The following is a 98,283-nucleotide window of genomic DNA, read 5'->3' as shown; positions in this document are numbered from 1 at the left end:
GGGCGGCGGAGCGGCGGGGCGGCGGGGCGGACCCGGGAGGAGCGTCAGGCCGGGCCGCGGTCCGGACGCTCGGAGACGCGGATCGCGTTCACGATGGGCGAGCCCACACGTGTCGCGAAGCGCAGGTTGAGCTGGCCGTCGGTCACCTGGACCGTGTACTGCCTGCTGACGGCCGTGTACGTGCCGGCCTCCAGCGCCAGGTCCAGCGCCGGCAGCACGAGCTGCCCCTCGGCCAGCACGTCGAAGACCCGCCTGCCGATGTCCGTCGAGCGGGTGTCGGCGAAGCCCAGCTCGATCGTGTAGGTGCCGGCCGGGACGTTGTCGAAGCGGTATTCGAGCATGTCCTCGCGGGCGGTCCTGAACAGCGCCTGGTCGTCCGTCCCCTTGATGGTCCTGGACGTGGAGTGCGTCCGGTTCCGGGTGGCGACGTAGCCGTGGCCGCCCTGGGCGTACTTCCGGTCGGCCGTCCAGGAGTCGCCGGCGGCGTCCACCAGGCCCCTGGTCGCGCCGACGTCCACGGCGACCTGGTGCTTGGGCACCACGACCGACACCTTCACCTCGATGACCGGCTGCCTGCCGCTCGCCGAGCGGATGACGAGCTTGCCGGTGCGGACGGCGCCCGGCTGGACCCCGGCGCTGGAGACGCTCACCTTGAGCGCGGCCGTCTGACCCTTGGCCAGCTCGCCCGCCGCGGGCGTCACGCCGAGCCAGCTCTGCGCCGGGTCGGCGGTGACGGTGTAGGCGGTCGGCGAGCCGAGGTTGGTCAGCTCGAAGGTGCGGCTCCGGCTCGCCTCTCCCGGCATCACCACGGTGAGCTCGCCGAGCGAGGCGCTGACCCGGCCGGTGACCAGCGCGGTGTCGATCCTCGTGGGTGCGGCCGGGGTGACGGTGACCGGCTTGGTGAAGGTGCCGTAGTGCTCCTTGGCCACCTCGACCTCGTAGTCGCCCGCGGGCACCTGGCCGTAGAAGGCGCCGTCCGCGCCCGTGGTGAGGGTGGCCACGTCGCCCACCTTGACCGTCGCGCCGGGCAGCGGGTCGCCGTCGTTGGCGTCGGTGACGACGCCGGTGACGAGGCCGTGCCGGCTGGCGGTGAAGGTGAGGCTCATCCCGTTCGACAGGGCGGCCTGCTCGTAGGAGTAGAGCATCGCGTCGGCGCCGGTCGCGTCCTCGACGCCGACGGTGGCGCTGGTGCCCTGGTCGCGCTGGCTGTCGACGTCCTTGTAGCGGAAGCTCACGCTGCCGTCCTCGCCCAGCAGGGCGGAGAAGGAGATCCGCTGCGCGCTGTCGTTGTAGTACTTGAGGTTGCGCCACTCGATGACGAACCGGCGGTGCGGGGTGGCGCCGGTGACCGCGGTGTAGACGCCGCTGCCGGCGTCGGCGACGAGGTCGTCCCAGTACGGGTAGACGGCGTTGTTGGGCGTGCCGGCGGTCGGGAGGCGGCCGTTGGAGCCGCTGACGACGCGGTCGGCGGCGAAGGTGGCGAAGCCGTTGGTGCTGATCCACGCCCTGCTCTGGCCGGTGCCGTAGAAGGGCACCGGGAAGGGCAGGGTGACCTGCTGGGCCTCGTCGTCGCCGGTCAGGGCGAGCTTGTCGGTGCCCGCGACGTACGGCTCGGCGCCGACCTCGCAGGTGTAGCCGAAGTTGTCGCCGCGCAGGCCGAGCTCGACGTCCTGCGTCTGGTCGCCGGTGAGGGTCACGCCGACGCTCGCGCCGCGGGCGCAGCGGGAGGAGGGCGTGACCACGACCGTGTACTCGCCGTGCGGCAGCGTGAGCCGGTAGCGGCCGGCCGCGTCGGTGACCGTGCTGACGGGGGTGCCACCGGCCGCCACGGTGGCGCCGGCCTCGGGCGTGCCGGCCGTGGTGACGGTGCCGGACAGGACCGCCTGGGGCTGCTGGGCCATGGTGACGTCGGCGGTGGCGCTCCGGCCGGCGACGACGGTGGCCGTCGCGGTGCCGCGGGCGTAGCCGAACTTCTGGGTGGCGATCTCGTAGTCGCCGGGGACCAGGCGCGGCACGGCGTACCGGCCGTCGGCGCCGGTGACGGCCGTACGCGTCAGCGGGCCGGTGATGGTCACCGTGGCGCCCGCCACCGGGGCGCCGCCGGAGGTCACGGTGCCGGCCAGGTCGCCCACCTGGTCGGCCGGGGCGGTCCGGACGGCGTTGTAGGCGTCGAGGCGACCCTCGCCCCAGACGTTGTTGTCGGCGGCGGTGCCGCCGCAGCTGGTGTCGGCGACGTCGATCGCGGTGGTGTCGAGCAGCGGCCGGGTCGCCGCGATGTCTCCCTGCAGGGCGGGCGCGGCCGACCAGATCAGCGCGACGGTGGCCGCCACGTGCGGCGAGGCCATCGAGGTGCCCGTGTAGGAGGCGTACGTGCCGCCGGGCACCGAGGAGCGGACGCTCACGGCGGGGGCGGAGATGTTGGGCTTGATCTCGCCGTTCTCGCCCTCGCCCTTGCTGGAGCGGTTGTAGAGCGCGTTGTTGACGTCGAAGCCGCCCGCGCTGTAGCTGGCCGCGTACTGGCCGGGCGAGCCGCTGGTGCGGCAGGCGGGGCCCTCGTTGCCGTTGGAGAAGGCCGGGAAGATGCCGGCGGCGACCCACGCCTCGACGGTCTCCTTGTACCAGGGGTCGAAGCCGTCGCCGCCCCAGGAGTTGTTGACGATGTCGGGCGCGAGGTCGGGCCGCGGGTCGGCGCCGCTCAGGTCGGTGGGGGCGAGGATCCACTGCCCGGCGGCGAGCAGCGAGGCGTCGGTGCAGGTGTTGACCTCGCAGCCCTTGGCGGCGATCCACTTGACGCCGGGGGCGACGCCGATGCCGTTGGCCCCGGCCATCGTGCCCATGGTGTGGGTGCCGTGGCCGTTGTTGTCGCACGGCGCGGAGGTCGGGCAGACGCGAGCGGGGTCGAACCAGTTGTGGTCGTGGTCGACGACGCCGTCGGCGCCGCGCCCGCGGTAGGAGGCGGCCAGGTCGGGGTGGTCGAACTGGACGCCGGTGTCGATGTTGGCGACGACGATGCCCTCGCCGCGGTTGCCCAGTTCCTCCCACACGCGCGGGGCGCCGATCCGGTCGATGTTCCACTCGACGGCGTTGACCTTGGCCTCGGTCTTGGCCGGGTCCGGCTTGGGCAGGGCGACGGTGCGGACCGGCTCGATGCCCTGGACCTCGTCGAGCTTCGCGATCTCGGCGGCCAGCTTGGGACCGGCCGTCACCCGGACGGCGTTGACGATCCAGAAGGAGGTGTAGTCGGCCTCCTGCGCGTCGAGCAGCTTGCGCAGGCCGGCCTGGGACGAGGCGGCCTTGGCGGTCTTGGCCTCGTAGACGAGCTCCGCCTTGACGTCCTTGGTGCCGGCCCGGCGGGCGGCGCCGAGGTCGGCCGCGCCCTTGAGGCGTACCCAGAAGGTGGACTTGCCGTCCGCGGCCAGGTCGGCCCGGACGGCGGCACTGATCTTGTCCGGCTCGGGGGCCGCCTGGGCGGCGACCCCCTGCGGGAGCATGAGGGTGAGGGCGGCGATCATCCCGGTGACCCCGGTCAGGATCGATCGCCGGTGGGGGGTGTACGGCACATGCTCTCCTTCACGCCCGGCGGGGACAGCCCACCGGGGTAGAGCTGATCTTTACGCCTACGGATGAAGGGTGAAGAGATCATGGCCGCTTTGCAAGAGTCTTGGCATAACAAGACTGAGCAAGTCATGAAATGTGATCTGGTCAGGCCGAATGCCTCTCCCGGGCCGTGGTCCCCACCCGCCGCGGCCGGGAGCGCCCACGTCAGCGACGATCAGTTGTGCGAGACTTCGTCCGGCCGGTAGAAGCGGAATTGGCGGAGTTTGTCATGTTCGTACGTCCCCTCGTCGTGGTCTGCGTGCCGGTGCTGGTCGCCGCGCTGGGCGCCTGCGCCGGACCCGCGGGAGGGCAGGCGACGCCCCCGTCCTCCCCCTCCTCCGCCCCCACCACGTCACACCCCGCCACGTCGCACCCCACCGAGTCGGACCCCAAGACGTCGGACCCCAAGACGTCGGACCCCAAGACGTCGGACCCGGCCGCGTCGGACCCCGCCACGTCACATCCCGCCACGTCACATCCCGCCACGTCGGACCCGGTGCTGTCCGGGCCCCGCACCGTCTGCGGTGAGGTCCAGCCGCCCGGCGGCGGACCGATGGCCGCCGTCGCGGTGCACACCGGACGTGCCGACTGCCGCGAGGCCATGCGGGTCTTCCGCGCCTACTACCGGCCGGACACCCCGAAGCAGGGCAGCGCCGGCGTCGCGACCGTCCAGGGGTGGCTCTGCGCGAGCAACTCGGCGGCGCAGGCGGCGACGAGCAGCCGGCTCTCCTCGTGCCGGAAGGGCCGCGTCCGGGTGGTGGCGGACGTCATCCCCTGACCGCCGGCCGGGCGCGTACCGGCCGCCGGCTCACTGGTCGAGGTAGCGCAGGATGGCCAGCACGCGCCTGCTGTACGTGGGCGTGCGCGGCAGGGCCAGCTTGTCGAAGATGGCGTTGACGTGCTTCTCCACCGTGCTGAGCGAGACGTGCAGGTTGCCGGCGATGGCGGTGTTGGCGTAGCCCTGGGCGAGCTGGCGCAGCACCTCGGCCTCCCGCTCGGTCAGCGCGCGCAGCGGATCGGCGTGCGTGGTGCGGGCCAGGAGCTGGCGCACCACCTCGGGATCGACGACCGTGCCGCCGTCACGGACCCGCTCCAGCGACTCCAGGAACTCCGCCACCTCCGACACCCGGTCCTTCAGCAGGTAGCCGACCCGCTCGGTGGCCCCCGCCAGCAGCTTGGCCGCGTACGTCTTCTCCACGTACTGCGACAGCACCAGGACGGCCACGCCGGGCCAGCGCTCCCGGATCTCCAGCGCCGCGCGCAGCCCCTCGTCGGAGTGGCCGGGCGGCATCCGCACGTCCACCACCGCCACGTCGGGCCGGTGCTCGGCCACCGCCGCCACCAGCGCCGCGGCGTCGCCGACCGCGGCCACGACGTCGTGCCCGGCATCGGCCAGCAACCGGGCCAGGCCCTCGCGCAGCAGCACCGAGTCGTCGGCGAGGATCACCCGCACGGCGGCCACTCCGCGCCGGCCCGCTCGCTCGCCGGCTGCTTGGGCAGCGAGGCGCTCACCCGGGTGCCGCCGTCCGCGCCGTCGCCCACCTCGAACCTGCCGTCGAGCGCCAGCACCCGCCTGGCCAGCCCGGACAGCCCGCCGCCGCCCGGGTCCGCGCCGCCGCGGCCGTCGTCGGACACGGCCACCCGCACCTCCCGCTCGTCCTCGTCCAGGACGACCAGGATGTCACGGGCCCCGGAGTGCTTGACCGCGTTGGTGATCGCCTCGCGGGCGACGAAGTACAGGGCCGTCTCCACCTCGGAGACGGGGCGGTCGCGCAGCCCGTAGTGGACGGTCACCGGCAGCCCCGCCCGTTCGGCGACCCCGGCGAGCGCGGCCCGCAGGCCCAGGTCGTCCAGCGCCGTCGGGTAGATCCGCCACGCCACGTCCCGCAGCTCGTCCAGCAGCCGCCGCGTCTCGGCGTAGGCCTGGTCGACCAGCTCGGGGGCCGGGGCGGAGCCGTGCCGGGCGCGGCCCAGCAGCATCGCCAGCGCCACCCCGCGCTGCTGCACGCCGTCGTGCAGGTCGCGTTCGATGCGCCGCCGCTCGTCGTCCACCGCCCGCACGATGCCGTAGCGGGTGGCGGTCAGCTCGGCGATGCGCCGCCGCATGAGCTCCTCGCGGCCGACGCCGAGGAACCGTACGGCCAGCCGCCGCTCGGCGGAGGCGACCAGCCGGCACCAGAGCGCGGCCAGGCCCAGCACGGCCATGCCACAGGTGATGCCGAGCACCCAGTTCGCCGTGTCCAGCCGCACCCCGGGCAGGCGCAGCGACACGGTCTCGCCCGTGCCCTGCAGCATGGCCCACAGGCCGCCCGCCGACAGCACCACGCCGAGGAATCCCACCGACAGCAGCACGTGGCCGCCGATCAGGCCGACCAGCCCGCGCAGCGCCAGGTAGCCGGGGCCGGGGACGCCTGGGCCGGCGTCGTGCCCGAGCCAGGCGGCCAGGCGGGCCCGCTCGACGGCGGCCAGCCGGGGCGCCCACCTGCCGCGCCACGGCCAGGCCGCCGCGAGCAGGGCGAGGGCGGCGGCGCCGGTGAACGTCCCGGCCAGCACCCCGGCCAGCCGGCGCAGCGCGGTCACGACCAGGACCGACACGCTCGTCGTGGTCCCCGTCACGGCTTCCCCTTTCCGGAAGTCATCCGCTCGCGCCGCCGTCGTGCAGTCTAGGAGCGGGTACGCCGGCTACGCGTCGCGCCGCCGCAGCACGGCGTGCCCGGCGGCCAGGGCCGCCGCCGTCCAGCCCAGGAGCCAGGCCAGCCCCTCGCCCGGCGGGTACGGGATCGGCCCGCCGGTGAGGTTGTCGGCGCTCTCCATGAACGCCAGCCCGGCGAACATCGGCAACCGCATCGACGCCTCCACCGCCACCTGGCTGCCCGTCATGAGCAGCACCAGCGGCAGCCCGAACAGCAGCATGAACATCACCGTCAGCGCCCCCGCCGCGCCGCGCAGCGCCGTGCCGACGCCGAGCGCCATCAGCGACACCAGCGCGGCGAACACCCCCAACCGCAGCAGGTCCACGACCGCCTCCCCCGCGTCGAGCGTGACGAACCCGCCGAAGACGGGCACCGACAGCAGCAGGTACGTGGCCACGGCCGCGAGCCCGCCGGCCAGCACGCCGGTCGCGAACATCACCGGCGCCACCACGAGCGCCTTGGCGGCGAGCATCCGGCCCCTGATCGGCACGGCCTGCAGCGTCCCGCGGATGCTCCCGGTGGCGTACTCGGAGGTGATCGCGAGCATGCCGAGCGTCACCATGACGAGCTGGGCGAACGTCGACGCCGAGACCACGCTCTCGGTGGCCGGCAGGCGGGCCGCCGTCACGCCGTCGCGCACCAGGTCCGTCGCCCGGGAGCCGCCGAGCGCCACCGCGGACAGCACGGTGACGGCGACCGTCCCGGTCAGGCACCAGAAGGTCGAGCGCACCGACCACAGCTTCGTCCACTCGGCGGCCACCGGCCAGGTGACGGATGTGAGGTTCACCGGGCGCTCCCGTACTCGACGCTGTCGGCGGTCAGTTCCTGGTAGGCCTGCTCCAGCGAGGGCTCGCGGGGGCTCAGCTCGTGCAGCCGGACGCCAGCCTCGTGGGCGAGGTCGCCGACGCGCTCGATCGGCGCGCCGGTGGCGACGAGCTCGTTCTCACCGCGCCGCTCCACCGCGATCCCCGCCGCCGTGAGCCGTGCCGCGAGGTCACCGGCGTGCGGGGTGCGGACGAGCACGGCCGTGGCCGCCAGGACCTCGCCCAGCGGCGCGTCGGCGAGCAGCCGCCCCTTGCCGATGACCACGAGGTGGTCGGCGGTGAGCTGCATCTCGCTCATCAGGTGGCTGGAGACGAACACCGTGCGCCCCTCCCCCGCCAGCGTCCGCATGAGCCGGCGCACCCAGCGCACCCCGTCGGGGTCCAGCCCGTTGACCGGCTCGTCGAACATCAGCACCTCGGGGTCGCCGAGCAGCGCCCCCGCGATCCCGAGCCGCTGGCTCATGCCGAGCGACAGCGTGCCCGCCCGCTTCCCGGCGACGGCGCCGAGGCCGACCGTCTCCAGCACCTCGCCGACGCGGGCCTTCGGAATGCCGTTGCCGCGCACCAGCGCCACAAGATGCGCGCGGACGCTCCGGCCGGGATGCACCGCCCGCGCGTCCAGCAGCGCCCCGACCGTCCGCAAGGGGTTGGTTAGCTCGTGGTACGGCCGGCCGCCGACGAGCGCCCGGCCCGCCGTGGGCCGGTCCAGGCCGAGGATCATCCGCATGGTGGTGGACTTGCCCGCGCCGTTCGGGCCGAGGAATCCGGTGACGGCCCCCGGGCGGAGCCGCAGCGTCAGGTCGTCGACGGCGACGCGGTCGCCGTAGCGTTTGGTGAGGTGGTCGAGGCTGATCACGTCGTACCACGCTAGGGAGCGGGACGTCCGGCGACCATGGGGGCGATCCGCCGACTCCTGTGGGGGTTTCCCGTAACCGTCAGGGCGTCACGGGCACGATCCGCGCCTCCCGCAGCACGCCGTGCTCGATCGTCAGCAGGCCGACGGTGCCGTGCGGCTGGCGGCGGCGGTCGGTCGGCGAGCCGGGATTGAAGATGCGCAGGCCCTCGCCGGCCTCGTCGAGCGGGATGTGCGAGTGGCCGAACACCACGAGGTCCGCCTCGGGGAAGCGGCGGCGCAGCCGCGGCAACCGGCCGCGGGCCGGCCCGCTGTCGTGGATCATGCCGACCCGGAGGCCGTCGAGGGTCAGCTCCAGCGTCTCGGGCGCCGCCACGTCGGGGCCGTCGTTGTTGCCCTTCACGGCGTGGACGGGCGCGTACGCGGCCAGCTCGGCCAGCACGGAGGCGACGCACACGTCCCCGGCGTGCAGGATGGCGTCGGCGTGGCGCAGCTGCTCGGCCACCCGGGGCGGGCACGAGCGCCAGCGGCGTGGCGCGTGCGTGTCGGAAAGGACCACCACTCTCACGCCTGTCCCCTGCCCGCCCGCCCGTCGCGCTCACGCACCGGCGAGCGGGTTCGGCAGGTAGGCCCAGCGGTCCCCGGGCGGGCCGCCCTCCAACTGCATGAGCGTGTGCGCCTTGACCGGCAGCTCGGCGCCGAACAGCGCCGCCCGGTCGGCCCTCCCCGTGGCCGGCAGCTCGTCGAACGCCCGCCGGGCGGCCGCCGCGACCTCGTCCCACAGCCGCGCCTCCACGTCCCGGTCACCCTGACCGAGGGCCGAGACCAGCGTGCCGAACGTCGTGCCGACGAGCGACCCGAACAGCTTCTCCCGCAACCGCCACGGGTCGTCAGTGAGGAGACGGGCGTGCAGCGGCGGAGTCTCCAGCCCGTGGCGGGCGAGCCGGGCGGGGCTCACCCGGATGTCGGCCAGGTCGCGGTAGACCAGGCGCACGGGACGGCCGTGCCGGTCCAGGACCACCAGCAGGTTCTGGCCGTGCGCCTCCAGCGCGATGCCCATCGCCAGCAGCCCCAGCCCGGCGCCGAACGCCGCCCGCGCGAACGCCGCCATCCACCCTGCTCCCCCACCTCCGCGGGCGGCGGCTCCCCGGGTGTGGGCTTCCCGGGTGTGGGCTTCCCGGGCGGGCCGGCCCCCGGCGAGGACGTGGATCAGGGGTGGGCCTCCGTCCGCCGGACGCGCGGTGAGCGCGGCCAGCGGCGCCACGACCTCCCCGGAACCGGCGAACCGCGACGGCGGCTCGCGCAGCAGCACCGCCACCTCCGCGCTCGGCCGCCCGTCCACCAGCGCGGCCGCCCCGCACAGGTAGCGGGCGACGTACGGGCCCGCGCTGCCGAGCCGGGCTGCGGCCCGCGTCAGCAGATCCGACAGCGGCACCGCGTCACGCACCGACGCCGCCGAGATGTCGCGCACGTGCGAGGTCATCCGCGCCGACACGGCCGTCTTGACGTGCGGCCCGCCGTCCAGGGGCGCGAGGGTGCGCAGCGACATCAGCGGCCGGGCCGGGATCGACCGGCCGGACGGCTCCAGCCCGAGCTCCGGCAGCCGGTGCCGGCTCTGCCAGGGGTGCACCGGCACCAGGATCCGGTCACCGTCGGTCAGCCGGGCCGGCCACGGGCCCGCGAGGAGGCAGCGGGCGGCGGGCACGGCGACGAGGTCGAGCCGCACGACCGGCCGGTGCTCGGGCGCGTACGCGAGCTGCTCGGCCACGGAGAAGCCGGGACGGTTGCGGCAGCACGGGTGGTACGGGTGCCCGTCGACCACATCCTGCTCGAAGGCGAGGTCACGGCCGGGGCCGCGGGCGGGGTCCAGGGCCGCGGCGTCGGCGCGGGACAGGGCCAGGGAGGCGGTGCTGCGTTCCAGGTCACCGACCAGGCGGGCGGTACCGGGCAGGCCGAGTGCCGCGAGGAGCTCCGCCGGATCGGTGTACGCACGCCCGTCCAGCCACACCACCATCCCACCACCCTGCCCACCACCCGGATGGCCGCCACCCGGATGCCCACCACCCGGATGCCGGCCACCCAGATGCCCACTACCGGGGTGTCCACCGCCCGGCTCGTCTCCCAGGAGGTGGCCGCCGGTCGGGTTGCCGCCGGTCGGGTGGCCGCCGGTCCGGTGCCCCCTTGTCGGGAGGAAGTCGGTCGGGAGGGAGCCGGTCGGGAGGGTGCTGGTCGGGAGGGTGCTGGTCGGGACGGCGGGGTCGAGGTCGTGCGGGAGGCGGGCGGGGCCGGTGAGGAGGCGGCCGTCGCCCAGTCGTACGCTGCCCGGTCCCCGGTCGGCGACGCCGGGCAGCGGCTCGTACAGCAGGCCGCGCCACAGCCTGGCGAGGACCGCGGCCCGGGCGCCCGGCAGGGCCGCGGCGCAGGGCGCGGTCAGCCCGGGACGCACGGCGGCGAGCTCGGCCGCGAACTCGGCCGCGAATCCGGTCTCGGCCTCGTCCGGGAACCCGGACCGGGCTCCCCCGGGAGGTGGCGGGACATGGGACACCACCCTTCATTACCCGAAGTGCCAGCGCCGATACCCAGGGTAGGAGGGTGTCATGTCATGTCGGGACATGGGGGAAGTTCTCACCATGACGGCCCTGCTCAACTGCGTGCTGCGCGAGGTCGCCCGGCCGGAGCCGGACGGCCATCGCCTCCCCGCCACCGGCCGGCTCCTCCGCGTCCACGCGACCTGCCCCCGCACCCGGACCCGTGGAAGGACCCCCGGCCACCGACCGTGCGAACAACTGCCCGACACACGGGGTCCCGACACACGGGGTCCCGACACACGGGGTTCCGACACACGGGGTTCCGACACACGGGGTTCCGACACACGGGGTCGCGACGGGCGGAATCCCGACGGGCGGAATCCCGACGGGCGGAATCCCGACGGGCACGACCCCGGCGGACACGGCCCCGACGGGCGGGGGCCCGGGGAGGAGGAGAGGGCGGGGCGGTATCCGTCCTGGGCCGAGGTGCTCACCCCTGACGGCTGGCGACCGCTGTCCCTCGACGGGCTGCTGACCGTGGTGGGCGAGGAGTTGCGGGCGGGAACCGGGACCGGCAACGACGAGCTGCCCGGCGAGATCCGGCACAGCCGCGACGTCGTCAGGGCGCTGGTCGCCGCACGGCGTGATGCCGCGCCGCCCGACGACCCGTACCTGCGCTCGGAGCAGGCGCTGCTGGCCGGGCACCGCTACCACCCGGCGCCCAAGGCGCGCGGCGGGAGGGGACCGCGGGCGTGGCTGCGGTACGCGCCCGAGGCGTACGCGCGGTTCCCGCTGGAGCTGCTGGGCGTGCCGGAAGAGCTGCTGGTGGAGGAGGGCGACGCGGCGGCGCTCGACGGGCTGGGACCGCCTCCGCCCGACGGCTACCGGCTGCTGCCGGCCCATCCGTGGCAGCTCGACCTGCTGGGCGACCCGACCTGGGCGTCCGGCCCCGGTGGGAGGCCCCCGGTCGCCGGGCGGCGGGGCGGACGGTCGGGAGGCGAGCGGGCGCGCGGGGTGGTACGGCTCGGGCGGAGCGAGGCGGTGGCCGTGCCCACCTCGTCCGTGCGGACGGTCTACCTGCCGGACGCCGACGTGTTCTGCAAGTTCAGCCTGGACGTGCGGATCACCAACGACGTGCGGCGGCTCTGGCTGCGCGACCTGCGGTGGCTGACGGCGGTGGACGGCGTGCTGAGGACCGTCTTCGACGACCTGCCGGACCGGGTGCCGAGGCCGGCCGTGCTGTCCGACCGCGGCTACCGGACGGCGGACCCGGGTGGGCCGGACGGCGGGGAGGCGCTCGCGGTGGTGCTGCGCGACGGCCTGCGCGAGCACCTGCGTGACGGGCTGACGCCGCTCGTCGCGGCGGGCATCAGCGAGGGGTACCCCGGCGTCCCGCTCGACGGCCTGGACCGCGACGGGGCGGCGCGGTGGTGGCAGCGCTACCTCGACCATCTCGTGCCGCCGGTGCTGCACGCGTACCTGCGCCACGGGGTGGTGCTGGAGTGCCACCTGCAGAACGTGCTCGTCGGCGTGGACGCGACCGGGACGCCCGGACAGGTGATCTTCCGCGACCACGAGGGGGTCAAGCTCGTCGAGGACCGCCACCGCGACCTGCTGGGCGGCCGCGAGGGGGGCGGCGGGCCGGGCGTGAGCGCCGCCTACGGCTGGGAGCGGCTGGTGTACTGCCTGGTGGTGAACAACCTGGCGGAGATCGCCGGGGCCGTCGGCGTGCGGCATCCCGGGCTGGCGGGAGAGCTCTGGGAGCGGGCGCGGGCCGTGGTGGCGGCGTGCGCCGGCGACCACGGCGACCCGCCCGAGCTGCGCGCCCTGCTCGCCGCCTCGCACGTCCCGGCCAAGGCCAACCTGCTGCTGCGCTGGACGGGCGCCGACGGCGGCGTGATGCGGTGCGTGCCGGTGCCGAACCCGCTGGCCCCCTCACACCCCGGTTGTTTCGGCCGTGTTTCCGGCGTTACCCATGTGTAGCCGTTGTTACCGCGGTGAATTACCCGTAACGGAAGCACCGCCACGGACGGTCAGCGTGCGTAACCCGCCGTTCCTACGCTCGACGAGCAGAAAGCAGAGCGTAGGAGGAGATGATGGCGCGGTGGCTCGCCGACTGGCACCCCGATGACGAGGCGTTCTGGGAGAGCAAGGGCAAGCGGGTCGCACGACGCAACCTCGCCTTCTCCATCTTCGCCGAACATCTCGGCTTCACCGTCTGGACGCTGTGGAGCATCGTGGCGACCCGGATGGGCAGCTACGACTTCACCACCGACCAGCTCTTCTGGCTGGTGGCGCTGCCCAACCTGATCGGGTCGGCGCTGCGCATCCCCTACACGTTCGGCCCGGCGAGGTTCGGCGGGCGCAACTTCACCGTGGCCAGCGCCCTGCTGCTGCTCGTCCCGGCCGTCCTGCTCGGCTTCGCCGTGACCGACCCGGGCACGCCGTACTGGCTGTTCCTGGTGATCGCGGCGCTGGGCGGCGTCGGCGGCGGCAACTTCGCCTCCAGCATGGCGAACATCACCTACTTCTACCCGCGCTCCCAGCAGGGTGTGGCGCTCGGCCTGAACGCGGCGGGCGGCAACATCGGCGTCAGCTCGGTGCAGCTCGTCATGCCGCTGGTGATCGGCTCGCTCGGGCTGGCCGCCGCGGGCTGGTTCTGGGTGCCGTTCATCGTGGTGGCGGCCGGCTGCGCCTGGTTCTTCATGGACAACCTGACCAGTGCCAGGGCCAACCCGCGCGAGCAACTCGCGGTGGCCGGGCGGGCGCAGACGTGGGTCATGTCGTTCCTCTACATCGGCACGTTCGGCTCGTTCATCGGCTACTCGACGGCGTTCCCGCTGCTCAGCAAGAGCGTCTTCCCCGACGCGCCGTACGCGGCGGTGGCGTTCGTCGGGCCGCTGCTCGGCTCGCTGATCAGGCCGGTGGGCGGCTGGCTGGCCGACCGCCTGGGCGGCGCGCCGGTCACGCTGTGGAACTTCGCCGCGATGGGCGCCGGCGTCGTGCTGGTGTGGTTCGCCACCACGTCGGGCTCGTTCTGGCTGTTCTTCCTGGCCTTCCAGACGCTGTTCGTCACCGCGGGCATCGGCAACGGCTCCACGTACCGGATGATCCCGGCGATCTTCCAGGCGAAGGCGGTCGCCGAGCGCGGCGAGAGCGAGGAGGCGCTGCTGTACGGCAAGCGCCAGGCCTCGGCGGCGATCGGCATCATCTCGGCGGTCGGCGCGCTGGGCGGCTTCCTCATCAACCGGGCGTTCGGCATGTCCTTCGCGGCGACCGGCAGCCCCGCGACCGCGTTCCTCGCCTTCGGCGCCTTCTACGGGGCCTGCTTCGCCCTGACGTGGTGGTGCTACATGCGCACCGTCGGCGTCTCCCGGATGGCCAGCCTGGCCTACGCCCGGGTCTGACGGCCCCGAGAACCCCAGTCCGGCATGACGACCCCTGGTAGGACGAACGTGGAACTCCCCGTGCTGACGCACTGCCCGTACTGCGCCCTGCAGTGCGGCATGGCGATCACCCCAGAGGCCGCCGTCACCCCGCGCACCGACATCCCGGCCAACGCGGGCGGCGCCCTGTGCCAGAAGGGCTGGACCGCGGGAGAGCTGCTCACCAACGGCGAGCGGCTGACCGGCCCCCTCCTGCACGGCAGGCCCGTCACGTGGGAGGTCGCCCTCGACCACGTGGCCGGCCGGCTGTCCCGGATCCGCGCCGAGCACGGCCCCGACGCCGTGGCCGTGTTCGGCGGCGGCGGGCTCACCAACGAGAAGGCCTACCAGCTCGGCAAGTTCGCCCGGGTGGCGCTCGGCACCAGCCAGATCGACTACAACGGCCGCTTCTGCATGTCGTCGGCGGCGGCCGCGTCGACGCGGGCGTTCGGCATGGACCGCGGGATGCCGTTCCCGATCACGGACCTGGCCGAGGCGGACGTGGTGCTGCTGGCCGGCGGCAACGTCGCCGAGACGATGCCGCCGTTCGTGCGTCACCTGGCGGGGCCGCGGCTCATCGTGGTGGACCCGCGCCGAACGGCGACCGCCAAGCTGGCCTGGCTGCACCTGCAGCCCACCCCCGGCACCGACCTGGCGCTCGCGCTCGGCCTGCTGCACCTGGTCGTCGCCGAGGGGCTGGCCGACGAGGAGTACATCGCCGCCCGGACCACCGGCTTCGACGAGGTCCGCACGTCGCTCGCGTCGTGGTGGCCGGAACGGGTCGAGCGGGTCACCGGCGTGCCGGTCGCGCGCATGCGGCAGGCCGTCCGGGCGATGGCCGCCGCCGGGCGGGCGATCGTGCTCACCGGCCGGGGGGCCGAGCAGCACGCCAAGGGCACCGACACGGTGACCGCGTTCATCAACCTGGCGCTCGCGCTCGGCCTGCCCGGCACGCCCGGCTCCGGGTACGGCTGCGTCACCGGCCAGGGCAACGGCCAGGGCGGCCGGGAGCACGGGCAGAAGGCCGACCAGCTCCCCGGCTACCGCAAGATCGACGACCCGGCCGCCCGCGAGCACGTCGCCAAGGTCTGGGGCGTCCACCCCGACGACCTGCCGGGCCCCGGCCGGTCCGCCTACGAGCTGCTCGACGCGCTCGGCACGCCGGCCGGGCCGCGGGCGCTGCTGCTGTTCGGCTCCAACCCGGTGGTGTCGGCGCCGCGCTCGGCGCACGTCAGCGACCGGCTCGGCGCGCTCGACCTGCTGGTGGTGTGCGACGTGGTGATGTCGGAGACCGCCGCGATGGCCGAGGTGGTGTTCCCGGTGACGCAGTGGGCGGAGGAGACGGGCACGATGACCAACCTGGAGGGCCGGGTGCTGCTGCGCCGCAAGGCCGTCGAGCCGCCCGCCGGGGTGCGCAGCGACCTGGAGGTCATCCGTGAGCTGGCCGCCCGGCTCGGCCACACCTGGCCGTCGGACCCGCGCGTGGTGTTCGACGAGCTGCGCGAGGCGAGCGCAGGCGGCCTGGCCGACTACGCGGGCATCACCTACGAGCGGATCGAGGCGGACAAGGGCGTCTTCTGGCCCTGCCCGTCGCCGGACCATCCGGGGACGCCGCGCCCGTTCCTCGACCGGTTCGCCACCCCGGACGGGCGGGCCAGGTTCACGCCGGTCGAGCACCGGCCCGCGGCCGAGGAGATCGACGAGGACTACCCCGTCTACCTCACCACGGGCAGGGTGCTCGCCCACTACCAGAGCGGCGCCCAGACCCGCCGGATCGCCCCGCTCGCCGAGGCGGTGGCCGAGCCGTTCGTGGAGCTGCACCCGGACCTGGCCGAGGAGCTGCGGATCGACGCGGGCGACATGGTGCGGGTGAGCAGCCGCAGGGGCCAGACGCAGGGGGCTGCCAGGATCAGCGACGCGATCAGGCGCGACACGGTGTTCATGCCGTTCCACTGGGAGGGCGCCAACCGCCTGACCAACCCCGCGCTCGATCCGACGTCCCGGATGCCGGAGTTCAAGGTGTGCGCCGTCAAGGTGGAGAGGGTCGCATGAGACTGGTCGTCGTAGGGAACGGCATGGCGGGCTCCCGCCTGGTGACCGAGGTGCGGGCACGCGACCCGCACCTGACGGTCACGGTGGTGGGGGCGGAGACGTGCCAGCCGTACAACCGCGTGCTGCTGTCCAACGTGCTCGCCGGGAGCGCCAGGCCCGAGCAGGTGCGGCTGCTCGACCCCACCTGGTACGCCGCCCACCGCGTGGAGGCGATCTTCGGCAGCGCGGTGACGTGCCTGGACCGCGACGCCCGCGCGGTGGTCACCGAGGACGGGCGGCGGGTGCCGTACGACGTGCTTGTGCTGGCCACCGGCAGCGACGCCATCGTGCCGCCGATCCCCGGCGTGGAGCGGGCCATCCCGTTCCGCACGCTGGACGACTGTGAGCGCATCCTGGAGTCGGCGGGCGGCAGCCGCCGGGCCGTGGTGATCGGCGGCGGGCTGCTCGGCGTCGAGGCGGCCCGCGGCCTGGCCGGGCGGGGCCTGCCGGTGACGCTGCTCCACCTGGCCGGCCACCTGATGGAGCGCCAGCTCGACATGGAGGCCGGCGAGGTGCTCGGTGAGACGCTGGCCGGGCTGGGCGTGGACATCCGCACCGGGGTCAACGCGGAGGCGGTGCTGCCGGACGGCGTCCGGCTCGCCGGCGGCGAGCTCGTCGAGGGCGACCTCGTCGTCCTGGCCTGCGGCGTCCGCCCGGTGACCGGGCTGGCCGCCGAGGCGGGCCTGGAGGTGCGCCGCGGCATCGTCGTGGACGACGAGATGCGCACCGACGACCCGTCGATCTTCGCGATCGGCGAGTGCGCCGAGCACGACGGCACCGTGTACGGCCTGGTCGCCCCCGCGTGGGAGCAGGCGGGCGTCGCCGCGGACGTCATCACCGGCGGCAAGGCGCTCTACCGCGGCTCGCGCATGGTGACCCGGCTGAAGGCGCGCAGCGTGGAGCTGGCCGCGATGGGCGAGACCCAGCTCACCGAGGAGCACGCCGAGGTGGTGCGGTTCAGCCATCGGGCCCGCGGCACCTACCGCAAGCTCGTCATCCGCGACGGCCGCCTGGTCGGCGCGATCGTGCTCGGCGAGAGCGACGCGGTCGGCACGCTGACGCAGCTCTTCGACCGGGGCGGCCCGGTGCCGGGCGACCGGGCGGGGCTGCTGTTCCCCGGCCTGTCGGCCACGGCGCACGTCGCCGACAGCCCGACGCTGATGCCGGACGCGGCGAAGGTGTGCCAGTGCAACAACGTGACCAAGGGCCAGATCCGGGCGTGCTGGGAGGCCGGCGCGCGGGACGTGGCCGGGATCGCGGCCGCCACCAGGGCCACGACCGGGTGCGGCACCTGCCGCGACGCGGTCGAGGGCATCGTCGGCTGGCTGTGTGAGCAGGAAGGGGTTTCGGCATGAGGAACGTCGTCGTCGTGGGGTTCGGCCCGGCCGCCCACCGGTTCGTCGAGACCCTGACGGAGCGGGGTTTCGGCGGGCGGATCACCGTCATCGGGGAGGAGCCGCGCCCGGCCTACGACCGGGTGGCGCTGACCTCGTACCTGACGGGCAAGAGCCTGGAGGACCTCACCTACCCGGTGCCGGACGGGGTGGTGACCCGGCTGAACACCCGGGTCACCGTGATCGACCGCGAGGCCCGCGTGGTGACCACGGCCGACGGGGCGGCCGAGCCGTACGACGTGCTCGTGCTCGCGACCGGGTCGGCCCCGTTCGTGCCGCCGGTGCCGGGCGCCGGGCACGCCTTCGTCTACCGCACGATCGACGACCTGGACGCGATCCGGGACGCCGCACGGGGGGCGACGGAGGGCGTGGTGGTCGGCGGCGGGCTGCTCGGCCTGGAGGCGGCCGACGCGCTGCGCGGCCTCGGGCTGCGCACCCACATCGTGGAGATGAGCCCGTGGCTGATGCCGCGCCAGGTCGACGAGGGCGGCGGCTCGGTGCTGAAGGGCCACATCGAGGGCCTGGGGCTGAGCGTGCACGCCGGCGCGGGCGTCAAGGAGATCGTCACCGACTCCGGCGGCCGCGTCACCGGACTGCTGAAGCCGGACGGCACACTGCTCGACGCCCAGGTGGTGGTCTTCTCCGCCGGCGTCAGGCCGCGCGACGAGCTGGCCCGCGCCTGCGGCCTGGAGGTGGGCGAGCGGGGCGGCGTCGTGGTGGACGAGGGCATGCGCACCTCCGACCCGGCCGTGTACGCGATCGGCGAGTGCGCGCTGGCCGGCGGCATGGTGTACGGCCTCGTCGGGCCGTGTTTCACGATGGCGGAGGTGGCCGCCGACCGCATCATGGGCGGCGGGTCCGGCTTCGAAGGCGCCGACCTGTCCACCAAGCTGAAGCTGCTGGGCGTGGAGGTGGCGCAGTTCGGCGCGATGGACGGCGCGCTCGACGTGACCTACATGGACCCGGTGGGCGGCGTCTACAAGAAGCTGTTCATCAGCGACGACGCGCGGACGCTGCTCGGCGGCATCTGCGTGGGCGACGCCGGCCCGTACACCACGCTGCGCCCCTTCGTCGGCAAGCCGCTGCCGGCCGCGCCGTCGGACCTGCTGTTCAGCGGGTCGGGCGCGGCCAACCTGGACCTGCCCGACGAGGCGCAGGTCTGCTCGTGCAACAACGTCACCGCGGGCGCGGTCCGCACCGCCATCGCCGACAGGGGCGTGACCGACGTCCCCGGCGTCAAGGCGTGCACCCGGGCGGGCACCACCTGCGGGAGCTGCGTGCCGATGCTCAAGCAGCTCCTGGAGAAGTCGGGCGTCGAGATCAGCAAGGCGCTGTGCGAGCACTTCACCTACTCGCGGGCCGAGCTGTTCGACATCATCAGGGTGCGCGGCATCACGACGTTCTCCGAACTGATCTCGGGCCACGGGACCGGGCGCGGCTGCGACATCTGCAAGCCCACGGTGGCCTCGATCCTGGCCTCGCTGCACAACGGGCACGTGCTGGAGGGCGAGCGGGCGGCCCTGCAGGACACCAACGACGCGTTCCTCGCCAACATCCAGAAGAACGGCACGTACTCGGTCGTCCCGCGCATCCCCGGCGGCGAGATCACGCCGGACAAGCTCATCGTGATCGGCGAGGTGGCCCGCGACTTCGGCCTCTACACCAAGATCACCGGCGGGCAGCGGATCGACCTGTTCGGCGCGCGCGTCGAACAGTTGCCGCAGATCTGGAGGCGCCTGGTGGACGCCGGCTTCGAGTCGGGCCACGCGTACGGCAAGGCGCTGCGGACGGTCAAGTCGTGCGTCGGCTCCACCTGGTGCCGCTACGGCGTCCAGGACTCGGTGGGCCTGGCCATCGCGCTGGAGCTGCGCTACCGGGGTCTGCGGGCGCCGCACAAGCTCAAGTCGGCGGTGTCGGGCTGTGCCCGCGAGTGCGCCGAGGCCCGGTCCAAGGACTTCGGCGTCATCGCCACCGAGCAGGGCTGGAACCTGTACGTGGGCGGCAACGGCGGCTTCAAGCCGCGCCACGCCGACCTGTTCGCCTCGGACCTGTCGACCGACGAGCTGATCAGGACCATCGACCGGTTCGTCATGTACTACATCCGCACGGCCGACCGGCTCCAGCGCACGGCCGCCTGGATCGAGTCCATCGAGGGCGGCCTCGACCACGTCCGCGACGTGATCGTGCACGACTCGCTGGGCCTGTGCGCGGAGCTGGACGCGCAGATGGCGCACCACGTGGCCACGTACGAGGACGAGTGGCGCGCCACCATCGAGGACCCGGAGAAGCTGAGCCGCTTCGTCAGCTTCGTCAACGCCCCGGGCGTCCCCGACCCGTCGATCGTCTTCGAACGCGAACGTGACCAGATCAAGCCGATGGTGGTGACCTCATGAGTTGGATGACCGTGTGCGACTACCACGTCCTGCTGCCGGAGCGGGGGGCGTGCGCCCTGGTGGGCGGCGAGCAGGTGGCCGTCTTCCGCACCTTCGAGGGCGAGGTGTACGCGATCGGCAACCTCGACCCGTTCAGCGGCGCGTACGTGCTCTCCCGCGGCATCGTGGGCACCAGGGGCGGCGAGCCGACCGTGGCGTCCCCGCTGCACAAGCAGGTGTTCTCCCTCGTCTCGGGGGTGTGCCTGGACGATCCGGGCGTCCGGGTGCCGACCTACCCGGCGCGGGTGGCCGGCGGCCGGGTCGAGGTGGCCGCCGGCGCCGGGCCGGTCGAGGCGGCCGACGAGCGCCGCCTCGTGGACGCCTCCTAGCCGCCCCAGGCGGTTCGGCGGGCGCTCAGGCGGGTGGGCAGTCGGCGAGCCGGGCGCAGGCGACCAGGTGTCCCGGCCCGGCCTCGGCCATCCGCCCGGCCGCCGCCCGCCCGTCGCCGCCCGCCGACCCGCTCTCGTGGCAGAGGCAGGACGTCACGGGTGCGGGGTCCTCCCACGGCGCGTTCAGCCGCGGCACCGCGGCCAGCAGAGCCCGCGTGTAGGGGTGCCGGGGGTCGCCGAACACCAGGTCCGTCGGGCCCATCTCGACGACGGCGCCGCCGCGCAGCACGACCGTGCGCTCGGCCAGGTAGGTGCCGAGCGACAGGTCGTGGGTGACGTACAGCACGCCGAGACCACGGGTCTTCAGCTCGGCCAGCAGGTTGAGCACGTCGATGCGGGTGGAGGCGTCGAGCATGCTGGTGATCTCGTCGGCGACCAGCAGCTTGAGGTCGAGCAGCAGCGCCCGGGCGATGAGCATGCGCTGGAGCTGGCCGCCGCTGAGCTGGTGGGGATACTTGCCGAGCACCTCGCCGGGGTTCAGCCGCACGTCGCGCACGGCGGCCTCCACGCGCCGCTCCCACTCGGCCGCGGGAACCCGCGGGAAGTAGCCCTCCTTGACGAGCGCGAACACGCGATCGGCCTTGAACACCGGGTTGTAGCAGCTGAACGGGTCCTGGAAGACGCCCTGGACGGCCCGGTAGTAGTCCTTGCCCGGCCTGACCGGCGCCCCGTCCATCGTGATGGAGCCGCTGGTGACGGGGGTGAGGCCGAGGATCATCCGGCCGATGGTGCTCTTGCCGCTGCCGCTCTCGCCGATCAGCGAGACGACCTCGCCCGGCCGCACGTCGAAGCTCACCCCGCCGACGGCCGTGACCGTCCTCCCGCCGAAGGTGCCGGTCCTGAACACCTTGGTGACGTTGTCGAGTCTCAGCATCAGGCCTTCCAGCAGGCGACGAAGTGGTCGGGCTCGGTCTCGGTCACCGGCGGGTCCTCGGCGCATCCCTCGTCGGCGAGCGGGCAGCGGTCGCGGAACCGGCAGCCGGGCGGCGGGTCCAGCAGGGAGGGCGGGCTGCCGGCGATGCCGGACAGCGGCCGCTCGGCGTGCCGGACGCCGACCTCGGGCAGCGAGTTGATCAGCATGCGGGTGTACGGGTGGCGGGGCGCCTTGACCATGACGTCGGCGGGCGCCTTCTCGGTGAGCCGGCCCGCGTACATCACCATGATCGTGTCGGCGATGTGGGAGGTGAGCGCCAGGTCGTGGGTGATGAAGAGCATGCTCTTGACGAAGCCGCTGTCGCGGAAGCCGAGCAGGGCCCGGGCGACCGCCTTCTGGGTGGACACGTCGAGCGCTGAGGTGATCTCGTCGGCGACGAGGAGCGACGGGTCGAGCAGCGTCGAGACGACCATGACCATGCGCTGCTTCATGCCGCCGGACAGTTCGAGGGGGTAGCGGTCCAGCACCTCACGGGGCAGCCCGACGAGGTCCAGCCGGCGTTCCAGCTTGTCCCGGTCGAGACGGACGCCGCGTGACTTCAGCAGCTCGGCGACCATCCGGCCGATGCGGCGGGTGGGGTTGAGCGCGCTCATCGCGTACTGCGGGACGAGCGACACCTCGTGGAAGCGGAACGCGTTCATCCGCCGGTCGTCGGCGATGGGCAGCTCGCGCCCGTCCAGCTCGACGGTGCCGCCGACGTGCCTCATCCGCCCGTCCAGGCGGATGAGGCTCTTGCCGAGCGTCGTCTTACCACACCCGGACTCGCCGGCGAGGCCGAGGATCTCGCCGTCGCGAACGCCGAACGACACGCCGTCGAGCGCCTTCACCTCGCCTCCGAGGGTGCGGTAGGAGACCCGCAGGTCGGTGACGGTGAGCGTCATGTGATCCTCAGTTTCGGGTTGAAGACCTCGTCGAGCCCGACGTTGGCGACGTAGAGGGCGCCCACGATCGCGGTGATCGCCAGGCCGGGCGGCACGAACCACCACCACAGGCCGAGTTGCAGCGCGCTCCACTGCGTCGCGTTCTGGAGCATCAGCCCGAGCGAGACGCCCTCGGTGGGACCGAGCCCGATGAAGTCGAGCGACGAGGCGATGAGCACCGATCCGCCGAACAGCAGGATGAACGTCATGAACAGGTAGGAGCTCATGTTGGGCGCGATCTCCCGCGCGATGATGCGCGGCGTGGACAGGCCGCTGAGCCTGGCCAGGTCCACGAAGTCCCGGCCGCGCAGCGAGAACGTCTGCGCCCGGATCGCCCGTGCCGCCCACGGCCAGGAGGTCAGGCCGATGAACAGCGCCTGCACGGCGACGCTGCGGATGCCGAGGTAGGCGTTGATGATGAGCAGCACCGCCAGGGTCGGGATGACCAGGACGACGTTGGTGAGCATGTTCAGCGCCTCGTCCACCAGGCCGCCCCGGTAGCCGGCGGTGAACCCGACCACCATCGCGATCACGGCCGCGATGCCGCCGCCGAGCGCGCCGGCGGCGAACGTGGTGCGCAGGCCGTACACGAACTGAGTGAAGACGTCCTGGCCGAACGTCGTCGTGCCGAACCAGTGCTCGGCCGACGGCGGCAGCATGGGGGCGGCGACGTACTCGTTGGGCGCCGCGACGCCGAGGACGAGCGGGCCGAGCAGGCCGGTCAGCAGCAGGACCAGCACCAGGCCGAGGCCGGTGACCAGCTTGCCGTTGCGCACCGCGAAGTGCAGCGCCTCCCGCCGGACCACCCGGGTCCCGGCGCGTCCCTCGGTGAGGGGGGTCGTCGTCATGCCTGGGCACCCGCCATTCCGGCTCGCGTGCGGGGATCGACCACGACGTAGACGAGGTCGATGACGAAGTTGGCCACGAGCACGCCGACCACGATGAACATGAACGTGCCCTGCAGCAGGAAGAAGTCCTGGTTCTGGATGGCCTTGAGAATCAGGCTGCCCAGCCCCGGGTAGGAGAAGACGATCTCGGTGACGAGCGCGCCCGCCACCAGCACGCCGAGCTGGAGCGCGAGCCCGGTGATCTGCGGCAGCACCGCGTTGCGGAAGGCGTAGCGGCGGATCAGCCGGGACGGCGCGCCGAGCGCGGCCAGGTAGGTGGCGTAGTCGGACTCCAGCTCATAGATGATCATATTGCGCATGCCGATGGCCCAGCCGCCGAGCGCCACGAGAAACAGCGACAGGAACGGCAGCACCCAGTGGTGCAGCAGGCTCAGCAGGAACTCTCCGGTCAGCGCCGGCTGGAGCGAGAAGGCGTAGCCGCCGGCCACCGGGAACCAGCCCGCCACCACCCCGAGCCCCCAGGCGAGCAGCACGGCCAGCCACATGTACGGCATGGCCGTCAGCACGTAGCCGACCGGCAGGACGGTGTTGTCGAGCAGCCTGCGCCGCGCCGCGTAGGCGCCGAGCCGGTTGCCCGCCCACCAGCTCAGCAGCACCGCCGGGATCATCAGCGCCAGCGTGTACGGCACCGCCCGCAGGATGACCGTGCTGACCGGGGTGGGGAACAGCCAGATGCTGATGCCGAAGTCGCCGCGCAGCAGGGTCGCCCAGAAGCCGGCGTACTGCTCCCACAGCGGGCGGTCGAAGCCGAACAGGTCGGTGTAGTAGACGCGCATCGCCTCGACGGCCGCGGGCTGCGACACGCCGGTCCTGGCCAGCATGCCGGCCACCGGGTCGCCCGGCATGAAGCGCGGGATCATCCAGTTGACGGTGACGGCGACCACGAAGGTCAGCGCGTAGACGAGGAGTTTCCTGCCGAAGTAGTGGCGCACGTGAGCCTCTCCAGGCCCTCTCCCCCGCGGTGGAGAGGGCCGTTCACATCGGGCCGGTCCGTCGGGCCGGTCAGGAACCGGCCGGCTGGATCTGCGTGAGCGTCTCGAACCCGCCCAGCTCCAGCCAGTGGCGCCACAGCACGGGCGCGGACTTGGGGGCGCCCTGCGCGGCGGACGGCCAGTTCTTCCAGGTGGCGACGCTCGACTGGGCCCACAGGCCGTTGTACCAGAGCGGGATGATCGGCATCTCGTCGAGGTGGATCCGCTGGATCTGCGAGATGACGGTCTTCATGCCGGCGACGTCGTCGGTGCGGACCTGGTTGAGCTGCTGCACCAGCTTCCAGGCGCGCTGGTTCTCGTAGCGGCCGAAGTTGACGGTGTTCTGCGTCTTGTTGACGGGGAGCTGGAAGACGTAGTCGTAGTACGTCCAGGGGGTGTTGGAGAGCTGGCGCTCGTTGTTGACGAGCAGGTCGAAGTCGCCCTTGCTCCGCTTCTCGACCAGGGCGTTGAAGTCGGGGAAGTCCGGGGTGACGTCGATGCCGGCGGCCTTGGCGCTGGTGGCGATGGTGCGGGCGGCCTCCATCCAGTCGGTCCAGCCGGTCGGCACGATCAGCGTCAGCTTGATCTTGGAGCCGTCCTTGTTCTCCACCAGGCCGTCGCCGTCGCGGTCGCGGTAGCCGGCGTCGGCCAGCGTCCTGCGCGCCTTGGCGGTGTCGAAGGCGAAGCCGGCGGCGCCCACCACGGACTGGTCGACGAACTGGTCCCACTGCGGCAGCAGGCCGGTGGGGCTGGCGACCTTGACGAGGTTGCCGTACACGCCTTCGACGATCTTCTTGGTGTCGACGGAGGCGGCCAGCGCCCTGCGGAAGGCCGGGTCGTCCATCGGCTTCCTGGTGGTGTTGGGCACCAGCCAGGCGGTGTTGGCCGAGAGCATGTACGGCGGCTGGTCGTAGAAGGTGGTGATGCCGAAGTTGCCCTTGACCAGGTTGGCGACGCCGGGCAGGAAGTTGTTGCTCAGGTCCAGGCCCTTCTGCAGCAGCATGCCCATGGCCACCTCGTTGCTGGGGGTGGCGACGTCCACGATGTAGCGCGGCCTGGGCTCCTTGCCGAGGGCGCTCCTGCCCCACCAGTCGTCGCGCCTGACGTAGACGACCCGGTCCTGGTCGTGGCTCTGGTAGGCGTAGGCGCCGGAGCCGACGGGCTTGTCGTTGGCGCCGTTGAGCACCTCCTCCTCCGACCGGCCGGCCCAGATGTGCTCGGGCACGATGACGCGGCTGTAGAGGTTGAAGTCCCACTCCTGGTAGTTGGCCTTGGAGAAGGTGAACCGCACCGTCCTGTCGTCGACGGCCTCCACGCTCTTCAGCCAGTCGTACAGGTTGTGGAACGAGATCGTCTCGATCTTGCCCAGGCCGTAGGAGAAGGCCACGTCCTTGGCGGTGAGCGGCTTGCCGTCGGACCAGGTGACCCCGGAACGGATCTTGGCCTCGTAGACGGTGTCGCTGGTCCAGGAGCCGCTCTCGGCGAGCCAGGGGACGAGTTTGGCGGTGTTGGGGTCGTAGTGGAAGAGCGTCTCGTAGACCAGGCCCTTGGTGCCGGTGGCGTGGTCGCCCTCGCGGATGGGGTTGAAGTGGGCGGGCGGGCCCCACTGGGTGCCGGTGGTGTAGAGGGTCTCGTTGCGGGGCAGCGAGCCGGGGTTGCCCGGGTTGCCGGGGGGCGGGCCGGCGCCCTGGGAGGGCGGGGTGGCGCCGCCACCGGAACAGGCGGCGGCGGCCAGGGCCGCCGCCAGGAGCGGAACGAGGATCCGCGCCCGCTTTCGCATCTGTCTCTCCTTCCCCCGCCGCGGCGGAGGCTCGACCGTCTGTCACAGCCCCGAGGTGGCGGCCCGTGGGGACGCCGTGTGGACCGGTCAGCGGCCGTCTCGGCCTGCGCGCGCACGCAGGTGGCAGGCCCGCTGTGAGAGCGCTCCCACTGAACCGGGTAAGCAACGCGACCGTAAAATCGCACGCTCGCTCAGTCAAGAGTTGTGATGAGGTCGAAATCCCGTCGAACGACATCAGGAGAGACATCGCGACCGCACCCGTGCCATCGGGGCGTGGCGGGAGTATGGTTCGTCTGCACAGATGGCTAACCGGTTCACCCTGGGGGGCTCGGTGAAGCGTCCGACGATCGCCGACATCGCGCGGCGCGCGGGAGTCTCCAAGGTGGCCGTATCGTACGCCCTCAACGACCGGCCCGGCGTGTCGGCCGCCAAGCGGGCGGCGATCAAGGCCATCGCGGAGGAGATCGGCTGGCGGCCCAACAGCGCGGCCCGGGCGCTCAGCCGGGCACGCGCCCTCTCGGTCGGCCTGACGCTGTGCCGGCCCGCCCGCATCCTGGGCGTCGAGCCGTTCTTCATGGAGCTGATCAGCGGCATCGAGGGCGAGCTGTCCGGGCGCTCGTACGCGCTGATGCTGCAGGTGGCGAGCACGCCGGAGGAGGAGCTGGAGGTCTACCGCCGCTGGTCCGGCGAGGGCCGGGTGGACGGCGTGATCCTGGTGGACCTCCGCTTCGCCGACCCCCGTGTCGCCGCGCTGCGGGAGCTCGGGCTGCCGGCGGTGGTGATCGGCCATCCGTCGGAGTCGGGACCGCTGGCGGCGGTGTGGTCCGACGACGCCGCGCCCGTGCGCGAGACCGTCGAGTACCTGACGGCGCTCGGGCACCGCAGGATCGCGCGGGTGGCCGGCCTCCCCGAGCTGGTGCACACGGTGCTGCGTGACCGGGCGTTCAGCGCCGCCTGCGCTGAGCTGGGGACGGACTGGCACGCCGTCATGCACACCGACTACACCGGCGCGGAGGGGGCGCGGGCCACCCGCCGCCTGGTGAGCGCGCCCGGCCGCCCGACGGCGATCGTGTACGACAACGACATCATGGCCGTCGCCGGGATGTCGGCGGCCCGCGAGCTGCGACTCGACGTGCCCGGCGACCTGTCGATCGTGGCCTGGGACGACTCGCCGCTCTCGCAGGTCGTCCGGCCGGCGCTCAGCGCGCTGACCCGCGACATCCCCGCCTACGGCGCCCGGGCGGCGCGCACCCTGCTGTCGCTGATCGCCGGGGAGGAGGCTGCGGGCTCCGAGGAGCCGGCGGCCCGCCTGGTGCCGCGCGGCAGCACCGCTCCACCCCCCGCCGCCCGGTGACACCCGCCCCGCGGCCGGGCCGAGCCGGCGGCCGGGCTCAGGGGGCGTCGTCGCGGACGGAACCGGGGGTCGCGGGTTCGTCCGGCGGCGCCTGGTCCGCCATCCGGGTGGTGGCGGGGTCGTCCTCGTCCCAGCCGAAGGCGGAGCCGGGCGAGTAGTAGCGGCTCAGCCAGGCGGCCAGCCCGTCGAGGCCGGGCATCAACGCGCGCTCGGTGATCCCGGCCTGGTCCAGCCGCTCGCGCGCCTCGGCCTTGACCTCGGGCGGCACCCGCCAGGCCCACCACAGATCGGGGTGCTTGTCCAGCCAGTCCTCGACCGGCCGGGTCACGTCCGACAGCGCCGACAGCACCGACGACTGGGTGATGATCCGCTCGTCCAGCGACGGCGGCTCGAAGAACACGAGGAACGGGTCGTCGGCGCCCAGCTCGTCCAGCGTGTCCAGGTCGGGCACCGCCCGGCCCAGCATCTCGGTGGTGAACAGCAGCGCCCCCTCCCCCTCGAGCACGTCACGCAGCGGCGCGGGGAGCCGCCGGTGCACGGCCGCGCAGTCCACGCCGACGAGCATCGCCTCCTCCTCGGGCCAGGCGACCGTGGCGAAGTGCAGCGCCACGAGCGGCGAGAACGTCCAGTCGATCAGCCGGGTGGGCAGGCCGTGGTGCTGCCCGAGGGCGAGCCAGTCCCACAGGGTCGGGCCGGGCGACTGGCGGTGGGCGTACTTGCGGAAGTTGCGGATGAGGTGCCGCTCCACGCCCCGGCAGTCGCCGGTCAGCCGCGCGAGCCCCGCGAGCAGCTCGTACGGGGGGCGGGCCCGGCCGCGGAAGACCACAGTCGAGTGGGAACGGCCACCGGTGCGATGCCCGCGCAGCCCGCTGACCTCGCTGATCGAGTCGTCGAGCTCCCTCCAGGAGGACACCGTGCGGATCGCCATGCCGCTACCGATGCCCCTCCAACGGACGGCCACACCTCACGAACACGGATGTACTTTTATCGATTTTCGATGTTACGGTGAGCCTCACCCTCGCCGTCGCGGCCTGGATGACGGTCGTCGATGCCAGGGTGGCACTCGGCGACGCCGTCAGTCCGGTCGCCGGCCCGCTGATGGGAGTGGGGGCGTTCGTAGTGGCCGAGGTGGTCGGGCGTGGCCTGGTCATGGTGGACGAGCTCGAAAGGACCGTCTGAGTGCCGCCGGGCGAACTCAACGGACGGATCGAGGTCCGGCTCGACGAGCTGCTCGCCCGGCGCGGCATGACGCTGACCGAGCTGTCGCACCGGGTGGAGGTGACGATCGCCAACCTGTCGATCCTCAAGACCGGCAAGGGCAAGGCCATCCGGTTCTCCACCCTGACGCGGCTGTGCGAGGTGCTCGAGTGCCAGCCGGGCGACCTGCTGCGCTACGCCGAGGACCCGCCGGCCGGTCCGTGACGGCCTGGCGCCCGCCCCGCCCCGCCCCGCCCGGCCCAGCCGTGCGGGCGAGCGAGGGCGGGGCGGGCGGCCCCCGTCTCCTACGGCTCCTGCAGGACCGACAGGACGTTGCCCGCCGGGTCGGTGAACCAGGCGATGAGCGGGCCGCCGCCGTGGAAGATGCCCCGCTCGTCCGTCTCCAGCTGCGGGTAGCGCTCGAAGCGCACCCCGCGCGCCGCCAGCTCGTCCACCGCCTTGCCGATGTCGTCCACCGGGAAGTTGAGGACGGTGTACGTGGCCGGCACGTGGTCGTCCTTCGGGTAGACCAGGATGTCCCGGCCGCCCGCGATGTGCAGGGTCAGCATGCCGTTCGCCACCGACACCGTCAGGCCGAGCGTCTGCTCGTAGAACGCCCTGGCCGCCTCGATGTCGTCGACGGAGAAGCCGCTGTACGCCTTGACCGAACCGAGCATGGTCGCCTCCTCTCACATGGCCGCGCGGTGTTCCTCGCTGAGCTGGATGATCTGGACGTAGTTGCCGTCAGGGTCGATCGCGGTGGCGAACAGGCTGCCGTCACGGTCCTCCAGCTCCGCCAGCCACGACACGCCCAGCCCGTTCATCCGGTCGACCACGGCGCGGGCGTCCGCCACGTCGAAGTTGAGGATGAACCGGCCGGGCTCAGGGTTCTTGTCCGAGATGTCGGAGCGGGTGTCGACGATGAGGTGGAAGCCGCCGAACGTGAACACCCGGTAGTCGCCGGCCACGGTGTCGGCCTCCGGGTCGAGGGCCGCGGCGTACCAGCGGCTCAGCCGTTCGGGGTCGGCGCTGGCGAGCAGCATGCCGTCCAGGGCGGGTCTTCTCATGATGCCTCCCGAGGCGATGAGATGGTGTCACCTGTCCTGACTCGGCGGCGGCCTCGAACTCATCGCCCGGGAGGCGGATTTTTTCACCCGCAGGCGTAGCCGGACGGGGTCGCCGTGTCGCCGCCGGGACGGCCGGCCTGGAAGCCGAACGTGGTGGCGCCGCCCGGCGGGAGGGCGGCGTTGTAGGGGGCGTTGCGGGCGGTGACGGTCTGCCCGCTGGTGCTGAGGGTGGCGTTCCAGGAGCCGGTGACGGCGTGGCCGGGTGGCAGCGTGAAGGTGACCGTCCAGCCGTTCAGCGCGGCGGCGCCGGTGTTGGTGACGGTGACACGAGCGTGTTGTACCAGAAGGAGGTGCGCAGGTTGCCGCTGTCGTCGAAGACCTCGTTGACGACGTCCCAGGAGACGACGGCGGGGTCGGCGGCATAGCGGCCGACGACCTGCGCGATGTGCTCCCGCATGGCGGCGCGCATGGCGGTGGCGCCGAGGCTCTGCACCCAGCCGGGCGTCTGGCTGTGCCAGACGAGGGTGTGGCCGTGGACCTGCTGGCCGTTGGCGGCGGCGAAGCGGACGACGGCGTCGGCGCCGTCGAAGGTGAACCGGCCCTGGCTGGGCTCGGTGGCGTCCCACTTCATGGCGTTCTCGGCGGTGATCTGGTTGAACTCGGTGGCGGCGAGGTCGCGGTAGGCGCTCTCGTTCGCGAGGGGGCCGGTGGCCAGTGCGGTGCCGATGAACTTGCCGCGCGCGGCGGCGTGCTCGCGCAACGCCGCCGAGGCGGCGGCGGGAGTGGCCGGCAGGAGGAATGCGGCCAGCAGCCCGAAGAGGGCGGTCAGCGCGAGGGTTCTGGTGCGGGAGCGGTCGTGCGGGGGCACAGGCGTCCACCTCCACGTGCGTTCTCTGAAACTTTCGGCCCGCTCTCGGGCTCATCCGGACCGTAGGCATGCTGGGTGGACACGTCAACAGCCGGACCCGCTCGGCGGTCTCGTGATGCTGAAACTATCGGGTACAATATGAAAGTTTCACAGAGCGCTTTCGACACCCGCAAAGCGCGGGTAAGGCGCCCGGCAACACCCTGTATCGTGCCCCCGATGAACGTCCTGGACTGGGTCAACCCGGCCCCGCGCAAGGCGACCGCCGACGGCTCCCACCTGGAGCTCGGCCGCTGGGCCGTCACCGGCGGCGACGGCACCGCCACCGCCGTCGCGGCGCTGCGCGACGGCCTCGCCGCCCTGGACGCCCCCGGTGACGCGGCGACGTCCCTCGTCCCGGTGCGGGTCGACGTCGAGCAGGGCCGCGGGCTGCCGCCGGAGGGCTACGCCCTGACCGTCTCCGTGGGCGACGGCGTCCGCGTCACGGGAGCCGACCCGGCCGGCGCCTTCTACGGCGCGCAGACGCTGCTGGCCCTGGCCTGCGCCCCCTGCGAGCGGCACCGGCTGTGCCTGCCCGCCGCCGAGGTGCGCGACTGGCCGGAGCTGCCGACGCGCGGCACGATCGAGGGCTTCTACGGCCGGCCGTGGACCCACGCCGACCGGCTCGCGCACCTGCGCTTCTCGGCCCGCCACAAGCTCAACACCTACGTGTACGCCCCCAAGGACGACCCGTACCACCGGGAGCGCTGGCGCGAGCCGTACCCCGAGGCCGACCTCGCCCGGCTGGCCGAGCTGGCCGGCGAGGCGGCGGTCCGGCACGTGCGGTTCGTGTTCGCGCTGAGCCCGGGCCTGTCGATGGTCTACGGCGACCCGGCCGAGCGGTCCGCGCTGCGCGCCAAGGCCGCCCAGGTGTGGGACGCGGGCGTACGGGAGTTCGCGCTGCTGTTCGACGACATCCCGCCGGAGCTGCCGCACGACCGCGACCGGGCGCTCTTCGGCGCCTCGCCGGGCGCGGTGGCGAGCGCGCACGCCGCCGTCTGCCGCGACTTCGCCGAGACGTTCCTCGCCGCGCGGGGCGCCGAACGCCCCCTGACCATGGTGCCCACCGACTACGCCGGCACGGGCCGCACCCCCTACCGCGACCGGCTCGCCGACGAGCTGCCGCCGAACGTGCTCGTCTGGTGGACCGGCAGGGACGTGGTCGTGGGCGCGGTCACCGCCGACGAGATCCGCGCCGCCGCGGCCTCCTACGGGCACCGGGTGACGCTGTGGGACAACTTCCCGGTCAACGACTTCGACCCGCACCGGGTCTTCCTCGGCCCGCTGACGGGGCGCGCCACCGGCCTCGACGCGGTGCCGCTCGCCGGGATCACGGCCAACCCGATGGTGGAGGCGGCCGCCTCGCAGCTCGCCCTCGCGACCGTGGCCGACTACGCCTGGCACCCCGCGGGATACGACCAGGCGGCCGCCCACCGGCGGGCCGTGCGTCTCACGCGGGGCGCCGCCGAACTGGAGCCGCTGATCGCGGTGTGCTCGTCGTGGCCGCCGAGCGCCGACCAGAGCCCGGCCCTGTCGGCCCTGTGCGCCACGGCCCTGGACGAGCGCGGCCCCCTCCGGCCCGCGCTGGACCGGCTGCGGGAGGAGCTGGGGCGGCTCGCCGGGCTGCCCGCCGACGTGCCGGGGCGGCTGGGCGCCGAGCTGCGGCCGTGGGTCGCGGCGGGCCGGGACATGGCCGCCGCCGGGCTGGCCGCGCTCGACCTGCTGGCGGCCACCGAGGCCGGGGACGCCGCGCGGGAGCGGTACGCCCTCGGCCTGCGGGCGGCGCTGGCCCGCGCCGAGGGGCACGAGGCGAACGTGCTGCGCGGCGTGCTCCCGCCGTTCGCCCGAGCCGTCCTGGAGCGGGCCGACGGCGCCTGACGCCCGACCCTTCCCCCCTGAGGGCGCGGGAGGGAAGGGGAAGGCGCTCACGGCGCGGCGAGGGCCTCGGTCGGGGACAGTCGGGCGGCGCGGACGGCCGGGTAGAGGCCGGCGACCGCGCCGATGGCGAGGGTGGCGGCCAGGCCTCCGCCGGTCGCCCAGGCGGGTACCACGGCCGGCCACCCCTGGTAGAGCGCGTACCCGGCCGTGACGGCCGTGCCGAGCAGCACCCCGCCGGCGCCGCCCAGCGCGGACAGCAGCAGCGACTCGGCGAGGAACTGCGTGCGGATCTGCCCGCGCGTGGCCCCGAGCGAGCGGCGCAGCCCGATCTCCGGCCGCCGCTCCAGCACCGAGATGACCATGGTGTTGGCCACGCCGACGCCGCCGACGAGCAGCGCCACCGCGCCGACGCCCAGGAGCAGCCCGGTGAACGCCTGACTGGTGGCCTGCTTGGCGGCCAGCGCGTCGGACGGGCGCGACACCTCGACCTCGTTCGGCGCCTGCGGGTTCGCCGTCGCCGCCAGCACCTGCCGGACGGCCTCCAGCCGCGCCTCGGCGGACCGGGTGTAAAGGGTCGTCGGGTGCCCGTCGAAGCCGAGGACGGCCTCGGCGACGGGCCAGCCCACGAGGGCGGCCGTGTCCAGCTCGGCGGCCAGCGGCACCGGGGCGAGCACCCCGACGACCGTGAACCTGCGCCCGCCGACGACCACCTGGGTGTCGGGACCGGCGGCGGCCACGCCGAGCCGCGCGGCGGCCGTGGAGCCGAGTACGACGGCCGGGTGGCGGTGGGTGGCCGCGTTCAGCCAGGTGCCGCTGCGCCGCGCCGCGCCGACGGTGGCGAGCAGGTCGAGCCGGGCGGCGTAGACGGAGATGCCGCCGGTCTGGGCGCGGGGGATCTCCTCGCTCCGGTACACCTTGGCGTCGGAGACGTGGCCGACGGCGGAGACGTCCTCGACGGGGCCGATCCGCTCGATCATCGCCTCGGCGTCCAACGGCATCTTGGCCTCCTCTCCGAGCAGGGTGCGGCCTGCGGAGACGGTGAGCAGGTTGGTGCCCAGCGCGGAGAGCGTACGGTCCAGCTCGGCTCCCGACGAGGAGGAGATACCGACCACACCGATCATGGCGGCGATGCCGATCGCGATGCCGAGCGCGGACAGGAACGCGCGCAGCGGCCGGGTGCGCAGGCCCACCGCCCCGACCCGCAGCACGTCCCGCGGCGGCATCCGGGCCGGGACGGGCGGCGGCCGGTCGGCGTGCCGGCTCACGGCGTGGGTGCTCCGGGCGTGCTCGGTCTGGACGTGCTCGGTCTGGACGTGCTCGGTCTGGACGTGCTCGGTCTGGACGTGCTCGGCCCCGGCCATCACGCCTCCCCCGTCGCGACGGCCACGACCGGCCCGTCCGAAGGGGCGGCCGGGCCGCCACCGCCGGCGACGGTATCGGCGCCCGTGTCGGCGCCCGTGTCGGCGCCCGTGTCGGCGCCCGTGTCGGCGCCCGTGTCGGCGCCCGTGTCGGCGTCGGTGCGGGTGTCGGCGATGACGTGGCCGTCGCGCATGCGCACCTGGCGGGGCAGCCCGGCGGCGATCTCCCGGTCGTGGGTGATGATCACGATGGTGGTGCCGGCGGCGTTCAGGTCGTGCAGCAGGTCCATCACCCCGGCGCCCGAGACGGAGTCCAGGGCGCCCGTCGGCTCGTCGGCCAGCAGCAGCGGCGGGTCACCAGCCACGGCCCGCGCGATGGCGACCCGTTGCCGCTCTCCCCCGGACAGCTCGTGCGGCTCGTGGTCGAGCCGGTGGCCGAGGCCCACCCGGTGCAGCGCGGCGACGGCGCGACTCCGCCGCTCGGACCGGGGCAGGCCGCTGTAGAGCAGGCCGTCGGCGACGTTGTCCACGGCGGGCACCTTGGCGGCCAGGTGGAAGTGCTGGAAGACGAACCCGATCCGGGTGGCCCGCAGCGCCGACAGGGCCCTGTCGGTCAAGGTGGAGACGTCGTAGCCGTCGACACGGACGGTCCCGGACGTGGGCCGGTCGAGCGTGCCGATGGTGTTGAGCATGGTCGACTTGCCGGACCCCGACGGGCCGACGATGGCGACCAGCTCGCCCCGCCCGATCTCCAGCGACACCCCCGCCAGCGCGACCACGCCGCCGGGGTAGGCCCTGGTGACCTCGGACATGGCGATCATGGGCGTCACCTGGGTACCCCCACCGTCATGCCCGCCGCGAGGCCGGCTCCGCTGATCTCGACGCGGCCGCCGGCGAACAGGCCGGTCTCCACCGGGACGTACCTCGTGGAGCCGCCCTCGACGACCTCGACGCCGAAGCCGCCCTCGCGCAGCGCGACCAGCGCGGCGACCGGCACGGTGAGCACGTCCTCGCGCCGGGCGGCGGTGAAGGTGACGTCCACGGCGGCCTGGTCGAACCGCGCGACCGCCGCGCGCGCGGCCTTGCCGCCCGTGAGGGCGACGAGCGCCTCCAGCCTCGTCAGCGGCTCCGCGTCGGGGCCGTCGCCGGGCTCGATGACGGTGGCCACCTCCGTCACCCTGCCGGACGAGCGCCCGCCGTCGGGCAGGGTGACGGTGACCTTGGCTCCCTTGGCCGCCATCCGCTGGTCCTCCGCGTCCAGCCGGACGGTGACGACCTTCTCGGTGCCGGTGTAGGACAGGACCGGACGGCCGGGGGCGGTGGGCTGGCCGGCCTGGGCCTCCAGGGTCTCCACACGGACGGCCCCGTCGGCGAAGACGACGCGGCCCAGCTCGACGACGCCGGTCTGGTCGAGGCCCCGGTCGTCCTGCCAGTCCATGACGGCCTCGGCGGTGGCCGCGGAGTAGGTGTCGTCCACGGTGAACCCGTCGTAGCCGAGCTTGCGCAGGTTGCGCTCCAGGCTCTCGACGTCGCGGCCCTCCACCCCGATCCGCAGGTCGCGGTAGGCGGGCGTGGAGCCGTACATGAGCACGACCGGGTCGTTGTCGACGCGGTAGAGCGACCTGCCGCGGGTGACCCGGGCGCCGCCGGCGGGCAGCCAGGTGATCGTGCCGGGCTTCCGGCTCACCGCCGTGGTGGCGGGGCCGTAGCCGAGCTCGCCGTCCACGTCACGGGTGTCGTCGAGCGTCTGCCGGCTGATCCGGGCGGTGGCGGGTGGCAGGGCGGCCGTCGCCGGGGCGGCCCCGCCGCCCTCCAGCAGGCCGGTGCCGGTCACGGTCACGGCGGCCACCCCGGTGAGGGCGACGGCGGTGAGCAGGACCGCCGCCTTCCGGCCCCGGCGGCGGCGTGGCCGGGGCAGGGGCGGTTCGGTGCCGGCGGCGGGCGGGTCGCCGAGGGTGGGGCGGCCCATCAGGAGCCTCCCGCGTTCAGCCGGCACTTCTGCTGGGCCGCCTCGAAGTCGGGATCCCCGGCGATCTTCCCGGTGACGCGCAGGCCGCCGCCCGGCTCCGGGTCGGGGAAGTCGGGCACGCCGTTGTCGCGCATGCACTGGGCGAGTGCGCGCATCCGCTCGGCGTTCTGCTGCGCGCCCGGCCCGTCGCCGCCCATCGGCTGCCACTGCTTGCACGCCGCCATGGCCTTGTCCATGGTCGCCTTGCTGCCGGGCGCGGCGGAGACCATGATGCCCTTGCCCGGTTGCGGGTCGGCCATGTCGATGCCGTTCTCGCGCATGCACTGCGCGAACTTCACCGCCTTCTCGTCGTTGCTCAGGCTCGGCGCGGCGCTGCCGGTGGCCGACGGGCCGCCGCCGGTGGCCGACGCGACGTCGGAGCCGCCGCCGTCGTCCGCGCCGCATCCGGCCAGGGTCAGGGCGGCGGCCAGGGCCAGTGTCGATACCGTGCCGAGGACCCGCCCTCGTCTCGATGTGTTCCGCATGTGCGCTCTCCTCGTCCGGGGCCGGACCCGTGCCGGCCGTACGGCGACCGATGCAAGCGGACGGGCGGTTTCCCGGCTGTTTCCGTCCGCGCTAACGCCGGCGAAACGGCGGCTGCGTCAGGATCGGCGCGGTACGCGAGGAAGGACGGGGATGCGGGTTCTGGTGGTGGAGGACGAGCGCGTGCTCGCCGACGCGATAGCCGAGTGGCTGCGCGAGGAGACGCACGCGGTCGACACCGCGCACGACGGCGCGGCGGCGCTGGAGCGGATCGCGGTCAACGACTACGACGTGGTCGTCCTCGACCGGGATCTTCCCGTGGTGCACGGCGACGAGGTGTGCCGCGAGCTGGTCGCCTCGGACTCGACCGCGCGGGTGCTCATGTTGACGGCCGCCGCGGAGGTCGGCGACCGGGTGGCGGGGCTGGCGCTGGGCGCCGACGACTACCTCGCCAAGCCGTTCGCGTTCGCCGAGCTGGCCGCGCGGGTGCTGGCACTGGGGCGGCGGGCGCGGCCCGCGGCGCCGCCGGTGCTGCGGCGGGCCGGGATCACGCTCGATCCCGCGCGCCGCGAGGTGTTCAGGGACGGCAGGTACGTGCCGCTGTCGAAGAAGGAGTTCGCCGTGCTGACCGAGCTGTTGCGGGCCGAAGGGGCGGTGGTGTCGGCCGAGGCGCTGCTGGAGAAGGCGTGGGACGAGAACGCCGACCCGTTCACCGGCGTGGTCCGCCTGACCGTGCTCAAGCTGCGCCGCAAGCTCGGCGAGCCCGCGGTGGTGCTGACGGTGCCGGGTGCGGGGTACCGGATTCCATGAGGCAGCTCTTCCGCGCCTCGCACCCCACGCTGCGGGCCCGGCTCACGCTCGTGTACGGGGCGTTGTTCCTGCTCGCCGGGCTGACCCTGCTCGCCGTCACGTACCTGCTGTTCAACCAGCAGCTCGCGCAGTCGTTCGGCTCCCGGTACGGCGTGGCCGGCGACAGGCCGACCCGGCTCGCCATCGTCTCGCCCGGCGGGTACATGCTGCAGGGCGACGACGCGCTGCACTGGCTGCAGGCGCAGGAGGCCGAACTCCGCGAGGCGGCCGTGACGTCGCTGCTCACCCAGGGGGCCGTCGCCCTGGGCGTGGTCGGCGTCGTCGCCGCCGCGCTCGGCTGGGTGGTGGCCGGACGGATGCTCGCGCCGCTGCGCCTGGTGACCGCGACGGCCCGGCGCATCGCCGCCGCCCCGGCCGCCGACCGCGGCCTGCACGAGCGCATCGCGCTGCGCGGGCCGGTGGACGAGGTGAAGGAGCTGGCCGACACGTTCGACACCATGGTGGAACGGCTCGACCACTCCTTCGACGGGCAGCGCAGGTTCGTCGCCAACGCCTCCCACGAGCTGCGCACCCCGTTGACGCTCAACCGGGCGCTGGTCGAGCTGGCCATGCACCGCACGTCCGCCTCGGCCGACGTCAAGCGCCTCGGGGAGAGCCTGCTGGAGATCAACGCCCGGCACGAGCGGCTCATCTCGGGGCTGCTGCTGCTGGCCCGCGCCGACCACGAGATCGGCGACCGGTCGCCGGTGGACCTGGCCGACGTGGTGGCGCACGTGGTGGCTCAGGCGGCCCCGGAGGCCGAGCAGGCCCGGGTCATCGTGCACGAGGCGGCCTTCCCGGCGCCGGCCGGAGGCGACGCGATGCTGCTCGAGCGCATGGTGCACAACCTGGTCGAGAACGGCATCCGGCACAACACCGGCGACGGGGCCGGCTGGGTGCGGGTGGCCAGCCGGACCTCGCCGGGAGGAGGGGCCGAGGTGGAGGTGTCCAACAGCGGCCCAGCCGTGCCGCCGTACGAGATCGCGGCGCTGTTCAAGCCGTTCCACCGGCTGGGTGAGGAGCGCATGGTCACCGGGCGCAGCGCCGGGCTGGGCCTGTCGATCGTCCGGTCGGTGGCGCGGGCGCACGGCGGAGACGTCACGGCCCGGCCCCGCGAGGGCGGCGGGCTGGTCGTGACCGTCACGCTCCCTGCTCTGTCCGGGTGAGAGCGAGGTCGCACGTGTCGCTTACGCTATGCAATCATGTCCTGTCGGCATGTACGGGCGAGGTGCGCCATGCGGCGCCATGTCGCCGACGTCGGGAGGAATGTGCACGTGAACGATGCGAGGCGGACCGGTTTCTCCTCGGTCATCACCCGGCACGACGGGGCGACCGTCGTGAGCCTCGCGGGCGAACTCGACATCGCCACGGCCGCAGAGCTGCGCCAGGCGCTGGCCGACGCGGTCACCGGCCCCGAGCCGCCGCGCGTCGTCATCCACCTGGAGGGCGTCGACTTCTGCGACTCCACGGGGCTGAGCGTTCTCATCTCGGCCATGAACGGAGCCGAGGCGGCCGGCGGGCGGGTGCTGCTCAGCGGCGTGCGGGCCCGCATGACGCGGCTGTTCACCATGACGGGGCTGACCAAGCGCTTCGAGATCCGCGAGACGGCCGCCGACGCCGTCCGGGAGCTGCTCGGCGCGTGACGCCCCTCACGGGCCGGCGTCCGGGGCGAAGCCGAGGGCGGTGAGGAAGGCCGCGGCGGCCGGGCCGGGCCGCGCCGGGCTCCAGACGAGATACTCCACCCGCCCGGGTGCGTCGCGCACCCGCAGCACCGCCAGGCCGGGCACCTCCCGCACGAACGCCGCCGGCAGCATGGCGATGCCGAGCCCCTCCCTCACCAGGCGCGCCATGAAGTCGACGGCCGTCGCCTCGAAGGCCACCTCCCGCCGGACGCCCGCCGCCTGGAACGCCTCGTCCGACTGGGCGCGCCCCGCGGTGCCCGCCGGGAAGTCGACGAACGTCTCCTCGGCCAGCCGGCGCAGGTCAACGCCGCCGGCCGCGGCGAGCGGGTGGTCCGTGGCGAGCACGGCGACCAGCTCGCCGCGCGCCAGCTCGCGCGCCCGGACGCCCGTGGGCCGGGTGCCCGGCGGCAGCCCGAGGAACGCCACGTCGAGGTCGCCCTGCCGCACCCGGCTCGTCAGCTCCTCGCTGGTGCCGGTGCGCAGGCTGACCCGCACGCGGGGGTGGGCGGAGTGGAAGTCCTTCAACGTCCTGGGCAGGTCCACGGCGGTGACGGTGGGGATGATGCCGATGGCCAGCCGGCCCCGGATCTCCCCCGCCGCGGCCGCCACCTCGGCGCGGGCCCGGTCGGCCGCGTCGAGCGCCTGCCGGGCCGCCGGGAGGAACGCCTCCCCGGCCGGGGTGAGCCTGACCCGGCGGCTGGTCCGCTCGAACAGCCTGGCGCCCAGCTCGCGCTCCAGGCGGGCGATCTGGTGGCTGAGCGCGGACTGCACGACGAGGCAGCGCTCCGCGGCGCGGGTGAAACTGGCCGTCTCGGCGACGGCGACCACGTAGCGCATCTGCTGGAGGTCCACGGATCTATCGTGAATCACGATGGATGGAATGACAAACATATGTTGGACTCATGCATGCTGCCGGCGCCACAGTTGAGCCATGACTCCTGACACCTCGCGCGGCCTGCCCCGGGGGCTGCTCCTGCTGATGTCCACGGCCACCGGGATGTCGGTGGCGAGCAACTACCTGGCGCATCCGCTGCTCGACCTGATCGGCCGGGAGCTGGGGATGCCGCCGTCGGTGGTGGCGCTCGTGGTGACCGCCGCGCAGGTGGGTTACACCCTGGGGCTGATGCTGCTGGTGCCGCTCGGCGACCTGGTGGAGCGGCGGCGGCTGGCGGTGACGCTGTACGCGGCGACGGCGGTGTTCCTCCTCGTGTCGGCCACGGCCACGAGCGGCGCGGCACTGCTCGCGGGCACGGCGCTGGCGGCGGTGACGTCGGTGGGCGCGCAGGTGGTGGTGCCGTTCGCGGCGACGCTGGCCGACCCGGCGGAGCGCGGCCGGGTGGTCGGCACGGTGATGACCGGGCTGGTGCTGGGGCTGATGCTGGCCCGCACCGCGTCGGGGGCGCTGGCCGAGCTGGGCGGCTGGCGGACCGCCTACTGGGTGAACGCGGGACTGATGGCGGTGATGGCCGTCCTGCTGCGCATCTTCCTGCCGAAGCTGCGCGGCGAGACGGCGACGCGCACCGGCGCGGACGGCCCGGCGAGCGGCCCGGTTGCCGGCGCGGCGGACAGCCCGGTGGCGGGCGCAGCGGACGGCCAGGTGGCCGGTGCACCGGACGGCGCGGTGGGTGGTTCTGCGGGGCGGCGGGGTGGGGGCGCTCTGACGTATCCGGCGCTGCTGCGCTCGACGTTCGGGCTGCTGCGATCGGAGCCGCTGCTGCGCCGGCGGGCCGCCGTCGCCGCTCTCGCGCTGGCGTCGTTCAGCGTGCTGTGGACGTCGCTGACGTTCCTGCTGGCCGGCCCGTCGTACGGGTGGACGGAGTCGGCGATCGGCCTGTTCGGGCTGGCCGCGGTGGCGGGCGCGGTGGCCGCCAACGTCGCGGGGCGGCTGGCCGACCGGGGCCACGTGCACAAGGTCACCGCGGCCGGGACCGTCCTGATGCTGGCGTCGTGGCTGCCGATCGGCCTCGGCGCGCGGTCCCTGCTGTGGCTGGTCATCGGCGTGATCGTGCTGGACCTGGCCCAGCAGGCGCTGCTCAACGCCAACCAGAACGTCGTGTACGCCCTGCGGCCCGAGGCCCGCAACCGGGTCAACGCGGCCTTCATGACGTCCTACTTCGCCGGCGGCGCGGTGGGCTCGGCCCTCGCCGCCCTGGCGTGGACGCACGCCGGTTGGACGGGGGTGTCGGTGCTCGGCGCGGTGCTCGCGGCGGGGACGGTCGCGTTGTGGGCCACCGAGCGTCGCGCGGCCGCCCGCGCGACGGCCCTCGATCCCAGGCGGCCGGCCGGACGAGGGGTCCGCGGTCCCAGCGCCGCGCCCCGCTGACTTCATCACTTGTCTTGAGAAGAGGAACGCACATGCGCATCACCGTGTTCGGAGCGACCGGAGGCGTGGGGAGCCAGGTCGTGGCCGAGGCGCTGTCACGTGGCCACGAGGTCACCGCCGTGACCCGCAACCCTGAGCGGTACGAGATGCCGGAGAACCCGGCGAGCACGGCAGCCACGCCAGTCGCGCCAGGCGCGGCAGCCACGGCAGGCGCGGCCACCGGGCCCGGTGTCGCAGGCCCGACGGGAGCGGGCGGCCGGGTGGTGGTCCGGGCGGGGGACGTCTGCGACGTCGCCGACGTGGCGGAGCTGAGCGCCGGCCGGGATCTCGTGATCAGTGCGACGCGGCCCGCTCCGGGCAGCGAGGACGAGCTGGTCACGGCCGCCAAGGCGCTGCTGGCCGGGCTGGCCGGCAGCGGGGTGCGGCTGCTGCTCGTCGGCGGCGCCGCGACCCTCACCGTGCCGGGCTCCGGGGGTCGCGCCCTCATCGACGACCCGCGGCTCTGCCCGGCCGCGTACCAGCCGATCGCGCGGGCGTGCGCGGCGCAGCTCGCGGCGGTCCGGGGGTCGGACATGGTGGACTGGGCGTACCTGAGCCCGCCCGCGCGGCTGGAGCCGGGCGCCCGCACCGGCCGCTACCGGGTGGGCGGCGACGAGTTGCTGGTCGACGCGGCGGGCGAGTCGGCGATCTCCATGGCGGACCTGGCGGTGGCGCTGCTGGACGAGGCCGAGCGTCCCCGGCACCACCGGGCCAGGTTCACGGTGGCGTACTGAGCCACTGCGGCCCGCTGACGCCGGCGAGGGCTGCAGCCGGGATCACGGGCGGCGAGACCGCCGGTGGAACCCCGCGAGCCGGTGACCGCACCCTGGCGGTCACCGGCTCGCGCACGCGTCCTCGGACGTCAGGCGGGGACGATGTTCTCCGCCTGCGGGCCCTTCTGGCCCTGCGTGATGTCGAAGGACACCTTCTGGCCCTCGTGCAGCTCGCGGAAGCCGCGGGTGGCGATGTTGGAGTAGTGCGCGAACACGTCCTCGCCGCCGCCGTCCTGCTCGATGAAGCCGAAGCCCTTTTCGGAGTTGAACCACTTCACGGTGCCGGTCGCCATGTCGTTCTCCCTTGAGTAGGCGCAGGTCCGGGACCCGCACCTCACGGGTCCCGCGTCGCCGCCTTGGCCCATCCGGACATGACCGGTCAAAAACAAAAATGCGCCCGAGGGTTACATCCCGTCAGGCGCACACGTTCATGGGTACCAAACTGCAACGCCGCCACGCTACCACAACGCGTGCGGCGAACCGGCGACGACACTCCGGGCGGCGCCCGCCGCCCGCCCCGCCACCCGCCTGCACGCACCCTCGCCCCGCCACCCGGCCTGCACGCACCCTCGCCCCGCCACCCGGCCTGTCGCCTCCTCGGCCTGCCACCCGCCCGCCGCCCGGCCTGCCGTGCGTCCGCGCCGGGCGAGCCGCTCCGGACGCACGGCAGGCCGTGACGAACGGTCCGTCCAGACCCGCCCCACCAGGCCCAAAGCTCCCAGCGGAATCGCCCGGGTCGTGAACGCTCTGTTTCCGAGACGTTATCCCGGGACATTGACAGGCGGAATGTTAGCGATAACACTCGTGGCCCTAGGCAAGAAGTCCTCAGCCGGGCCAACGGTCCGGGGCGAAGGGTGTCAGCGCATGCCACCGAGTCGCTTACCATTCCGCAAGCCCATCTCCGGCCCGGGTGCGAACACGGGTCCGAGGCCGCATCTTGCCTGATCACAGGGCGGTTCCTCCGACGCCCGGCGAGTCGGCGCGCCCGGGGGCGACGCCGCCGCCGGGGCGACGCTGCCGCGGCATCCCACCGCGCCGACAGGAATCGCATCCGCATATGTCACCCCGCAAGGAGACAATTCATGAGATTCGGACGGATCGCGACGGCCCTCACAGGTCTCGCACTCACCGCCACCGTCGCGGCGTGCGGATCGAGTGAGAAGACGATCGACAAGGAAGCCGCCTCCGGCAACACCAGCGGCGCGCTGGTGGGCGTCACCATGCCGACGCGGTCGTCGGAACGCTGGATCAGCGACGGCGAGAACCTCAAGTCCGGCCTGGAGAAGCTGGGCTACAAGGTCGACCTGCAGTACGCCGAGAACGACATCCCCACGCAGGTCAACCAGATCGAGAACCAGATCACCAAGGGCGCCAAGCTACTGATCGTCGCCTCGATCGACGGCACCGCCATCACCACGCAGCTCCAGCAGGCCGCCGACAACAAGATCCCGGTGATCTCCTACGACCGGCTGATCCGCAACAGCCCGAACGTCGACTACTACGCCACCTTCGACAACTTCAAGGTCGGCGTCCAGCAGGCGACCTCGCTGCTGACGGGCCTCAAGGTGCTGGCCGCCGACGGCTCCGAGGGCAGCGCCAAGGGCCCGTTCAACATCGAGCTGTTCGCCGGGTCGCCCGACGACAACAACGCCACGTTCTTCTTCAACGGCGCCATGTCGGTGCTGCAGCCGCACATCGACAAGGGCGTGCTCAAGGTCAAGAGCGGCCAGACCGACTTCAAGACCGTCGCCATCCTGCGCTGGGACCCGGCCACCGCGCAGAAGCGCATGGAGGACATCCTCACGAAGACCTACTCCGGCGACTCCAAGGTGGACGGCGTGCTGTCGCCGTACGACGGCCTGTCCATCGGCATCCTGTCGGCGCTCAAGAGCAACGGCTACGGCACCTCCGAGCAGCCGTACCCCATCGTGACCGGCCAGGACGCCGAGCTGGCCTCGGTGAAGTCGATCATCGCCGGTGAGCAGTACTCGACCATCTTCAAGGACACCCGCGAGCTGGCGAAGGTCACGGTCACCATGGCCGACAGCGTGCTCAAGGGCGGCAAGCCCGAGGTGAACAACACCAAGGACTACGACAACGGCAACAAGGTCGTGCCCTCCTACCTCCTCGACCCGATGATCGTCGACAAGACCAACTACCAGAAGGCCCTGGTCGACACGGGTTACTACGCGGCCGCCGAGCTCGGCTGAGCCGCTGCGGGAGGAGTACGGGAGGAAGAGTGGAGATGACCGATTCCATCCTGCACATGCGGGGGATCACCAAGACCTTCCCCGGGGTGCGCGCGCTCCAGGAGGTGAACCTCTCCGTCCGCCGGGGCGAGATCCACGCCATCTGCGGCGAGAACGGCGCCGGCAAGTCGACCCTGATGAAGGTGCTGTCGGGGGTCTACCCGCACGGCTCCTACGAGGGGGAGATCGAGTTCGACGGCGAGCTGTGCCGGTTCGGCGGGATCAAGGACAGCGAGGACGCCGGGATCGTCATCATCCACCAGGAGCTCGCGCTGTGCCCGCAGCTGTCGATCGCCGAGAACATCTTCCTCGGCAACGAGCAGGCCGAGCGCGGGCTCATCGACTGGAACCGCACCAACCACCAGGCCGCCCTGCTGATCCGGCGGGTCGGCCTGGCGGAGAGCCCGGTCACCCAGATCGCCGACATCGGTGTCGGCAAGCAGCAGCTCGTGGAGATCGCCAAGGCGCTGTCGAAGAAGGTCAAGCTGCTCATCCTGGACGAGCCGACCGCGGCGTTGAACGACCAGGACTCCGCCCACCTGCTCGACCTGCTGCGCGGTCTGCGCGACGAGGGCATCACCTGTGTGATCATCTCGCACAAGCTGAACGAGATCATCGACATCTCCGACTCCATCACCATCCTGCGCGACGGCCGCACGATCGAGACGCTGGAGATGGCGGGCGGCCAGGTCACGGAGGACCGGATCATCTCCGGCATGGTGGGCCGCGACCTGGACAACCGCTTCCCCCCGCACGAGCCGCGCATCGGCGAGGAGGTGCTGCGGATCGAGGACTGGACGGTCCACAGCCCCTCCCAGCCCGAGCGGCGCGTCGTCTCCGGCGCGAACCTCACCCTGCGCAGGGGTGAGATCGTCGGACTGGCGGGCCTCATGGGCGCCGGGCGGACCGAGCTGGCGATGAGCGTCTTCGGCCGCACGTACGGCGTCGGCATCTCCGGCCGGATCTACAAGGACGGCCGCCAGGTGGAGATCCGCAACGTCCAGGACGCCATCCGGCTCGGCATCGCCTACGCCACCGAGGACCGCAAACGGTACGGCCTCAACCTGATCGAGGACATCAAGCGCAACATCTCGGCCGTCGGCCTGGGCACCCGGCTGAGCCGGCGCGGCTGGGTGAACGAGAACGAGGAGTATCGGGTCGCCGAGGGGTTCCGCCGCAGCATGAACATCAAGGCGCCCGGCGTGCAGAGCATCGTCGGGAAGCTGAGCGGCGGCAACCAGCAGAAGGTCGTGCTGTCGAAGTGGATCTACGCCGACCCCGACGTGCTCATCCTCGACGAGCCGACCCGCGGAATCGACGTGGGCGCCAAGTACGAGATCTACACGATCATCAACCAGTTGGCCGACGAGGGCAAGGCGGTGCTGGTCATCTCCTCCGAGCTGCCGGAGCTGCTCGGGCTGTGCGACCGCATCTACACGCTCTCCCAGGGCCGCGTCACCGGCGAGCTGCCGCGCGGTGAGGCGACCCAGGAACGGCTGATGTACCACATGACCAGCGGACAGGAGTAGCTCACATGAGCAGCAGCACGACCCCCGCCAACGTCGAGGTGGGCCCGGCCGGGACGCCCGGGGAGCAGCGCCCGCCCGGCAGGCTGAACCTCGGATCCCTGTCCGTCAACATCAGGCAGAGCGGCATCTACATCGCCTTCGCCCTGATCGTCCTGTTGTTCTCGGTGCTGACCGACGGCGCCCTGTTGCAGCCGCAGAACATCTCCAACATCATCGTCCAGAACTCCTACATCCTCATCCTCGCCATCGGCATGATCCTCATCATCATCGCCGGGCACATCGACCTGTCCGTGGGCTCCGTGGTCGCCGTGACGGGCGCGGTGGCGGCCGTGCTGATGGTGAACTACGGGGTGCCGTGGCCCGTCGCGCTGCTGCTCACGATGGTGGTGGGCGGCCTGATCGGGGCCTGGCAGGGGTTCTGGATCGCCTACTTCGGCATCCCCTCGTTCATCGTCACGCTGGCGGGCATGCTGCTGTTCCGGGCGCTGACCCTGACCGTGCTCGGCAACCAGGGCATCGGCCCGTTCCCCGACGCGGTGCGCACGCTGTCCAACGGCTTCACCGACGGCTACCTCGGCAACGTCGGCCTCGGCCCGCTGGGCGGCGCCGACCTGTTCAGCCTGCTGGTCGGACTGATCGCCATCGCCGGCATGGCGGCGGCGCAGTGGCGCACCCGGGCCGCGCGGGCCGGGTACGGCCAGTCGGTGGACCCGCTGCCGATGTTCGCGCTGAAACTGGCGGCGTCGGCCGTCCTGATCATGGCCGTGGTGGTGCAGCTTGCCCGGTTCCGCAACCTGCCGTGGGTGCTGGTGCTGCTGGCCGCGCTGGTGCTCGGCTACTCGCTGCTGGCCAACCGGTCGGTGTTCGGCCGCCGGATCTACGCGGTCGGCGGCAACCTGCAGGCGGCCGTGCTGTCGGGCGTCAAGGTCAAGTCCGTGGTGTTCTGGATCTTCGTCAACATGGGCGTGCTGGCCTCGCTGGCCGGCATCATCTTCGCCGGCCGGCTCAACCAGGCGGGGCCCACGGCGGGCAACTCCTTCGAGCTGGACGCGATCGCGGCGGCGTTCATCGGCGGCGCGGCCGTGCAGGGCGGCGTCGGCAAGGTGGTGGGCGCGATCACCGGCGGCCTCATCATGGGCGTGATCAACAACGGCATGTCGCTGATCGGCTCGCCCAGCGAGCGGGTCATGCTGGTGAAGGGCGCCGTCCTGCTCGCGGCGGTCGCGTTCGACGTGTGGACCAAGCGGCGGGCAGGCGCGGCGGCCCGCTGACCTCCCCCACGGCGTCAGGGGCACCCGCACAGTCAGGGGCCGCCGCCGGACGCGCACCCGGACCGCACCGGCCGGGCGCGCCTCCGGCGGCGGCCCCTGACGCGCGAGCCGACCGGCGCGACGGCCCCTGACGCGCGAGCCGACCGGCGCGACGGCCCTCGACCCCACGCGACATGCCCGACGGTACGCGATCCGGGGGTCGGCGAGAGGTGGCTGCCCGCATCCGTACGCCGCCGGGGGCGCCCTCGGACGGCTGGAGCCTCCGGCGGCCGGGGTTCGCGGGGCTGTTGACAGGGCGGTGACGGGGCGCACTAATCTTGTACATATGAATGGGTCTTCAGATAATCATCTGACCATCGACGGGTGCGCCGTCCGGGTGGTGGACGCCCCGCGGGTCGCCGCGGTGCGCGACCGGATGCCGGCCGCGGAGGACCTGCGGGGCACCGCCGAGGTGTTCGGGCTGCTGTCCGATCCCGGCAGGTTGCGGCTGCTGGTGGCGCTGCTCGACGGGGAGCTGTGCGTGTGCGACCTGGCGGCGGTGAGCGGGCAGAGCGAGTCGGCCGTCTCCCACGCGCTGCGGCTGCTGCGGGCGCACCGGGTGGTGTCGGTGCGCCGGGCCGGGCGGATGGCGTACTACCGGCTGGAGGACGCGCACGTGCGCATGCTGCTGGACCTCGCGGTCGCCCACACCGAGCACACCCACGCCCTGCGTCCCGAACACGGCGAGGAGAGCCGCTGATGGGCGCCGGGCACGGACATGGGCACGGGCACGCCGGAGGCCGGCACCGGTGGCGGCTGGCGGTGGCGTTCGCGCTGGTCGGCTGCTTCTTCGTGGTGGAGCTGGCGTACGGCCTGCTGTCGGGATCGCTGGCCCTGCTGTCGGACGCCGGGCACATGGCGGCCGACGTGGTGACCCTGGGCGCGGCGCTGGTGGCCACCCGGATCGCGGTCCGTCCCGACCCGACCGGCCGGCGGACGTACGGGTCCTACCGGGCCGAGGTGTTCGCCTCGCTGCTGGCGGTGGTGATGATGCTGGGCGTCGCGGTGTACGTGGTGGCGGAGGCGGTGGGCCGGATCGGCGCCGAGGCGCGGGTCGCCTCGGGTCCGATGCTCGTCGTCGGCGCCATCGGCCTGGCCGTCAACGTCGTGGCGCTGCTGATGCTGCGCGCGGGCGCCAAGGACAGCCTGAACGTCAAGGGCGCCTACATGGAGGTCGTGGCCGACACGGCCGGCTCGGTCGGCGTCATCGTCGCCGGCTGGCTGGTCGCCGCCACCGGAGACCCGATCTGGGACACGCTGATCGCCCTGGCCATCGGCGCGTTCGTCGCCGTACGGGCGCTGGCGCTCGGTCGCCAGGTGTTCGCGGTGCTGGGCCAGCACGTGCCCCACGGGATGGACCCCGCGGCCGTGGCCGCCGACCTGACGGCCATCGAGGGGGTCCGCGACGTGCACGACCTGCACCTGTGGACGCTCACCTCCGGCATGCACGTGGCCACCGCCCATCTGGTGACGGCCGATCGCACCGACAACCACGCCGTGCTGGACCGGGCCCGCGACGTGCTGCGCGACCACCACGGCGTGGCGCACGCGACCCTTCAGGTCGAGCCGGCCGACCATCGGGGTTGCGACGAGCTCGACTGGTGAGCGACCCGTCGCGGTGAGCGACCCGTCGCGGTGAGGCCCGTCGCGGTGAGCGGCCACCGCCGTCCGGGACGCCGCGATCGTCCGGAAAATTTTCCGTCAGCGAATGACCAGGTCACGAGGAGATTACGGCACCCCATAGCCCCCGCGGGTCACATTAATATCCGATTTTCCCTGACAAGAGGGTTTCGTCCCAACCAGAATGCGGGTCCGTCCAGCGTCTACATCTCTGGAGGAACCCCCCTATGCGTAGACCCCTTGGGGTACTCGCGTGCCTCGTGAGCGTGGCGGCCGTGTCCGCGCCCGTCGCCACCGCCCACGCCGCGGCCGCTCCGCAGGCGGAATGCCGCCTGACGGTCGCCGCCCCCGCCGTCGCCGCCACCGGCCGGCTGCAGGTCTCCGCCGACCGGCTCGACTGCGGCGACCGCGCGCTCGTCCGCGTCCGCCTCATGCGCGCCGTGGCCGGGCCTGACCGGGTGGTCCGCAGCGGCGCCAAGCGCATCGGCGACGGCCGGGTGACCATGACCCTGCCGTGCGCCCCCGGCGTCTACTACGCCACCGCGACCGACTACCGCGGCCTGTCCGCCAAGTCCAAGGCGGTCCGGCTGTCCTGCTCCCCCGCGGGCACGCCGACCGCCACCCCCACGCCGACCGCGACCCCCACGGCGACCGCGACCCCCACGGCGAGCCCCACCGCGCCGGCGACCCCGGCGCCGAGCGCCACCCCCACCTCCCCCGGCACGCCGCCCGCCGGTGGGGTCGGCACCGCCGAGGAGAACGAGGTCGTCCGGCTGACGAACGCCGAGCGGGCCAAGGGTGGCTGCCAGCCGCTCAAGCACGACGCCCAGCTCCGCAAGGCCGCCTTCGGCCACTCCTCGGACATGGCGACCCAGAACTACTTCAACCACACGTCCAAGGACGGCCGCTCCTTCATGGACCGGATCCGGGGCGCCGGCTTCACGGGCGGCACGGCCTTCGCCGAGAACATCGCCCTGGGCCAGCCGACCCCGGCGGCCGTGGTGAGCGCCTGGATGAAGAGCTCGGGTCACAGGGCCAACATCATGAACTGCAAGTACACCGTCATCGGTGTCGGCGCGGCGAAGAACACCCAGGGCCGGATCTACTGGACCCAGAACTTCGCCGCCCGCTAGCGGAACTCTCCCCGGGACCCTGACCCTCGGGTGACCGGTCCTCCGCGACCAGCCCTCCGGGGCCGGCCCTCCGGGAGACCGGCCCCCTGGGCGCCCGGCCTCCGGGTGCCCAGGGGGCCGGGTGACCGGCCCCCAGGGCGCCCGAAAGAAGGCGGCGCCCCCCGACGAGCATCCGTCACGGGGCGCCGCGGTGCACGCGGCTCCTTCCCCCGCTCCTCCACAGCGCGTTTGCCCAGTTCAACGCCGGGCAGCAGGACCTGCACCCATCAGAGGACGGGGAAGTATGGCGCCTGCGTTCGACGCCTCCGCCTACGGGCGGGGCATCGCCGACATCTATGACGCGACGGTCCGCGACCTGCCCACCGAGGCGGCCGTGGACCGGTTGCACGCCCTGGCGTGCGGCGGGCCGGTGCTGGAGTTCGGCATCGGGACCGGCCGGCTGGCGCTGCCGCTGCTGGAGCGGGGCCTGGCCGTGGCGGGCATCGACGGCTCGCCGGAGATGGTGCGGATACTGCGCGCCAAACCGGGCGGCGAGCGCATCCCCGTGGCCGTCGGCGACTTCGCGACGACCCGGGTGGGCGGCAGGTTCACCCTGGTGGCGCTCACCACGAACACCGTCTTCGCGTTGCCGTCCCAGGACGCGCAGGTGGCCTGCTTCCGCAACGCCGCGGACCACCTGGAGCCGGGGGGCAGGTTCGTCGTGGAGGCATGGGTGCCCGATCTGGCGTCCTTCGTGAACGGCCAGGCGCTGCGGCTGCTGGCGATGTCGGAGGACGCGGTCACGGCGGAGGCGGCGCGGGTGTCGCCGGCGCGGCAGATGATGTACACGACGCGGGTCAGGATGACCGCCGAAGGGGTGCGGCTGCTGCCCGCCAACCACCGCTACGCCTGGCCGGCCGAGCTGGACCTGATGGCCCGCCTGGCGGGGATGACACTGGAGCACCGATGGGCCGGCTGGACGGGCGCCCCGTTCGACGACACCAGCCGGGCGCACGTGTCGGTGTACCGGCTGCCGGAGGAGGTCTGATGCGTCTGCCCCGCCCGCGCGGCCCCATCACCGCCGCACTCTTCACCCGCCTCTCCAGCCCACCGCCCGAACCCACCCCGCGCCCCGAAGCCGCACCGCCGCCCGAAGCCGCACTGCCATCCGAGGCAGCCCTACCACCCGAGGCGGCCCCACTCCCGGAACCCGCCCCGCTCCACGAAACCGCACCGCCGCCCGAGGCTGCTCAGCTGCCCGAGGCCGCACCGCCGCCCGCCGTCGTCTCCTCCGGGGGCCGGTCGGGGCCGCCGTCCGCCCGTTCCGAGCTGGCCGACGGCGACCTGCAGCTCGCCCTGTTCGCCTGCTACGAGCTGCACTACCAGGGCTTCGACGACGCGGACGACCGCTGGGAGTGGGAACCCTCGCTGCTGGCCACCCGCGCCGCGCTGGAACGGCGGCTGGAGGACGCGCTGGCCGCACTGGTCCCGAGGCCACCGGCGGTGCCGCCCGCCGGGGTGCGCGCGGCACTGGTGGAGCTGACGGCGGACGACGGGCCGTCGCTGTCGGCCTATCTGCGGCGCGAGGCCGACCTGGGCGTCTTCCGCGAGTTCGTCGTCCACCGCTCGATCTACCACCTGAAGGAGGCCGACCCGCACACGTGGGCGATCCCCCGGCTGCGCGGCGGCCCGAAGGCGGCGCTGGTCGAGATCCAGGCCGACGAGTACGGCGGCGGCCGGGCGGAGCGCATGCACGCCGAGCTGTTCGCGGCCACGATGACCGGGCTGGGCCTGGACGCCTCCTATGGCGCCTACCTCGACCGGGTGCCCGGGATCACGCTGGCCGTCTCCAACGTCATGTCCCTGTTCGGGCTGCACCGGCGATGGCGCGGCGCCCTGGCGGGGCACCTGGCGGCCCTGGAGATGACCTCGTCGGCGCCGAACCGCCGCTACGGCGACGGGCTGCGGCGGCTCGGCGGCGACCGGGTGGCCACCCGCTTCTACGACGAGCACGTGCAGGCCGACGCGGTGCACGAGCAGGTGGCCGCGCACGACTTGTGCGCGGGGCTCGCCGCCCAGGATCCGTCGCTGACGGGTGACATCCTGTACGGCGCCGCGTGCGCCCTGGCGGTCGAACGCCTCTGGGCCGGGCACGTGCTGTCCCGCTGGCGGCGCGGCCTCAGCTCCCTGGAGCAGGAGAGCGGGACGCGGGCGAGCCTGGCGGCGAGGTCCGCGTGACACGACCCCCGCCGGACCCGAACATCCCGGACCCGAGCATCCCGGACCCGGACGTGCTGGACCTGGACTATGTGCTGCCGCTGCGCTGGGAGGACGACGGCGGTGGCGACGTGGAGGAGCTGACCGCGTACCTGCGCCGGCTGACCCGTCACGTGGCGCGCGTGGTCGTGGTCGACGGCAGTCCCGCCGACGTGTTCGAGCGGCACGCCGCCCGCTGGCGCGGCCTGGTGGAGCACGTGCGCCCGGCCGCGCTCGGCTTCGCCAACGGCAAGGTGGACGGCGTGACGACGGGCCTGCGGCTGACCCGCGCCGACCACGTGGTGATCGCCGACGACGACGTGCGCTACGACCGGCCGGCCCTGGCCGAGATGCGCGCGCTGCTCGACAGGGCGCACCTGGTCAGGCCACAGAACTACTTCGAACCACTCCCCTGGCACGCCCGCTGGGACACCGCCCGCACCCTGCTGAACCGCGGCCTCGGCGGCGACTACCCCGGCACGTTCGGCGTGCGGCGCGGGTTCTTCCTGCGGATGGGCGGCTACGACGGCGACGTGCTGTTCGAGAACCTGGAGCTCATCCGCACCGTACGCGCCCACGGCGGTACCGAGTGCCGCGCGGCCGGCCTGTACGTGCGGCGGCTGCCGCCCGAGGCGGGCCGGTTCTGGTCGCAGCGGGTCCGGCAGGCCTACGACGACCTGGCCCAGCCGGCCCGGATGGCGCTGTTCCTGGCGGTGCTGCCCGCCTCGGCGGCGGCGCTGGCGCGGCGCAGGTTCGGCCTGCTCGCGGCGGGCGCGGGGCTGACCGTCGCGCTGGCGGAGGCCGGGCGGCGCAGGGCCGGCGGCCGCCGCGTCTTCCCGTGGACGGCCTGCCTGTTCGCCCCGGTATGGGTGCTGGAGCGGGCCGTGTGCAGCTGGCTGGCGCTGGCGGCCGCACTGCGCGGCGGCGTCCCGTACGCGGGACGCAGGCTGCGGCGCGCGGCGCACTCCGGCCGGTGGCTACGCGCGCGCGCCGTGCGGCGGGCGCGCCCGCCGGCGGCCCGGCCCGGGACGGACAGTCCCGTCACGCCGCCGGAGATCCGGCCGGGGACGGACAGTCCCGTCACGCCGGAGGCCCGGCCCGGGACGGGCGGTCCCGGCGGCCGGGCCGTGCGGCGTCACCGCGTCACTTGGTGAGCACCCGGCGGCGGGACAGCAGGAAGCCGAGGGCGACCATGCCGACGCCGAGCAGGAAGTGCAGCCAGTCGTCGGCGGCGTTCACCGGCACGAAGTTGGCGGCGCTGTCCTTGTCGATGAGCAGGCCGTAGATCCACAGCAACAGGTAGATCACGCCACCTCCGACGAGGTAGGCCCGGGCGCCGCTCCAGGTACGCGCCATGACGATGCCCGCCACACCGAACAGCAGGTGGACGATGTTGTGCAGGATGGAGACCTGGAACACGCCCAGGAGCATCGCGTCGGAGTTGTGGCCGGCGAAGGACATGTCGCCGAAGCCGGTGGTGATGCCCGGGATGAAGCCGAGCACGCCGACCAGCAGGAACACCGCGCCGACGACGAGTGCTGCCATCTGGACCGGCGAACGTGCCGAGGTTCTCGGGGTGTTCATGGAGCCTCCTTGAGGGGTGTTCGAGGCCGTCCAGCTACCCCCGCCCGAGCCGAACAGTCCCTCTCGTTGACAACATTTGACATGCGAGTCAGGAGCCTTCCTCCCAGCTCCGGATTGCCGCGGCACCCCTCGGGTAGGCCGGGCCATGCCCGATCCGTCGAAAGCTCGAGGGAGCACGAGCACATGACCTTCAACCCGCTGCGCGAGCGCGGCATCCCGCTCGACAGGCAACTGCGGAACTGGCGGGAACTCAACGTCACGCCGATCGACCCGGACCACGCGGACCCGTACACACGCTGCCGCATCATCGCGATGAACGGCATCGAGGTCGAGGCGATCATGTTCAGCCACCAGCTCGCCCGCCACTGCCCCGACCTGGAGATCAAGCAGCAGCTCGCCGGTGTCCGCTACATCGAGGCCCAGCAGCAGAAGGCCGTCAACTGGCTGCTGCCCGGCCTGGCGTCGGTGCTGGAGACGACCATCGCCTACGAGCAGGTGGCCGTCGACCTGACCGCCTGGGTCGCCCGGATGGAGCCGGACCCGTACCTGAAGCAGGCCTACCAGTTCGGCGTGCTGGAGGACTTCGACCACCTCTACCGGTACGCCAACCTGTACGAGATGATCGAGCACCGCAAGGCCGAGAAGATCGTCGACGACCTGACGGAGGTCATGCCCGGCCGTCCGACCTACCTGCACCACCGGCACCCGGCCGACAACGTGCGTGAGCCGTACGACAGGAGCGGCGCCCAGCCCATCTCGAAGCTGCACGCGCTGACAATCATGGCCGCCGAGCAGCAGACCATGAACTTCTACATGAACGTCGGCCCCACCTACATGGAGCCCATCGCCCGCCAGCTCTACCAGGAGATCGGGCTGATCGAGGAGGAGCACGTCACCCACTACGAGTCGCTGGTCGACCCGGGCGAGAGCTGGTGGGAGATGCTGCTCAACCACGAGTACAACGAGTGCTACCTGTACCACTCGTTCATGGAGACCGAGTCGGACCCGAAGGTGAAGGCCGTCTGGGAGCTGCACCTCAACATGGAGCTGGAGCACCTGCGGCTGGCGGCCGAGCTGTTCAAGCGGCACGACGGCCGTGACCCCGAGCAGATCCTCGCACCCGAGCTGCCGGCGCCGGTCACCTTCGAGCCGAACAAGGGCTACCTGCGCGAGCTGATCGCCACCCAGATCGACTACACCACGCTGGGCACCGGGTACGTCCAGGAGGCCCACGAGCGGTTCGAGAGGATGCAGGAGGCGCTCATGGGCGGCGAGAAGGCGCCCTCCGAGCAGGTCATCACGGACAACGTTCACAAGTCCGGTGAGGAGTACCGGCTGGAGACGGAGGGCCCCCACCCGATGGGCAGCCTCCGCGTCGACCGCCACTGATCGCTCCCCCGCCGGCGGCCCGCGCCCGCGCCGGGGTGCGGGTCGTCAGGCCACGCCCGTGGGCAGGCGGCCCACGCCGCCCTCGACCAGCAGCGCCGGCGTGCCCTCCAGCAGCGGGATCGACGGCTCGTCCGCGTCGCCGAGCGTCCACTCGTGGACGGGCACCAGGCCGGGCCCGACCAGGTCGAACCCGTCGAACAGGCTGAGCACCCGCTCGCGGGTGCGAAAGGTGGGCTGCGCGGGGGAGCCGGCGGTCGCCGCCGTGAGCTGGGCGATGGCCTCGGGGCTGCTCCCGGTCATGACGTGGGAGAGGGCCAGGTGGCTGCCCGGCGCCATCCACTTGCGGAACGCCGCCACGATGCCGCCGGGGTCCTCCTCGTCGGTCACGAAGTGCAGGCAGCCGACCATGAGCACGGCCACCGGCTGGTCGAAGTCGATCAGCCCGGTGACGTGCGGGTTGTCCAGGACGAGGTCGGGCCGGCGCAGGTCGGCCTGGATGCTCTCGACCCCGGGCGCGTCGCCCAGCAGCACCCGGGCGTGCATGGTGACGACGGCGTCGTAGTCGACGTAGACGACCCGGCAGGCGGGGCTCACCTCGCGGGCGACCTCGTGCACGCTGGGCGAGGTGGGGATGCCGGTGCCGAGGTCGAGGAACTGCCGGATGCCCTGCCGGGCCAGATGGCGCACGGCCCGGGTCAGGAACAGGCGGTTGGCCCGGGCGACGAGCCGGGTGTCCGGCGCGACGGCGAGGAGCCTGTCGGCGACGGCGCGGTCCACCGCGAGGTTGTCCTTGCCGCCGAGCAGGTAGTCGTAGACGCGGGCGGAGCTCGGCACGGTGGGGTTCACGCCGGGAGGCACGCGCTCCAGGTCGGACATCGGGCCGTCTCCTTCGTCAATGCCGCAGAACCGTCATCCTACCGGTCCGGCGATCACCGCACGCGCGCTCAGCGCTCTCTCCTGACCACCGCCAGCGGGCACGGGGCGTGGTGGACCATGGCCTGGCTCACCGAGCCGAGGACCATCCCCTTGAGGGTGCCGTAGCCGTGCGAGCCGACGACGAGCAGCGCCGCTCCGGCGGCGGCCTGCCGGAGCACGGCGACGGGGTGGCCGTGCACGACCTCCTCGATGACCTCGACCCCGGGGTGGCGTTCGCGGTGCGCCGCGAGCCGCTCCTTCAGCAGGAGCACCTCGTCCCGCTCGCCGCCGTCGGCGGGCGACAGGAACCCGGCTGCCTGCGGCAGGGACCAGGCGTGCACGGCCCGCAGCGCCAGTCCGCGCAGCTCGGCCTCGCGGAAGGCGAAGTCGAGCACACGGGCGGTCGTGGGGGCCCCGTCGACACCGGCCACCACCTCGCCGCGCGGCGTGGCGGGCACCTCGCGGACCAGCACGACGTCGCTCTCGGCGTGCCCGGCCACGCCGTAGGCCACCGATCCGACGAGCATGCCACGCACCCCGCCCAGCCCGTGGTCGCCGATCACCACCAGCTCGGCGTCCCTGGACGCCTCGATGAGCGCGGCACGGGGGTCACCGGGCAGCAGGGCGGTCTCGACGGTGACCTCGGGCTGCTCGCGGCGCGCCCGGCTCTCGGCGGAGGCGAGCACGGTCATGCCGCCCTCGCGCATCCACCGGCCGACCTCCGCGTAGCGGCCGGTGCTCTCCTTGCACGCCCACTCGGGCAGCGCGTGGACCACCCGCAGCGGCGCCCGGCGCATCGCCGCCTCCCCGGCGGCCCAGCCGGCCGCCTCCAGCCCGGCCCGGGAGCCGTCCACACCGACAACGATCATGGTTCCTCCTTGGTAGCTTCGATGACATCATGTCCGGCCCCGACAGTGGCCATTCACCAAGGTCCCCCTGACGGTGACCCCCACGCCGCGCCCGGATGGTCTGCGTCCCTACCCGGCACAGTCGGACGTCCGCTAACGTCTGGGGCATGATTCGTGTCTTCCTCGTCGATGATCATGAGGTCGTGCGACGGGGTGTGGCTGCCCTGCTCGGCTCCGAGGACGACATCGAGGTGGTCGGCGAGGCCGGCACCGCCGAGTCGGCGATCGCCCGCATCCCGGCGCTGAAGCCGGACGTGGCGGTGCTCGACGTGCGCCTGCCCGACGGCAACGGCGTCGACGTGTGCCGTGAGGTCCGCTCGCGGCTGCCGGGGCTGGCCTGCCTCATGCTCACCTCCTTCGCCGACGACGACGCCCTGTTCGACGCGGTCATGGCCGGCGCGTCCGGCTACGTGCTCAAGCAGATCCACGGCTCCGACCTGGTCGGCGCGGTCCGCACCGTCGCCTCCGGGCAGTCGCTGCTCGACCCCCAGACCACCGCGGCGATGCTGCAGCGGCTGCGCGACCAGGCCGCCCAGAAGGACCCGCTGGCGGCTCTGTCGCAGCAGGAGCGCCACATCCTCGACCTGATCGGCGAGGGCATGACCAACCGGCAGATCGGCGAGCGGTTGTTCCTCGCCGAGAAGACGGTCAAGAACTACGTCTCCAACCTGCTGGCCAAGCTCAACATGCAGCGCCGCACCCAGGCCGCGGCTCTGTCCGCCCGGCTGCGGGCCGACCGGCGCGAATGATGTGACCTTCGTCCCTAAGGATCCACCCCGCCCACCGGTGATCCTGGAGACATGCCCATCGATTCGTCCGGACTGCAGGTCCTTTCCCGTGAGGAGTGCCTGCGGCTGCTGTCTTCCACGCCGATCGGGCGGATCGTGTTCACCGATCGCGCCCTGCCCGCCGTGCAGCCGGTCACGTTCCGGCTCGACGGCGAGAGCGTCGTCATCCGGACCGCGGCCGGCTCCAAGCTCGCCGCCGCGACCCGGCACGCGGTCGTGGCCTTCGAGGTCGACGAGTTCGACCCGGAGGAGCGCACCGGCTGGTCGGTGACCGCCGTCGGCCACGCGAGGGCCGTGCACGACCCCGAGGAGATCCGGCGGCTCTCGGAACTGCCGCTGACCGCGTGGGCTCCCGGCGAGCGCGACCACTACATCGTGGTGGACGTCGAGCAGGTGACCGGCCGCCAGATCAGATCGGCACGCTCCAGCGGAGTGCGGCTCCCCCAGATTCCGGAGAGCTGATCTCGAAGGAGCCGCCCAGGCTGGTCGCCCGTTCCTCCATGTTGCGCAGCCCGCTGCGGCGGCCCTGCTCCGGCAGGCCGACGCCGTCGTCGCGGACGACGAGTGTCAGCGTCTCGCCCTGCACCTCCACCGACACCTCGGCCTTGGACGCCTTGGCGTGGCGCACCACGTTGGACAGCGCCTCGCGCAGCACCGCCAGCAGGTGCTCGGCGACCTCCTCCGGCACCCGGTTGTCGAGCTGGCCCTCCATCCGCAGGCCCGGCATGAAGCCGAGATGGCCGCGCGACGCCTCGACCAGCTCGACGACCCTGGCCCGCAGGCTGGGCGCGTGCTCGTCGGGCACCGACTGCAGCGCGAAGATGGTGGACCGGATCTGCCGGATCGTCTCGTCCAGCTCGTCGATGGCGTGCTGCAGCCGGCTGGACGCCTCCGGCCGCTCGACCAGCCGGACCGTGCTCATGAGCGTCATGGCGGTGGCGAACAGCCGCTGGATGACCACGTCGTGCAGGTCCTTGGCGATGCGGTCGCGGTCCTCCAGCAGGGTCAGCCGTTCGGCGTGCCGGCGCGCCTCGGCGAGCTCCAGCGCGACCGCCGCCTGGCCGGCGAACGCCTCCAGCATGCGCAGGTCGGAAGCGCTGAACGGCAGCCGGCCGGACCGCTTGGCCAGGGCGAGCACGCCGCGTACGGTCTCGCCGGAGCCGATCGGCATGAGCAGCTCGGGCCCGAAGCCCATCCCGCGCAGCGGGGACTCGGAGTCGAGCAGGTCTCCGGCCGCCACCGGCCGGCCGCTGGTGTACACCTCGCCGGCGGTGCTGGCGGCCAGCTCGAAGGTCAGGCCCGCCACGTCGTCGGACAGCTCCCCCTCCACGAACTCCACCGACAGGCTGCCGCCGGCGGGGTCCGGCAGCAGGATCTGCACCAGGTCGGCGTCGCTCATCTGGCGGGCGCGGCCGGCCATCATGGCCAGCACCCCGCTGCGGTCGGCGCCGGACAGCAGGCTGGTGGTGACCTCGGAGGAGGCCTGCAGCCAGGTCTCGCGGCGGCGCGACTCCTCGTACAGGCGGGCGTTCTCGATGGCGACGCCGGCCGCGGTGGCCAGCGCGATGACGATGGCCTCGTCCTCCTCGTCGAACTCGCCGCCGCCACGCTTCTCGGTGAGGTAGAGGTTGCCGAACACCTCGTCGCGCACGCGCACCGGCACGCCGAGGAACGTGCCCATGGGCGGGTGACCCGGCGGGAACCCGTAGGACTCGGGGTGGTCGGCGATGCGGCCGAGCCGCAGCGGCCGGGCGTCCTTGATCAGGAGCCCGAGCAGTCCCAGGCCGTGCGGCCAGTGCTCGATACGGGCGATCTCCTCCTCGCTCAGCCCCACCGGGATGAACTGCAGGAGGGTGTGCTCCTGGCCGACCACGCCCAACGCGCCGTAACTGGCGTCCACGAGCTTCGTCGCCGTCTCCACGATGCGCCGCAGCACGGTCTCCAGGTCGAGGTCGCTGCCGACGGAGACGACGGCCTCCATCAACGCGTGCACCCGGTCACGGGTCGCCAGCACGGCGTTGAGCCGGATCTGGAGCTCCGCCAGCAACTCGTCGAGCCGCATCGTGGGCATGAGCGGGCTGTGGTCACCTTGCGTCATACGATCAGTGTCGCATCACCGCACGGCGACGCCCACCTCGGGCGGGGTGGGCGCGGGAGGGGCCGCCGGGCTCAGCCCGGCACCCCGGACGGGAGGGGCCGCCGGGCTCAGCCGAGCACCTCCGGCAAGGAGCGCCGGACGCTGTGGCCGTCGTCGAACGTGATGCCCAGCCGCATGATCATCTGCGGGTACTCGTGGCCGCACACCTCCTGGCGGAGGAACTCGCGCAGGTGGTACATCTCCAGCGCCTGGGTGTGGAAGGCGGCGCTGACGCCGTGGGCGCAGGCGTCCAGCAGGACGCGCTGGAGCGCCTGACCGGCGGCGATCCACTCCTCACGGGTGTCGCCGCGCGTCGTCAGCAGGGCGACCACGCCCGTCGCGGTGGTCTGCTCCTGGCCGCCCTCGGCGCCCCACTCGTGCCGCCAGGCGTAGTCACGCTGCGCGAAGTACGGGTCGGTGTGCGGCGCCGAACGGGGGTAGGCGTCGGCGGGGACGCCGTCCGTCCGCGTGCTGCCCGGCGGGCGGGCCCAGCGGATGACCTCCAGGGTGAGCACCCGGTCCGCCGACTGGGCCGCCTGGGCCGCGCGGGTGAGCGCGGCGACGATCTCCACCGCCTCGGGCGAGCCGACCGGCGTGAGCTTCGCGCCCTCCGCGCGCGCCTCCCGCGTCAGGGCGTCGACCAGGCGCTCCGGCACGGGCAGGTCGGTGAAACCGGCCCGGTGGGTGCGGCGCCGCTCGATCTGCTGGCCGAGGGCGCGGGTGTGCTCGTCGGCGTCGACCGCCTCGCCCGGAGAGATCGTGGCCACCAGGGACGGCCGGTCGGGGTCGGGCAGCACCCGCACGATCGGCTCGAACCCCTCGCAGCGCAGCGCGGTGCGGATGGTGAACAGGGCGGCGCCGCAGCTGATCAGCAGTTCGCGGCCGGACGGGTCGCCCATCCGGAGCTTGCGCTCCACGTCGGCGCGCAGGCTGATCTCGCCGCCCGAGACGGCGAACGACCACGGCTGCGTGTTGTGCACCGACGGCGCCCACCGGGCGGCCTCCAGCGCGCTGTGGATGGCGCGATCCCTGTCCTGCGTCGTCCTGGTGATCATCGCAGCACCTCCTGTGGTGTCGACTCCAGCCCATCACGGGCCGCCGGGGCCGGGCAGGGCCGAAGGTCCCGCCCGGCCGGGTCACACGGTCCCGGTGACGCGGCGGCGGAAGACCCAGTACGTCCACGCCTGGTAGCCGAGGACCACCGGCGTGAAGATGCCGGCCACCCACGTCATCACGGTGAGCGTGTACGGGTTGGAGGCGGCGTTGGTGACGGTCAGGCTGTTGGCGGGGTCGAGGGCCGGCATCACGTTCGGCCACAGGCTGGTGAACAGGGCGGCGGCGAACCCGACGATGGCCACCGCGCTGGCCGTGAACGCCCACCCGTCGCGTCCCGAGACGGTGGCGAGCAGCGCGCCGAGCATGCCGGCGAAGGCCACGCCCACCGCGGCCCAGGACAGCGCGCCGGACCTGGCGAGCAGGAGGAAGGCGGTCACCACGAGCATCGTCGCGGGGGCGAGCAGGCGCGCCGCGCGGACCGCGCGCCCCCTGAGCTCGCCGGTGGTGCGCAGCGCCAGGAACACGGCGCCGTGCTGGGTGAACAGCAGCAGCGTGGCCAGCCCGCCGAGCAGCGCGTACGGGGTCAGCAGGGTGAACAGGGTGCCGGTGTACTCGTGGTCGGCGTCCAGCGGGACACCGGCGACGATGTTGGCGAACGCGACGCCCCACAGCAGGGCCGGCACGAGGGAGCCCCAGAAGAAGGCGCGGTCCCAGCCTCGGGTGCTGTCGCTCTTGCCGCGGTACTCCAGCGCCACGCCGCGCATGATGAGCGCGAGCAGGATGAGGAACAGGGGCAGGTAGAAGCCGCTGAACAGGGTGGCGTACCACTCGGGGAACGCGGCGAACGTGGCGCCGCCGGCCACCAGCAGCCACACCTCGTTGCCGTCCCACACCGGGCCGATGGTGCGCACCACGGCGCGCCGCTCGGTGTCGTCACGGGACAGGAACGGCAGCAGGATGCCGACCCCGAAGTCGAATCCCTCCAGGACGAAGTAGCCGGTCCACAGGACGGCGATCAGGATGAACCAGACGGTGGTGAGTTCCATGGCAGTCCTCGGTCAGGGCGGGCGGTCAGTAGGACAGGAGAGGGACGGCCGGCTCGGCCTCGGGCCGGTCCTCCTGTGGCCCGATCCGGATGTACTTGAGCAGCAGCCGCACCTCGATGATCGCGAGCACCGCGTAGACGAGGGTGAAGCCGACGAGGGTGATGGCCACGGAGGGGACGTCCGCGTTCGGGGAGACGGCGGCGGCGGTGCGCATCAGGCCGAAGACGGTCCACGGCTGGCGGCCCATCTCGGTGAAGATCCAGCCGAGGCTGTTGGCCAGGAACGGCAGGGCGATGCCCGCGATGGCCAGCCGGTGGAACCACCGGCCCGCGGGCAGCCTGCCGCGCCTGGTCAGCCAGAGCCCGGCCAGCGCGAGCAGCGCCGACAGCGCCCCGAACCCGATCATGAGGCGGAACGACCAGTAGGCCAGGCCGACGACCGGCCGGTAGTCGCCGGGGCCGTAGAGCGCCTCGTAGCGTTCCTGGATGTCGTTGATGCCCTCGACCTCGCCGTCCAGGGTGTTGGTGGACAGCAGGCTCAGGCCGTACGGGATCTGCAGGTTGACGTGGTTGCGCCCGTTCTCGACGTCGCCGATGGCGAACAGCGAGAAGCCGGCCGACCGCTCGTCCTCCCACAGCGCCTCGGCGGCGGCCATCTTCATCGGCTGCTGCTCCGTCATGATCTGCGCCTGCCAGTGGCCGGAGAACGACACGCCGACGGCGGAGACCAGGGCGACGACCAGCGCGAGCCGGGCGGAGATCCGGAACGTGCCCTCCTCGCGCCTGCGCAGCATGAACCAGGCGCTGATGCCCAGCACGAACGCGGCGGCGGTGAGGAACGCGCCGAAGATCACGTGGGGGAAGGTGACGAGGGTGGTGGAGTTGGTGAGCACGGCCCAGATGTCGGTGAGCTCGGCCCTGCCGTTGTTGATCCGGTAGCCGACCGGGTGCTGCATCCACGAGTTGGCCGCGAGGATGAAGTAGGCGGAGATGTTGGTGCCGATGGCGGCCAGCCAGATCGTGGCCAGGTGCAGGCGCGGCGACAGCTTGTCCCACCCGAAGATCCACAGGCCGAGGAACGTGGACTCCAGGAAGAACGCGATGAGCCCCTCCATGGCCAGCGGCGCCCCGAACACGTCGCCCACGAAGCGCGAGTAGGCGCTCCAGTTCATCCCGAACTGGAACTCCTGCACGATGCCCGTCACCACGCCCATCGCGAAGTTGATCAGGAAGAGCTTCCCGAAGAACTTGGTCAGCTTCAGGTATTCGGGCTTCCCGGTGCGGTGCCAGGCGGTCTGCAGCCCGGCCACGAGGATCGACAGGCCGATCGTCAGGGGAACGAAGAGGAAGTGGTAGACGGTCGTGATGCCGAACTGCCAGCGGGAGAGGTCGAGGACATCCATGGCAGCAAGGATCGGCCAGGTCACGGGCCATCCGTAGGGTCGCCCGTCACGCGTGCGGCGGGACCTTGGTCCCAACCCGACGTCCGTGGCCGGCAGGCCCGTGACCTGCGCCACCACGGCGTGCCGGGGGTGTCCTGGCGTGGGACTTTCGGCACCTGCCGGCAGGGCCGTCCGGCTCTGCCGGGGCCCGGGGGTCCGCGAAAGGCTCTGCGGCAGGAGGTGCGTCATGTCCACTCCCCCGGCCGCCCAGCACATCGGCCAGCACACCGGCCAGCACGCCGCCCGCCCCGCCCGCGTCACCGCGTACGCGCATCCGCTCGCCTCGGAGCTGGGCGTGCGCAGGCTGCTCGTCGCGGCGGGCCAGGCGCCGTCGGCGCTCAACACCCAGCCGTGGCGCTTCGCGGTCGTGCGGCGCGAGTTCGTGGAGTTGCTGGCGGATCCCGACCGGCGGCTGCGGGTCAGCGACCCGCGCGGCCGTTCGCAGCACGTGAGCTGCGGCGCGGCCCTGTTCAACCTGCGGCTCGCGGTCTGCGCGGCGGGGCTGCGCCCGGCCGTGTGGCTGCTGCCCGACCCGGAGCTCGACCCGGGCCTGCTGGCGACCGTGCGCCTGGGCGACAGGCGCCCGGCCACCGGCCGGCACCGCGAGCTGTACGACCTGATCTGGACGCGCCGCACCAACCGCGAGCCGTTCGAGGACCGGCGGGTGCCGCCGGCGGTGCTGGCCGAGCTGCGCATCGCCGCCTCCAGAGAGGGGGCCAACCTGCTGCCGCTCGACCGGCACGCCACGGCCGACACCCTGGAGTTCGCGGCGCTCGCCGAGGAGGAGCTCTCGCACGACGCCGACTACCGGGCCGAGCTGGCCGCCTGGACGATGCCGGGCGCCCACGCCGACGGCATCCCCGCGCACGTGCGCGGCCCGCGCCCGGCGGGCGACCTCGCCCCGGTGCGCGACTTCGGGCAGCGCACCGGCCGGGCCAGGTTCGAGCCGCGGCCGCAGCTCGCGGTGCTGACCACGCAGGGTGACCGGCCGCTCGACTGGCTGCGCGCCGGGCAGGCGCTGCAACGCGTGCTGCTCACGGCCGCCCGGCACGGGGTGTCGGCGTCGTTCCTCAACCAGCCCCTCGACCTGCGGGACATGCGCCACCGCAGGGACCCCCACCATCGGCGCGGCCACGTGCAGATGATCATCAGGCTCGGCTACGGGCCGTTCGTCGCCCGTGCGCCGCGCCGCCCCGCCGCCGAGCTGGAGACCGCGCGTGTCTGACGGTTACGACGTCCTGCTGCGCGACGGCGGCATCGCCCACGTGCGGCCGCTGCGGCCCACCGACCGCGAAGCCCTGCACGCGCTGGTGGACCGCTCGTCGGTACGGTCGGCGTACCTCAGGTTCTTCACCGGCGGGCGCAACACCGCGCACGCCTACATGGACGAGATCACCGGCGCCGGCTACCGCGGGCACGCGCTGGTGGCCACCGTGCGCGAGGAGCTCGTGGCCGTCGCCGAGTACATCCCGGCCACCGGTGACGACGACGGCCGTGACGGGGACGGGCGGCGGGACACCGCCGACCTCGCGATCCTCCTGGACGACGCGGTGCAGGGCAACGGCCTCGGCACGCTGCTGCTGGAGCACGTCGCGATCGACGCGGCGGCGAACGGCGTGCGCGACCTCGTCGCCGACGTGCTGCCGGAGAACCAGACCATGATCCGGGTGTTGCGGGACCTCGGGCTCGTCACGGCCCGCCACACCGGCGACGGCACGGTCCGCGTCGACCTGGACTCCAGCCCGACGCCGGAGCTGCAGGCCGTCGTGGAGGCCCGGGACCACGTGGCGGGCCGCGCCTCGCTGACCCGCGTGCTCGCGCCCCGGTCCGTGGCGGTCATCGGCGCCGGCCGCGATCCGGGCGGCGTCGGCCACCGGGTCCTGCGCAACCTCCTCGACGGCGGCTTCGCCGGGCCGCTCCATCCGGTCAACCCCAAGGCCGACCAGGTCGCGGGGCTCACCTGCTACCCCGCCATGGCCGAGGTGCCGGGCGAGGTGGACCTCGCGGTGGTCGCGGTGCCGCCGGAGCACGTGCTGGAGGTGGCCCGTGACTGCGCCGCCGCGCACGTCGCCGGCCTGGTCGTGGTGACGTCGGGGTTCGCCGAGGCGGGCCGGCGCGACGCCGAGGGCGAGCTGCTGCGCGTCTGCCGCTCCGCCGGGATGCGCCTGGTCGGCCCCAACTGCCTGGGCGTCGTCAACACCGCGGCCAGGCTGAACGCCAGCTTCCTGCCGCACGCCCCCGCCCGCGGCCGGGTCGCGCTGATGTCGCAGTCGGGCGCCGTCGGCGCGGCGCTGCTGGAACGGCTCGACGTGTCGTCCTTCGTGTCCGTCGGGAACAAGGCCGACGTCAGCGGCAACGACCTGCTGGAGTACTGGGAGGACGACGAGGACACCGACGTCATCGCCCTCTACCTGGAGTCCTTCGGCAACCCGCGCAAGTTCGCCCGCATCGCGCGGCGCGTCACCGCGCGCAAGCCGGTGCTGCTCGTCAAGAGCGGCAGGTCGGGCGCCGGCGACCGGGCGGTGCGCTCCCACACCGCGGCGGCCGCCACCCCCGACGTGGCCGTGGACGCGCTCGTCCGCGCCGCCGGGGTGATTCGGCTCGACAGCGTGCACGAGCTGATCGACACCGCCCGCCTGCTGGCCGCGCAGCCGCTGCCGCGCGGCCGCCGGGTCGCGATCGTCGGCAACTCGGGCGGACCCGAGGCGATGGCCGCCGACGCCTGCGAGCGGCACGGCCTCGTGGTGCCCGAGCTGCCCGACGGTCTGGTGCGGGCCCGCTCGGCCGCCGCCGTCGGCAACCCGGTGGACCTGACGGCCGACGCGCTCGCCGACGAGATCGGCGCGGCGGTGTCGGCGCTGGCCGTCGCCGACGAGGTGGACGCGGTGCTCGTCGTCTACACCCCGCCGTTCGGGTCGGGGCTGGCGGAGACGCGCCGGGCCGTCGCCGCCGCCACCCGGGACGCCGACAAGCCGGTGCTCGCGTGCGTCACCGGCCACGACGGGCTGATCGACGGCCGCGTCCCCAGCTACGCCTACCCCGAGCAGGCCGTCGAGGCGCTCGCCCAGGCCGTCCGCTACGCCGAATGGCGCGCCCGCTCCGCCGGGGCGTCCGCCGGCGTGAAGACGGTGGCCGGCGGGGTGCCGGCGACCGTCTCCACGACGGCAGCCACCGCCCTGGCGGACACCGCGTCGGCGACCGAGGTGCGGGCGGCCGCGCGGGAGATCGTCCGCGCGGAGCTGACCGCCCGGCCCGGGGGCGGCTGGCTGCCGCCCGCCGCCGCGGGCCGCCTGCTGGCCTGCTACGGGGTCGACCTCGCCGAGTCGGCCGAGGTGACCGGCGCCGACGCCGCCGCCGAGGCCGCCGCCCGGATGGGACTGCCCGCCGTGGTCAAGGCGATCGGCCCGGTGCACAAGAGCGACGTGGGCGGGGTACGCCTCGGGCTGGGCAGCCCGGAGGAGGTACGCCGGGCGTACGAGGAGATGGCCGAGCGGATCGGCCCCGAGATGACCGGCGCGACCGTCCAGCGCATGCTGCCCCCCGGGGTGGAGATCATCGTGGGCGGCGTCAACTACCCGGCGTTCGGGCCGCTCGTCATGGTGGGGATGGGCGGGGTGACGGCCGAGCTGCTGGCCGACCAGTCGTTCCGGGTGCCGCCGCTCACCACCGACGAGGCGGTCGAGATGATCCGCGAGCTGCGCTGCTCGCCCCTGCTGTACGGCTACCGCGGCGCGGCGCCCGCCGCCGTGCCGGCGCTGGCGGAGCAGGTGGTCCGGATCGGCAGGCTGCTGGAGGACCTGCCGGAGGTGGCCGAGCTGGATCTCAACCCGGTGATCGTCACCACCGACGCCGCCGTCACGGTGGACGTCCGGATCAGGGTCACCCCCTGCGACCCGCAACCGTCGCCGCTGCTGCGCCGGCTCCGCTGACCGGCCGGCGATCGGGGACTTGGGTGCGCCCCTAACCGCGGGGGCGGATCAACCCCTGGCGCGTCCTCACCCGCCCCTCCCACGACCGGACGGCGGTACGTCGGGCACCATACAAGGTGGTACCCGAGGTCTCACGCCGCGCCCGAGGAAGGATGATGGAAGACACCCGGCCAGGAGTTCGGTGGGAGCCGCCGGGAGAGAGGCCGGATGCCATGCTGGTCCGCGAGGTCATGAGCAGCCCGCCCGTCACCGTCCACCGGGCCGACCCGGTGCGGCGGGCGATCCGGGTGCTGTACGCCCACGACGTCACCGCCGCGCCCGTCCTCGACGACTCCGGCCGCCTGGCCGGCATGGTGAGCGAGATCGACCTGCTGCGCGGCGAGTTCGAGCCGGACCCGCGCGCGTCGGCGCGCCCCCCGGCGCCGTCGGCCGAGCCGCCGCCGCGCCAGGTGTGGCAGGTGATGACCCATGCCGTGGTGACGGTGACGCCCGTCACCGACGCGGCCACGGCGATCGACCTCATGGTCGGCAAGCGCCTCAAGAGCCTCCCCGTCCTGGAGGGCGAGAAGGTGGTGGGCATCCTGAGCCGTCGCGACCTCGTCGCGATGCTCGCCAGGCCCGACGAGGAGCTGCGCGAGGCCGTCGTCGCCGCGCTGCGCGAGCACCACCTCGCCGGCGGCGGGTGGGAGGTCACGGTCAGCGAAGGGGTGGCGGAGCTGCGCAGAGCGCCCGGCGCGCCGCGCGACGAGCACGCCGACCGGATCGCCGGCCTCCTGACCCGTACGGTGCCCGGCATCGTCCGCGTCCGCCTCCTGCCGTGACCGGCGGCCGTCCTGTCGCCGTGCGTGACGGCGCGTGGAGGCCCGGGTGGGGAGGCGGGGCGCGGCGTCACAGGGGTGGGGCGACGATGTCCTCACGGGTGCAGGTCAGGTCGGCGACGACGTCCACGACGCCCTCGAGCGAGCGGAGCCGCTCCGTCATCGCGATGGCCTGCGACCTCGTCTCCACCGTGCCGCGCAGGGTCACGACGCCCCGGTCGATCTCGATGCTGAGCGCCCGCGCGTCCGGGAGCTGGGCGCGGATGTCGGCCATCAGCTCGGCGGCGGGGCGGGTGAAGACCCTGAGCACGTCCCTCTGGTGCAGGGTGCCGACGATCCGCCCGGTGACCGGGTCCACGACGGGGAGCTGCTTGACGCGCTGCTCGTGCATCGTGCGCGCCGCGGCGCGGACCGGCGTCGCCGGGTTGACCGTGATGGCCGGCGAGGTCATGAGCTGGGCCGCCGTCACGCCCGCCGCCTTGCGGTGGTCCTGCCGCTGCCGGCGAGACTCGAACATCGACACGCTGTGCCGTACCGGGTCGCTCTCCTTGAGCAGGAGATCCGCCTCGGAGACCACGCCCACCGGGCGCCGTTCGGCGTCGATCACGGTGACGGCCCCGACGGCGTAGCGCCGCATCGCGGCGACGATCTCGGTGAACGGCGCGTCCTCGGACACGGCGATGGCGACCCGCCCCATGACGTCCTTGACTTCGATTGCCATGGCGTCCTCCCCCCTTCGCTCACCACGCTCCCCCACCGCCGCGTCGCGCGGCAGCGGCCCAACGTCCCGGACCTGCGGGTCCAAGGTCCCGCGGTCATGTCTGGCGCCGCGGCCTGTGGGTAGCGTCGTCGCATGACCGTCATTGATCTCGGCATGGTCGGCGCCGTCGTCTTCGACACCGACGGCGTGGTCACCGACACGGCGCGGGTGCACGCCGCGGCGTGGAAGCACGTGTTCGACGGGTTCCTGCGCGGGCGCTCGGCGCCGTTCGACGTGCGCGCCGACTACCTGCGCCACGTGGACGGACGGCCCCGCCTGGACGGGGTCCGGACGTTCCTGGCCGCGCGCGGCATCACCGTGCCGGAGGGCGGGCCGGACGACGAGCCGGGGGCGCCGAGCGTGCACGGTCTCGGGCGGGCCAAGGACGCGCTGTTCGTCGAGGAGATCCGCCGGCACGGCGTGGCGGCGTTCCCGTCGACCGTGGCGCTGCTGCACGAGCTGCGGCGGCGCGGCTGCCGGACGGCGGTGGTGTCGGCGAGCAGGCACTGCCGTGCCGTGGTGGCGTCGGCCGGGGTGCTGCACCTGTTCGACGTGCTGGTCGACGGCGTCGACGCCGCCCGGCTGGGGCTGCCGGGCAAGCCGGACCCGGCGCTGTTCCTGGAGGCGGCGCGCCGGCTCGGGGTGCCGGCCGGGGACGCGGCGGTCGTCGAGGACGCGCTGCCGGGGGTGGAGGCCGGCCGCCGGGGCGGGTTCGGGCTGGTCGTCGGGGTGGACCGGTCGGGCGCGCAGGCGGCGGAGATGCTCGCCCGCGGTGCCGACGTCGTCGTGGCCGACCTGGCGGAGCTGCCCGTCACGGGCCGCGTACCCGTGAGCCCTCCATGACCACGCGCGACGCGTCCGCCACGCCGTACGAGACGCCGTGCCACGAGGTGGCCGCCGACCCGTGGACGCTTCGCTACGACGGGTACGACCCCGCGTGCGAGGGGCTGCGGGAGGCGCTGTGCACCCTGGGCAACGGTCGCTTCGCCACGCGCGGCGCCACACCCGACGGCGGCGCGCGGACGCCCGGCACGTACGCCGCCGGCTGCTACGACCGTCTGGAGTCCACGGTCGCCGGCCGGACGGTGACCAACGAGGATCTGGTCAACCTGCCCGACTGGCTGCCGCTGACGTTCGCCACGGCCGGCGGCGAGTGGTTCAGCCCGGAGCGGGCCCGCCTGCTGGAGTACCGGCACGAGCTGGACATGCGGCGCGGGTTGCTGGTCAGGTCGCTGCGCTGGCGGGACGGGGAGGGCCGCGTCACGCGCGTGCGGCAGTGCCGTCTCGTGTCCATGGCCGACCCGCTGCTGGCCGCCATGGAGACCGTGTTCGTCGCGGAGAACTGGTCCGGGCCGCTGCGCGTGCGGGCGGCCCTCGACGGCAGGGTCGTCAACCACGGTGTGGCCCGCTACCACGACCTGCGCGGCGACCATCTGACCGGCCACGACACGGGCACGGCCGGCGACCTCGCCTGGCTGAGCGCCGTCACCCGGTCCTCCGGCATCACGGTCGCGCTGGCCGCCCGCACCGACCACGGCGCGCGGGCGCCGGAGGTGACCCGCGAACCTGACCTGATCACCGCCGAGCACGTGCTCGACCTGGCGGAGGGGACGCCCGCGACGCTGACGAAGATCGTCGCGCTGGTGACGTCCCGTGACCCGGCGATCCACGACCCGTGCTCGGCGGCGCTGCGGGCGGCGCGGCTGGCGCCCGGCTTCGACACGCTGCTGGCACGGCACGTGGCGGCCTGGCGGCGGCTGTGGGACCGGGGCCGGCTGGACGTGGACGGCGCGCAGATCGCCCAGGCCGTCCATCTGCACGTCTTCCACCTGCTGCAGACGCTGTCGCCGCACACGGCCGACCTGGACGCGGGAGTGCCCGCCCGCGGGCTGCACGGCGAGGCGTACCGGGGGCACGTGTTCTGGGACGAGCTGTTCGTGCTGCCCTGGCTGAACCTGCGCTTCCCCGAGATCTCGAACGGCCTGCTGCGCTACCGCTGGCGGCGGCTGCCGGAGGCGAGGGCGGCGGCACGGGCGGCCGGGTTCGACGGGGCGATGTTCCCCTGGCAGAGCGGCAGCGACGGCCGCGAGGAGACGCAGACGCTGCACCTGAACCCGCTGTCGGGCCGCTGGCTGCCGGACCGCTCGCACCTGCAGCGGCACGTGGGGCTGGCCATCGCCTACAACGCGTGGCAGCACCACCTGGCGACCGGGTCGATGCCGGCGTGGTGCGCCGAGCTGCTCGTCGACGTCGCGCGGTTCTTCGCGTCGCTGGCGGTGCCGTACGAGGAGTCGGGACGGTACGAGATCCACGGCGTGATGGGCCCCGACGAGTATCACGAGAACCTTCCCGGAGCCGCCGCCCCAGGCCTGGCCAACAACGCCTACACCAACGTCATGACCGTGTGGCTGCTGCTGCGCGCCCTCGACACCCTGGAGCTCCACCCGGAGCTGCCGGTGGCGGAGGGCGAGCCGGAACGCTGGCTCGACATCACCCGGCGGATGCGGGTCGACTTCCACGACGGCGTGATCAGCCAGTTCGGCGGCTACGCCGGGCTGGCGGAGCTCGACTGGGACAGGTACCGGGGGGTGCGCCGCCTGGACCGGGTGCTGGAGGCGGAGGGCGACGACGTCAACCGCTACAAGGCGTCGAAGCAGGCCGACACGCTCATGCTCTTCTACCTGCTGAGCGCGGACGAGCTGCTGGGCCTGCTGCACCGGCTCGGCTACCCCGCCGGGCCGGAGCTGATCCCCCGGACGATCCACTACTACCTCGACCGCACGAGCCACGGCTCCACGCTCAGCGCCGTGGTGCACGCCTGGGTCCTCACCCGGTCGGACCGGGCGCGCTCGTGGACGTTCTTCGCCGAGGCGCTGGCCAGCGACATCGAGGACGTGCAGGGCGGCACCACCGCCGAGGGCGTCCACCTAGGCGCCATGGGCGGCACCCTCGACCTGATCCAGCGCTGCTACCTGGGGCTGCACCTGCGCCGTGACGGGCTCCACCTCGATCCGCTGCTGCCCGACGAGCTGTCCCCCCTCTCCCTGCCGATCCGGTTCCGCGGCATCCGTTACTTCATCGACGCGGACCACGAGAAGACCCGCGTCAACGGCGTCACGCTCGCGCGCGGCGCCCGCCGCACCTTCGCCAGCCAGCAAGGGGGGACGACCATGTCCACCGGCGACCTCGGACGTCGCATCATCCACCACCGCGAACGGCTCGGCCTGACCCGCGAACAGCTCGCCGAGCGCGCCGCCATGGCGCCCGGGTACGTCAAGTACCTGGAGGAGCATCCCGACACCATCGGCACCAGCGCCCTGAGCCGCCTGGCCGACGCCCTCCAGATCACTGTGGAGGACCTGCTCGGCGGCGGCGTGGACCGGCCGCCGGGCGTGGGCCCCGCCCAGGCGGGTCCCCAGCTGCAGGCGCTGCGGCCTGAGGAGTGCCTGCGCCTCATCGCGCCCGGCGGCATCGGGCGGGTGGCATTCGGCGGTCCGCAGGGGCCGACCGTGCTGCCGGTCAACTACAAGCTGCACGAGGGCGCGATCGTCTTCCGCACCGCCTACGGCGGGCCCATGGACCAGAGCCTGCGCACGGGGCTGGAGGGCGTCGAGATCAAGATCGGTTTCGAGGTGGACCAGATCGACGAGGCCCGGCGGGAGGGCTGGAGCGTCCTCGTGCAGGGGCCCGCGCACCACGTGCCGCCGGAGGAGCTGCGGCAGGTGAGCGGCGCGGGCGTCTCACCGTGGGCGGGCGGCGAGCGCGAGCTGTACATCCGCCTCGTCCCCCACCAGATCACCGGCCGCCGCATCCGAGGGCTCTGATCCCGCCCGCCACGCCGCCCGGGGGGTTCAGCGGTAGCGGGCGTGCTCGACGGTGCAGCGGATGAACTCGCCGTCCGCCCACCGGTCGCCGCCGGGCCACCAGCCACCGCGCAGCTCCGCCGGGATCGTGAACCCGTCGAAGCAGGCCTCACGGCCGCACTCCACCCCGAACGGGTGCACGCCGAACCGGCCGTCGCCCGACGGGTCGCCCCAGCGGGGCAGGGTGACGGCCTCCAGCCGGCCGTCGGGGGCTACGGTGAGCGTCACCTCGTGCTCCTCCTCCCCCACCGGGAGCCGGGCCACCGCCTGGTGGTCGCCGAGCGCCTTCCACTGGACACGCGGGTCCAGGGCGGCGGCGGGCGCCAGCACGAACTCCGCGGCCAGCCGGCCGGCGGCGCTGCGGGCGATGTCGGGGCCGCTGCCGGACATGACGGGCAGGACGTCGAGCAGCCGCCAGCGCATCTCCCCCGTCCCGTCCCGGTAGCGGTCGAACCCGCGTACCGTCACCGGGCCCAGCCGGGCGGTGGCGGCCCAGACGTACCCGGCCATCGGCAGCAACGCCTGCGCGGCGCGGAACGAGCGCCATCCGCCCAGCCGGATCGTCCCCCGCAGGTCGAGCACCACCGCGCGCAGCAGCGGCGTGCCGGGCGCGACGGCGTGCAGGACCCAGCGGCGGGCGGGTTCGGGGAGCAGCTCCGCCTGGGCCGGGTCGAAGCGGGGCGCGGCCGGGGTGGGGGTCTGCAGGACCTCCCAGTCGCCGCGGGCGGCGTCCGTGAGGTGCGGCGGGGCGACGATGACGGTCATGGGAGCCTCCATCCCGAGCCGCGGCCGGTGGCCGCCGGTCGCGCCGTGCCGCGGCCCGCGGCGGGTCACCGCAGGTCCGGCGCCTCACTTCCAGCACACACCGGGGCACGGGCGGCTCCCAGAGGACGAGGTCCCGTCCCGCCCAGGACCATCGACCCTGCCGGAACCCGCCCCGGCCCGTCCCCGTCCCGGCGTGAGGGTGCGGGGCTGTCCGCGTGCGCGTGGAGCCGTCTCTTCCGGGCGGCCTCTGGACACGGCCGCCCGGCGGATGATCAAAATGGTCGCGTCGCCCACTCCGCAACAGCACGGGAGCATCGTTGTCCAGACGCCGCAGGACGGCAGGGCCCTCGGCCCGCGCCGGGGTGACGGGCGCCGCCGCCGGGAAGCCGGCGTGAGGGCCGTCCGCGACCCGCTCACCGGACGGGTGGAGCGGCCGCTGGCCCCGGTCTCCCCGGACCGCCTGGCCGCCGTGGCCGCCGAGCTCCGCGCGCTGGCCCCCGCCTGGGCGGGCCGTCCGCCCTCCCCCGGCGGCCGCGCGGGTGACCCTGGCGTGCCGCGACCGGACGCGGGCTGGGAGCGGCGGGCGCGGGCGCTGGCGCGGTTCGGGGAGGCGGTGGCGCGCGACGAGGAGCTGCTGGCGGCGCTGGTCGCCGACACGGGCCGGGTCGCCGAGTCGCTCCTGGAACGGCAGGCCGTCGCCGGGCTGGTCGCCCGCTGGGTGCGGCAGGCCCCCGCGTCGCTGGCGTCGCCGCCCGAACGGCCGGCGTCCCTTCCGGGACCGCCGGGCGGGCCGAACGTCGTGGTGGCGGGCGACGCGGTGCCGTACGAGCTGGTCGGGGTGATCAGCCCGTGGAACTTCCCGCTGCTGCTCGGCCTCATCGACGCGGTGCCCGCGCTGGCCGCCGGGTGCGCGGTGCTGGTCAAGCCGAGCGAGGTCACCCCCAGGTTCATCGAGCCGCTGGCCCGCCTCGTGCCCGACGAGCTGCCGTTGCGGGTCGTCGAGGGCGACGGCGGGACCGGCGCCGCCCTCATCGACCTGGTGGACGCCGTGGTGTTCACCGGCAGCGTGCCGACCGGGTCACAGGTCGCTCAGGCCGCCGCCCGCGCGTTCGTCCCCGCGTTCCTGGAGCTGGGCGGCAAGGACCCGGCGATCGTGCTGGAGGGCGCCGACCTCGACCGGGCCGCCTCGGCGATCCTGTGGGGCGGCACGGCCAACGCCGGCCAGGCCTGCCAGTCGATCGAGCGGATCTACGTCGCCCGGCCGGTGCACGACGAGTTCCTCGCGCTGCTCGCCCGCAAGGCGGCCGGCGTGCGGCTGACCTGCGAGGGCGGCCCGGTCGGGCCGATCATCGAGCCCCGGCAGGCGGACGTGATCGCCGCCCACCTGGCCGACGCCGCCGCCAGGGGCGCGGTCACGCACACGGGCGGCCTGGTCGAACGGCACGGCGGCGGCCGCTGGTGCCGCCCGACGGTGCTGTCGGACGTGGACCACTCGATGCTCGTCATGACCGAGGAGACGTTCGGCCCCGTCCTGCCCGTCATGGCCGTGGACGGGCCGGACGAGGCGGTGGCCCTGGCCAACGACTCGGCGTACGGGCTGTCGGCGGCGGTCTTCGCCGGTTCGGAGAAGGCGGCGCTGGCCGTGGCGGCCCGGCTGCGGGCCGGCGCGGTCAGCGTGAACGACGCCTCCCTGACGGCTTTCGTGCACGACGGCGAGAAGCACGCGTTCGGGCTGTCCGGGCTCGGCGGTTCCCGCATGGGCGCCGCGTCGATCACGCGTTTCCTGCGCCGCCGGGCGTTCCTGGTCAACCGGTCCACGGCAGCCGACCCGTGGTGGCACACGAGCGAGGAGTGACGGATGGGACTGCGTACGGAGATGCCGTTGCTGGCGCGGCACGAGGGCTCCTGGGCGGGCGAGTACGTGCACCTCGACCGGGACGGCGCGGTGCTCGACCGGCACCGCGTCGAGATGACGTGCGCCATCGTGGGCGACGCCGCCTACCATCAGACCAACCGCTACACCTGGGACGACGGCCGGGTGGAGGTGCACGAGTTCCCGGGCGTCTACCTGGGCGGCGGCCGGTGCGGGTTCGACACCGACCGGCTGCGGGGCGAGTTCTGGGAGGTGGACGCCTCCACCATCTACCTGACCTGGCGGTACAAGGCGGAGGACGAGAACCTGCGGCTGTTCGAGCTGATCGTGCTGAGCGACGACGGCGCGACGCGCAGCAGGGTCTGGCAGTGGCTCAGGGACGGGGTGTGCGTGCGGCGCACCCTGATCGACGAGAGGCGGGTGGGCTGACCGGCGCCGCCGCGCAGTCAGCCACGCCGTCAGCCACGCCGCCAGCCGTGTCGCCGGTGGTGTGGCCGGTGGTGTCCGCCTCCAGTGTCGCCGCGCTCGTCGTCAGGCCGTGTCGTGGCGGGCGCTGCGGTGCCAGCTCAGCAGGCGCCGCTCGACGCCCAGGAAGGCGACGTTCAGCAGCACCCCGAGGACGCCCAGCAGGACGATCCCGGCCCACATGGCGGGGATGTCGAACTGGCTCTGCGCCTCCAGCATCCGGTGCCCGATCCCCTCGGTGCTGCCGTACAGCTCCGAGATCACCATCATGATGAGCGCCAGCGAGACGCTGAGCCGGAGCCCGGCGAAGATCTTCGGCGCGGCGGCGGGCAGGATGATCCGCACCAGGCGCGTCGGCGCGCCGACCCGGAACACCTGGCAGGTCTCCAGGTAGCCGCGGTCCACGGTGCGCCCGCCGTCCATGGCGTTGATCAGCACCGGCCAGACGACGCCGTACACGATCGCCGCCACCTGCATCGGCGTGCCGATCTTGAACAGCAGCAGGAACACCGGCAGCAGCGCCGACGGCGGCACCGAGCGGCCGAAGTGCACCAGCGGCTCGGCGAGTGCCGCGAGCGTCCGGGAGCGACCCAGGGCCAGTCCCAGCACCACTCCGGCCGTCGCGGCCAGCGCCCAGCCGGCGAACAGCCTGCCGAGGCTCGGCAGCAGGTCGTGCACCGCCTCCTCGGTGAGGAACAGGCCGGCGAGCGGGCCGGAGAACCACATCTCGTGCAGCCTGGCCACGATCACGGTCGGCGGCGGGAAGTAGACGGCCTCGGCGCGCCGGGTCGCCACCTCCCACAGCACGGCCGCCACGGGCAGCAGCCAGTACCAGCGCGCCCTGGCGAGGACCCCGCTCACGCCGCCTCCCCGGTCCGGGCCGTGTGCCAGCGGAACAGCCGCCGTTCCCCGGCGGCGAACAGCAGGCTGGCGGCCAGCCCGAGCAGGCCCGACCACACGACGGCGGCGAGCACCCGGTCCGCCCGGTTGGCGCTGCCGGCCTCCACCAGGTAGGCGCCGATGCCGCCCCCGCCGGGGGCGACGATCTCCACGCTGACCGCGACGATGAGGGTGACGCCGACGGCGATCCGCACGCCGGTCGCGATGAACGGCGCGGCGCTGGGCAGCGAGACGCGCAGCGCCACGGACGGCTCGCCGAAGCCGAACCCGCGCAGCGTGTCCTTGGCCAGCGGATCGACGTCCGCCAGCCCGTACAGGGTGTTGATGAGCAGCGGCCAGCAGCAGGTGTAGACGATGAGGGACGTCTTGGCGTCGGCGCTGTCGACGAACACGAACATGGCCAGCGGGATGAGCGACACCGACGGGATCGGACGCAGGAACTCGACCAGCGGCCGCACCGAGCGCTCCACCACCGGCACCGTGCCCAGCAGCAGCCCGGCGGGCACGGCGACGGCGAACGCGATCAGCAGTCCCGCCGCGCAGGCGCTCAGCGTGGCGAGCACGTGCCGGTGGAACCCGCCGTCGGCGGCCAGCTCGGCCGCCGTGGCGAGGACGGTCGAGACGTACGGCAGGACGTCCCGATCGATGATCCCGAGACGCCCCGCGGCCTCGAGGAGGGCGACGAACCCGACGACGCCGGCCGCGCCGAGGGCTCCCCGCCGGAGGGCGGGAGAAGTCATCCGAGCGTGGCCGCGATCTGCTGCGTCACGTCGGGCTTCCTCTTCAGGTAGCCGTAGCCGGCCAGCAGGTCGCCCAGCTTCTGCAGCTTGGCCTTGTCGACCTCCATGGAGTAGACGCCGAGCTTGATCGAGGCGGCCGTGTCGGCGGGGATCTGCGTGTAGGTGGGGATGACCTCGTTGACGGCGCCGCGGTCGCTGCCCGCGATGAGCTGCGCCCTGGCCAGCGCGCGGTGGAAGGCGGCGGCGGTGTTGGGGTTCTTGGTCAGCCACGCCTCGGAGACGCCCCAGCCGTCGACGGGGATGCTCGCGGTCGGGCCGCTCATCGTGTCGATCACCTCGACGGCGCCCAGCTCGCTCTTGGCGGCGGTGAGGAACGGCTCGACGAGCCAGGCTGCGTCCACCTGGCCGGACGACAGCGCGGCGAGCTGGTCGGCGAACGGCACGGCGACGTACTTGGCGTCGGTCGGCGCCAGCCCGGCCTGCTCCAGGTGGGCGTTGGTGACGGTCTGGCCGAGCGCCTTGAGGACGTTGACGGCGATGGTCTTGCCCTTGAGGTCGGCCGCGGTCTTGATGGGTGAGTTCTTGGGGACGACCACGGAGGCCATGCCGGGCGCCGCCTCCTGGCTGTGCTGGAACAGCTTCAGCTTGGCCGCGCCCGAGTCGTTGATCGCCAGCAGCGAGACGTAGCTGGTCAGGAAGGCGTCCATGCTGCCATTCATGATCTTCGGCATGACGGCCTGCGGGGCCTGGATGATCTCGGTCTTGACGGTCAGGCCCTCCTCCCTGAAGAAGCCTCTCTTCTGCGCGATGAACAGCGGAGCCGAGGAGGGTACGGGCACCACGCCGACGGTGAGCGTCGTCTTCTCCAGGGCGCTGCCGCTCCCGCCCGGCTCGGCGGCGCCGGAGGACGTCGAGCCCCCGCCGCAGGCCGCGAGGCCCAGCGCGATCGCGAGCCCGGCGACGCAGGCACGTGCGAACTTCATCGAATCTCCTTGAGTGGGGAGACCTCCGCCGTCAGGCGCAGGGAGGAACCGGGAGGAGGTCGTGCCGGGGATGGGCGAGGAGGCCCATGCTACCGTTCGTGATCTTCGATCTCACGGACGAGGACGCCTCCTCGGCGATTCGCGTTTTCCATGCCGGGCGGTGATCGTACCGACTATCGGCGGCTATTGCCACAATTGCCCTGCTTCGCTGGAGAATGGGCGCTATTCAAACGTTCAAAGCGTCAACTAATGCGTCGGCAGGCATGTGCTATTCCGCAGGGAAAACGCTTCGAGATAGCCACCACACCGGAAATATCACCTTTTATACCGAGCTGCCCCGGTGACTCCGCCGGAGGGCGGGGTCACCGGGGCAGCGGGGTCACCGGGGCGGGGCGGACGGCGCCCTGCTCGCGGGCTCGGTCACACCCGCGCGTCCGTCGGCCGACGTCGTACGGGCTCGGTCACGCCGGGACGTCCGCGCGACGCCTGGCGTTGCCCGCCCACTTCACGAGGTCGCACAGGAACGGCGTGAGCAGGGCGGCGCCGAACGCCATCGCCCATCCCAGCGGCGGGAGCGGCGCCAGGGCGAGGAGCCGGCCGAGCGGCGCCACCAGCGTCACCAGCGCCTGCAGCGCGGCCGCGCCCAGCACGGCGACGAGCACCGCGCGCCCGCGCCACCAGCCCGACTCGAACGTCCAGCGCCGCGCCCTGGCCACGTACGCCAGGGTCAGCCGGGCGAAGACCAGCGCGAGCACCGCCTGCGTCCTGACCTGCTCCTCGCTCCAGCCGAGCCGCCTGGCCACCTCCACCGCCGCGAACACCAGCAGCCCGACGATCAGCGACCGCACGGCGATGCGGGCCAGCACCCGGGCGGTGAGCAGCCCGTCGCGGGCGGGACGGCCGGACATCGGGTCGCCGGGCGCCCTGTCCACGCCGAGGGCGATGGCGGGGATGCCGTCGAGGACGAGGTTGATCCACAGCAGTTGCACCGGCAGCAGCGGGATGACCAGGTCGGGCCAGGCGAACATGCCCACGAGCACGAGGAAGATCTCGGCCAGGTTCCCGGCGAGCAGGTAGCCGATCATGGAGCCGACGTTGTGGTGCAGGCGGCGGCCCTGCCGCACGCCGGTGACGATGGTGCCCAGCTCGCCGTTGGTGACGACCACGGCGGCCGCCTCCCGGGCCACGTCGGTGCCCTCGTCGCCCGCCATGGCCACGCCGACGTCGGCGTGGCGCAGCGCGGGCGCGTCGTTGACGCCGTCACCGGTCATCGCGACGACCTCGCCGCCGTCGCGCAGCGCCTGGACCAGGTCGAGCTTGGTCGCCGGGTCCACGCGGGCCAGCACGCCCGCGGCGCGCAGCCGCTCGGTCCGGTCGCCGCCGTCGAGCCCGGCGCCGGTCACCACGGGCTCGGGTTCGATGCCGACCTCCTCGGCCACCGCACGGGCGGTGTCGGGGTGGTCGCCGGTCACCATGACCACGCGGATGCCGCCCTCGCGGCAGGCGGCCACGGCCTGCCGGGCCGAGGCGCGGATCTCGTCGCTGAGGCCGACGAGCCCGACGGGGCGCAGCCCGGTCGCGTCGAGGTCGTCGGTGTCGCCCTCGGCGAGCGCCAGCACCCGCAGGCCCTTGCCGGCCAGCTCGGCCACCGCGCCCGCCAGCAGGTCGGTCGCCTCGCCTGGGGCGCAGCGCGACAGCACCACCTCGGGCGCGCCCTTCACGGTCAGCACCGGCCCGTCCGTGACGACCGCCATGGACCGGGTGTCGGCGTCGAACGGCCGGGTGGTCAGCCGCGACTCGGCCGAGTCACGCTCCGTCCCGTTGCGGCGGGCGGCCTCGAGAAGGGCCACGTCCACCGCGTCGCCGAGCCCGTCGCGGGCGTCGTTGCAGCGCACCGCGGCCCGCCACAGCCCGGCTCCGGGGACGGCGACGTGGTCGGTGACGGCCAGCCGGCCGGTGGTCAGCGTGCCGGTCTTGTCGGTGGCGATCACGGTGGTGGCGCCGAGCGCCTGGATCGCCGACAGCCGCCGGACGATCACGCCGAGCCGGGCCATGCGCTGCGAGCCGAGCGCCAGGGCCGTGGTGACGGCCGCCGCCATGCTCTCGGGCACCGCCGCGATGGCCAGCGCCACCCCGGCCAGCACCAGGTCGATCGGTTCGATCCCGCCCCTGGCCAGGCCGAGCGCCACCATGACCACGCCGGCCAGGACGGCGAGCACGCCGATGCGCTTGGACACCGTGGCCAGCTCCACCTCCAGCGGCCCCTTGACGTGGCCGTGCAGCGCGGAGGCGATCCGGCCTATCTGCGTGCCGGCGCCGGTGCGCTCCACCAGGGCGACGCCCGAGCCGCGCACCACCATGCTGCCGGAGAACAGCTCGCCGTCGCGGTCGCCCAGCGGCCCGTCGACCGCGCCGTCCGGCCGCTTGCCCGCCGAGCGGGACTCCCCCGTCAGCATGGACTCGTTCACCGCCAGCGAGGCCGCCTCCAGCACCCGGCCGTCCGCGGGCACCCGGTCGCCGGCCGCCACCTCGATCACGTCGCCGGGAACGATCTCGGCGGCCGGCACCCGCCTGACGACGCCGTCGCGGCGGACCTTGGCCATCGGCGCCGTCATGGTCCGCAGGGCGCGCACCGCCTGCTCCGCCTTCATCTCCTGGGTCACGCCGATCACCACGTTCACCAGGAGGATGGCGACGATGGCGATCCCCTCGGCCACCTCGCGCAGCACCAGCAGCGTCACCAGGCCCGCGCCCAGCAACAGGATGGACAGCGGGTCGGCGAGGTGGCGCGCGACCCGGGCGAGCACGGACGGCGGCTTGGGCTCGGGCAGCGCGTTGGGGCCGTGCTCGGCGAGCAGGCGGCCGGCGACTGCGTCGCTCAGCCCGTTCCGGGCGTGCGTGGTGGCATCCATGTCTCAAGTAGATCATTTCGGCCGGTCAGCCGCCTGAGCCGAAGGGCCCCGCGGCCCGGGACCTTAGGCCCGGAGCCGGCCGCGCCGGGCCGCCTCGCGCGAAGTCAAGGACCGGACGGGGCGGCGTGGACGGCGGCCAGGGCCTCCCCCCACCGCCGGGCGCGCTCCAGCTCGCCGGCGGCCGGCCGGCCCTGTGCGCCCGTGACGGAGAAGCTCTGCGCGGGCGCCACCATCCGCACACCGGCGGCGCGCAGGCGGCGGGCCACGGCGCGGGCGGCCGTTCCCGGCATGCGGGGCTTGACCACCCGCGTGTCGAACGCGGCCGAGCCGAGACGGGGCGAGGAGGTTCGCAGGCCGACCAGCCATTCCCGCAGCCCACGCCCCGGCGGGACGAGCGGCCCGCCGGCCTGCCGTACGACGGACTGGCGGGGGGGGCCCCCGCCCATGCCGAAGGCGTGCGTGGGGCCGCCCACCACGAGCAGCGCGACGTCGTCCCCCACGACGGCGGGGGCCGCGGCGACCTCGACGAGCCGCACCTCCATCGTGGAGCCGAGCCCTTCGGCCACCGCCTCCGCGATCCGCCGGGTGTTGCCGGACATCGACTGGTACACCACCAGCGCGTGCATCCCGCCCCCCGTCAGCTCTGCCGCGGCAGGACGGGTTCGAGGCGGAACATCCCGGTGACCAGCTCGCTCGGCATGTCGTGCGGCTGGACCCGTCCCGCCACGGCGGCGAGCACGTCGCGGGCGGTGATGAGCCCGACCAGGCCCTCCTCGCACACCACGGGAACCGCGTCGCATCCGGCGTCGACCATGACGGCCGCGACGCGGACGAGCGGGTCCTCGGGGCCGACCCGGGGCCGGGGCTCACAGCCGAGCAGGGAGCGGACCTTGCGCGACGCCTGCTCGTGCGGGCCGCCGGACCAGGACGCGGCCAGGTCCTCGCGGGACAGGACTCCCAGCACGTGACCGTTGTCGACGATGGGCAGGTGGTGCACCCCGGCACGGCGCATCACCTCCCACGCCATCAGCGGCGACTCCTCCGGCCGCACCGCGACGACGATCCTGCTCATCACCTGCCGGGCGGTCAGCGCTCCGACGCCCGTCGACTCGACGCTCATGGCCGTCCCCTCGTCTCCTCGCCGCCGTCTGCGGGCGGCTGCTCCGCACCGCTCCCGCGCGCCGCCTCGGCGCCGCTCTCCGGCGCCTCGTCGGCGCCCCGGGGCGGCCCCTGCCGACCATCCTCGCGGGGGCGCACCACCGCGACCGGGCACGTCACGTGGTGCAGCACCCCATGGCTGACCGACCCCAGCACGGCCGAGGCGAACCCGCCCCGCCCGTGCGAGCCGACCACCACGAGATCCGCCGACGCCGACGCCTTGACCAGCGCCGACACCGGGTGCTCGGACACCTGCTCATCGACGATCCGCACGTCGGGGTGGCGTTCGCGCCAGGGCACGACCCAGGCGCGGGCCATGCGGACCTCCTCCTCGTACGCCTCCTGCAGCAGATCGCTGTAGGCCGCCGCGTACGGGGAGAACATCGGCATCTGCCAGGCGGTCAGCACGTACAGCTGCGCGTCGCGGGACCGGGCCTGCTCGACGGCGTACTCCATGGCGGCCGTGGAGTGCTCCGACCCGTCGTAGCCGACGACGACCTGGCCGTGCTGCACGACCGAGGGCCCGCGCACGACCACGACCGGCCCGGCGGCGTGCCCGGCCAGGTTGAGCCCCACGGAGCCGAGCAGCATCCCGGCGAACCCGCCCAGCCCCCTGCTGCCCACCACGACGCTCTCGGCGGCCGTCGACTCGCGGATCAGCGCGTCGATGACGCCGCCGGACAGCATCCCGGTGCTCACCTCGACGCCGGGCGCGAGCTCGCGGGCATGATCGGCCGCCGCCTCCAGCGCCCCGGCGCAGTAGTCGGCCGCGGCCTCGCCGGCGGCCATGGTGGCGGCCCACTGCTCGCACACGTGCACGATCCGGAGACCCAGCCCGCGTCGCCGCGCGTCGGCCGCGGCCCACTCCACGGCGGCGGTCGCCGAGACGGACCCGTCCACGCCGACCACGATCCGTCCGCCCATCGCTCATCGCCTCCGCGCTCACGCTCCGGCCGCTTCGCTCTCGCCTTCCAGCGTGCCGGGCGGGCGGGCCGCGCGCCGGTGCAGGAAGTCCCGTGTGCGTGGGCCGTTGGTCCCGACCCGCACACCGCCCAAAGTCAACGATTTGCGAAAATTCGCAATTGCCCAGATAGTATGGTCCGGTCGAGCGAACGAAGCGGAGGCGCGTCGTGCCGGTCCCCCTCTACCAGGCCAAGGCCGAGTTCTTCCGGATGCTGGGGCACCCCGTCCGCATCCGGGTCCTGGAGCTGCTCCAGGACGGCCCCGTCCCGGTGCGTGACCTGCTGGCCGCCATCGACGTCGAGGCGCCCAACCTGTCGCAGCACCTGGCGGTGCTGCGCCGCTCGGGGATCGTGCTGTCCACCCGCGACGGGTCCAACGTGATCTACCAGCTCGCCGGCGGCGACGTGGCCGACCTGATGCGGGCCGCCCGGCGGATCCTGACGGCGATGCTCGACGACCAGAGCGGCCTGCTGGCGGAGCTGCGGGCCTCCGAGGGCCGATCCTCGTGAGCGGGCGGGCGAGCCGGGCGTGGGCCTCGGCGATCTCCCTGCTGCCCGGCCGGGCCGACCTGACGGCGATGCGCCGCCATCCCCGCCGTGACCTGCTGGCCGGCGTGACGGTCGCGATCGTCGCACTGCCCCTGGCCCTGGGCTTCGGCGTCTCCTCCGGGATGGGCGCCGCCGCCGGGCTGGCCACGGCGGTGGTGGCGGGGGCCGTCGCGGCGCTGTTCGGTGGGTCCAACCTGCAGGTGTCGGGCCCGACGGGCGCGATGACGGTCGTGCTGGTGCCGATCGTCGCCCGGTACGGCCCGGGGGGCGTGCTGACGGTGGGGCTGATGGCCGGGGTCATCCTGATCGCGCTGGCCCTCGCCAGGGTCGGGCGGTACATGCGCTACGTGCCGGCGCCGGTCGTGGAGGGGTTCACGCTGGGCATCGCCTGCGTCATCGCCCTGCAACAGGTGCCGTCGGCGCTCGGCGTACCGAAGCCGGAGGGCGACAAGGCCCTCGCCGTCGCCTGGCAGGCCGTGCTCGGCTTCGCCCGCGAGCCGCGCTGGACCGAGGTGGCGCTGGCGGTGACCGTCGCCGCCGTGATGCTGGCGGGTGCCCGGTGGCGGCCCGGCGTCCCGTTCTCGATCATCGCCGTGGTGGCCGCGACCGTGGCGGCGCAGGCGCTGCCCCTCGACGCGGCGGTGATCGGCGCCCTGCCCGCCGGGCTGCCCGCGCCGTCGCTCGCCTTCCTCGACCCGGCCGCGCTCGGGTCGCTGCTGGCTCCGGCCGTCGCGGTGGCCGCACTGGCCGCGCTGGAGTCGCTGCTGTCGGCGTCCGTGGCCGACGGCATGACCGTCGGCGAGCGGCACGACCCCGACCGGGAGCTGTTCGGCCAGGGTCTGGCCAACATCGCCGCGCCGCTGTTCGGCGGCGTGCCGGCGACGGCGGCGATCGCCCGCACGGCGGTGAACGTGCGCACCGGCGCCGCCTCGCGGCTGGCCGCGCTCACCCACGCGGTCGTGCTGGCCGCCATCGTGTTCGCCGCCGCGCCACTGGTCTCCCGCATCCCGCTGGCCGCGCTGGCCGGGGTGCTGCTGGCCACGGCGGTGCGGATGGTGGAGGTGGGCTCGCTGCGCGCGATCGCCCGCGCCACCCGCGCCGACGGCCTGGTGCTGGCGCTGACGGCGGTGGCGACCGTGGCGCTGGACCTGGTCTACGCGGTGATCATCGGCCTGGTCATCGCGGGCGCGCTGGCGCTGCGCGCGGTGGCCCGCCAGGCGCGCCTGGACCAGGTCGACTTCAAGCCCGACCTGCCGGGCGAGCACAGCGACGAGGAGTACGAGCTGCTCACCGAGCACATCGTGGCCTACCGCATCGACGGGCCGCTGTTCTTCGCCGCCGCGCACCGCTTCCTGCTGGAGCTGCTGGAGGTCGCCGACGTGCGGGTGGTCATCCTGCGCCTGTCGCGGGTGACGACGGTCGACGCCACCGGGGCGCTGGTGCTCAAGGACGCGATCGACCGGCTGCGCCGGCGCGGCATCCTGGTCCTGGCCTCCGGTGTCCGGCCCGGGCAGCGGCAGGTGTTCGACTCGGTCGAGGCGCTGGCGGGCCTGGACGGCGAGCACGCCACCACGCCGGAGGCGATCCGCCACGCCCGCGCCCACCTGCAGCACACCGGCATCCTGCCCCGCCACGACGCGCAACCGGCCTGACGCCCCACCGCCACGGGCTCGTCCGTGCCCGTACCGGACGCGCCGGTCCGGGCACGGACGGGCTCAGCCCGCCCAGCCGCGCCGGGCCGGACGCGAGCCCGCGACATCCTCGCGGCTGCGGTAGACGACGTACGGCCGGGTCAGGTAGCCGACCGGCGCGGTGAGCATGTGCACCAGCCGGGTGAACGGCCAGATGGCGAACAGCACCAGGGCGCTCAGCGCGTGCAGCTGGAACAGCAGCGGCGCCTGCGCCATCAGCGCCGGGTCGGGGCCGAAGGAGAAGATCGACCGGAACCAGGGCGAGATGGTGGTGCGGTAGTCGTAGCCGCCGCCGACGATGTTGGCGAGGACGGTGGCCGCCAGGCCGAGCACGATGGTCAGGGCCAGCACGGCGTACATCAGCTTGTCGTTGCGCGTGGTCGCGGTGAAAACCGGGCCCACGGTGCGGCGGCGGTAGATGAGGATCGCCAGCCCGGCGAGCGTGCACACGCCCGCGATCGTGCCGAGCACGACGGCCACCACGTGGTAGGCCTCCTCGCTGACGCCCGCCGCCTCGGTCCACGACTTGGGGATCACCAGTCCGCCGACGTGACCGAGGATCACGACCAGGATGCCGAAGTGGAACAGCGGGCTGCCGATCCGCAGCAGCCGCGACTCGTACATCTGCGACGAGCGCGTGGTCCAGCCGAACTTGTCGTAGCGGTAGCGCCAGACGTGGCCCAGCACGAAGACGGTGAGCGCCACGTACGGGGCGACCACCCACAGCAGCAGGTCCAGTGTGTTCACCGTGCTCCTCCGGCGGTGTAGGGCTCCAGGCCGACCTGCTCCATCGGCGGGCCTTCCTGGGCGAGCTTGAGCGCGGCGGCCCGCTCGCGGTCGGTGGCGGGCGGCAGGGTGGCCAGCACGGCGGCGACCACGTCGGCGTAGGGCGAGTTCTCGGCCTCCAGCGCCCGCTGCAGCGTCTCGACTCCCGCGCGGTGCTCGCGCAGCAGCCGGACGGCCTGCTCGACGCCGCCGCGGGCGGACAGCTCGCACACCACGGCCAGGTGGTCGGGCAGTTCGCCGTCCACCGGCTCGAACCCGGCCGCCCGGAAGGCGTGCTTGAAGCGCAGCAACGCCATGCCGCGCTTCCTGGTGTCGCCGTAGGTGTAGTAGGTCAGGTACGGGCAGCAGCGGCGTTTGAGGTCGAACGTGGCCACGTAGTGCTCGGCCAGCTGCGGCAGCGGGGTGGCGTCGACGTGCGCCAGGAAGGCGCGCAGCCGGGACGCGGCCTCGCCGGTCGGCAGGCTCTCCACGGTCCTGGTGAGCAGCGGGAGCGCCTCGACCAGCCGCTCGTCCGGGTAGCCGAGCAGGACGGAGGCCGTCATGTGGACGGCGCGATCGCTCACTGGTCCTCCTCCTTGCGCTTGGGGAACAGCCCGTCGGGCATCCCCTTGCCGTCCCAGTTGAGCAGGTTGACGCGGCCGGACCGGTCGGCCGGGTCCACCAGGGCGCCGGTCTCCTGCCGGTCCTTCAGCGCGTGGAAGTTCTCCACGGCGACCGGAGCGGGCATGCCGGACGCCTCGCCGAACGGGCCGCCCATGCCGGGCCCGCCCTCGTAGTCGAGGCTGCAGCCGGTCGCCAGCTCCTCCAGCTCCCTGCCCTGCTCGGCGTGGGCCTTGGGGATGACGTACCGCTCGGCGTAGGGCGCCAGGGCGAGCAGCCGGTGCATGCCCTCGATCTGGTCGCCGGTCATGCCCACCGCGTCGGCGATCGACTCGTCGGACTTCTGCCCCAGGTTGAGGCGGCGCATGTAGGAGCGCATGGCGGCCAGCCGGCGCAGCACGGCCTTCACGGGCTCGGGGTCCCCGGCCGTGAACAGCTCGGCCAGGTAGCCGATCGGGATGCGCAGCGCGTCGATCGCGCCGAACAGGTTGCCGGCGTCCTCGCCGTCGTGCCCGGTGTTGGCCAGCACGTCCACCACGGGCGACAGCGGCGGGATGTACCAGACCATCGGCATCGTCCGGTACTCCGGGTGCAGCGGCAGCGCCACGCCGTACTCGAAGATCAGCTTGTGGATCGGCGACTTGCGCGCCGCCTCCAGCCAGTCGTCGGGGATGCCCTCCCTGCGGGCGGCGGCGATCACCTCGGGGTCGTGCGGGTCGAGCAGGACGCTCTTCTGCGCCTCGTACAGGTCCTTCTCGTCGGGCACCGCGGCGGCCTCGGCGACCCGGTCGGCGTCGTAGAGGATCAGCCCGATGTAGCGCAGCCGGCCGACGCACGTCTCGGAGCACACGGTCGGGATGCCGACCTCGACCCGGGGGTAGCAGAAGGTGCACTTCTCGGCCTTGCCGGTGCGGTGGTTAAAGTACACCTTCTTGTACGGGCACCCGGTCACGCACATCCGCCAGCCCCGGCAGCGGTCCTGGTCGACGAGGACGATGCCGTCCTCCGAACGCTTGTACATCGCGCCCGACGGGCAGGAGGCCACGCAGGACGGGTTGAGGCAGTGCTCGCAGATGCGCGGCAGGTAGAACATGAACGCCCGCTCGAACTCCAGCTTCACCTGGCCCGAGAGCTTCTTCAGCACCGGGTCGGCGGGGGCGAGTTCGGGACCGCCCGCCAGGTTGTCGTCCCAGTTGGCGCTCCAGGTGATCTTCGTGTTCTGCCCGGTGATGAGCGACTTGGGCCGGGCCACCGGGGTGTCCTCGGTGGCCGGGGCGGAGAAGAGCCGGTCGTAGTCGTACGTCCAGGGCTCGTAGTAGTCCTGGATGGAGGGCATGAGCGGGTTGGCGAAGATGGTGAACAGCTTGCGCAGCCGCCCACCGGCCTTCAGCCGGAGCCGGCCGCGCTTGTTCAGCTCCCAGCCGCCCCTCCACTTGTCCTGGTCCTGGTAGGTGCGCGGATAGCCCTGGCCGGGACGGGTCTCGACGTTGTTGAACCAGACGTACTCGGTGCCGGAACGGTTGGTCCACGCCTGCTTGCACGTGACCGAGCAGGTGTGGCAGCCGATGCACTTGTCGAGGTTCATCACCATGGCGAGCTGTGCCATGACCCTCATCAGTAGTCCACCTCCTGGGAACGGCGGCGGATCACGGTGACCTCGTCGCGCTGGTTGCCTGTGGGGCCGAGATAGTTGAAGGCGAAGCTGAGCTGGGCGTAGCCGCCGATGAGATGGGTGGGTTTGACCAGCAGCCGGGTGAGCGAGTTGTGGATGCCGCCGCGCCGGCCCGACGCCTCGGTCTTGGGCACGTCCACGACGCGCTCCTGGGCGTGGTACATGTACACGGTGCCCTCGGGCATGCGGTGCGAGACGACCGCGCGGGCCACGACGACGCCGTTGCGGTTGACCGCCTCCACCCAGTCGTTGTCGGCGATCTTCGCCTTGGCGGCGTCGGCCGGGCTCATCCAGATGGTCGGCCCGCCGCGCGACAGCGTCAGCATGAGCAGGTTGTCCTGGTATTCGGAGTGGATCGACCACTTGGAGTGCGGGGTCAGGTAGCGCACGGTGATGCCGGCCTCGCCGCCTTCGCCGATGCCGGGCTCGCCGAACATCGCGGTCATGTTGAGCGGCGGCCGGTAGACCGGCAGCGCCTCGCCCGCCTCGTGCATCCAGTCGTGGTCGAGGTAGAAGTGCTGGCGACCGGTGAGGGTGTGCCAGGGTTTGCGGTGCTCGACGTTGACGGTGAACGCGGAGTAGCGCCGCCCGCCGGTCTCGCTGCCCGACCACTCCGGCGAGGTGATCACCGGGACGGGGCGGGTCTGGGTGTCGGCGAAGGTGATCTGCTTGTGCTCGTCGGCCAGACCGTCGAAGGACGTCCCGGTGCGGCGGGCGAGCGTGGCGAAGCCCTGCGCCGCCAGGTGGCCGTTCGTGGTGCCGGACAGGGCGAGGATCGCCTCGCACATGTTGACGTCGGTGGCCAGCGAGGGCCGGCCGTCGGCGGTGACCCCGTTGATCCGGCCGAGCCGGGCGATCTCGCCCGAGACGTCGTACGTCAGGCCCTTGGTGGTGGCGCCGAGCCGGTCCAGCAGCGGGCCGAGCGCGGCCATCTTGTCGGCGACCGCCCCGTAGTCACGCTCCACCACGACGATCTTCGGGAAGTCGCGGCCGGGCACCGGGGTGTCGCCGGTCTCCCGCCAGTCGCGCACCGCGCCGTGCGGCGTGGCCAGTTCGTCCGGCGTGTCGTGCAGGAGCGGCACGGCCACGACGTCCTTGCGGGTGCCCAGGTGGGTCTTGGCCAGGCGGCTGAAGGAGCGGGCGATGGCGTGGAAGGCGGCGAAGTCGGTGCGGGTCTGCCAGGGCGGGTCGATCGCCGGGGTGAAGGCGTGCACGAACGGGTGCATGTCGGTGGACGACAGGTCGTGCTTCTCGTACCAGGTGGCCGCGGGCAGCACGATGTCGGAGAACAGCGTGGTCGACGTCATGCGGAAGTCCAGCGACAGCAGCAGGTCGAGCTTGCCCCGGGGCGCCTCCTCCGGCCAGGTCAGGCTGTCCGGCCGCTGGTCGGGAGCCGCCTCCTCGGCGCGCACGGCCGAGTCGGTGCCCAGCAGGTGGCGCAGGAAGTACTCGTTGCCCTTGGCCGACGAGCCGAGCAGGTTGGCCCGCCACACGGTCAGCACGCGCGGCCAGTTCCGCGGCGCGTCCGGGTCCTCGCAGGCGAAACCGAGTTCGCCCCGCGCGACCTGTCCGGCCACGTACGGGCCGGGTTCGGCGCCCGCGGCGGCGACCTCGTCGGCCAGGTCCAGCGGGTTGCGGTCGAACGTCGGGTACGACGGCATCCAGCCGAGCCGCGCCGACTGCGACAGCAGGTCGGCCGTGGCCTTCCCGGCGAACGCGCCGTTGGCGAGCGGCGAGGAGACCACGTCGGCCGAGTAGGTGTCGTAGCGCCACTGGTCGGTGTGCAGGTACCAGAAGGCGGTGCCGATCATCTGCCGGGGCGGGCGCGACCAGTCCAGGCCGAAGGCGAGCTGCGCCCAGCCAGTGACCGGCCGGCACTTCTCCTGGCCGACGTAGTGCGCCCAGCCGCCGCCGTTGACGCCCTGGCAGCCGGTCAGCGTGGTCAGCGCCAGGAACGAGCGGTAGATGGTGTCGGAGTGGAACCAGTGGTTCGTCCCCGCACCCATGATGATCATGGACCTGCCGCCGGACTCCTCGGCGTTACGGGCGAACTCGCGGGCGATGCGCGCCGCCGCCGCGGCCGGGACCGACGTGAGCGGCTCCTGCCAGGCCGGCGTGTACGGCTCGTCCGCGTCGTCGTAGCCGGTCGGCCAGCGGCCCGGCAGCCCGTCGCGGGCCACGCCGTACTGGGCGAGCATCAGGTCGTACACGGTGGTGACCAGGTGGCCGCCGACCCGGCGCACCGGGACGCCGCGCTCCAGGACGCCGTCGCCGTGCCCGTCGAAGCGCGGCAGCGCGACCGGCACGGCCTCCGCCCCGAGGGCGGTCAGCAGCGGGTCCACCTCGCCGAGGTCGAGGTTCCAGCGGCCCTGGCCCTCCTCGGAGTAGCGGAAGCCGAGCGACCCGTTCGGCACGACCGGCTCGCCGGTACGCGCGTCCAGCAGCACCGTGGCGAACGCCGCCTCCTTCCCCTCCTGCCCGAGGTCGGCCGCGGTGAGGAACTTGTCGGGCACGAACCCGCCGTCCCGCTCGCGCAGCCGGACCAGGAACGGCAGGTCGGTGAAACGCTTGACGTAGTCGAGGAAGGCGGGCGTGGACCGCTCGACGAAGAACTCCTTGAGGATCACATGCCCCATGGCCATGGCCAGCGCGCCGTCCGTGCCCGGGTGCGGGGCCAGCCACTCGTCGGCGAACTTGGCCGCGTCGTTGTAGTCGGGCGACAGCACCACGACCTTCTGGCCCCGGTAGCGCGCCTCGGCCATGTAGTGGGCGTCGGGCGTGCGGGTGACCGGCACGTTCGAGCCCCACAGCATGAGGTAGGCGGCGTCCCACCAGTCGGCCGACTCCGGCACGTCCGTCTGGTCGCCGAACACCTGCGGCGAGGCCACCGGCAGGTCGGCGTACCAGTCGTAGAACGACAGCATCGACCCGCCGATCAGCGAGACGAACCGGGCGCCCACGGCGTGCGAGGTCATCGACATGGCCGGGATCGGCGAGAAGCCCGCCACCCGGTCCGGGCCGTGGGTCTTGATGGTGTGCACGTGCGCCGCGGCGATGATCTCGGTGGCCTCGTCCCAGGTGACGCGGACCAGCCCGCCCTTGCCGCGGGCGGTCTGGTAGCGGCGCCGCTTGTCCGGGTCCGTGGTGATCTCGGCCCAGGCGGCGACCGGGTCGCCCAGCCGGGTCTTGGCCTCGCGGTACATCTCCACCAGGACGCCCCTGGCGTACGGGAAGCGCACGCGGGTGGGCGAGTAGGTGTACCAGGAGAACGCGGCGCCGCGGGGGCAGCCGCGCGGCTCGTACTCGGGCCGGTCACCGCCCACGCTCGGGTAGTCGGTCTGCTGCGCCTCCCAGGTGATCACGCCGTCCTTGACGTACACCTTCCAGGAGCAGGAACCGGTGCAGTTGACGCCGTGGGTGGAGCGGACGACCTTGTCGTGGCTCCACCGGTCGCGGTAGAACACGTCCCCCTGCCGTCCGCCGATCTGGTGCAGCGTCCGCAGGTCCGGGGAGACCTTGCCGGGCCGCAGGTAGCGGCCGAACTGGAGCAGCGCGTCGCTGAGCGGACCGTCAGTGCTCGCCATGGATGGTGCCTCTTTCTGTCAGGACTGGGTGCGCGCGCTCTGCGCGGGCTGCGGGCGCAGGATGAACCAGGCGTAGACGAACGCGCCGAAGGCCATGGCCGCGAGCAGCATCAGGCCGATGGCGTACGAACCGGTCGCCTGGAAGATCAGGCCCATCACGATGGGCGGCATGAATCCGCCGAGGCCGCCGGCGGCGCCGACCACGCCGGTGGCGCTGCCCACCATCGAGCCGGGCACGCCCCGGCCGAGGATGGCGAAGATCGCGCCGTTGCCGAGGCCGAGCGCGGCGGCCATGGTCAGGAAGCCGACCGTGGCGACCGGCATGCCCGGCGCGAAGGACACGACGATCGCGCAGCCGAAGACCGCGAGCAGCACCCAGCACAGCACCCGCTCGCCGCCGAACCGGTCGGCGAGCCAGCCGCCCACCGGGCGGGCCAGCGTGGCCAGCACCACGAACCCGGCCGCGCGGGCCGCCGCGTCGGCGACGGTCAGCTCGTAGACGGCGCGCAGGTACAGCGGCAGGTAGACACCGAAGGCGACGAAGCCGCCGAAGGTGAGGGCGTACATGCCGGCCAACTCGCGGGTGACGCGCAGCCGCGCGGCGGCGGCGAACCTGGTGGTGAACGAGTCGGTGGGCGCCGTGCGGCCGGGCGCGTCGCGTCCGACGGCGAGGAAGGCGAGCCCGACGAGCACGAGCGCCACGGCGACCGTGTAGAACGGCGCGGGACGGCCGACCTCCTGGGCCAGCCACGGCGTGGCGAAGCCGGAGATGCCGGTGCCGATGTTGCCCATGCCGAAGATGCCGAGGGCCAGGCCCCGCCGCTCCGGCGGGAACCAGGCGTTGACGAACGGCACGCCGATGGCGAACGTCGCGCCTGTCATGCCGAGCAGCAGCCCGCCGGCCAGCAGCAGCGGGTAGCTCTCGGCGAAGGCGAGGAACAGCACGGGGACGGCGCCGAGCATGCTCGTGACGCCGAACACCAGCCGCCCGCCGTAGCGGTCGGTGAGGGCGCCGAGGACCATGCGGCCCAGCGAACCCACGATGACCGGCACGGCGACCAGCACGGACACCGCGAAGGAGCTCAGGCCCAGCAACTCCTTGTAGACGGGCCCGAGCGGGCTCAGAAGCGCCCAGGCCCAGAAGTTGATCGCGAACGCGACCGTGGCGAGAACCAGCGCCACAGTCGCGGAACCCGTGCGTGCGGATGTCGCAGCGGGCGGGACGGGAGCCATCCGAGGTCCTTCCTGCGCAGATTCTGGTTGTGCTCTGCCAGCCTCTTTGATCGCCCCATACCCCAAAAAGGGTCTTTAGTCCTCCCCTGACCGCCCAAAAGGCTCAGTGGTGAGACAGGCGGCGAGCCCGCCTTCGCCCTCCTCGGCTCAGTCCGCGGAGATGCGCCGCCCCGTCATCCGCGCCGGGGCGATCCGGAGGTACTGCCGGCGGTCGCCGCCCGCCCAGGGGCTCACGCCCGAAGCCTGCGCCTCGGCCAGCTCCTCGTCGGTGACGTGGTGCAGCGAGCCCTGCACGAGCACGCTCCAGCCCGTCCGGGTGTCCTCCTCGATCCGGTCGACCTCGAAGGCGACCAGGTACTCGACGCCTTCGAGCCCGGTGCGCAGGTCGGCCTCCATCGCACCGCCGGCGGTGGTGCGGAAGACGACGGCGCCACGGGCCACGCGGTAGTTGACGGGCAGCACGGTCGGCCCGTAGCGGCCGTTGTAGGCGATGCGGCCCACCCCGCCGGGCGAGAGCAGGCGCAGGCACTCCTCCTCGTCCAGCTCGTCCAGGTGCGTGCCGGCCGCCGCGCCGCCCTCGTCACCCGAGGGCGCCTCGCCGAGCAGGTGCGCCGTCGTCGTGTCGAGCGCGGACGCCAGCCTGGTGGCGGCCTCGCGCACCGCGCTCTCGGACTGCTCCTCCAGGTAGCCGACGTACGCCTCCTCCACGCCGGCACGCTCCGCCAGTTGGCCGCGGGTCAGCCCGAGCTTCTCCCGCCGCTCCGCGACGCGGCGTCCGAACCCGCCCAGGTGTCCTGCCAGATATGACATGTAGCACTCCGTCTCCACGGCATCATGACCTTCTTCCGCTCACGGTAGTAGGCGGTCGCCGCGGCACGGAAACCCCGGTTCACTCCAGCTCCGCCAGCCGGGTCCGGGCGGCGTCCAGCTCGGTGCGGAGCTCGGCCAGCTCGCGTTCGAGTTCGAGGATGCGGCGGATGGCGGTGAGGGTCATGCCCTGGTCGGCCATCCGGGTGACGTGCTGGACCGTCATGATGTCGCGCTGGGAGTAGCGCCGCTGGCCGCCGGTGGTGCGGCTGGGGCTGACGACGTCGTGCTGGTCGAGGCGGCGCAGGTAGGCCTGCTGGACCTGCAGCATCTCGGCGACCTGGCCGAGGGAGTAGAGGGGGGCGTGCTCGTCGTGGAAGGGAAGGTGGGCCATCGGTCCTCCTGGGCGGTGGGGGCGGGCGGGTGGACCCGCCCGCCCCCCGCTCGCCTGGATCAGGCCTTGATGGCCTTGGCGTCACCGGTCTGGATCTCGACCTTGCGGGGCTTGGCCCGCTCGAGCACCGGGATGCGGACGAGAAGGACGCCGTTGTGGTAGCCGGCGTCGATCTTGTCACTGTCGAGGTGCTCGGAGAGGTAGACGCGCCGGGTGAACGTGCCCATCGGGCGCTCGCGCACGAAGACGCGCTCGTCGCCGCCGTACTCCTCCTCGCGCCGGGCGCTGACGGTGAGCACGCCGCGGTCGACGGTCACCTCGATGGAGCCGGGGTCGATGCCCGGAAGGTCGAAGCGCAGGACGACGTCGTCGGCGCGCCGCACGCCGTCCATCGGCATGATCGCGGTGCCGCCACCGGCGCCCTGCTGGGCGAGCCGGTTGAACTGCCGCTCGAACTCCTGGACGAACGGGTCGATCGAGGTCAACAGCATCTCGAAGCCTCCTCGCTCTCCTCAGGACCGTTAACCTCTACTTCGATTTGAAGGTTACATCCATCGGAGGTTGGATGCAAGCCGACACTTCCGCGAGATGCGAAAGCCGGCTCGTGCACCCCTGCTGTGCTGGACCGATGCACTCCAGGTAGAAAAGACCTAGGACGACAAGGGAGCGACCGGTGCACGACAACGGTGAGCGCATGCTGGGCGCCCTGATCGCGGCTCACCATCTCGCCACGATCGAGGAACTGCCCGGCCTGGTGGCCGAGCAGGCGCGGCCGCTCGGCTTCACGGACCCCGTCCTGTACGTGGCCGACCTGCAGGAGACGTTCCTCATGCCGCTGCCGGGCCAGCTGCAGCCGGACGGCCGGCCGCCTGAGCGGCTGCGCATCGACGGGACCGTGGCGGGGCGCGCCTTCCGCACCCTCGACCTGGTGCAGACGCGGCACCCCGATGACACGCTCGGCGACGACTCCGGCCAGCCGCCGACGGCGCGGGAGCCGCGGCGCGTGTACCTGCCGTTGCTCGACGGCACCGAACGCATCGGCGTGCTGGCGCTCACCGTGCCCCGCGACGACGAGGGCGTCCGCTGGGACGCCGCCCAGCTGGCCGCCCTCGTCGCGCTGATCCTGGCCAACAAGCGCACCACCAGCGACACCTACGCCCGGCTGGTGCGCGCCCGGCCCATGCAGCTCTCGGCCGAGGTGCTGTGGACACTGCTACCGATCCGCACGTTCGCCACCGAGCGGGTCGTCGTCAGCGCCGCGCTCGAACCGGCCTACCTCGTCGGCGGCGACGCCTTCGACTACGCCAAGACCGGCGGCACCCTGCATCTGTCCATCTTCGACGCGATGGGGCACGACACGGCCGCCGGGCTGACCGCCACGATCGCGATGGGCGCCTGCCGCAACAGCCGCCGCGAGAACCTCGGCCTGCTGGAGACCGGTGAGGCCATCGACGCGGCCATCGTCGAGCTGTTCGGCGGCACCCAGTTCGCGACCGGGGTGCTGGCCGAGCTCGACGTCGCCACCGGCCGGCTGAACTGGGTCAACCGGGGCCACCCCCCGCCGCTGGTGCTGCGTCACGGCCGCCTTGTCGCCGTCCTGGAGACGGAGCCGGACCCGCCGATGGGCTTCGGGATGGCGGCCTACCACCCGCCGGCCCACTACCAGCTCGAACCCGGAGACCGGCTGCTCTTCTACACCGACGGCGTGACCGAGGCGAGGAGCCCCACCGGGGAGGAGTTCGGGCTCGACCGGTTCGCGGACTTCGTGATCCGCCGCGAGGCCGACAACGTGCCCCCGCCCGAGACGCTGCGCCGCCTCGTCCAGACGCTCCTGGAGCACCAGCAGGACCGGCTCCAGGACGACGCCACCGTACTGCTCGTCGAGTGGAAGACCCAGCGCCAGCACCAGCTCATCCTCTGAGGCGCCCGGTCGCCGTCGCCCGGCCGGGCACGGGCGTCCCCCCGGCGGAGGCGACGACGTCGGCGAGCGTGATCTCGCTCAGCAGGCGCTCCTCGTGGTGGCGCAGCGCCGCCCAGATCTCGGCCAGCGGTTCGGCCGCCTTGGGAAAGGGCCGGAGGGCCTGCTCGACCCCTTCGGTGACGCGGACGACGTCGGCGAGCGCGATCTCGCCGGGCGGCCGGGCGAGCCAGTAGCCGCCGTCCGGTCCCCGCCGGCTGCGGACGAGACCGGCCCGGCGGAGCTGCAGGAGGATGTTGTCGCAGAAGCGGCGCGGGATCTCCTGGGAGGCGGCGACGCCTTCCGCGTGCACCGGCCCGTCGGCCATGGCCAGGGCGAGCATCGCGCCGAGTGCGTACTGGGTGCGGGCAGAGATTCTCATGGGCGTCGGAGCACCGTGGGCCCGGCCCGCCGACGCGGGCCGGGCCTGCCGGCGCGGGGGCCTCAGGCGGAGGCCGTCTCCTCCTCCGCGGCCGGGCGGGCGCCGCCGTCGATCGCCTCGACCGTCTCGTGCTCCTTGTCGCGGCGGTACGCGCGGACCGAGTAGGCGACGGCCCCGGCCCAGAGCGCCGCGATGACCAGGTAGGCGACGGTCTGCACGCCGCCGGGGGCGTCGATCCAGTCGCTGCGCAGCAGGGTGCGCACGTTGGTCAGCACGATGACGCCGCCCACGGCCGAGCCGAGGATGCGCGGCGGGATGTGGCGCACCAGCCAGGCCGCGATCGGCGCGGCGATGACGCCGCCCAGCAGCAGGACGGCCACCCAGGCGAAGTCGATGTTCTCCGAGCCGATGCCGACGAAGAAGCCGACGCTGGCGGCGATCGCGACGAGGAACTCGCTGGCGTCGATCGAGCCGATCACCTTGCGCGGCGCGAGCCGCCCGCTGGCCAGGATGGCGGGCGTGCCGACAGGGCCCCAGCCGCCTCCGCCGGTCGCGTCCACGAAGCCGCCCAGCAGGCCGAGCGGGGCGAGGAAGCGCCTGCGCAGCGGCTTGCCGAGGTTGCCGCGCGGCAGCCCGAAGGCGGTGAACCGGACGAGGATGTAGGCGCCGAGCGTGAGCAGGATGAGCGACATGACCGGCGCCGCCACTTCGGTGGACAGGCTCGACAGGAACGTCGCGCCGGCGAACGCGCCGATCGCCCCGGGGATGCCGATCCGGGCGACGACCTTCCAGTCGACGTTGCCGAAGCGCCAGTGGGAGATGCCCGAGGCGAGCGTGGTGCCGATCTCGGCCAGGTGCACGGTGGCCGAGGCAGCGGCCGCGTTGGTGCCGACGGCGAGCAGCAGCGTGGTCGAGGTGACGCCGTAGGCCATGCCCAGGCTGCCGTCGACGAGTTGTGCGGCGAATCCGACCAGTCCGAGCAAGATGAGGGCCCGCACGGCGTCCCCTTTCCAGTTTTACCTACTATATGAGTAGGAATATAGGATTACGTGGTCAGCGCGTCAAGACGCTGTCCGGAACGGCTTCCGGCTGGAGAGCCGCCGCCGGCTCACCCCTCCGGCAGGCGGGGCACGGCGGCGACCAGGTCACGGGTGTAGGGGTGGCGCGGCCGGGCGAACACCTCGCGCACGTCCCCCTCCTCCACCACGCTGCCGTCCTTCATGACCAGCACGCGGTCGGCCAGGTGGCGGACGACGCCCAGGTCGTGCGAGATGAACAGCATCGCCGTGCCGTACTCGGCCTGAAGGTCGGCGAGCAGGTCGAGGACCTGCGCCTGGACGGAGACGTCGAGCGCGGAGACCGGCTCGTCGCACACGAGCACGTCGGGACGCGGGCCGAGAGCCCGCGCGATGGCGACGCGCTGTCGCTGGCCGCCCGACAGCTCGCGCGGGTGCCGCCCGGCCGTCTCCGGCGGCAGTCCGACGCGGGCCAGCAGGTCCAGCACGC

88 protein-coding genes are annotated in these 98,283 nt (G+C 73.3%); 38 read left to right on the top strand and 50 right to left on the bottom strand.

Annotated features, from left to right (window positions below):
• Nucleotides 1-44: 44 nt before the first annotated feature.
• On the bottom strand, nucleotides 45-3,560 hold the full coding sequence (locus tag CXR44_RS09340; protein WP_245899013.1) for a S8 family serine peptidase: 3,516 nt from the start codon (nucleotides 3,558-3,560) through the stop codon (nucleotides 45-47).
• Between the two features lie 266 nt (nucleotides 3,561-3,826).
• Here CXR44_RS09340 and CXR44_RS39330 point away from each other — a divergent pair, with 266 nt between their 5' ends.
• A complete protein-coding gene (locus tag CXR44_RS39330; protein ID WP_180903269.1) occupies nucleotides 3,827-4,375 on the top strand; it encodes a hypothetical protein in 549 nt (182 codons plus the stop codon).
• A 30-nt stretch (nucleotides 4,376-4,405) separates the two neighbouring features.
• Here the strand turns inward: CXR44_RS39330 and CXR44_RS09330 are convergent, their stop codons facing one another.
• From CXR44_RS09330 to CXR44_RS09305, 6 genes are all read right to left on the bottom strand, one after another.
• Nucleotides 4,406-5,050, bottom strand: a complete 645-nt coding sequence (locus tag CXR44_RS09330) for a response regulator transcription factor (protein WP_101785342.1) — start codon at nucleotides 5,048-5,050, stop codon at nucleotides 4,406-4,408.
• The gene (locus tag CXR44_RS09325) at nucleotides 5,041-6,213 is read right to left on the bottom strand and encodes a sensor histidine kinase (RefSeq protein ID WP_245899011.1); all 1,173 of its coding nucleotides are present in this window, start codon (nucleotides 6,211-6,213) and stop codon (nucleotides 5,041-5,043) included. The genes CXR44_RS09330 and CXR44_RS09325 overlap by 10 nt, the downstream gene beginning before the upstream one ends.
• Nucleotides 6,214-6,279: 66 nt before the next feature.
• Complete coding sequence (locus CXR44_RS09320; RefSeq protein ID WP_101784635.1) at nucleotides 6,280-7,077, bottom strand: ABC transporter permease; 798 nt, start codon at nucleotides 7,075-7,077, stop codon at nucleotides 6,280-6,282.
• Entirely contained in the window at nucleotides 7,074-7,970 is an 897-nt protein-coding gene (locus CXR44_RS09315; RefSeq protein ID WP_101784633.1) for an ATP-binding cassette domain-containing protein, read from the bottom strand. Before CXR44_RS09315 ends, CXR44_RS09320 begins: the two co-directional genes overlap by 4 nt.
• Before the next feature lie 79 nt (nucleotides 7,971-8,049).
• Nucleotides 8,050-8,535: a metallophosphoesterase family protein gene (locus CXR44_RS09310; RefSeq protein ID WP_101784631.1), complete on the bottom strand. Its 486-nt coding sequence runs from the start codon at nucleotides 8,533-8,535 to the stop codon at nucleotides 8,050-8,052.
• A gap of 30 nt (nucleotides 8,536-8,565) precedes the next feature.
• On the bottom strand, nucleotides 8,566-10,512 hold the full coding sequence (locus CXR44_RS09305; protein ID WP_245899010.1) for an IucA/IucC family protein: 1,947 nt from the start codon (nucleotides 10,510-10,512) through the stop codon (nucleotides 8,566-8,568).
• Between the two features lie 469 nt (nucleotides 10,513-10,981).
• On the opposite strand from CXR44_RS09305, the gene CXR44_RS09290 reads away from it, so the two are divergent.
• From CXR44_RS09290 to nirD, 6 genes are all read left to right on the top strand, one after another.
• Nucleotides 10,982-12,478: an IucA/IucC family protein gene (locus CXR44_RS09290; protein WP_101785334.1), complete on the top strand. Its 1,497-nt coding sequence runs from the start codon at nucleotides 10,982-10,984 to the stop codon at nucleotides 12,476-12,478.
• A 110-nt stretch (nucleotides 12,479-12,588) separates the two neighbouring features.
• Nucleotides 12,589-13,902 (top strand): MFS transporter, encoded by a 1,314-nt coding sequence (locus CXR44_RS09285; RefSeq protein WP_245899008.1) that lies wholly within the window; start codon nucleotides 12,589-12,591, stop codon nucleotides 13,900-13,902.
• Between the two features lie 24 nt (nucleotides 13,903-13,926).
• Nucleotides 13,927-15,972 (top strand): molybdopterin oxidoreductase family protein, encoded by a 2,046-nt coding sequence (locus tag CXR44_RS09280; RefSeq protein WP_101784629.1) that lies wholly within the window; start codon nucleotides 13,927-13,929, stop codon nucleotides 15,970-15,972.
• Entirely contained in the window at nucleotides 15,969-17,366 is a 1,398-nt protein-coding gene (locus tag CXR44_RS09275) for an FAD-dependent oxidoreductase (protein ID WP_101784627.1), read from the top strand. The genes CXR44_RS09280 and CXR44_RS09275 overlap by 4 nt, the downstream gene beginning before the upstream one ends.
• Entirely contained in the window at nucleotides 17,363-19,798 is a 2,436-nt protein-coding gene (gene nirB / locus CXR44_RS09270; RefSeq protein WP_101784625.1) for a nitrite reductase large subunit NirB, read from the top strand. The genes CXR44_RS09275 and nirB overlap by 4 nt, the downstream gene beginning before the upstream one ends.
• Nucleotides 19,795-20,166: a nitrite reductase small subunit NirD gene (gene nirD / locus CXR44_RS09265; RefSeq protein WP_101784623.1), complete on the top strand. Its 372-nt coding sequence runs from the start codon at nucleotides 19,795-19,797 to the stop codon at nucleotides 20,164-20,166. Before nirB ends, nirD begins: the two co-directional genes overlap by 4 nt.
• Nucleotides 20,167-20,191: 25 nt before the next feature.
• Here the strand turns inward: nirD and CXR44_RS09260 are convergent, their stop codons facing one another.
• From CXR44_RS09260 to CXR44_RS09240, 5 genes are all read right to left on the bottom strand, one after another.
• On the bottom strand, nucleotides 20,192-21,100 hold the full coding sequence (locus tag CXR44_RS09260; protein ID WP_101784621.1) for an ABC transporter ATP-binding protein: 909 nt from the start codon (nucleotides 21,098-21,100) through the stop codon (nucleotides 20,192-20,194).
• A complete protein-coding gene (locus CXR44_RS09255; RefSeq protein ID WP_101784619.1) occupies nucleotides 21,100-22,041 on the bottom strand; it encodes an ABC transporter ATP-binding protein in 942 nt (313 codons plus the stop codon). Before CXR44_RS09255 ends, CXR44_RS09260 begins: the two co-directional genes overlap by 1 nt.
• Complete coding sequence (locus CXR44_RS09250; RefSeq protein WP_101784617.1) at nucleotides 22,038-22,928, bottom strand: ABC transporter permease; 891 nt, start codon at nucleotides 22,926-22,928, stop codon at nucleotides 22,038-22,040. The genes CXR44_RS09255 and CXR44_RS09250 overlap by 4 nt, the downstream gene beginning before the upstream one ends.
• Nucleotides 22,925-23,920: an ABC transporter permease gene (locus CXR44_RS09245; RefSeq protein WP_101784616.1), complete on the bottom strand. Its 996-nt coding sequence runs from the start codon at nucleotides 23,918-23,920 to the stop codon at nucleotides 22,925-22,927. The genes CXR44_RS09250 and CXR44_RS09245 overlap by 4 nt, the downstream gene beginning before the upstream one ends.
• Before the next feature lie 70 nt (nucleotides 23,921-23,990).
• Nucleotides 23,991-25,739, bottom strand: a complete 1,749-nt coding sequence (locus CXR44_RS09240) for an ABC transporter substrate-binding protein (RefSeq protein WP_101784614.1) — start codon at nucleotides 25,737-25,739, stop codon at nucleotides 23,991-23,993.
• A 331-nt stretch (nucleotides 25,740-26,070) separates the two neighbouring features.
• Between CXR44_RS09240 and CXR44_RS09235 the strand changes: the two genes are divergently transcribed.
• On the top strand, nucleotides 26,071-27,093 hold the full coding sequence (locus tag CXR44_RS09235; RefSeq protein WP_180903268.1) for a LacI family DNA-binding transcriptional regulator: 1,023 nt from the start codon (nucleotides 26,071-26,073) through the stop codon (nucleotides 27,091-27,093).
• A gap of 37 nt (nucleotides 27,094-27,130) precedes the next feature.
• Here CXR44_RS09235 and CXR44_RS09230 read toward each other — a convergent pair whose 3' ends face one another.
• A complete protein-coding gene (locus CXR44_RS09230; RefSeq protein WP_101784611.1) occupies nucleotides 27,131-28,021 on the bottom strand; it encodes an FRG domain-containing protein in 891 nt (296 codons plus the stop codon).
• A 77-nt stretch (nucleotides 28,022-28,098) separates the two neighbouring features.
• Between CXR44_RS09230 and CXR44_RS39325 the strand changes: the two genes are divergently transcribed.
• Both CXR44_RS39325 and CXR44_RS09225 read left to right on the top strand, forming a co-directional pair.
• Entirely contained in the window at nucleotides 28,099-28,272 is a 174-nt protein-coding gene (locus CXR44_RS39325; RefSeq protein ID WP_180903266.1) for a hypothetical protein, read from the top strand.
• Nucleotides 28,273-28,515, top strand: coding sequence for a helix-turn-helix domain-containing protein (locus CXR44_RS09225; RefSeq protein WP_101784609.1), 243 nt, complete (start codon nucleotides 28,273-28,275; stop codon nucleotides 28,513-28,515).
• 80 nt (nucleotides 28,516-28,595) lie between these two features.
• Here the strand turns inward: CXR44_RS09225 and CXR44_RS09220 are convergent, their stop codons facing one another.
• The 4 genes from CXR44_RS09220 to CXR44_RS09210 form a co-directional block, all read right to left on the bottom strand.
• Nucleotides 28,596-28,967, bottom strand: a complete 372-nt coding sequence (locus CXR44_RS09220) for a VOC family protein (RefSeq protein ID WP_101784607.1) — start codon at nucleotides 28,965-28,967, stop codon at nucleotides 28,596-28,598.
• A 12-nt stretch (nucleotides 28,968-28,979) separates the two neighbouring features.
• Nucleotides 28,980-29,357, bottom strand: a complete 378-nt coding sequence (locus CXR44_RS09215) for a VOC family protein (RefSeq protein ID WP_101784605.1) — start codon at nucleotides 29,355-29,357, stop codon at nucleotides 28,980-28,982.
• A gap of 83 nt (nucleotides 29,358-29,440) precedes the next feature.
• A complete protein-coding gene (locus CXR44_RS40740) occupies nucleotides 29,441-29,653 on the bottom strand; it encodes a cellulose binding domain-containing protein (RefSeq protein ID WP_245899081.1) in 213 nt (70 codons plus the stop codon).
• A complete protein-coding gene (locus tag CXR44_RS09210) occupies nucleotides 29,650-30,225 on the bottom strand; it encodes an endo-1,4-beta-xylanase (protein WP_245899006.1) in 576 nt (191 codons plus the stop codon). The genes CXR44_RS40740 and CXR44_RS09210 overlap by 4 nt, the downstream gene beginning before the upstream one ends.
• A 216-nt stretch (nucleotides 30,226-30,441) precedes the next feature.
• Between CXR44_RS09210 and CXR44_RS09205 the strand changes: the two genes are divergently transcribed.
• A complete protein-coding gene (locus CXR44_RS09205) occupies nucleotides 30,442-32,139 on the top strand; it encodes a glycoside hydrolase family 84 protein (protein ID WP_180903264.1) in 1,698 nt (565 codons plus the stop codon).
• A 47-nt stretch (nucleotides 32,140-32,186) separates the two neighbouring features.
• Here CXR44_RS09205 and CXR44_RS09200 read toward each other — a convergent pair whose 3' ends face one another.
• The 4 genes from CXR44_RS09200 to CXR44_RS09185 form a co-directional block, all read right to left on the bottom strand.
• A complete protein-coding gene (locus CXR44_RS09200) occupies nucleotides 32,187-33,362 on the bottom strand; it encodes an ABC transporter permease (RefSeq protein ID WP_101785330.1) in 1,176 nt (391 codons plus the stop codon).
• Between the two features lie 137 nt (nucleotides 33,363-33,499).
• Complete coding sequence (locus tag CXR44_RS09195; protein ID WP_101784601.1) at nucleotides 33,500-34,318, bottom strand: ABC transporter ATP-binding protein; 819 nt, start codon at nucleotides 34,316-34,318, stop codon at nucleotides 33,500-33,502.
• 5 nt (nucleotides 34,319-34,323) lie between these two features.
• A complete protein-coding gene (locus CXR44_RS09190; protein ID WP_101784599.1) occupies nucleotides 34,324-35,466 on the bottom strand; it encodes a peptidoglycan-binding protein in 1,143 nt (380 codons plus the stop codon).
• Nucleotides 35,466-35,990: a hypothetical protein gene (locus CXR44_RS09185; protein ID WP_101784597.1), complete on the bottom strand. Its 525-nt coding sequence runs from the start codon at nucleotides 35,988-35,990 to the stop codon at nucleotides 35,466-35,468. Before CXR44_RS09185 ends, CXR44_RS09190 begins: the two co-directional genes overlap by 1 nt.
• A gap of 151 nt (nucleotides 35,991-36,141) precedes the next feature.
• Between CXR44_RS09185 and CXR44_RS09180 the strand changes: the two genes are divergently transcribed.
• The 3 genes from CXR44_RS09180 (at nucleotide 36,142) to CXR44_RS09170 (ending at nucleotide 38,480) form a co-directional block, all read left to right on the top strand.
• Nucleotides 36,142-36,798 (top strand): response regulator transcription factor, encoded by a 657-nt coding sequence (locus CXR44_RS09180; RefSeq protein ID WP_101784595.1) that lies wholly within the window; start codon nucleotides 36,142-36,144, stop codon nucleotides 36,796-36,798.
• Nucleotides 36,795-38,003 carry a sensor histidine kinase gene (locus CXR44_RS09175; RefSeq protein ID WP_101784593.1) on the top strand — a complete coding sequence of 403 codons (1,209 nt, stop codon included), beginning with the start codon at nucleotides 36,795-36,797 and terminating at the stop codon, nucleotides 38,001-38,003. Before CXR44_RS09180 ends, CXR44_RS09175 begins: the two co-directional genes overlap by 4 nt.
• A 108-nt stretch (nucleotides 38,004-38,111) precedes the next feature.
• On the top strand, nucleotides 38,112-38,480 hold the full coding sequence (locus CXR44_RS09170) for an STAS domain-containing protein (protein WP_219601716.1): 369 nt from the start codon (nucleotides 38,112-38,114) through the stop codon (nucleotides 38,478-38,480).
• Nucleotides 38,481-38,486: 6 nt separating this feature from the next.
• Here the strand turns inward: CXR44_RS09170 and CXR44_RS09165 are convergent, their stop codons facing one another.
• Nucleotides 38,487-39,371 (bottom strand): LysR family transcriptional regulator, encoded by an 885-nt coding sequence (locus CXR44_RS09165; protein ID WP_101784589.1) that lies wholly within the window; start codon nucleotides 39,369-39,371, stop codon nucleotides 38,487-38,489.
• A 79-nt stretch (nucleotides 39,372-39,450) separates the two neighbouring features.
• Between CXR44_RS09165 and CXR44_RS09160 the strand changes: the two genes are divergently transcribed.
• Nucleotides 39,451-40,842 carry an MFS transporter gene (locus tag CXR44_RS09160; protein WP_101784587.1) on the top strand — a complete coding sequence of 464 codons (1,392 nt, stop codon included), beginning with the start codon at nucleotides 39,451-39,453 and terminating at the stop codon, nucleotides 40,840-40,842.
• Nucleotides 40,843-40,874: 32 nt separating this feature from the next.
• Nucleotides 40,875-41,615: an NAD(P)-dependent oxidoreductase gene (locus tag CXR44_RS09155; protein ID WP_101784585.1), complete on the top strand. Its 741-nt coding sequence runs from the start codon at nucleotides 40,875-40,877 to the stop codon at nucleotides 41,613-41,615.
• Between the two features lie 128 nt (nucleotides 41,616-41,743).
• Here the strand turns inward: CXR44_RS09155 and CXR44_RS09150 are convergent, their stop codons facing one another.
• The gene (locus tag CXR44_RS09150) at nucleotides 41,744-41,947 is read right to left on the bottom strand and encodes a cold-shock protein (RefSeq protein WP_101784583.1); all 204 of its coding nucleotides are present in this window, start codon (nucleotides 41,945-41,947) and stop codon (nucleotides 41,744-41,746) included.
• A gap of 789 nt (nucleotides 41,948-42,736) precedes the next feature.
• Here CXR44_RS09150 and chvE point away from each other — a divergent pair.
• The 9 genes from chvE to CXR44_RS09105 all read left to right on the top strand — a co-directional run bounded on the left by chvE (nucleotide 42,737) and on the right by CXR44_RS09105 (nucleotide 52,884).
• Nucleotides 42,737-43,864: a multiple monosaccharide ABC transporter substrate-binding protein gene (chvE, locus tag CXR44_RS09145; RefSeq protein ID WP_101784581.1), complete on the top strand. Its 1,128-nt coding sequence runs from the start codon at nucleotides 42,737-42,739 to the stop codon at nucleotides 43,862-43,864.
• Between the two features lie 35 nt (nucleotides 43,865-43,899).
• Entirely contained in the window at nucleotides 43,900-45,432 is a 1,533-nt protein-coding gene (gene mmsA / locus CXR44_RS09140) for a multiple monosaccharide ABC transporter ATP-binding protein (RefSeq protein ID WP_101785328.1), read from the top strand.
• A 5-nt stretch (nucleotides 45,433-45,437) separates the two neighbouring features.
• Entirely contained in the window at nucleotides 45,438-46,703 is a 1,266-nt protein-coding gene (gene mmsB, locus CXR44_RS09135; protein ID WP_101784579.1) for a multiple monosaccharide ABC transporter permease, read from the top strand.
• A 325-nt stretch (nucleotides 46,704-47,028) separates the two neighbouring features.
• A complete protein-coding gene (locus CXR44_RS09130) occupies nucleotides 47,029-47,442 on the top strand; it encodes an ArsR/SmtB family transcription factor (protein ID WP_101784577.1) in 414 nt (137 codons plus the stop codon).
• The gene (locus CXR44_RS09125) at nucleotides 47,442-48,347 is read left to right on the top strand and encodes a cation diffusion facilitator family transporter (protein ID WP_101784576.1); all 906 of its coding nucleotides are present in this window, start codon (nucleotides 47,442-47,444) and stop codon (nucleotides 48,345-48,347) included. The genes CXR44_RS09130 and CXR44_RS09125 overlap by 1 nt, the downstream gene beginning before the upstream one ends.
• A 242-nt stretch (nucleotides 48,348-48,589) precedes the next feature.
• Entirely contained in the window at nucleotides 48,590-49,495 is a 906-nt protein-coding gene (locus CXR44_RS40735) for a CAP domain-containing protein (protein ID WP_144069909.1), read from the top strand.
• A 283-nt stretch (nucleotides 49,496-49,778) separates the two neighbouring features.
• Nucleotides 49,779-50,522 (top strand): class I SAM-dependent DNA methyltransferase, encoded by a 744-nt coding sequence (locus CXR44_RS09115; protein WP_101784572.1) that lies wholly within the window; start codon nucleotides 49,779-49,781, stop codon nucleotides 50,520-50,522.
• Complete coding sequence (locus CXR44_RS09110; RefSeq protein WP_245899004.1) at nucleotides 50,522-51,712, top strand: iron-containing redox enzyme family protein; 1,191 nt, start codon at nucleotides 50,522-50,524, stop codon at nucleotides 51,710-51,712. Before CXR44_RS09115 ends, CXR44_RS09110 begins: the two co-directional genes overlap by 1 nt.
• Nucleotides 51,709-52,884, top strand: coding sequence for a glycosyltransferase family 2 protein (locus CXR44_RS09105; RefSeq protein ID WP_245899002.1), 1,176 nt, complete (start codon nucleotides 51,709-51,711; stop codon nucleotides 52,882-52,884). The genes CXR44_RS09110 and CXR44_RS09105 overlap by 4 nt, the downstream gene beginning before the upstream one ends.
• On the opposite strand, the gene CXR44_RS09100 is transcribed toward CXR44_RS09105, so the two are convergent.
• Nucleotides 52,874-53,314 (bottom strand): DUF4383 domain-containing protein, encoded by a 441-nt coding sequence (locus CXR44_RS09100; protein WP_101784570.1) that lies wholly within the window; start codon nucleotides 53,312-53,314, stop codon nucleotides 52,874-52,876. The two genes, CXR44_RS09105 and CXR44_RS09100, sit on opposite strands and share 11 nt — an antisense overlap.
• Nucleotides 53,315-53,497: 183 nt before the next feature.
• On the opposite strand from CXR44_RS09100, the gene CXR44_RS09095 reads away from it, so the two are divergent.
• Nucleotides 53,498-54,703: a hypothetical protein gene (locus CXR44_RS09095; protein WP_101784568.1), complete on the top strand. Its 1,206-nt coding sequence runs from the start codon at nucleotides 53,498-53,500 to the stop codon at nucleotides 54,701-54,703.
• Nucleotides 54,704-54,748: 45 nt separating this feature from the next.
• Here the strand turns inward: CXR44_RS09095 and CXR44_RS09090 are convergent, their stop codons facing one another.
• Together CXR44_RS09090 and CXR44_RS09085 are read right to left on the bottom strand one after the other, a co-directional pair.
• Entirely contained in the window at nucleotides 54,749-55,579 is an 831-nt protein-coding gene (locus CXR44_RS09090; RefSeq protein WP_101784566.1) for an SAM-dependent methyltransferase, read from the bottom strand.
• A gap of 68 nt (nucleotides 55,580-55,647) precedes the next feature.
• Nucleotides 55,648-56,487 (bottom strand): universal stress protein, encoded by an 840-nt coding sequence (locus tag CXR44_RS09085; protein WP_101784564.1) that lies wholly within the window; start codon nucleotides 56,485-56,487, stop codon nucleotides 55,648-55,650.
• 146 nt (nucleotides 56,488-56,633) lie between these two features.
• Here CXR44_RS09085 and CXR44_RS09080 point away from each other — a divergent pair, with 146 nt between their 5' ends.
• Both CXR44_RS09080 and CXR44_RS09075 read left to right on the top strand, forming a co-directional pair.
• Nucleotides 56,634-57,275 carry a response regulator transcription factor gene (locus CXR44_RS09080; RefSeq protein WP_101784561.1) on the top strand — a complete coding sequence of 214 codons (642 nt, stop codon included), beginning with the start codon at nucleotides 56,634-56,636 and terminating at the stop codon, nucleotides 57,273-57,275.
• A 51-nt stretch (nucleotides 57,276-57,326) separates the two neighbouring features.
• Nucleotides 57,327-57,776, top strand: a complete 450-nt coding sequence (locus CXR44_RS09075; protein ID WP_101784559.1) for a pyridoxamine 5'-phosphate oxidase family protein — start codon at nucleotides 57,327-57,329, stop codon at nucleotides 57,774-57,776.
• Here CXR44_RS09075 and CXR44_RS09070 read toward each other — a convergent pair.
• The 4 genes from CXR44_RS09070 to CXR44_RS09055 all read right to left on the bottom strand — a co-directional run bounded on the left by CXR44_RS09070 (nucleotide 57,724) and on the right by CXR44_RS09055 (nucleotide 62,955).
• Entirely contained in the window at nucleotides 57,724-59,412 is a 1,689-nt protein-coding gene (locus tag CXR44_RS09070; protein WP_101784557.1) for a sensor histidine kinase, read from the bottom strand. The two genes, CXR44_RS09075 and CXR44_RS09070, sit on opposite strands and share 53 nt — an antisense overlap.
• 107 nt (nucleotides 59,413-59,519) lie before the next feature.
• Complete coding sequence (locus tag CXR44_RS09065) at nucleotides 59,520-60,506, bottom strand: Acg family FMN-binding oxidoreductase (protein WP_101784555.1); 987 nt, start codon at nucleotides 60,504-60,506, stop codon at nucleotides 59,520-59,522.
• A gap of 81 nt (nucleotides 60,507-60,587) precedes the next feature.
• A complete protein-coding gene (gene cydB / locus CXR44_RS09060) occupies nucleotides 60,588-61,553 on the bottom strand; it encodes a cytochrome d ubiquinol oxidase subunit II (RefSeq protein WP_101784553.1) in 966 nt (321 codons plus the stop codon).
• Nucleotides 61,554-61,578: 25 nt separating this feature from the next.
• Entirely contained in the window at nucleotides 61,579-62,955 is a 1,377-nt protein-coding gene (locus tag CXR44_RS09055; RefSeq protein ID WP_101784551.1) for a cytochrome ubiquinol oxidase subunit I, read from the bottom strand.
• Nucleotides 62,956-63,181: 226 nt separating this feature from the next.
• Between CXR44_RS09055 and CXR44_RS09050 the strand changes: the two genes are divergently transcribed.
• The 3 genes from CXR44_RS09050 to CXR44_RS09040 all read left to right on the top strand — a co-directional run bounded on the left by CXR44_RS09050 (nucleotide 63,182) and on the right by CXR44_RS09040 (nucleotide 67,744).
• Nucleotides 63,182-64,219 carry an Acg family FMN-binding oxidoreductase gene (locus CXR44_RS09050; protein ID WP_101784549.1) on the top strand — a complete coding sequence of 346 codons (1,038 nt, stop codon included), beginning with the start codon at nucleotides 63,182-63,184 and terminating at the stop codon, nucleotides 64,217-64,219.
• Nucleotides 64,212-66,923: a bifunctional acetate--CoA ligase family protein/GNAT family N-acetyltransferase gene (locus CXR44_RS09045; RefSeq protein WP_101785322.1), complete on the top strand. Its 2,712-nt coding sequence runs from the start codon at nucleotides 64,212-64,214 to the stop codon at nucleotides 66,921-66,923. Before CXR44_RS09050 ends, CXR44_RS09045 begins: the two co-directional genes overlap by 8 nt.
• Before the next feature lie 212 nt (nucleotides 66,924-67,135).
• Entirely contained in the window at nucleotides 67,136-67,744 is a 609-nt protein-coding gene (locus CXR44_RS09040) for a CBS domain-containing protein (protein WP_180903260.1), read from the top strand.
• Nucleotides 67,745-67,811: 67 nt separating this feature from the next.
• Here the strand turns inward: CXR44_RS09040 and CXR44_RS09035 are convergent, their stop codons facing one another.
• Nucleotides 67,812-68,462 carry a CBS domain-containing protein gene (locus CXR44_RS09035; protein WP_101784545.1) on the bottom strand — a complete coding sequence of 217 codons (651 nt, stop codon included), beginning with the start codon at nucleotides 68,460-68,462 and terminating at the stop codon, nucleotides 67,812-67,814.
• Between the two features lie 132 nt (nucleotides 68,463-68,594).
• On the opposite strand from CXR44_RS09035, the gene CXR44_RS09030 reads away from it, so the two are divergent.
• Both CXR44_RS09030 and CXR44_RS09025 read left to right on the top strand, forming a co-directional pair.
• Entirely contained in the window at nucleotides 68,595-69,344 is a 750-nt protein-coding gene (locus CXR44_RS09030; protein WP_101784543.1) for an HAD family hydrolase, read from the top strand.
• The gene (locus CXR44_RS09025; protein ID WP_101784541.1) at nucleotides 69,341-72,325 is read left to right on the top strand and encodes a pyridoxamine 5'-phosphate oxidase family protein; all 2,985 of its coding nucleotides are present in this window, start codon (nucleotides 69,341-69,343) and stop codon (nucleotides 72,323-72,325) included. The genes CXR44_RS09030 and CXR44_RS09025 overlap by 4 nt, the downstream gene beginning before the upstream one ends.
• Nucleotides 72,326-72,352: 27 nt before the next feature.
• On the opposite strand, the gene CXR44_RS09020 is transcribed toward CXR44_RS09025, so the two are convergent.
• A complete protein-coding gene (locus CXR44_RS09020; RefSeq protein ID WP_144069908.1) occupies nucleotides 72,353-73,129 on the bottom strand; it encodes a DUF6544 family protein in 777 nt (258 codons plus the stop codon).
• 391 nt (nucleotides 73,130-73,520) lie between these two features.
• On the opposite strand from CXR44_RS09020, the gene CXR44_RS09015 reads away from it, so the two are divergent.
• Complete coding sequence (locus CXR44_RS09015) at nucleotides 73,521-74,984, top strand: aldehyde dehydrogenase family protein (protein WP_219601715.1); 1,464 nt, start codon at nucleotides 73,521-73,523, stop codon at nucleotides 74,982-74,984.
• 3 nt (nucleotides 74,985-74,987) lie between these two features.
• Nucleotides 74,988-75,431, top strand: coding sequence for a DUF3598 domain-containing protein (locus CXR44_RS09010; RefSeq protein WP_101784535.1), 444 nt, complete (start codon nucleotides 74,988-74,990; stop codon nucleotides 75,429-75,431).
• 102 nt (nucleotides 75,432-75,533) lie between these two features.
• Here CXR44_RS09010 and CXR44_RS09005 read toward each other — a convergent pair whose 3' ends face one another.
• The 7 genes from CXR44_RS09005 to CXR44_RS08975 form a co-directional block, all read right to left on the bottom strand.
• Nucleotides 75,534-76,328 carry an ABC transporter permease gene (locus CXR44_RS09005; RefSeq protein WP_101784533.1) on the bottom strand — a complete coding sequence of 265 codons (795 nt, stop codon included), beginning with the start codon at nucleotides 76,326-76,328 and terminating at the stop codon, nucleotides 75,534-75,536.
• Nucleotides 76,325-77,107 (bottom strand): ABC transporter permease, encoded by a 783-nt coding sequence (locus CXR44_RS09000; RefSeq protein ID WP_101784531.1) that lies wholly within the window; start codon nucleotides 77,105-77,107, stop codon nucleotides 76,325-76,327. Before CXR44_RS09000 ends, CXR44_RS09005 begins: the two co-directional genes overlap by 4 nt.
• The gene (locus CXR44_RS08995) at nucleotides 77,104-78,090 is read right to left on the bottom strand and encodes an ABC transporter substrate-binding protein (RefSeq protein ID WP_101784529.1); all 987 of its coding nucleotides are present in this window, start codon (nucleotides 78,088-78,090) and stop codon (nucleotides 77,104-77,106) included. Before CXR44_RS08995 ends, CXR44_RS09000 begins: the two co-directional genes overlap by 4 nt.
• 461 nt (nucleotides 78,091-78,551) lie before the next feature.
• Entirely contained in the window at nucleotides 78,552-81,002 is a 2,451-nt protein-coding gene (locus tag CXR44_RS08990) for a cation-translocating P-type ATPase (RefSeq protein WP_101784527.1), read from the bottom strand.
• Between the two features lie 104 nt (nucleotides 81,003-81,106).
• Complete coding sequence (locus CXR44_RS08985) at nucleotides 81,107-81,628, bottom strand: flavodoxin family protein (RefSeq protein ID WP_101784525.1); 522 nt, start codon at nucleotides 81,626-81,628, stop codon at nucleotides 81,107-81,109.
• Nucleotides 81,629-81,639: 11 nt separating this feature from the next.
• A complete protein-coding gene (locus tag CXR44_RS08980; RefSeq protein ID WP_101784523.1) occupies nucleotides 81,640-82,122 on the bottom strand; it encodes a CBS domain-containing protein in 483 nt (160 codons plus the stop codon).
• The gene (locus CXR44_RS08975; protein WP_101784521.1) at nucleotides 82,119-83,084 is read right to left on the bottom strand and encodes a universal stress protein; all 966 of its coding nucleotides are present in this window, start codon (nucleotides 83,082-83,084) and stop codon (nucleotides 82,119-82,121) included. Before CXR44_RS08975 ends, CXR44_RS08980 begins: the two co-directional genes overlap by 4 nt.
• Before the next feature lie 206 nt (nucleotides 83,085-83,290).
• On the opposite strand from CXR44_RS08975, the gene CXR44_RS08970 reads away from it, so the two are divergent.
• Nucleotides 83,291-83,632: an ArsR/SmtB family transcription factor gene (locus CXR44_RS08970; protein ID WP_101784519.1), complete on the top strand. Its 342-nt coding sequence runs from the start codon at nucleotides 83,291-83,293 to the stop codon at nucleotides 83,630-83,632.
• 68 nt (nucleotides 83,633-83,700) lie between these two features.
• Complete coding sequence (locus CXR44_RS08965; protein WP_101785320.1) at nucleotides 83,701-85,323, top strand: SulP family inorganic anion transporter; 1,623 nt, start codon at nucleotides 83,701-83,703, stop codon at nucleotides 85,321-85,323.
• 63 nt (nucleotides 85,324-85,386) lie between these two features.
• On the opposite strand, the gene narI is transcribed toward CXR44_RS08965, so the two are convergent.
• From narI to CXR44_RS08925, 8 genes are all read right to left on the bottom strand, one after another.
• Nucleotides 85,387-86,109: a respiratory nitrate reductase subunit gamma gene (narI, locus tag CXR44_RS08960; RefSeq protein ID WP_101784517.1), complete on the bottom strand. Its 723-nt coding sequence runs from the start codon at nucleotides 86,107-86,109 to the stop codon at nucleotides 85,387-85,389.
• Nucleotides 86,106-86,711, bottom strand: coding sequence for a nitrate reductase molybdenum cofactor assembly chaperone (narJ, locus tag CXR44_RS08955; RefSeq protein ID WP_245899000.1), 606 nt, complete (start codon nucleotides 86,709-86,711; stop codon nucleotides 86,106-86,108). Before narJ ends, narI begins: the two co-directional genes overlap by 4 nt.
• Nucleotides 86,708-88,363, bottom strand: coding sequence for a nitrate reductase subunit beta (narH, locus tag CXR44_RS08950; protein WP_101784515.1), 1,656 nt, complete (start codon nucleotides 88,361-88,363; stop codon nucleotides 86,708-86,710). The genes narJ and narH overlap by 4 nt, the downstream gene beginning before the upstream one ends.
• On the bottom strand, nucleotides 88,363-92,004 hold the full coding sequence (locus CXR44_RS08945; protein ID WP_101784513.1) for a nitrate reductase subunit alpha: 3,642 nt from the start codon (nucleotides 92,002-92,004) through the stop codon (nucleotides 88,363-88,365). Before CXR44_RS08945 ends, narH begins: the two co-directional genes overlap by 1 nt.
• A gap of 18 nt (nucleotides 92,005-92,022) precedes the next feature.
• On the bottom strand, nucleotides 92,023-93,186 hold the full coding sequence (locus tag CXR44_RS08940) for an MFS transporter (RefSeq protein ID WP_245898998.1): 1,164 nt from the start codon (nucleotides 93,184-93,186) through the stop codon (nucleotides 92,023-92,025).
• A 198-nt stretch (nucleotides 93,187-93,384) separates the two neighbouring features.
• Entirely contained in the window at nucleotides 93,385-94,047 is a 663-nt protein-coding gene (locus tag CXR44_RS08935) for a helix-turn-helix domain-containing protein (protein ID WP_101785316.1), read from the bottom strand.
• A 79-nt stretch (nucleotides 94,048-94,126) separates the two neighbouring features.
• Nucleotides 94,127-94,438 carry a helix-turn-helix domain-containing protein gene (locus tag CXR44_RS08930; RefSeq protein ID WP_101784509.1) on the bottom strand — a complete coding sequence of 104 codons (312 nt, stop codon included), beginning with the start codon at nucleotides 94,436-94,438 and terminating at the stop codon, nucleotides 94,127-94,129.
• 59 nt (nucleotides 94,439-94,497) lie between these two features.
• A complete protein-coding gene (locus tag CXR44_RS08925; RefSeq protein ID WP_101784507.1) occupies nucleotides 94,498-94,929 on the bottom strand; it encodes an Hsp20/alpha crystallin family protein in 432 nt (143 codons plus the stop codon).
• A 182-nt stretch (nucleotides 94,930-95,111) separates the two neighbouring features.
• Here CXR44_RS08925 and CXR44_RS08920 point away from each other — a divergent pair, with 182 nt between their 5' ends.
• Nucleotides 95,112-96,359: a PP2C family protein-serine/threonine phosphatase gene (locus CXR44_RS08920; RefSeq protein ID WP_245898997.1), complete on the top strand. Its 1,248-nt coding sequence runs from the start codon at nucleotides 95,112-95,114 to the stop codon at nucleotides 96,357-96,359.
• Here CXR44_RS08920 and CXR44_RS08915 read toward each other — a convergent pair.
• The 3 genes from CXR44_RS08915 to CXR44_RS40730 all read right to left on the bottom strand — a co-directional run.
• Nucleotides 96,349-96,777: an RrF2 family transcriptional regulator gene (locus CXR44_RS08915; protein ID WP_101784505.1), complete on the bottom strand. Its 429-nt coding sequence runs from the start codon at nucleotides 96,775-96,777 to the stop codon at nucleotides 96,349-96,351. The two genes, CXR44_RS08920 and CXR44_RS08915, sit on opposite strands and share 11 nt — an antisense overlap.
• A 62-nt stretch (nucleotides 96,778-96,839) precedes the next feature.
• Nucleotides 96,840-97,775, bottom strand: a complete 936-nt coding sequence (locus tag CXR44_RS08910; RefSeq protein ID WP_101784503.1) for a sulfite exporter TauE/SafE family protein — start codon at nucleotides 97,773-97,775, stop codon at nucleotides 96,840-96,842.
• A 110-nt stretch (nucleotides 97,776-97,885) separates the two neighbouring features.
• A partial coding sequence (locus CXR44_RS40730) for an ATP-binding cassette domain-containing protein (RefSeq protein WP_245898995.1) occupies nucleotides 97,886-98,283 on the bottom strand: 398 nt, incomplete at its 5' end.

The sequence above is a fragment of the Nonomuraea indica genome, assembly GCF_002850745.1.
Taxonomy (GTDB): domain Bacteria; phylum Actinomycetota; class Actinomycetes; order Streptosporangiales; family Streptosporangiaceae; genus Nonomuraea; species Nonomuraea indica.
The sequence above is the reverse complement of the archived record's forward strand: the minus strand, read 5'-3'. Positions and strand labels throughout refer to the sequence as shown.

What these genes read in the sequence shown, in the direction of transcription:
- CXR44_RS39330 (WP_180903269.1), top strand. Translation starts at nt 3,827, where the DNA reads ATGTTCGTACGTCCCCTCGTCGTGGTCTGCGTGCCGGTGCTGGTCGCC.
- CXR44_RS09285 (WP_245899008.1), top strand. Translation starts at nt 12,589, where the DNA reads ATGATGGCGCGGTGGCTCGCCGACTGGCACCCCGATGACGAGGCGTTC.
- CXR44_RS09280 (WP_101784629.1), top strand. Translation starts at nt 13,927, where the DNA reads ATGACGACCCCTGGTAGGACGAACGTGGAACTCCCCGTGCTGACGCAC.
- CXR44_RS09275 (WP_101784627.1), top strand. Translation starts at nt 15,969, where the DNA reads ATGAGACTGGTCGTCGTAGGGAACGGCATGGCGGGCTCCCGCCTGGTG.
- nirB (WP_101784625.1), top strand. Translation starts at nt 17,363, where the DNA reads ATGAGGAACGTCGTCGTCGTGGGGTTCGGCCCGGCCGCCCACCGGTTC.
- nirD (WP_101784623.1), top strand. Translation starts at nt 19,795, where the DNA reads ATGAGTTGGATGACCGTGTGCGACTACCACGTCCTGCTGCCGGAGCGG.
- CXR44_RS09260 (WP_101784621.1), bottom strand. Translation starts at nt 21,100, where the DNA reads ATGCTGAGACTCGACAACGTCACCAAGGTGTTCAGGACCGGCACCTTC.
- CXR44_RS09255 (WP_101784619.1), bottom strand. Translation starts at nt 22,041, where the DNA reads ATGACGCTCACCGTCACCGACCTGCGGGTCTCCTACCGCACCCTCGGA.
- CXR44_RS09250 (WP_101784617.1), bottom strand. Translation starts at nt 22,928, where the DNA reads ATGACGACGACCCCCCTCACCGAGGGACGCGCCGGGACCCGGGTGGTC.
- CXR44_RS09240 (WP_101784614.1), bottom strand. Translation starts at nt 25,739, where the DNA reads ATGCGAAAGCGGGCGCGGATCCTCGTTCCGCTCCTGGCGGCGGCCCTG.
- CXR44_RS09230 (WP_101784611.1), bottom strand. Translation starts at nt 28,021, where the DNA reads ATGGCGATCCGCACGGTGTCCTCCTGGAGGGAGCTCGACGACTCGATC.
- CXR44_RS09220 (WP_101784607.1), bottom strand. Translation starts at nt 28,967, where the DNA reads ATGCTCGGTTCGGTCAAGGCGTACAGCGGCTTCTCCGTCGACGACATC.
- CXR44_RS09215 (WP_101784605.1), bottom strand. Translation starts at nt 29,357, where the DNA reads ATGAGAAGACCCGCCCTGGACGGCATGCTGCTCGCCAGCGCCGACCCC.
- CXR44_RS09205 (WP_180903264.1), top strand. Translation starts at nt 30,442, where the DNA reads ATGAACGTCCTGGACTGGGTCAACCCGGCCCCGCGCAAGGCGACCGCC.
- CXR44_RS09200 (WP_101785330.1), bottom strand. Translation starts at nt 33,362, where the DNA reads ATGCCGCCGCGGGACGTGCTGCGGGTCGGGGCGGTGGGCCTGCGCACC.
- CXR44_RS09195 (WP_101784601.1), bottom strand. Translation starts at nt 34,318, where the DNA reads ATGATCGCCATGTCCGAGGTCACCAGGGCCTACCCCGGCGGCGTGGTC.
- CXR44_RS09190 (WP_101784599.1), bottom strand. Translation starts at nt 35,466, where the DNA reads ATGGGCCGCCCCACCCTCGGCGACCCGCCCGCCGCCGGCACCGAACCG.
- CXR44_RS09185 (WP_101784597.1), bottom strand. Translation starts at nt 35,990, where the DNA reads ATGCGGAACACATCGAGACGAGGGCGGGTCCTCGGCACGGTATCGACA.
- CXR44_RS09180 (WP_101784595.1), top strand. Translation starts at nt 36,142, where the DNA reads ATGCGGGTTCTGGTGGTGGAGGACGAGCGCGTGCTCGCCGACGCGATA.
- CXR44_RS09175 (WP_101784593.1), top strand. Translation starts at nt 36,795, where the DNA reads ATGAGGCAGCTCTTCCGCGCCTCGCACCCCACGCTGCGGGCCCGGCTC.
- CXR44_RS09160 (WP_101784587.1), top strand. Translation starts at nt 39,451, where the DNA reads ATGACTCCTGACACCTCGCGCGGCCTGCCCCGGGGGCTGCTCCTGCTG.
- CXR44_RS09155 (WP_101784585.1), top strand. Translation starts at nt 40,875, where the DNA reads ATGCGCATCACCGTGTTCGGAGCGACCGGAGGCGTGGGGAGCCAGGTC.
- CXR44_RS09150 (WP_101784583.1), bottom strand. Translation starts at nt 41,947, where the DNA reads ATGGCGACCGGCACCGTGAAGTGGTTCAACTCCGAAAAGGGCTTCGGC.
- chvE (WP_101784581.1), top strand. Translation starts at nt 42,737, where the DNA reads ATGAGATTCGGACGGATCGCGACGGCCCTCACAGGTCTCGCACTCACC.
- mmsA (WP_101785328.1), top strand. Translation starts at nt 43,900, where the DNA reads ATGACCGATTCCATCCTGCACATGCGGGGGATCACCAAGACCTTCCCC.
- mmsB (WP_101784579.1), top strand. Translation starts at nt 45,438, where the DNA reads ATGAGCAGCAGCACGACCCCCGCCAACGTCGAGGTGGGCCCGGCCGGG.
- CXR44_RS09130 (WP_101784577.1), top strand. Translation starts at nt 47,029, where the DNA reads ATGAATGGGTCTTCAGATAATCATCTGACCATCGACGGGTGCGCCGTC.
- CXR44_RS09125 (WP_101784576.1), top strand. Translation starts at nt 47,442, where the DNA reads ATGGGCGCCGGGCACGGACATGGGCACGGGCACGCCGGAGGCCGGCAC.
- CXR44_RS40735 (WP_144069909.1), top strand. Translation starts at nt 48,590, where the DNA reads ATGCGTAGACCCCTTGGGGTACTCGCGTGCCTCGTGAGCGTGGCGGCC.
- CXR44_RS09115 (WP_101784572.1), top strand. Translation starts at nt 49,779, where the DNA reads ATGGCGCCTGCGTTCGACGCCTCCGCCTACGGGCGGGGCATCGCCGAC.
- CXR44_RS09110 (WP_245899004.1), top strand. Translation starts at nt 50,522, where the DNA reads ATGCGTCTGCCCCGCCCGCGCGGCCCCATCACCGCCGCACTCTTCACC.
- CXR44_RS09100 (WP_101784570.1), bottom strand. Translation starts at nt 53,314, where the DNA reads ATGAACACCCCGAGAACCTCGGCACGTTCGCCGGTCCAGATGGCAGCA.
- CXR44_RS09095 (WP_101784568.1), top strand. Translation starts at nt 53,498, where the DNA reads ATGACCTTCAACCCGCTGCGCGAGCGCGGCATCCCGCTCGACAGGCAA.
- CXR44_RS09090 (WP_101784566.1), bottom strand. Translation starts at nt 55,579, where the DNA reads ATGTCCGACCTGGAGCGCGTGCCTCCCGGCGTGAACCCCACCGTGCCG.
- CXR44_RS09085 (WP_101784564.1), bottom strand. Translation starts at nt 56,487, where the DNA reads ATGATCGTTGTCGGTGTGGACGGCTCCCGGGCCGGGCTGGAGGCGGCC.
- CXR44_RS09080 (WP_101784561.1), top strand. Translation starts at nt 56,634, where the DNA reads ATGATTCGTGTCTTCCTCGTCGATGATCATGAGGTCGTGCGACGGGGT.
- CXR44_RS09075 (WP_101784559.1), top strand. Translation starts at nt 57,327, where the DNA reads ATGCCCATCGATTCGTCCGGACTGCAGGTCCTTTCCCGTGAGGAGTGC.
- CXR44_RS09070 (WP_101784557.1), bottom strand. Translation starts at nt 59,412, where the DNA reads ATGACGCAAGGTGACCACAGCCCGCTCATGCCCACGATGCGGCTCGAC.
- CXR44_RS09065 (WP_101784555.1), bottom strand. Translation starts at nt 60,506, where the DNA reads ATGATCACCAGGACGACGCAGGACAGGGATCGCGCCATCCACAGCGCG.
- cydB (WP_101784553.1), bottom strand. Translation starts at nt 61,553, where the DNA reads ATGGAACTCACCACCGTCTGGTTCATCCTGATCGCCGTCCTGTGGACC.
- CXR44_RS09055 (WP_101784551.1), bottom strand. Translation starts at nt 62,955, where the DNA reads ATGGATGTCCTCGACCTCTCCCGCTGGCAGTTCGGCATCACGACCGTC.
- CXR44_RS09050 (WP_101784549.1), top strand. Translation starts at nt 63,182, where the DNA reads ATGTCCACTCCCCCGGCCGCCCAGCACATCGGCCAGCACACCGGCCAG.
- CXR44_RS09040 (WP_180903260.1), top strand. Translation starts at nt 67,136, where the DNA reads ATGCTGGTCCGCGAGGTCATGAGCAGCCCGCCCGTCACCGTCCACCGG.
- CXR44_RS09035 (WP_101784545.1), bottom strand. Translation starts at nt 68,462, where the DNA reads ATGGCAATCGAAGTCAAGGACGTCATGGGGCGGGTCGCCATCGCCGTG.
- CXR44_RS09030 (WP_101784543.1), top strand. Translation starts at nt 68,595, where the DNA reads ATGACCGTCATTGATCTCGGCATGGTCGGCGCCGTCGTCTTCGACACC.
- CXR44_RS09025 (WP_101784541.1), top strand. Translation starts at nt 69,341, where the DNA reads ATGACCACGCGCGACGCGTCCGCCACGCCGTACGAGACGCCGTGCCAC.
- CXR44_RS09020 (WP_144069908.1), bottom strand. Translation starts at nt 73,129, where the DNA reads ATGACCGTCATCGTCGCCCCGCCGCACCTCACGGACGCCGCCCGCGGC.
- CXR44_RS09010 (WP_101784535.1), top strand. Translation starts at nt 74,988, where the DNA reads ATGGGACTGCGTACGGAGATGCCGTTGCTGGCGCGGCACGAGGGCTCC.
- CXR44_RS09000 (WP_101784531.1), bottom strand. Translation starts at nt 77,107, where the DNA reads ATGACTTCTCCCGCCCTCCGGCGGGGAGCCCTCGGCGCGGCCGGCGTC.
- CXR44_RS08995 (WP_101784529.1), bottom strand. Translation starts at nt 78,090, where the DNA reads ATGAAGTTCGCACGTGCCTGCGTCGCCGGGCTCGCGATCGCGCTGGGC.
- CXR44_RS08990 (WP_101784527.1), bottom strand. Translation starts at nt 81,002, where the DNA reads ATGGATGCCACCACGCACGCCCGGAACGGGCTGAGCGACGCAGTCGCC.
- CXR44_RS08985 (WP_101784525.1), bottom strand. Translation starts at nt 81,628, where the DNA reads ATGCACGCGCTGGTGGTGTACCAGTCGATGTCCGGCAACACCCGGCGG.
- CXR44_RS08980 (WP_101784523.1), bottom strand. Translation starts at nt 82,122, where the DNA reads ATGAGCGTCGAGTCGACGGGCGTCGGAGCGCTGACCGCCCGGCAGGTG.
- CXR44_RS08975 (WP_101784521.1), bottom strand. Translation starts at nt 83,084, where the DNA reads ATGGGCGGACGGATCGTGGTCGGCGTGGACGGGTCCGTCTCGGCGACC.
- CXR44_RS08965 (WP_101785320.1), top strand. Translation starts at nt 83,701, where the DNA reads ATGCGCCGCCATCCCCGCCGTGACCTGCTGGCCGGCGTGACGGTCGCG.
- narH (WP_101784515.1), bottom strand. Translation starts at nt 88,363, where the DNA reads ATGAGGGTCATGGCACAGCTCGCCATGGTGATGAACCTCGACAAGTGC.
- CXR44_RS08945 (WP_101784513.1), bottom strand. Translation starts at nt 92,004, where the DNA reads ATGGCGAGCACTGACGGTCCGCTCAGCGACGCGCTGCTCCAGTTCGGC.
- CXR44_RS08935 (WP_101785316.1), bottom strand. Translation starts at nt 94,047, where the DNA reads ATGTCATATCTGGCAGGACACCTGGGCGGGTTCGGACGCCGCGTCGCG.
- CXR44_RS08930 (WP_101784509.1), bottom strand. Translation starts at nt 94,438, where the DNA reads ATGGCCCACCTTCCCTTCCACGACGAGCACGCCCCCCTCTACTCCCTC.
- CXR44_RS08925 (WP_101784507.1), bottom strand. Translation starts at nt 94,929, where the DNA reads ATGCTGTTGACCTCGATCGACCCGTTCGTCCAGGAGTTCGAGCGGCAG.
- CXR44_RS08915 (WP_101784505.1), bottom strand. Translation starts at nt 96,777, where the DNA reads ATGAGAATCTCTGCCCGCACCCAGTACGCACTCGGCGCGATGCTCGCC.